Raw genomic sequence first — 115,343 nt, 5'->3', positions numbered from 1 at the left:
TAAGGCCCGAGACCCGCAAATAGTTTACCGCTTCCTGTCTGATGCTTATATAGCAGATTAACAGGTAGCTCCAGGTAATTTAAACGGGTAGTTGTTTTAATTGTAACGGGACGATCAAGCAAATCAGGCGTCACCGCTTCTAACTTAGCTCCTTTCTGACTGAAAAACAAACCTGGTTGCAAGGAAAGTTGATCATCCAGTGCAATATCCACAATGACGCCTGCGTGGAAAGCAGGAATCATTTTGGTGTCGGCCTTTCCGCCAGCAATTCCGCTGTCACCTTCAAATTTGGATGACATGTTGGCGGCGCTAAAACCAGCCTTTAAGCCAAAAGTCACCTGCGCCTGTGTGTATAGGCTACCCACAAGTGCTGCAGTACATAATAGGAAATACTTTTTCATAGATAAATAAAATTATTCCGCAAATATAAAGCGCGTACTCTTTCGTCTTGTAAAGAAATACGTCACTTCTTATCCAGACAATAATTTTATTGATTCCGGGTTTAAAATAAACTTAGTGCGGCTATTCAGCGGTCTGCATTCATTTCCGTCAGTATCATATCTGTGAGGTCGAAACGGGGAAAGTCGCCGGTATTATTCAACAATATAATTACGCCGTCATTATCTTCCTGTTTTACAAACATGGTGTAAAATCCGATATCTGTTCCAGGGTGATAAATGATTTTATGTTGTGCAGCAGACAATGCAAAGCGTCGTTGATCTATCATCCAGCCATATCCATAAAAAGCATCCCAATCCGAATAAGCCACACGTGGCTGATACATTGCTGTCATCGTTTCTTTGGAAAGTAATTTATTGGAAGATAATGCAGCAGACCATTTCTGCAAGTCTGCTGCAGTGGAAACAATGCCACCAGCGCCAAGGGTATTAGCCGTGAAATACAGCGGTTCTTTGGTTTCATACAGATAGCCCGTTGCCATCCTGTTATCGCTGGTAGTATCAATTCCGGCGTAAGTATGCTGCATTCCTGCCGGCAAAAAAATGTTTTCTTTCAATACTTTCACAAACGGTTTACCAAAAATTCCTTCTGCCAGGCAAGCCAGCAGCACATATCCCGAATTGCTGTATTGAAATTGTGTTCCAGGTAAAAACTCCAGTGAATCACTACAGAATTTTGCCACCAGCTCTTTAAGCGAAAAAGATTGATGCATGATTTTCGATAAATAATCAGGATTGTTTGTGTAATTAGGAATCCCCGATTGATGTGTAAGCAACTGTTCAATCGTCACGTCCCCGTGAACATAATCAGGCAGGAACTTTTTAACGGAGTCTTTCAGCTGCAGCTTTCCCTGCTGCATGAGCTGTAGGATGACGATAGCCGTAAATGATTTAGATAAAGAGCCTATGCGGTATTGGGTATTGCTGTCTGCCGGCAGCTTTTGTTCTTTGTCGGCATACCCATAGCTTTTGCTCAGTATAATTCCATTTTTATTTTTTACTAAGGCGGTACCATTAAATTGATTGTTCAGATGATAATAGCTAAGAATGGAATCTATCCTGGCAGGAGGATCGTGGGGCATCTGCTGAATTTTCCCGCGAATCTGTTTTTGCAGCCGGCCGTTTTCATTCCTTGTCTTAAGAATAGCAGCGACTGCTTCTGCATCAAAATCAGGTAACAACATGGTATTGTGGCGCCAGAAATCAGGCTCCAGAGGCGTTGTTTGATTTTCTATGACCTTACCATCACCGAGCCGTTTACCAATAGAAACCGCTTGTTCCTTTGTGGTATCTACAGCGGTAACAATGTAGTTTACTTTTATATCAGCGGTAAAATTGTATTGTCGTTTCTTACTATAAAAATTCAGTAAAGTATTACTCACTACATCAGATAGCACCCAGCGCTCCCCCACTTTCTGATACTCCACGCTCAGCACATCTTTCCGGGGATTGATATGGATATCCAGCAAGGACATCAACGTTTTGGAAGCCAGATCTCCATAACTGGCATAGGACAAACCTCTGGGACTCAGCTCACGCTCTATTTTCAAAAAAGTCAGTGTTTCCTTATCGAGATACAACTTACCTTTGTACAAAGATTTTTTCACGCCTGCACGCTGATCAAATGTAATTTCATAAGCGGGAGCTCCTTTATAATCAACAATGCCCTCGATAGCAAAAAGGTGATTTTTTAATCCTTCTTCACTCAATATCTTACTGTTTTTAATTTCCTTCACCATATCATAGTCAAACAGGTAATCCGGCTTCAGTCCCAGGTCCAGGCCATGAGAAGCGGCTTCGTCTTTGACATACCTCATGCGGATCAGGTACAATTCGTTGCCTGCTTTTTCGCCGTAGCCATGATTGAAGATATCAAAAACGGCTTCGGACAATTGCATATAATCCTCGCCGCGTGTGGTATTGATACGGTAAAAACCCCTTAACTGGTGTGGCTTATTGATATAGTTATCAGGTATCTTTCTGATCGCCTCTTTCAGGAGCTTTACTGGATCTTTCATCACTACTGCCACTTCTTTTAAAACAAGGGAAACAGGTTCCAGCGTGATATTCATTTCCCTGTTCACTACTATCGGCAGGTACTGTACTTTATAACCCAGGGAAGATATTCTCAGCGTATCATGCAATGCATTGGCGGGTACCTGCAAACGAAAGTCACCCATGCTGTTGGTGATAGTTCCGGTACCGCTTCTGTTTATCGTGATGCTGACTCCCCTCAGCGGCTGCTGGCTTTGCAGATCTTTTACCCTTCCTGATATCTCCATTTGCGGTTGTTGGGCAAAAACAAACGATGCGGGTGCTGCTGCAAACAATAGCAATAAGGATAACAATTTGATCTGCATAAGAAGAAATGATTGTTGGGATCAATCTTGTTAAATTACAGATTATAACGGGCGGACAAACGAATGAGTTGTTAAATATTATAGAATATTGGTTCCTGAAATTTAATTCTCCCCGGTTAAACCTGTGCTCTGAATGGGGAAATTAACTGTCATAATTTGCCAATTAAAAATATTACATTATCTTGTAGACACATCTCAGATACCTATTATTTTGATTTCAACCATAAACGTTGAATCAGTTTTATCTTGATTCAACAATTTTAACCATATAATTTTGATAATCCCATTTTTCTGTTTTTATTAATTCTGTATAGCTGTAGTGGAATCCCCAATATATCAATAGGCTAATATTCTGCACGTGTAGTTTGTTTTACAGCTATATGGAGATGTAATCTCAAAATACCAATGTTATCAGTATAAAATACTGCATCTGTCACCTCAATAATAAATTTCCAACTTCGTATGAAACGATTATTATTCTTATGCTTTTCAGCGATGCTGATCCCCTGTATTATATCAGCCCAAACAAACAATGCTGTTCAGCCACCTCCCGGCACGCCTGAAAAGAAAAGTAAAGGCAGGAATAAACCTGCTAAAACCCAGGAAATTATTATTGATTACACCACGGAGGATACAGTTCTGTATGAAGATAGAATGCCTTATAATTCAAGAGTGGGATTAACCATCAAAAATATCAATAAGAAGCTGGTAGATATTGGCAAGAATGTAGCAAAGAAAACATTCAATGAAGAGATGCCCAAAATGTTTGAAATATTTTCTAAAACTACCATTCCTGACGCCAGCCAGGCGGCTGCCGGCTTTTCCGAAGGTAACCTTAAAACCATTCTGTTTGAAGACAGTGATCTCCAACAGGTTCCCCTTTCGCCCGATCGCGATAAGCTAATCGCATTACAAAAAAGATATGCCGCAGTTAGTGCTCAGCTTAATGAACGCATGGGAAATCTGAAGCTTTATAAAGACATTTACTATGAAATCAGATTTCTGCTACAATACCAGGTTGACTTACTGCAAAAGCAATATGTTTGCAACAGGAAATTTACAGACTTACGGAATGATGTAAACAATCTTACTAAAAATTCATTTACAGACCCGAGAATGGCATTGCATGCCTCGGACAAGGCTACTCTTTTAGCAAATTCCAATTATGAGGACAATCGCTTTATTATCGATCGCCATGCAAACAGCTTAATAGCGGCCGAGCTGGAGAAATATAATGAAATAATTAACTTGTTCGCAGCAGGAACGATGGAACGATTAACAAAAGAAACAGTGGCAGTAAGCGAACAAATTTCCGCCGTCAACATTTTATCGAAAAAGGTAAAAAATCCTTTCACCGCCGCTATTAGCAGCACTTTACAAACCCAAAGTGATGTCGACATGCTTCAGCAAGCATTAAAAGATCTTCAATATTTATATGACAAGACAGATATTTCAAAGTTACATGCAGACGTGCTTGGCTTCTCCGCCACTGGCAAGAAGGAGTTACTCGATACTTATGACTACTTCAATGAAAGCAATTTCATCTATCATATAGATACTCAAACCATTAAAGATGATGAGACAATTATCACGGTAAATGTTACACCCAAAGAGAACGTTCCCTGCTCACCTTATTTTCGCTCCTACGAAGTTACCATACGCCCGAAAGGCGGTGTCAAAATAGATTTCAGTACCGGCTTGTTTGTCAACCTTGGCGGTTCCGATTTTATGGATCAGTCATACCATTATGAGGACGTAGACGGACAGCCCACCCAAAGCACTATTCGTAAAAACAAGGCGAAGAATGCTGTTTTCCCATCCGTAGGAGCATTAATGCATATCTATCGCCGCAATGCCAGAGATTTTCATCCTGCCCTTACTTTCGGCGTGAGTACAAAAGATCTTGAAAAGATCAATTATCATCTTGGTGCCTCACTCATATTCGGGTATTCACAAAGGTTTATTCTCAGTGGCGGTGGTACGCTTACCAAAGCCGTACTGATAGCTGACAAGTACGAGGTAGACCAGGTCGTTCCCAGGCCCGCCAGTGACGCAACGGTACCTACATCCAGTTTTAACAGATTTGGTTTCTTCCTGGCATTCACTTATAACGTGTCATCAAAATAAGAATCACCATGAAAAAAATTACGCTATTGCTGTTACTGATGGTAACAGGCAAAGCTCAATCCCAGGATACCCTGGAGCCATTTGTATGTTCCTACAAATGTGAGAACACATTCGCGGCCCTACGCAGCACCTGTACACAAGCCCAATCTATCCTCAATGCTATTCCACTTAGCACCGGTAATGTAAATCCGTATAACGAATTCAAGATGGTTATTTCCCTTTTGACCAGGCTTGATGCACAGCAGCCATTTCCGTTGATTTATTCCTTTAAGCCTTGTGTAACCGTATGTAATGCAGCCTCAGTAACGATTGACTCGCTACAATATATATACTACAACCAAACTTTTCTGAACCAGATCAGGGGCCAGCAGGAAAAGGTGAAATGGGCCATAAGATGTATTATCGCTCATGAAATCGGTCATCATGTTCTTGGGCATACCTTTCCCGGATACAGGCCGGCAAACCTGGAAGAGCAGCGTAAAAACGAGTTGCGGGCAGATCATTTCAGCGCCTTCGTTATCAAACACTTTCCCGATGCTACTTTAGAAGATGCCTATGAGGGGCTTCGTACACTTGACGCAGCCACCTATACTCCCCAAACGGAAAGTCAGGAATCACAGAAACCATATCCCATTCTTTCAAAGCGATATCAGGCTATACAGGAAGGTTTCGATTCCCTTTCCAATCCGGTTACGCTGGCCTTATACAGACATATTGATTCTGTTGGTATACGCTATTATCGCGAAAGAGGTAATTCCATCATTCTGAATGTGATCAACGAACTGCTCACTGCTAATAATCTAAAGGAAGCATCGCAAAAATTACAGGAGTTGAAAAAAAACAATTCTACCTTCTTTGATAAAGAAAACCTCGCACAAACAGAACAATTGATAAATCAACAATTAAAGAAATTTGAAAAAGCAAATATAGAAGCCGCCCAGCCATTATCCCCCGGCCTTGAGCGTGAAATAAAAGATGTACAAATAAAAGCACTCAAGAATAAATACAATAACCTGAAAAATGGATCAATAGAACAAAAAATAGAGGCCGATAAAATAATACAACAGATAAAGACTATAAAAAAAGAAAAAAATACTATCTCACAATAAACAACACATATAAAATTAAATCATACAAAACAGGAATTTTAGCCTTCGGGCCCCTGACATATTATCGGACGGTATCTGAACAGACATAAGCAGAACAGACGTTTAGCGATGAAATGGAAAACAGTATTGGTGACTAGTATTACGACCTCATCATAAAAAATAACTATCTTTGCGCCGAGTCATCATTTAAATCAGGTATAAAATTTCCCCGGTAAATAGGCCATCATGGCCTATTCATATTTACATTGAGATAGTAACAATCAGTTCATGCGCCATACAAATATTAAAAAAATCGCCCTAAAGGCATTAAAAATAATTTCCATATCTATTGCCGCTATTATCTTTTTGCTGTTTTTATTACCTGTTCTTTTTCCTACAACGATATCCAATAAAATAAAAACATGGACTAACAACAGCATCACCGGCGATCTTAATTTTTCCAGGGCCAGGCTGTCGTTCTTTAACCATTTCCCCGCACTGACACTCACGTTATACGACTTTAGCCTGAAAGGAGCCGCTCCTTTTCAAGCCGATACACTGATATCAGCAAACGAGGTAGCATTGGGGATTAACCTGTCCAGCGTATTTTCCAGCGCTATTAATATTGATGAAATCTACCTGACGAAGGGAAATATCCGTGTGCTGGTGGATACAGCAGGACATCCCAACTATAATGTATATAAATCAAGCCCTTCTTCCACACCCAGCAAAACCGACAGTGGCAGCGCCTCTATGCAGATCGCACGTATACAGCTGGAGCATTGCAATATTATTTACAATGATCAGTCGCTCCCCATGTATATCCGTGCCACAGAAGTGAACTACCTGGGTAAAGGGGATCTCAGCAAAGCACAGTTTGACCTGTACTCAAAAGTCAACATCGGTTCATTTGATATCAGCTACGCCGGCACCCAGTACATTTTATCTAAAAAACTGCATGGAGAACTGATCACAAAGATCAACACCAATTCTCTCGACTTCATTTTTGAAAAGAATGATCTGAAAATAAATGAATTGCCGGTGCGGTTTAACGGGGCATTCGGATTCCTGAAAAATGGCTATAAAATGGACTTTCGCCTTAGCTCCATGGAATCAGAGCTGCATGCAATTTTTGGTGCGTTACCCCCGGAATATGCGAAATGGGCGGAACACATGAACATCACCGGAACTGCGGATGTCAATGCCACACTGATCGGTCAATATATAGCGGAAAGCAACACCATGCCCGACCTTACCTTCAATATGAAAGTAAGAAATGGTACTGTCACCAACGATAAATCGCCTGCCCCGGTAAAAAACCTGTTCCTGAACTTCCAGTCCACACTGGCGCAACTCAATACAGATAGCCTTTACGTCAATGTAGATTCTATCTTCTTCAACATCGACAAAGATTATTTCAGCTCAGTCATCCGCGTGAAGGGCCTTAAAACCCCGGATATCCATATTAAAATGAATACGGACATAGACCTGGAGAAATGGAACCAGGCCGTAGGATTAAAATCCATTGACCTGAAAGGAAGACTGCAGGCGCACCTGCAAGCCGATGGCCGGTATGAAAAAACGGTAGTCTATAAAGGCCTGCAACATCGCGCAGACACGGTGATCAGCAGCATCCCGGTCTTTAACTTTGATGCTACTTTAAGAAACGGCTACTTTAAGTTTGCCTCCCTGCCGGAAGCGGTAAAAGACATTCGTTTTAATGCACAGGCCTCCTGCCCGGATGGAAATTACACCCATACCTATTTCAGCATCAACGATATCAATGCCAATATGCTGAGCAATTATATCAGGGGATACTTAAAACTTACCAACGCACAGCAACCACTCATTGACGCTAAACTGGAGTCGTTGCTGCATATGAACGATCTTAAAAAAGTGTACCCGATAGACAGCCTGGATATGACCGGCGACCTGGCGGTAAATGTGGTCACGAAAGGTACCTACCTGCCGGCAAAAAGATTATTCCCGGTTACTACCGCCAAACTGACCATGAATAACGGCGCCGTACAAACGAAATACTATCCCCATCCACTGGAGAAAATTAATATAGACGCCACCGTTACCAACACCACAGGCACCATGCGTTCACTGAACGTAGACCTCAAACCCATCTCCTTCGAGTTTGAAGGACAGCCCTTCGTACTGAAGGCCGACCTGAATAATTTCGATAACCTCCGGTATAACATCGCATCTAACGGAGTAATAGACCTGGGGCGTATCTACCAGCTATTTGCCATAAAAGGCTACGACCTGAAAGGTCTTATAAAAACCAACCTGTTACTGCGTGGCACACAAAGTGATGCCACCTCGGGTCGGTATAATAAACTGAGTAACAGCGGCACCCTAATCATAAAAAACATCGCGTTAACATCCGAATTGCTACCCCTGCCCTTTTTAATCAACAACGGCGTTTTCCGTTTTGACCAGGACAAAATGTGGTTCGATCAGTTTAATGCCAGCTACGGCAAATCATTGATTAACCTCAACGGATACCTTAGTAATGTGATTGGCTATGCTACCGCTAAAGACCAGCCTCTCCGCGGGTCATTTGACATGAAAAGCGGTTATATACTGGTAGACGAGATGATGGTAAATGGAGCCGGCAAAAGTACGGAGGCAGGCAAAAGTAGTCCTGCGGGGCCTTCCGGCGTAGTCATCATACCAGGTAATTTGTCACTGACGCTCAATGCCGCTGCCGATAAGATCCGATTCAAGGGGATGGACATCAACAGTTTCCATGGACAGCTGGTGATCGATAGCAGTAAGCTTAAGCTAAACCAAACCGGCTTTACGATCGTTGGTGCGGCAGTGGAAATGGACGCTACCTATGTGAGTCTGCAGCCGAAAAGAGCCATGTTCGACTATCACATCAGTGCAAAAGAATTTGACATCAAAAGAGCCTATAACGAAATAAAGATCTTTCACGATATGGCCTCCTCGGCGTCCTATGCCAGTGGTATCGTTGGCCTGGACTACAGTCTGAATGGCAAGCTGGATGAAAATATGAATCCTGTATATCCTTCCCTGAAAGGCGGAGGCGTGCTATCTGTTAAAAAAATAAAACTAAAGGGCTTTAAGTTATTTAATGCTGTCAGCAGCAGCACTGGCAAAGGAGATATGAAAGACCCGGATCTTTCCCAGGTAGATATCAAAACCACCATCAACAATAATATCATTACCATTAACAGAACAAAAATGCGCATCGCCGGCTTCCGTCCACGTTTCGAAGGACAGGTGAGTCTTGATGGTAAGCTAAACCTCAAAGGACGCCTTGGGCTACCGCCGTTAGGCATATTCGGTATACCCTTCAACGTTACCGGCAGCCAGAATAATCCTGTAGTTAAACTGCGCAGGGGAAGTGATAAAGATAAGCTGGAAGAAACAGAAGATCCGGATGAAGATGATAAAAAATAGTCGTGTTACATCAAAGGGCCGGGAAGTGGTTATTTCACCACTCCCAGCTGCTTCATCATCGTCAGCTCATCGGTCACCCGCCAGTGTTCCGCTATTTTACCATCGATGATTTCTTCAATGTTGACCTGGTTAACAGTTACATATTTTCCCGTAGGCGGAATATTAAATAAGCTGTCCTTCTGCGTTCCGGTCATCACCACTCTTACCACTGCCCTGTTTTTTGTGGCAATAACATCTTTGATCGTATAATGCAGGTCCGGGAAAGCCCTCCTGATAGCCACCACAATTGGTTTTAAGCCCGCTGCCCCTCTCGGAGGATTGGGTACAGAGGGCGTATGATTAATATAGTCGGCACTCAGCAGCTCATCCAGTAACTCCACTTTACCATTATTCCATACCTCGTTAAAGTAGCGCTCCGCCAGCTGCTTATTTTTATCTTCCACCGTCCGATCCGGCTGCTGACAGGCAGACAGTCCCAGGAGGACAGCCCCCAACAGAGCTACAGCAGATCCGGGGATATACGGCTGTTTAAACACGACATTGTCGAGCGCATATTTACCGCTGCCATTCACTATTACCGCCAGCGCCAGGCCTATGATCAGTAAATGGTATTCAAACCCTTCTCCTTTTTGTGTACCAAACCAATTCATAAAGAACCCATTATCCAGGTGTTCCATGAAAATAATTCCCACAAACAGGAAGAGGATGGCGACAGACGAAATTCTGGCCGCAATGCCCAGGATCAATGAAAGTGCGCCAAAAAATTCAATGATGATTACCCCGAAAGCAATTATCCAGGGCAGGTGAAGGGTATCGGTAAAAAAGGCCATTTCCTTTGTGAAACCGGGGCCGCCAAACCATCCGAGTACTTTTTGTGCGCCATGGGGAAATAATATCAATCCCAGTGTCAGTCGGATAATCAGGCCGGTCCAATCGTTGCGTGTGCTAAAGATGTAGTTTTTCATTTATTTGCATGTGCATTTAGAACCACAAATAAACGATGCGGAAAAGTCCAAAAAATTAAAGTAGTTGAAGAAATTACCGGCGACTTTGTTTTTTACGCAGCATGCTCAAAAATACCGGTGTCATACCTAAATAGGCAGCCACCTGCTTTTGAGGAATACGTTGTTCGAGCTGAGGATACTTTTTTACGAAATCTACATATCGTTGTTCTGCTGTAAAGGAGAGATTTTGATTAATCCGTTTTTGCTGTGCGATGAAAGCATTCTGCAGCAGGATTCTGAAAAAACGTTCAAACTTCGGCACCTGCTCGTACAACTGGTCCAGGTGATCCTTTGAAATCTGCCACAGATCTGTATCTTCCAGGGCATCAATATAATAATCGGAAGCCGTGCTGGTGAAAAAACTAAAAAGATCACTGGTCCACCAGCCCTCCACACCAAACATCACGATGTGCTCAAACCCGCTCTCATCTATCGTATACATTCTCACACATCCTTTGGCAATAAAGTTTTCGGTTTTACAAACATCTCCCTGCCTGAGCAGGAATTCTTTCTTTTTTAAAGTCCTGAAAGTTAATAACGAGAAAAGGTAGTCGACTTCCTCCTGCTCCAAATGAATATGCCGTGCTATATTTTGAAGTAATAATTCATCAGTCATAACCTGGTTAATATTGGTAGCGTCAAAGTTATTTGAATTTCGCAAATATCAGGTTGATATCCGCCAACATGCGGTTTATTGACGCTCCTATTTCATGTGTTTATGCTTTCAGGCTGCCAAAAAACTGCCTGATATCAGTAGCTACCAGCTTCGGTACTTCCCATTCAGGGAAATGACCGCCGCGTTCCATCAACGTCCAGCGTTGCACATTGAAAGTACGCTCCGCCCACTCACGGGGTGCAGGAACGTTCACGCCGTCCCGTAAAGGCATCAAAATAGCTGTAGGAACTTCCACACGGCCTTTCATGCCGGGGTCACGGGCAACTTCTTTATATAGCCTTATAGCAGCCGCACCGGCACCGGTAAACCAATGCAGAGAGATATTATCGAGCAGGGCATCCCGTCCGAAATGGTCATCGATCAAAAGACCACCATCCCCCCATCGTTGAAATTTTTCTATGAACCAGCTGGCCAGGCCTATGGGAGAATCTGCCAGGGCGGGTGTCAGCGTCTCCGGACGAAGGGCTTGCAGCTGGGCATATGCCGTTTCCAGCGGCGCCCATTCCTCTACCTGTTTTTGATAGGCTATTTCTGCAGGGCTGAGATCATCCGGCAATGGCAACAGGGAAGAGCTAACAGAAGAACGATGCAGCCCTATCACCCGTTCGGGATATTTAAGCGCAATTTGCTGCTGTATCCATCCACCCTGGTCAGAACCACGACAGGCGAAGCGTTCATATCCCAGTCCTTCTGTCATCAACCGGGTGGCCAGGTCCGCGATCCGGGTAAAGTTCATCCCATGTTCCCGCGGGAATTCCGTAAAAGGGTAACCCGGAGGCGATAGCGCGATCACATCGAAAGAAGGCGTGCCATCAGTCCCTGCCGCCRTCAGCAATGGAATGATCTGTAGCATCTGCACAAAACTACTCGGCCAGCCCTGCATCAGTAACAAGGGAATCGGGTTCGGTCCCTGACCGGCAGCACGGATAAAGTGAAGCTGTGAGCCGTCTACCTCAGCGAGATAATGATCAAAACGATTCAGTGCTGCTTCCCGTTCCCGCCAGTCATATTCAGATAGCCAGTAAGCGGCAAGATCCTGTAAGTAGGCACCATCGGTACCATCCGCCCAGTCGGAGCCGGCAATGGGATGCGCCCAGCGGGTGTGGCGCAGGCGGCGGTGCAGATCTGCAATGTCCTCCTCCGGAATATGAATCTGCATCGGCCGAATTGATATATCTTTCTGCATGACTAAAGTTGGAAGTAAATAAATAGGGTGATCTGGTACTATACAAAAGTATTTAAATAGGCGCTAATGCTGTTGCTGAAAGCAGGTCCGCAATGGGAAAATTATTTACGACAGTAAGACTGCAAAGGGGAATTAATTCCCCCTACTCTCTTACTGAAATGCTTTCAGGAGATTGTCTTTATAAGCCGGTGACACTTCCACGGCGGTGCCATCATTCAGACTAACGTAACCACCCGCGCCTTTGTGGTAAGACTGTACGAAATGAATATTGATGATATGTGATTTATGCACCCGTACAAAGGGATGGGGTAACATCTCAGAGAAGTGTTTCAGGAAACGACAGACCATCTTTTTATTGCCATTGGTAAGATAAACATCTGTAAAATTACCATTCCCTTTCAGGCGCACAATTTCCCCCATCTTCACCACGTCAAATCCATCCAATGTAGGCAGGATCACCTGTTGCATACCAGGATTGACTTCTTTGGCATTTTCCATGATGATGCGGTTCCTGTTCAACCACTGCTTTTGTTGTAATTGTTGCTGCACTTTATTCACCGCCAGGATCAATTCTTCTATGCTCACCGGTTTCAGCAAATAATACGCAGCACTCTGGTTGAGTGCTTTCAGGGAATATTCAGAAAAAGCAGTTACAAAAATGGTTTCAAACTGTAGATCCTGACAGCCTTCAAGTACGTCAAAGGCATTGCCAAAGGGCATTTCCACATCGAGAAACACCAGTTGCGGGCGCAACTCATGTAACAATTGAATCGCTTCCCTGCTATTCTGAGCCGTTCCTGCTACTTCTACCTGGGGGCAGAATTTCCGGAGATAGTTTTGTAAGGCAGCCATCGCAGCGGCTTCATCTTCAACGATAACTGAAATTATTTTTTCTGGTAAGATCATTTCTGTCCATTAAGGGAATTTGCAGGATTATCCGCGTTCCTGTAGCGCCATCCAGCGTTATTTCCTCCATCAGCAGCCGGATATGCAGATGGTATATGTCGTTCAGTAAGCTGATTCGTTCCGTTGTGTTAGTGATTCCCCGCGATTGATGGGCTTTCTGATGCGTTGTTTTCAATTTCTGGCTCTCTGCCAGTCCAATCCCATCATCTTCTATCCGTACCTGCATCATCCCCCCCTGTTTTTCAAAGGTCAGCCTAAGCAACCCTTTCGTGGCTTTATAGCGGAGCCCGTGCCAGACGGCATTTTCAAGATGGGGCTGGATCAGCATATTGGGAATCATTACCACATCTGTATCCAATGTGTCATCTATCTCCAACGCATAAACAAATTTATCACTGAAGCGCAGCTGTTCCAGATCCAGGTAGCTTTCCAGCTGTTCTACCTCTACAGATAAGGGAACAAAGTCTTTACTGGAATGTTCCATCACGTTCCGCATCAGACCGGAATACGCCGTCAGGTATTTATTTGCTTCCACCTCATTACTCTCTGCAATATATTGATTGACGCTATTGAGGCTGTTAAAAATAAAATGTGGATTCATCTCCCGCCGCAAAGACTGCAAAGCAATTTTTTTATTCTTGATCTTGATGGCACGTAACGCGCGGATAATGAAAAACAATAACACTGCCATGGCCAGGATGGACGCCGTCAGGAAATAGTTGAGGGTACTTTTATTAGTGATCAATGCCTGTTGCAAAGCCCTCTCCCTTTCCAGGTCTTTAATCCGTCCTTCTGTAACATCAAACAGGCTTGCATCTACAAGCGAGCTATCTGTTCTGATGAGCGTATCCAAATGATGCAGGAAATCATCGTACCGGCTTAGAGCAGCATCTTCCCGGCGCTGTTCCCGGTAATATTTTGTCAGTGCCAGCAAACAGTCTTTTGTTTTGGAAGTATTACCACTACTGAATGCCAGCGCATATGCTTCCTCCAACAGGCTAGCCGTTTTTTCTGGTTGTTGTTTCCTGGAATACAGTTGCGCCAGCTCACGAACCTGGTCTATTTGCAGGTCTACGTTCTGTTCCCGTTTTGCTTTTTCCAGGATGGATTCATTCAGCAGGATCGCCTCATCAATATTATTTCCAGCCACATATACTTTGGATATCTTCTTACTGATAGCGCTGATTTCCCCGGTATTGTCACTCTTTTCAATCGCTTTCTTATAGCTGGCAATAGCATCAGATGTATTATGTTGTGATAGCTGACTATTACCCAGTTGCTTGTAGGCATCTGCGGCTTCCTGTTTCTTTCCTTCCTTTTCAAAAATGACAAGATTGGATTGTACGTAACCTATTTGCGCCTGGGGATTGCTGTTATTCCGCAAACGGTTGGCATCATTAAAGTTAATGCTCTCCAGCGTTTTATCTTTCGTCAGGTCACCGGCCGACTGATAATTCTGTATGGCCGGAATTATTTTTTCCTGCAACTCCTGCACTTTAGCCAGGGCACGTCCGGTGGTGGCAGCAGCATCTTTATCATTCAGCCGGGTGTATATTTCCAATGCCTTTTTAAGATACTCTTCTGCTTTGGCATATTCATTTTGATCCGTCAGCTCTTTTGCCAGGGCCTCGTAGTGACTGGCTGTTTTCAGGGCATCATCATCGCTGGAAAGTGATTTTTTCAAATCCCTCGCTGCTTTGGATACCCCACCCTTTTTACCCTGCGCCCCGGCTGTTTCACAGACACCGAAGCAGCCCAACAAGATAATTATATAAATACCGTAACGTACCATGTTAATTGATTCAACCGCAAAATAGGTTTTTTCAGTGTGGGCAACCCGGTATTTCACCCATTCAAAACACGATTTCACCAAGTGGTCCCTAACAGGCAAATAAGACCCACTATTTTCACGGGGTCATCTTAAATCAAGCAACATGAAAACGACACTATTAGCCAGCGCAATGCTGGCATCGGGATTCCTGGTATGGAAATATGATACACGTCCATACCTCCTGGATAAAGAAAGCGATAAAGCTACTCCAATATGTGCTTATGTGACCCCTCCTTCCGCCGAAGACAACACCCACATACAGGTAGCTTTACTACTGGATACCTCTAATAGCATGGATGGATTGATAGACCAGGCAAAATCAAGGTTGTGGAATATTATCAATACCCTTACCACCCTGAGATATAAAGGGAAAGCACCGGTGATCGAGATTTCCCTTTATGAATATGGTAATGACGGTCTTTCTCCCGCAAGTAATTTCATCCGGCAGGTGACGCCACTCACCACCGACCTGGACCTCATCTCTGAAAAACTATTTACCCTTCGCACCAATGGCGGTTCAGAATATTGTGGTGCAGTCATCACCGAAGCGGTAAAATCACTGCGTTGGGGAAAGGACCAGGCAGATATGAAACTCATTTATATAGCCGGTAACGAAGCATTTACCCAGGGACGAATCAGTTATAAAGAAGCCGCCAGTGAAGCTGTTGGCAAGAACATCTTTATAAATACGATCTACTGTGGTGATAAACAGGAAGGCATCAGCACCAACTGGAAAGATGGCGCCGACAGAGGTCATGGCCAATATTTCAATATCGACTCCGATAAAAAAGTTGTTTTTATTGAAACCCCTTATGATGGAAAAATAGAGGCCTGCAATGAACGCATCAACCAAACCTATATCGGGTACGGCGCTTATGGCGCCTCAAAGAAAAGTAACCAGATCATGCAGGATAAAAATGCGAAGTCACTATCCTCGGCTAACTCAGTTGAACGTTATGTCAGTAAATCAAAAGGCGCTTATAGAAATGAAAGCTGGGACCTTGTGGACCGTGTTAACCAGGACAAAACCGTTTTGAAAAGCATTAGCCAACGTGATTTACCCAAAGAACTGCAGGGAAAAAGTGTCACCGAGCTGGAAGCCCTGGTAGCAGCCAAAAGCAAGGAACGGGAAAGCATTCAAAAAGAAATGGCCACACTGGGCAAACAACGACAAAAATATATTGATGAGGCAGTAAAAAAGACGGTTACGACCGATGATCTCGGCGCTGCGATCAACCATTCCATTGTACGACTGGCAGCGGCAAAAGGATACACCGCAGAAAACTAGACCCGGCCAGGCATCCATTGTCAGAACGATGGCAGCAATGCACCTGGTCGGTATACCCCATAAAAAGCCTGCGCAGTTGTCGCAGGTTTTTTATGGGGTATACCGACCACCAGATATATTATGAAAATATCACTATGTTAAAATTTCGCTTTAACGTTAAAAAATTGTTACTTATTTAAGTAATAATTGTTTTTTTACGCACATGTGGACATGATTTCTTTTTTTCTATCAAACTTTTATTACTTTTGGTCCCCGAATGAGAGTAGTAATATTTTTTGCATGCTTATGTTTCCTACTGCTAAGAGGAGATAAATGCGCATTTTCATTTACGCCTCATCACAATATCTGCAACAACCCCACGAAGCATCTCAATAGCCAATGGCTATTAAAAGTTACAGACACCAATCAGGACGACACCATCGCTTCCGATACCGATTTGGATGAGGAAACCGAATACCTGGTAAGTGATGATGTGGAAGATGACGATGCAAGTAATTTCCTTGTCAGAAAATACAGGCTACTGGCCAGGTGCGATTTGTCACGCGCTCACCTATCTACTTTAAGTTATCTCCGCAAATACTTTGAAGCCCCACCACCCTTTTGGGGACATCTTTCCAATATTTATCTTACGCAAAGAGCACTAAGGATCTGATCTGTCACCTGTATCAGTTACCGAAAGTGTGACCATGCCAACCTGATAGATGTATATTGATAGTACATCCTCCTGCATTGCCGTTCAGGTTACCCTGGCGACTGATAATGTTCTGCATCCATAGGCGTCTTTGCCTTACTACCATGCCATCGCTTAATATCCATTAAATATCATGAATAGAATTGTCATGTTTACGGGCTTCTTTGCCCTGCTGTACTTAACAAGCTGTAAACCTAAAAAGGAAGAAAAAGAAGAGGCTGGCAAATACACCGTTACCAGTCCATCCAGAGTTGATACTTCATTCACCCATGAATATGTTTCCCAGATAAAATCTGTCAGGAACATAGAAATCAGGGTACAGGAAAGGGGTTACCTCCAAAACATCTATGTAGATGAGGGACAGTTTGTGAAAGCTGGCCAGCTGTTGTTCAGGATCATGCCGAAAATGTATGAGGCAGAACTACAGAAAGCAGAAGCGGAAACCAGGGCGGCAGAAATAGAACTGCAGAATACCAAAACCCTGGTCGACAAAAATGTAGTCTCCAAAAATGAGCAGGCAATGGCGCAGGCCAAACTGGATCAGGCCAAAGCAGAAATGGCATTGGCGAAACTTCACCTGTCATTCACTGAAATCAGGGCGCCGTTTGATGGCACCATTGACCGTATCCCATTTAAACTGGGTAGCGTAATCGATGAAGGTGGGTTGCTGACAAGTCTTTCAGACAACACCCAGATGTTTGCCTACTTCAACGTATCTGAACCGGAATACCTGGACTACGCCACCAACACCAAAGGCCGTGGCAACAATAAAGTAGGACTACTGCTAGCCAATAATCAGCCCCTCCAGTACAAAGGAGATGTGGAAACCATTGAAAGTGAATTCAACAATGAAACAGGAAACATTGCCTTCAGGGCAAGATTCCCGAATCCTGAGAAGCTGCTGAGAAATGGAGAAACAGGTAAAGTACTGATGACCATTCCCCTTAAAAATGCGTTAGTCATCCCACAAAAGGCGACTTACGAAATACAGGATAAGCTGTATGTTTTTGTGGTGGACAACAACAATGTGGTAAGGTCCCGCAACATTGCCATCCGCGGTCAGATGCCCGACCTGTATGTAGTAGAAAGTGGCATTTCAGAAAATGATAAGATACTGCTCGAAGGTGTTCAGAAGGTAAAAGATGATGACAAAATCAAGTATGAATACCGGAAACCAGAGGAAGTTATTTCCCAACTGCGATTGAAAGCGGAATAGTAGTTCAGTTCAAGTCCTAATAGCGTAGCGCAATGTTTAATAAATTTATACAGCGACCGGTTCTATCCATAGTGATATCGCTCATTATCGTGTTCCTGGGGGTGCTGGCCATTACCCAGTTACCAGTAACACAATTCCCGTCTATATCTCCACCAAAGGTAAATGTGACAGCGGAATATCCCGGAGCAAACGGTGAACTAATGATCAAATCTGTGATCATTCCCCTGGAAAGAGCCATCAACGGCGTTCCGGGGCTTAAATATATCGCATCAGATGCGGGTAACGATGGAGAGGCTTCCATACAGGTAGTATTTAACCTGGGAACCGATCCTAACCAGGCATCATTGAATGTTCAAAACAGGGTGGCATCAGTAGTGAATAAACTGCCCCCACTGGTGGTACGTGAAGGTGTTAAGATTACCCGTGAGGAATCAAACATGCTGATGTACATCAACCTTTACAGTAATGACCCACAGGCGGATCAGAAATTCCTGTTCAACTTCGCCGACATCAATATATTGCCTGAGCTGAAAAGAGTGGATGGTGTTGGGTTTGCTGACATTCTGGGTAACAGGGAATATGCCATGAGGATCTGGCTGAAACCCGACCGCATGCTGGCTTATAAGATTTCTGCCGATGAAGTGATGAAAGCCCTGGGAGAACAAAGCCTGGAAGCGTCTCCCGGTAAAACCGGTGAAAGCTCTGGTAAAAGATCCCAGACCTTCGAATATGTACTGAAATATCCCGGCAGGTTCACCACGAAGGAAGGATACGAGAATGTTATCTTAAGATCCAGCCCCAATGGCGAAATACTCCGCCTGAAAGATGTGGCGGGTGTAGAGTTCGGAAGCTCGATGTATGATATTTACTCCAACCTGAATGGCAAACCTTCTGCCGCCATTGTGTTAAAGCAATCGTATGGAAGTAATGCCAGCCAGGTAATCAAGGATATCAAAGCAAAAATGAAGGAGATCAAATCCAGCTCTTTCCCTAAAGGAATGGATTATGAGATCAGCTATGATGTATCAAAATTCCTGGATGCTTCCATTGAAAAAGTAATCCATACCCTGGTGGAAGCCTTCATCCTTGTAGGATTGGTGGTATTCCTGTTCCTGGGCGACTGGCGCTCTACCCTGATTCCTGCCATGGCGGTACCGGTATCTCTTATCGGAACATTTATGTTCATGCAGTTTTTCGGTATTACACTTAACCTCATCACGCTGTTTGCGTTGGTGCTGGCCATTGGTGTGGTGGTGGATGATGCGATCGTGGTGATTGAAGCAGTGCATGCCAAAATGGAAGAAGAACACCTCTCCCCATTGAAGGCCACCAAAAAAGCGATGCATGAAATCAGCGGGGCGATCATTGCCATTACGTTCTTAATGGCGGCGGTATTTATCCCGGTAGCATTTATGTCCGGCCCGGTAGGGATCTTCTACAGACAGTTTTCCATTACCATGGCAACAGCCATTATTCTTTCGGGTGTGGTAGCGCTGACCCTTACACCAGCGCTTTGCGCCATGATATTGAAGAATGGACATGGACAACCTAAAAAGAAAAATCCAGTAGACAGGTTCCTCGATGGCTTTAATAATTCATTCAACCGTGCATCCGGAAAATACCAGAAAATACTGGGCGCCATCGTTAACAGAAGAGTAGTCACCATTGTGGTATTACTCACTTTCTGCGCCGGCACCTGGATACTGAACAGCAACGTTCCTTCCGGTTTTATCCCGAATGAAGACCAGGGAATGTTCTATGCCATCATACAAACACCTCCGGGATCATCGCTGGAAAGAACCAACCAGATAGCCGAGAAGCTGCAAAAAGTAGCGGAAGGTATTGAAGGCGTGCAATCTGTTTCTGCGCTGGCAGGCTATGAAATCCTGACAGAAGGAACAGGATCCAACTCGGGTACCTGTTTGATTAACCTGAAAAGCTGGGAAGATCGCAAACATTCCGTGCAGGAAATCATGACCGAGCTGGAAGAGAAATCCAAAGACATTCCAGGCGCTACCATCGAATTTTTCCAGCCACCTGCTGTCCCAGGATATGGTGCTGCCGGTGGTTTCGAGCTGCGCTTGCTGGATAAAGCCGGATCAGGTGATTATAAAAAGATGGAAACCGTGAGCAGGGAGTTTGTAAAAGAACTTACCAAACGCCGCGAACTATCTTCTGTATTCAGTTTCTACAGCGCCAGCTTCCCGCAATATATGCTGAGAGTGGACAATGATATTGCCCAACAAAAAGGTGTCAGCATTGATAATGCCATGAACACACTTTCTACACTCATAGGAAGTAACTACGAAATCAGCTTTATTAAATTCGATCGTCAATACAAAGTGATCATACAGGCATCGCCGGAATACCGCGCATTGCCGGAAGACATCCTGAAGCTGTATGTAAAAAATGACCGTGATGAAATGGTGCCTTTCTCTGCTTTCATGAAAATGGAAAAAGTATATGGCCTGTCAGAGATCACGCGGCATAATATGTACAACGCATCAGAAATAAGTGGGGCTGCCGCACCGGGATACAGTAGTGGTGAAGCCATTAAAGTCATCGATGAAGTAGCGAAGAAAACCTTACCCAGAGGATTTGGGATAGACTGGGCAGGTATTTCCAAAGATGAAGTGGCGCAGGGCAACCAGGCCATTTATATATTCCTCATCTGTCTTGGTTTCGTATACCTGATCCTTGCGGCACAATATGAAAGCTTTATCCTGCCGCTGGCAGTGGTACTGTCGCTGCCTCCCGGAATTTTCGGTGCGTTCCTGTTGCTCAAATTACTGGGACTGGAAAATAACATTTATGCGCAGGTAGCAATGGTAATGCTCATCGGTTTGCTGGGTAAAAATGCGGTGCTGATTGTGGAATTTGCCGTACAGAAACACCGGGGTGGAGCCACTGTGCTTCAAGCCGCCATGGAGGGTTCTAAGGTAAGGTTCCGTCCTATCCTGATGACTTCCTTCGCATTTATTGCGGGATTGATTCCATTGGTAATGGCGTCTGGCCCGGGTGCATTGGGTAACAGAACCATTGGTACTGCTGCGGCCGGGGGGATGCTTTTCGGAACCGTATTCGGCGTGCTGATTATTCCCGGACTGTATTACATATTCGGCAGAATTGCAGAGCGACATGCACTTGTGAAAGACGAAGAAGAAAATCCATTAACAGAAGAAATTGATCACAATGTATAAATTCAGGATACATAGCGGCATTGGTATGCTGAGTGCTTGTCTGGCGATAGCCAGCTGCAAGGTGCCGGCAATAATGCCATCGGCTGAAAACAAGGCTGTTCCGGCATCCTACGACAACAATGCTGATACGACCAATACATCCAGCTTGCAGTGGCGCAACTTTTTTACCGATAAGAACCTGGTAAGTCTGATTGATACCGCACTGAAAAATAACCAGGAGTTGCTGGTCACCTTACAGGAAATTGAAATTGCAAAGAGTGAAATCCGGTTCAAACACGGGGCATTACTTCCTACAGTTACGGCGAAAGCAGGTGCAGGCGTTGAAAAAGTAGGAAGATATACCAGCCAGGGTGCCGGTGATGCCTCCACTGAAATTGAGCCAGGCAAAGAGATGCCGGATCCACTGACGGATTTTACCATTGGCGCTTACGCTAACTGGGAAGTGGATATCTGGAAGAAACTGCATAACGCCAAGAAAGCCGCAGTAACCAGGTATTTATCTACGGTAGAAGGCAAAAATTTCGTACTGACCAACCTGATCGCAGAGGTAGCCAATTCTTACTATGAATTGCTATCGCTCGATAAGCAGTTCGAGATCGTTAAACAAAATATCGAGCTGCAAAAAAATGCGCTTGAAATTGTAAAGGTGCAGAAAGAAGCCACCAGGGCGACTGAACTGGCAGTTCAAAAATTCCAGGCGGAAGTATTAAAGTCACAGAGCCTGGAGTTTGATATACTGCAGAATATAAAAGAGGCAGAAAACAAAATCAACTTCCTGCTGGGCAGATATCCGCAGGAAATTATCCGGGATAAAGATGCCTTCTCCGGTTCTCTCCCTTTGACTATCAGCGCCGGTATTCCATCACAATTGCTGGCCAATCGTCCGGATATTAAACAGGCAGAACTGGAATTAACAGCCGCGAAGCTGGACGTAAAAGTGGCCCGGGCAGAATTTTATCCTTCCCTCGGTATTTCAGCCGGACTGGGATTACAAGCCTTCAAGCCATCTTACCTGGTGAAGTCGCCGGAGTCGTTGCTGTACTCGCTGGCCGGGGAGCTTGCCGGGCCATTGATTAACCGGAATGCCATCAAAGCGGAGTTTAATAAGGCCAATGCCAAACAGCTACAGGCCATGTATAATTATGAGCGTACCATTTTACATGCATACCTCGAAGTATCCAATCAACTTTCCAGCATCAGCAACCTGGAAAAGAGCTATGATTTAAAGTCGAAACAAGTGGATGCACTCACCAGGTCGATCGACATTTCCAATGACCTGTTTAAGTCTGCCAGGGCCGATTACCTGGAAGTACTGATGACACAACGGGATGCACTGGAATCCAAACTCGAACTGATAGAAACAAAAAAACAACAACTGAATGCGGTCATCAATGTTTACAGAGACCTCGGCGGCGGTTGGAAATAAAATAACCTGGTAAACAGAAGAGCCGGCAGCCCAATGGTTGCCGGCTCTTCTATTTATATCCCATATTTTAATTTCACCATTCCTGCATCTCCTCTTCCATCCCTTACCGAAAAATATTTTACATTTATTGAAAAAAGAGATGCAATATTTCATTCATCAGACACCCAAAGAAATACGATTAGTCACCGTTTCGGATATAACAGCAGAAAAGATAAGCACGCAAATGAAGGGCTTCCGGATACAAACCGGGACAGTGGAAACCTGGGAGAAAGAGGAGAAAATGCCCGCCAACTTCCCGGAGAAATTGCTGAAGCACGGATACGAAACCATCACAGAAACACAGTACGAGGAGCACCTTAAAACAGCCGCTGCTGCGTTGTTGGCATTAACACAGGAACCATCGGGGAAAGACTATCATATTGTTCCCTGGGAAACAATTGAAACACAATTTGAACCACCGTTTCTGAACGATGTCAATGAATATTTACCAGCCCCCGCACTCCGCAATTTCTGCCTGTATCCCGGCGATACTGTTATTGAAGGAGACCTGGTGATTGACTATTCCGAACTGGCAGCAACTGCCCAAACCGCCAGCAGGAATATCATCGTGAATGGCCATCTCACGATCAACGGCAACCTCGATGCCGGTCGGAATATAGAAACATTACCTCAATTCATTTACGTTACCGGTGATCTCCGGGCCAACAACCTCCTGTTATCCGGATGGCTGGACATCATCATAGGAGGAAATGCCACCATTGCCGGAACGGTGCTGGGCTACTACGGAGAACCAGGCGGCAGACTGCTGATAAAAGGGAACCTGACCACCACACATCTCCTGAATGGTTTTATGTACCAGATCAACGTAGAAGGTAACTCCCAGGGCACATGTTACAGCTTTGACAAATACGACACCGAAGGATTGGAACCACAGGAAATAAAAAGTAGTTTCACCAGCGAACAGGTGCCTGATGGATATCCATTAGCTCCGGCGGTGATACCTTTCGATACAGATTTAAAAGAATACAGTTTCAGGTTTGAAACGGCCTGCGCACTGCTCCGCGAGGGACAGACTATTTTTGTATAGCGGGATAAGGAAATTCGGAATTAATTATTACACCATGAGGTTTTCAAATAAGGCTTATAAATATCTTGATAAATTAAACCRTGATAAGGAATTCGTTATTGCAGACAGCAATGAGGTCGTGAATTATCTGGCTAAACAAAATATTACAGCCTTCCACTCCGTCATTGATTTTCAGATGAAGTTTTCAGGATTGGAGCTGACGATTTCAAAAAATCCGGGGTCAACATTTAACGCAAGGCTTTTCTCCAGGAGCAACGTTGCAAAAAACACTAAAATTGAGCTGGTAAAGGTAAACGGGCAGTCTTATTTCTTTTGTGGCGACCATGAAACTGCGCAAATCTGGTTTGTGTTAAGTGAGCAAGGACAACTATGTACCTACAACAGCAACAATGGCTCCGTCAATACCATTTTTTCTTCTTTCGATAAATTTATTGAAACCTACGCTTTGGAAGATCTCCTAAGCAAGGAAAACAAATATGAACATCCTTCATTCTACGACTTAATTAACCCAAAAGAATTTGACCGGCTCACAAAGGACTACTTCCTGCATTTGACGGCAAGTGATGACTACCATAAATGGTTATCATCCGGCGACATTGTTATTCATAAAGGAACCTGGTACGATCGTGCTGCCTGCTATGTGCATGTTTATGGCGACACTAAACAGCGTTGCGAAACATTTGTCAACTCCTTAAAGAGCGCCGCGATCATCGCCTAACGGGTTTCCACATCATTGATGAACCAGGCACCTGAAACTCATATCAGGTGCCTGGTTACAATTAAATACTACTCAGCTGTTGATATTTACTTTCCTGTGGGACTGATGCCGTATTGTTATCTGCCCAATAGCCCAGGATCACAAATAGCCACTGAAACTGGGCAGCCCAGGCGAGTGCTGTAACATTTTCAGGAACAGGTCCCCAAAAGTTGGAAAGCTGTACTGCGAGGAGTAAAAGGATATTCACCCAGAAAATAATCCTTGCTTTTGCATTTAAAGGAGTTGTTGAGCGCAGGTAAAAAACAATGCCGGATATAAACAATATCAATTCTACCAACAATGTGCCTCCTACGGAAGACCAGAGCGAAAATCCAACTTTCACCGGTGAGCCGGGAGATAACGGCAAATCATGAAAGTGTACAATAAGGTCCAGCAACCAGTGACTGAGCACCGCAGCTCCTAATATCAGGGCATTCCTTGCATTTTTCTTGATCCCATAATATACGGCACCAAATAAGACCGCCAATATGAAAGCACCCACCAGGCTATGTGTAAATGGATAGCTTGTAAACTCAATGGCTCTTTGTCCTTCAAGTTCTGGATGCAGCGCTACTTTTTCTACACCCAGCAGCAATAAGGTGGGCCAGATGAGGTCAGAAAACTGTACTGCCATAAAAAGTGTTCCCAGCGAGAGTTGTGGGGCTATTTTTTTGGTAACCATCCCTAGTCCGAAATGTCCGATAAACATAAGATTTGTTTTAAATTATAACGTTACGTAAAACGCTGACAAGTGTTTATTTAGTACTCATCAACGATGATGCGTATGAATTTTCTTCTCCACAAATATTGCATTTGATCGGGATAGTCTGCTTGACAAAAATCAAGAATTTTTCCTGACGCTGCTTAGCATCCGGTAGTCTCTACGCTCCTGCCTTAAACAATCTATCTCCCTTAGCCACTACAATGGAAGCCCATTCCTTTTGTCCCGGGAGGATTTTAAACCATTTTTTTTGGTATTTTCCAAACTTATATGCCGGTAGCGTCAGAAAAGTAAACATCTGCGTAACAGGAAAGGCAATGAGCCAGCACAAACCATCCTTTGGCATCAATGCCTGATGATCATTCATTATTGCAGCAAAGCAGGTCCGTCACAGGTCTTTATTACTGGCAACTACGTGTAACCGTTATCGTCAGTGCGTAACACAATATAGCCAACCACCTGTTTCTTTGCAATAATTAACCATCTGTCTGCTCTTTTTAACCCGGTGACTGATTATCAGCGTTTGTTAGTTACTTTTAACCTAATATTATTGGACATTCATTAAAAAAACACTCAGATGTTTTCACCCGAAACATACGCCAAAAGAAGAAACAAGCTGCAATCAGATATAGGCAGCGGAATTATTTTACTACCCGGCAATGATGACAGCGGTATGAACTACCAGGACAACGTCTATCCATTCCGGCAAGACAGCAGCTTTTTATACTTTGCGGGCATCGACAGGCAAGGGCTTACATTTGTTATTGATGTAGATAATAACAGGGAGATTTTATTTGGAGATGAACTCACGATAGAGGAAATCATGTGGACAGGCCCCGTAGATTCGCTGGCAGCACAGGCAGCCAGGGCGGGCATCACGGAGATACAGCCTTTGTCCCGGCTTTCGGACTTCCTGACCGGCTGTATCAGTAGCAAACAAACAGTTCATTTTCTTTTACCTTACAGAGCCGACAACACTATAAAACTGAGTGCCTGGCTGGGCATACCCGCCAGCATGATACCACAGCGCGTATCCCAAAAGCTGATTCATGCCATCATTCGTCAGCGGGCTATTAAAACCGCAGAAGAGGTAGAACAAATAGAGATCGCTGTGAACACCACCATCGACATGCAACTAAAAGCCATGGAACTGGCAGCTGAAGGTGTTACCGAAACAGAGATCGCTGGTCGCTTACAGGCCGTGGCAATTGCAGCCGGAGGCAATATCTCCTTCCCTGTTATTCTTACTGCCAACGGACAGTTTCTGCATAATCATCCACACCGGACGCTCCTTCAAAACGGACAGTTGGTATTATGTGACTGCGGTGCGGAAAATGAAATGCGCTATGCCGGAGATCTTACCCGCACCCATCCTGTCAATAAAAAATTCACAACGGCCCAAAGAGAAATTTATGACATTGTGTATCATGCATACAAAGCCGCCGCAGATGCCGTGAAACCAGGTATACGTTATAAAGACGTGCACCTGCTGGCCTGCGAACAGCTGGCGGAAGGACTGATTGCACTGGGGCTGATGAAGGGCAATGCGAAAGAAGCAGTAGCTGCCGGCGCACATACGCTGTTCTTCCCCTGCGGCTTGGGACATATGCTGGGACTGGATATTCATGACATGGAAAACCTGGGAGAGGAATATGTAGGTTACACAAATACATTACAGAAAAGTACGGCGTTCGGATTAAAATCGCTGCGCCTTGGACGTGAGCTGGAAGAAGGGTTTGTATTGACCATCGAACCTGGTATTTATTTTAATCCTTTGCTCACGGAGTCCTGGCAGGCAGTAGGTAAATGTGCTTCTTTTATCAACTATGAGAAATTAGCGCCTTACGCTACTTTCGGGGGCGTACGACTGGAAGATAATTTCCTGATAACGGCCGATGGCAGCCGCCTCCTGGGTCGACCCTTTGCCAGAACCGCCACTGAAATTGAAAACCTGATCGCTTTATAAATATCCTGTTATACATGAGAAACAAACTACTACTGGTATCCGTTTTATTTGTGCTCGCCTGTAATGCCAGCAAAAATGAGGATACCGGAAATAACAAATTAAATCTCCTGGCAGAAAAATATGTGCGGCTCGGATTGAGTATTGGTCAATATGATCCCGACTTTGTAGATGCTTATTACGGCCCGGATTCCTTAAAGCCTGCTACAAAGCAGGCCAGCTTCCCCAAAGATAGCTTCCTAGTCGCAGTGGATGCATTAAAGGCATCACTGCAACAGCTCTCTGGTGAAACCAAAGATGACACTGTCCGCATCAGGGCTAACTGGATCACAAAACAACTCACGGCCTTCAGCAGGCGCATAAAAATATTTTCCGGCGAATACGGTTCTTTCGATATGGAATCAAAGGAATTGTTTGATGCCACCGCACCCAGCTACCCGGAGAAATATTATCAGTCGCTGGTAGCGAAGCTGGATAGCCTGCTGCCTGGTAAAGGTCCCGTGCAGGACCGTTTCCAGCAACTGGCCAATCGCTTCATCATTCCGAAGGATAAACTGGATACCGTTTTTAAAGCTGCTATTGCAGAAGCCCGCAAACGCACCTTACAACACTATGCATTACCATCAACGGAAAACTTTACCCTGGAATATGTTGCCGGTAAACCCTGGATGGGCTACAACTGGTACAAGGGAAATTATGTGAGCCTGATTCAAATCAGCGCGGACCTGAATATCTTCATCGAAAAAGCAATAGACCTGGCCTGTCATGAAGGATACCCCGGGCATCATGTGTACAATATGATGCTGGAAAAAAATCTTTACCATGATAAAGGCTGGGTGGAAATTTCACTCTATCCTTTATTCAGCCCTCAGTCGCTTATCGCGGAAGGCAGCGCTAACTACGGGATAGAAATCGCTTTCCCCGGAGACGAGAAAAATACGTTTACCAAAAACATCTTACTGCCACTCGCAGGATTGGACACTACCGGCTTAGACACCTATTTCAATGCGCTGGCTATAAAAGGAGCGCTCAACTATGCCCGCAATGAAGTAGGCAGAGGCTTGCTGAATGGTAGCATGTCCGACGCTACTGCTGTACACTGGCTGCTGGACTATACATTACTGAACCAGGAAGCCGCAGCGAAAGGGTTACTGTTTATTAAGAAAAACCGTAGCTATGTCATCAACTACAATTATGGACAGGACCTGATCAAAAACTATATCTCCGCCAGCGCCAATGGTGATCAGCAAAAGAGATGGGAAAGCTTTGGCCACCTGCTCAGCAACGAAATTACACCGACCGACCTGAAAGGGAATCAGCCATAATTATGCGTCAAAACGCTGTCTGCTTACTTACGGGCAACCGCCATGGCAGACAGCCGTTTTGAAATCAGCAACAGCAATACACCTGCCGCCCCCACCATAATTACAAAAAGCAGGAAGAAGTCGTACGCATCGCGGATGATATACCCCCCGAAACTAATCGTCCTCCCGCGTTCAGGATACAGGGTACTTAATACGCCCGCAATCTTGTTAGCCGCCGCAGTAGCCAGGAACCATACCGCCATCAGTAAGGAAGAGAATTTCAGCGGTGATAATTTATTGACAAGTGAAAGCCCTATTGGCGACAAACAAAGCTCTCCGAAGGAATGCAACGCATACATTCCGGTAATCCAGATAATGCTTACTTTGGTACCGGGTGCTACGGCATTCACCCCAAATGCAATCCATAAATATCCCAACGATAGCAATAACAAACCTATAGCCATCTTCACCGGGGCGGAAGGTTCATATTTTCCCAGCCGGGGCCACAGCCAGGCAAAGAAAGGTGCAAACAATACGATATAGATGGAGCCCAGGGAAAGAAACAGGCTGGGTGGTATTTCATGCAGCGACAACACATTTTCATGTTGCAGGAGAAAATACGCATTCACCCCAACAATGCCCGCCAGGAAGAGAAATAATAGTCCGTATACCGTATTACGCAATAAATGATCCGCAGCGGATGCCAGCTGTCTTCCGGCCTTGCGGAACAATCGGTATAACCCGTACAGTAAAAAAACAGATACCAGCTGAATGCTCCATACGGGTATTTGCCAGCCCAGTTGCCGGTTGGTTTGTTCGTCCGCAAAAAATGTCAGAGAAGCACCCGCCTGTTCAAAAGCAGCCCAGAAGAATATCACAAAAAAGGAAATGATAAAAATTAATTTGATCCGCTGCTTTTCTGCCAGCGTGAGCGATTTATCCCTAAAAATAATTACTGCAATCAGCAATACTGCTGCCAGCAACAAATAAGACAGGTAATTGACTACTTCTGCATCCAGGTAGAGTAACCCTATCATCAGAAAGGTAGTCAGCAACAACCCGATAATAACAATAAGCGGCTGTAATAGCTTAACCGGTGCACCTTCCGGGATCAGGCCCAGCACATTTCCGTTGGGGTCTTTCACATACCGGTGATGAAATGCTACCTGTACCAACACGCTGATGACCATGCTGATGCCACCTGCCAGGAAAGCCCATTTGAAATCTGCCGGGTTGCCGGTATCACCGGTAAGGCCACAGATGATAGGCCCCAGCGCCCCGCCGGTATTAATGCCCATGTAAAAAATTGTATAGGCAGTGTCTTTCCTTTTATCTCCATCTACATATAACTGCCCTACCAGGGAAGATATGTTGGGTTTAAAGAAACCGTTGCCGGAAATCATAAAGCCAAGACCGCAAAAGAACAGTAGCAGCGAAACCGGGGCATAGCTATGAAATAAGGAGGCACTGACGAAGAGGATCAACTCTCCTATGGCCATCACAATACCACCAGTAATGATGGAACGCCGGTTGCCCCAGTAACGGTCGGCGATATAGCCACCCAGTAGCGGTGTAAGATAAATAAGTCCCGTATAGCTCCCATACAGGTTGGCGGCAAACACCTTACTGAATAACAACGCTTTGGTCATAAACAGGATCAGTACAGCACGCATTCCATAATAGTTGAACCGTTCCCACATTTCGGTGACAAACAATATATAAAGACCTTTGGGATGAGATAACGGCCGGGAAGCATCAGGCATAGGAATGTTTTTTTAGTACCAGGTTAAGTCAGGGCACTATATCAAATATGCCTTTCTTTGGCAGATATCTGTTTGCAGTAATTAACAAAATATGCGTTCATTTTAACTTTATCAGGTTCCCATATCAACTATCAGGGGTATACGGGGATTTTCACGGGTATATGCCATGGCGGTACTCGTTATATTTGTTGCAACTATCACTGCAAAGCCCTATTTTATGACAACTCCCAACATTCCCTCAAAAAGTGTAAATGCCTGGATTTACCTAAATGAAGATGAACCCAAGGGCACAGGCTACACCTCCTTAAACAGCAGCTACCAGTCGCTGGTCAACAACAACGTTTATAAAAATACAGATATGGTGATGATCTGTTTCTTCGCCGTATTACTAAACGAACAAGGCTATTACACGATCGACATCGGCAATGCGGGTACTGTTCACCCGGACGGTTCTACCACCGCCCAATACCTGCAATATACCATACAGGATGCCCGTGCACAAAATCCGGATGTGAAGCTATTGGCCACCATCAACTACAACACCAATACCCTTTCCCAGATTTTTTCATCCGACTCCAGTCAGTGGCAGACAGAAGCCGCGAACTTTGCGACCAATGCCACTAACTTCCTGGTCACCAACCAGATGAATGGTATCGATATCGACTGGGAAGGAAGTTTCTCTGTCGCCATTACCGCCCGGCAATTCAGCATTCTTTTCAATGCGATCCGGCAGGCTTTCAATGCCAACAGTGGCTCCTATCTGTACCTGAGCCTTTCACCCGCATCAGTAGGCAACCTGGACGTGGCAACCATGAACAGCTGCTTTGATATCGTGAACCTGCAGCTGTATTCCGGGTTCACGTCTGTTGGTTCATTTGTTGACATAGGCATCAATCCCTTGCTGATGGCCTACGGCGCTAAGTTCGAATCCAATTACCAGAATGCCAGCAACGCATACGATCAGGCCTGCAAAGGATTTAAATACAAAAACCAGCAATACATCTATCATAATATCACCCAGTGGCGGTTGAATTCAAACAACTATGAGTTTGAGCAGGGACAACAAATATTGCTGTACGAGCTGGCTTACGGTATTTCCGGTGTTTCCTTTAACGATGGTACGATTGTGAGTAAAGCTGGTAACCCGCCTATTACGAGTCTTAGTATCAACAGTGGTGAAGTGCTGGATGCATTGCAGGCCACCAATACCTGGACCACCAGTGGTACACAAAATGTATTGGGCCTGTTACAGCATGGTGGGAACGGTGGACACAACCAGACGATCAACCTGGCTCCCGGTGAACTGATCACCGAAGTGTATGGCTACAGTGGTATTTGGTTTGGTTGGGAGATCATTGCACAGCTATCCTTTAAAACCAGTTCAGGAAATGTACACGGCCCTTTCGGCACTATGAATAATGTTTCATCTTCTATTGCTTTTAATTTCACGGCTCCTTCAGGCCAGAGTATTGTCGCCTTCAACGGCGAAACGGTGCAGTTACCGGTTGCCGGTGGCGGTACTACGATGGTCATCTCTTCCCTCACAGTAAGCTACGGATAAGCAAAACAAAGGCGCGATTAATCGCGCCTTTATTTTTTTTTATGATGTGGATGGATTACAATTTCTGTATTTTCCTTACACTCATTTTTCCGTTATAAGTCAGAGACAGTATATAGGTGCCTGTTGGTTTATTGCCTGCATCAAACGGGTAATTATAAACGCCTGCCTCTAAACGTTGTGAAGTGATCAATGCTTTTACCCTTTTACCATTGATGTCATATACGTCCAGACTCACCATACCTGCTTTTTTCAGTTTGAAGCTGATGCTGGCGTGGTCATTAAACGGATTGGGGTAACTGTTTAATGCGAAGGGATCTTCTGCCACGGGTGTAACACTCATCTTCGCTGTTGCCAGCGCGCTGCCACCTGTTTGTATCCTTACTTCCGTATAGCTGTTCCATGCATTTACACTGTTACCATGACCCACTATGCGTACGTATCTCCCGTTTTTAGGTGTGAATGAAAACGTTTGCAGATTAAGTGATGTGCCGCCGCTCACCAGCCCGGCTGCTGCGGTTGTCCAATTCACTGTATCATTACCTACCAGTACATCAAATGTAGAGGTCCGTACATTACCGCTTAAGAATGCGATTTGCACACCTGATACCACCATGGTATCATCCAGGCAAAATTGTATCCATTGTCCGTTGCCGTTGGCAGACCAACGGGTATTCAGGTCTCCATCCAATACATTCGCCGGTACATTGCCATCATCGCTGCTTGCAATAACAGGCTGACAGGCCGGTGTGAGGTCACTGGCAAAAGGGCCCACCATGGCAGGTGTGAGTATACGGGCAATAACAGGAGCAGTGGAAACTTCATCGGCTCCTTTATCCAGCGGTGAATTGCGTGGCTGTCCATCCATGTCGGTGATAACAGCGGTGTAAGACCCCGTACCTGCATTGATTGCAGGGCTTCCTGCCTGCAGGTGGAAAGTGCCGGTGCTATCTCTTGCCAGCAATGGATTAGCCGTAGTATATCCGCTGCTGGGCATACTACCGGCGCCATTGGTATTATAAAGCAAATTACCAGACCATACGCCTCCTGTATAAGGACCTGCAATGGAAGCTGCCGGGCCTCCACCCTGGATCACATTATTGACAACAGTTTGCGTAGTAGCACCCAGTCCATTTGTGCGACCATTCTGTACTATATTCCCGGTGTTATTCACCAGGGTATTATAGGCTATCAGCGTACGATCAGGACGATCATGTACCGTCAGCGCATCGCCGTTTGCCACCTCTCCATCACCATTCCCGATGTTGATAGCAGGATTACAATTTTCAAAATGGTTGCTGAAAATGTTGTGATCATCTCCGAAAATGCGGATGCCTGGTGTGTTAATAAAATAGTTGCCATACACGTCGCAGTGATTACCATGCCGCAAAGTAAACTGGGCAGGGCAATTCCGGATGGTGTTGTAACGCACCGTAACCGCCGATGATTTCACGGACAGCAACTCATTTTCGCCTGCACAATCTTCAAACAGATTATACTCAACAATACTGTTGGAAGAAGAGAGACTAAAACCGCTCAGCCCGAACTGGAACGTTTCCGCACCATTTCCTGTCTGCGGCTGTTGATCCAGGAAGTAGTTATGATGGATATGCAGGCGCTGTGAAATCTGGCTGCCGCTGCCACGTACAGCAATAAATCGTCCCATGGCATTTTTATGCTGAAAGGTATTATGATCTATCTCCTGATCATTTCCGTATATCAACAGGTTTTCTCCCGCGCCGGGATTCTGGAAAACATTGCAGGTCCACCGGCAAAAACTGGTACCGGTGGCCATGGTAGCCTGGGAGGCATTGTGTGTAAATTTGAATCCCCGGATGATAATATATTTTGCGGGGCTGAGAATACTAAAACCGGCAGTACCGTTTATTTCCGCTCCGCCTATGGTTTGTGCAGCAATGGTAATAGGCTGTGCTGCAGTCCCCTGTTTGCTGATCGTAATATCTGCGGATGCGGTATATACACCATTGGCAAGAATGATGATATCACCTGCCACCGCGTTGTTGATCGCTGTTTGCAGAGCTGATAAAGAAGATACATTAATAGTAGCAGCTGAAAGTCTTATTGCCGCCGTCAGGCATAACAAACAAAAAATAGTGCGTTTCATCATGCGGCGCATCTGCAGCCCGCATAACAGGGAGTAGTTTTTCCGACTCATTTTGATCGATTTAGAAGGTGATTTTGATTGAAATTGACATACACTTTTTTCATATGGAATTCGTAACATCAACGGGGAATATAGCAGGTAACACAGGATCCTTCTATTGCGCAATACATACATCATCAACAGGTCTTACTCATGGCATTTACGCCTGACCTTTCTCTAAAATAAGTATTTTATTTGAAAATGCAATCGTTTGCATAAATTTTATATCTCCCTGCTGATTACCCGCAGTGGGATCTTCCCTCTGTGTTGCGGACCTCATTCAAAACATGTACGTTTCAACAAAGTAATTTGAACGTTTTAACAAAATGGCCGTACCAAATTGAGCCGACCTTTGATAAACACTAACTTATAAATGAATGGCAAAAGTTTGGTTTATTACCGGCAGTTCCCGCGGACTGGGAAGGAGTCTGACTACAGCAGTGTTAGCCAACGGCGACCTCGTAGCTGCCACCGCCAGGCATCCGGAACAATTAACCGATCTGGCTGAAAAGTATCCCGATCACATCTATCCGTTAACGTTAGATGTCACCAACCCCACAGCAATCATTGCGGCAGTTGAAAATACGATGGAGAAATTTGGCCGGATAGACGTACTGGTGAATAATGCCGGCTTTGGCATCCTGGGCGCTGCGGAGGCTTACAGCGGGGAACAGGTGCGCAGCCAGCTGGAAACAAATTTGTATGCACCCATCGCCATCACCCGTGCCATATTACCTTATATGCGCCGGCAACGTTCCGGCAGGATCTTACAAATCAGTTCCATAGGTGGCCGGGTAGGTAGTCCTGCCCTTACCATCTACCAGGCAGCAAAATTCGGTTTGAGTGGCTTCAGCGAGGCGCTGGCGAAAGAAGTGAAGCCTCTGGGCATACTGGTAACCAGTATTGAGCCGGGCGGTTTCCGTACCGAAGTATTTAGTTCCATGAGCTGCGCTCCCACCATAGAGGGCTATGAAAGCACTGTTGGCATACGGATAGAGCAGTTTAAAAGCAGTAACTTTATCCTGGCAGGTGACCCCGACAAAGCCGCAAAGGTAATGATCGCCCTGGTGGATCATCCGGAACCGCCGGTACACCTGCTACTGGGGAGTGACGCCATCGGCAGGATAAAACAAACCAGTACTGCTACAAACGAAGAAATGGAAAAATGGCTGCCGGTAAGCATTTCCACCGATGCCGCCACGCCATAGATTTTATGCAAACGGAAACGGATAAACGTTTTCCTGCGCAACGCAATAATAAATGTAAGGATGCCACTACTCAATAAAAAACCATCGCCCATTGCTTATTCCTGCTACACTGCCAGCAGCAGGGCGGGAGAACAATTTATACCTGAGTTTGCATTCAGCTACCAGGCATCAGGCACGATGATCATGAATGATGGCAGCCAGGAGTATATTTTTAGGCCCGGCGACTTTAGACTCGGCAGGCGGAACCAGCTGATGAAATTCAATAAACTGCCGCCGGATGGAGGGGAATTCCGATCGATATCCGTTCACTTCGACCAACCCTTTTTACGGAACTTCAGCATGGAAACCGGGTATACCGCTGAAAAGCATGTCCCCGGCAACGCTGTTATATGCCTGAAACAGGATCCTTTGTATAAAAACTATTTTGATTCGCTGTTGTCGTATATGCCGCTGAATGGCGAAGCCGATGCACCCTTGATTACCGTGAAACTGAAAGAAGCCATCCTGCTGCTGCTAAAAGTAAACCCCGAAATGAAAGATATCCTGTTCAATTTCAGCGAGCCCGGGAAAATAGACCTGGAGGCTTTTATGAACAGGAATTTCCACTTTAATGTAGACCTTAACCGGTTTGCTTACCTGACCGGCAGGAGTCTGGGCACCTTCAAGCGGGATTTCGAAAAACTGTTCCACTCCACTCCCAGCCGCTGGCTGCAGCAACGTAGGTTACAGGAAGCCTATTATCTTATTAAGGAACAAGGCAAAACCCCCTCCGATATTTACCTGGACCTGGGTTTTGAGGACCTCTCCCATTTTTCATTTGCTTTCAAAAAGCAATATGGGGCTGCGCCTACAAAAATCTAATGTGCAAGCCCGTTTTACATCATCCGCTTTTTCATAGGAGTTGGCAGACAAACGTTTGTGCTGATTTTGACAATTATTTTGTATATATTCGTCTTAATCAGAAGACAAAATACTATATGAAAGGATACGCTTTATTACTGCTTTTACTTGCTTCATTTTCCGGATTTGCCCAGAACACGATCAATAACTACAAGTACGTGCTGGTACCGGAAAAATTCAATTTCTCCAGAGAAGAAAACCAGTATGGGTTAAATACCCTGGCCAAATCACTGCTGGAAGAAAAAGGATTTACCGTTTATTTTGACAATTCGGAAGTACCAAAAGAACTGGCCGGCAACAGATGTAACGCGCTGAATACTGAGGTAGTGCAGAAAAAAGGACTGTTTGTAACTAATCTGACCGTTATACTCAAGGACTGCCAGGGTAATATCATTTTTAAAAGTAAAGAAGGTAAAAGCAGGGAGAAGGAATTTGCAACTTCCTATAATCTTGCTTTGAGAGATGCCTTTACGTCACTGAATGATGTACCGTATGCTTATAATGGCACCATCAATGAAAAGCCACAACAAGTGACACCTGCTGCCGCTACTACTGGTGTTGTCATTGCTACCGGTACCGTTGTTCCCGCACCTTCTCCTGTCGCCACACCGGTGGTAGCAGAGGTAAAGGAAGCTGCCGGTACATTATACGCCCAGGCAACAGCCAATGGATATCAGTTAATTGATACCGCACCAAAAATAGTTTTAACCTTACTGAAAACTTCAGCTCCCGATTATTTTATTGCCGACAACGCAACATCTCATGGAATAGTGCTGAAGAAAGGCGGAGAATGGCATTTTGAATACTATAAAGATGGTAAGCTGATCTCTGAAAAACTGTTGATTAAGTTTTAACAATTACTGAATTAATGTTCATATAATGAGCCTTCAAGTCTAACGATTTGAAGGCTTTTATTTTCTTCCTGTATATTCACCTCATCACAGCAGAAAATATGACCAAAGCATCTTCCGTTATCATGCCGGCAGGCATACAAATTTCCAGGGAATCCGCGGTCCCTTTGTACATGCAACTATACCAGCAGATCAAGGAACTGATTGCGTCCAAACAACTACGACCAGGCAACCGCATTCCTTCCAGCAGAGTCCTCGCTTCGGAACTTAACGTATCACGCGTCATCGTGAGTCAGTGTTTTGAATATCTTATTATGGAAGGATATCTTGAAGGTAAAACCGGCTCCGGCACCTTTGTGGCTCAGGTACAACCAGAGCAGCTATTACAGGTCAACAGGTCATCCGCAAACAATCCACCTGCCTTAAAAACAACACCAGCACCAGCCGAAAAAAAATCAGGTAGCCGCATTACAGCCCAGCCTTTCCAGATAGGCATGCCCTCCCTGGACCGTTTCCCGTATCATATCTGGCAGAAGATCGGTAACCATGTATTAAGGGATCTGAAAAAATATCATCTGGGATATGAAGACACCCTGGGATTATGGGAACTCCGTAAAGAGATTGCCGTGTACCTGAGACTGGCCCGTGGCGTTACCTGTGAAGCCGCACAGGTAATGGTGGTGACGGGTTCCCAACAAGGACTCAACCTGGTAGTGCAGGCACTACTTCGGCCCGGCGATAAAGCCTGGATGGAAGATCCCGGTTATCATGGCGCCCGCCTTGCGTTTAAACATGCCCATATCACCGCCTGCCCGGTTCCGGTGCAGGAAGATGGTCTGGATATCAGTTATGCCATGAAACATTACCCGGATGCTAAGCTAGCCTATGTAACGCCCTCACATCAATTCCCAACCGGGTATACCCTCTCACCGGAAAAGAAAAAACTGTTGCTGCAATGGGCCGCAACCAATAACAGCTGGATACTGGAAGATGATTACGACAGCGAATACCGTTACGAAGGCACGCCCCTCCCTTGTTTGCAGGGAGCCGATCATGCCGGCAGAGTAATCTATGCCGGTACCTTTAGCAAGGTATTGTTCCCGGGGTTGAGACTGGCTTACCTAGTACTCCCTTCTTCGGAACTGATCAGCAAATTCAAAAAAATCAAGGAAAACACCGATCGCCAATCCCCCGCCATGGAACAGTATCTGCTATACCATTTCATGGAGGGAGGTCATTTCCTGCGCCATATCCGTAAAATGCGGTTGCTCTATGCGGAACGCCAGCAACTGCTCATTCAACTCATTCATGCAAAACTGGATGATTACCTGGAGGTGCACAATACTCCTTCCGGCATGCATCTCCTTTGTTGGTTAAAAGAAGGTATCGATGTCACGAAACTAAAACAGGAAATCAAATCACAGGCATTGAGTGCTTCCTTTGTAGAAAATTTCACCATTACCCATCATTTGCCACCAGCCATTTTGTTAGGCTTCACAGCTTATTCCGGATACAAGCTTAAAACAGGTATTGAAAAACTGGCCACCTGCCTGCAGCGTGCTACACAATAAATTACAGGTGGTCTTAGTCAAATGGTGAAAATGGTCTTAATCAGTTATCGCTGAGGAAAGTAGTTTTGTTTCATAAATAAAAACCGATGAAAACAACTACTCCTGAAATGACTGAAACTACTATCAGCAACACTGATCATCTGCCCCGTAAAACTGTGATGGCACTGGATACTGAAATTAGCTACATTGACGCAGGTGAGGGCGAACCTGTCGTGTTTCTGCACGGCAACCCCACCTCGTCCTATTTGTGGCGCAATATTATTCCCTGGCTGAGTAAGTACCGTCGTTGCCTGGCTCCTGACCTGGCAGGCATGGGAAAATCAGGCAAATCGCCGAAGCAACGCTACCAGTTTACAGACCATGCCGCCTACCTTGATGCATGGTTTGAAGCGGTAGGATTAAAACAAAACATAATACTGGTATTACATGACTGGGGCTCTGCGTTAGGCTTCCACCGGGCCTTTCGCTATCCTGAACAAATCAAAGGCATTGCCTATATGGAAGCCATTGTACAACCCAGACGCTGGGAAGACTTCCCTACCGGCAGGGATGCTATTTTCCGTGCATTGTTATCCGATAAAGGAGAAGAGATGATTATGAAAGATAACTTTTTCATCGAAACGGTACTGCCCAAAAGCATCATTCGAAAGCTGGATGAAGTTGAAATGGAGGCATACCGGGCGCCTTTCCGGATGGAGGAAGACAGACTGCCCACACTGATCTTCCCTCGTTCACTCCCTATCGATGGGTCGCCTGCAGACATCGCCCTGATCGTGGAGCAATATGGAAAATGGATGGCAGAAAATCAACTACCGAAATTATTAATCTCCGCAGAGCCTGGAGCACTGCTGGTTGGCAGGGCATTGGATTTTTGCCGTACCTGGCATAACCAGCGGGAAGTAACGGTGAAAGGCATTCACTACATACAGGAAGACTCCCCCGCAGAAATTGGTATAGCACTCAGAGAGTTCGTCCTGCATGATTGCGCCACCAGGTAAAAGAACGGGCTGACCCCAAAACATAAATCCGGTCAGCCCTTTTTTATGATTTAAAAAACCGGAATCAGTATCTTGTCAACTCATAAAAAACAACATGCAACGTTTAATCGCCACGTTGGAAGCGCTCACTCCTCTGCCGCCATCACTGATTGCCTCTCTGCCGGAAATTGTTTTTTCAGCCAACCACCCAAAAGGTACCCTGCTTGCTGAACAAGGGAAACCTTGTCGCTATATCTACTTCATTGAAAAAGGATTACTGAGGGGCTTCTATCAGCATGGCTCAAAAGATATCACCACCTGGTTTGCACGTGAACAGGATATGGTTACTTCGATGTCGGCATTTCTAACGGGGCAACCTGCTATTGAAAACATAGAAGTACTGGAAGATGCCAGCGTAAAAGGTATCAGCTACGATCACCTGCAGCTGCTATATCAGCGTTTCCCGGAATTTAACATAGTAGGAAGACTGCTTTCCGAAAAATATTATATCGAACTGGAAACACGTACACTGTCGTTGCAGTACCATTCTGCCCGGGAGAGATATTTGAAATTGCTGGATGAACAACCCTATATACTACAAAAAGTAGCCCTCGGACAAGTTGCCTCTTATCTTGGTATGTCACAGGAAACATTAAGCCGTATCCGCAAGCACCTGTAGTGGCTTTTCTTTTTTGACTTTTATCAAATTTCTATCTGCTGCGCAGTCCCTAGTTTTGTGTCGAAAATAATGACGATGCAAAAGAAATGGCAACTGACCTTCCTCCTGCTTCAGTTGAGTATTTATGTCCAGGCACAACAAAAGATCCTGGGCAAATGGCGCTCAGAAGATAAGGCCGGCATTACAGAAATATATATGGAGCGTGGAAAATATCTGGGGAAACTGGTATGGCTGCAGCTTCCCAATGATGCGAATGGCCGCCCCTATACAGATTCAGAAAATCCTGACAAAAGTAAAAGACTACAGCCACTGATAAACCTGGTTATACTGAAAGACTTCCGCTATAAAGATCATATATGGAAAGATGGCAGCATCTACGATCCGGAAAAAGGAAAGCTGTATAAATGCATCATGTGGCTCGAAGATGACAACACCCTGATGGTTCGTGGATACTGGGGCCTTTTTCACCAAACACAAACCTGGACAAGGGCGCAATGAAACAGCTCCGGTATTTCTTCCTGATCACAGACCTGGGCTTTATTGCCTATTGGTTGATTACGATTTTGCATCTCCTTCCTGCCGAATATTTATACAACAATTACCAGTCGCCTGTAATGGTTAGCTGGAACTGGTCATTTTTTCCACTGGATATGCTCATTTCCGGCAGTGGACTTTTGAGTATAGCCCTGCATCAGAAAAATAACAGGGACTGGAAAAAATGGGCACTTGTTTCTCTAATATTGACAAGCGTTTCAGGACTGCAGGCGATTTCTTATTGGGCGCTGTCAGGAGATGTTGATCTTACCTGGTGGCTGCCCAATTTATTTCTGCTGTGCTATCCCTTCTTCTTTCTGCCAAAGCTGTTTAGAACGCTATAGGTTGCGCTGACGCTTCTTTTTTTTCATATAGCCGGTACCGTGCCGGCCCTGCGGAATTGCCCTGCTCAGCTCCTTAATAAACAGACTGTTATCAAAACGGCATAGGAATTCCCGCATTTATTTATTTAAATTGCTGTAGTAAAACGCCACGTTGTGAATACTATAGCTGCTTTGAAACAAGGTAACCTTTTGGTATTTAATGAAGTATACTATTCGTGCCACAAAAGGATCTACTATTTTATTCTTCAGAAAACAAAGTCTTCTTTCATTGCAGAGGAGGTGGCACAACTTACTTTCATTAAATGCTGGAACTACCGGGAAAGTCTGGCAGACGATCTCGATATACAGGTACAACTGTTCCGGATTGCCCGCACCACGCTGATCGATTTTCTACGCAAAGAAACCGTGTACAAAGAAAAGGTGATCCACGTCATAGAGCGCTACACCCTGCCGGCGGATGACCTCTGGGGCAAACTGGCCGAAAAAGAACTACAGCATAAACTGGCGCATGCATTGGAAGAAATGCCGCCTATGCGCCGCAAAGTATTTGAAATGAGCCGCTTCAAAGGTATGAGCTACCAACAGATAGCACATGAACTTTCCTTGTCTTCCAGAACGGTGGAATCACATATTTTCCAGGCCATCAAGCAAATAAAACATTATCTCGGTATACTCCTCCCTCTTGTAGCCTGGCTTTTCCCGTTTTAAAAATATTTTTTCGTTTCGACTAAGTAGTCTGCCTTTCACAAACGTATTACTTATCTATCAGCCGTACATAACATGATAAATGACGAATTACTGGCGCGGTTCTTTAGCAATCAATGCACTCCGGCAGAAGCCCGTGAGGTAGCTATCTATCTGCAGGCACATCCCGATATACTGGAGAAATATTTGTCGGAGGAGGAGTTTTTGCAATTACAGGAAGATGGCAATTTCCCGGAAACTGTTTCACAACAGTGGCTGAAAAATATTCACCGTCAAACGGTATATACCAATAGCCGCACGGTATGGGCTAAACGATTGGCTATCGCTGCAGTAACAGCAGGCGTGCTGATTGGAGCGACGATGTTACTGACAAATCGCAGGCATCAGAAAGAAACAGGCATCACTGCTACCACGGTTGCTGCTATTCCGGCGGAACAACAGCAACACACCAGGAATAACAGTGGCAAAACAATGGCCATCGTATTACCGGATGGATCTGTAGTACAGCTTTTGCCAACCGCAGACATCATTTATAATAAACAGTTCAGAGAAAACAGGAACATATACCTGAGCGGAGAAGCTGATTTCACCGTAGTAGCCGATAAATTACATCCCTTCGTTGTATATAGCAGCGAATTATACACCACCGCCCTAGGCACCTATTTTCATGTAAAAGCCATACCCGGAGAGGACATCATTACGGTGCGGCTCAACACCGGCAAAGTGCTGGTACAGGGAGCCTCCAACAAAAAGAAAGTGATCAGCGATGTGGTACTTACACCGGGCAAAGAACTCCGGTACTACCGCAAGACCGGGAAAGCCATCGTAGCAGATTTCAATACTACGGGCACGGATATACTGGTAAAAGCAGGAAACAATGGTACCAGTAATGCAAAACCAGACTGGTATAAATTTAATAATCAACCAATGGCACAGGTCCTCGACCAGCTGAGTAACTATTACGGAATAGCCATCTATTATTATCCATCAGACGTGACGGAGATTTATTTCGATGGTAAATTTGAAAAGACAGACTCGCTGGTGAAGATACTAACCGACTTAACGCTTCCCAATAATCTGAAGCTTATCCGAAACGATAGCGGATTTATTATTAAGAAGAAATAATTCAACAACTATAGTTCTATTCCACAAAAGGCGCAAAGGCGCCCGGGGCTTGCTATGTCCCGGATTTAAAAAACACGTTCCAGTTATGAAGATGTTCTATCGACCAAAATGGCGTCTGCTCCTGCTGTTATGCATGCTGATATCAGGCGTTTCTATGTACACACAGGCGCAGGGTCGCCTGCAGGTAACCGGCACCGTGCGCACTGATCAGGGCGAACTCCTTTCCAATGCCTCCGTAGTGGCGTTGAATGAAAAAACAAAATATTCCGCCGGCGTAGTCACCGACAGCAATGGCATATTCCGCTTCTCCGGATTACCACCGGAGGGCAAATATCTACTCAGCATTTCTTACATGGGTTTTGAAACACAACAGATCAATCACATCACGATTAAATCGGGCGCCACACTCACCTTTTCTGTGCGTCTCGTGAAAACCGTGGCGGCATTGAATGATATCGTTGTTATCGGCTATGGCAGCGCCAGAAAAAAAGATGTGGTAGGCGCCTTTAATGTAGTATCCGTAAAAGAAGCCGGCGCCGTAAATGCTACCAATCCCTCGCAGTTACTCATCGGTAAAGCAGCCGGCGTACAGGTACTGCAAAGCAGCGGAAGCGCCGGTGCAGATGCACAGATCATTATCCGCGGTACCGGTAGTTTTACCGACATCAACCCCTTGTATGTAATCGATGGTATACAGGGCACCAAGAACCTTTTTAATACGCTCAATCCCCAGGATATAGAAAACATCACCATTCTGAAAGATGCCTCTTCTACTGCCATCTATGGCTCTGCGGCCGCTAACGGGGTGGTGATCATCACCACCAGAAAAGGTAAAACCGGCCCTCCCCGCATCAGCCTTTCCACGCAATGGGGCATCGCCAAAGCATGGAAACAATTACACCTGCTCAATGCGGCACAATATGTAGATGCGTTGAAAGACCTCGCTGCTGCGAAGAACGCTGTATTGCCGGCGAAATTCAATACCCCGGCGGTATTGCAGGACAGTACCGACTGGCAGGACGCTATTTTTCAAAATGCCCTGGTATCTGAAAACGACCTGAACATCAGCGGCGGCGGTGAAAAAGTAAACTACGCTGTATCTGCCACCTACATCAATCAGCAGGCGATCTTAACCAATGCTACCAACAAAAGATTTCAGGCACGCGTGGGCCTGGAAGAAATACTGGGACGTTTTAAGTTTACGCAAAACCTTATATTCAGACAATACACAGGTAACGGGAACTATGCCAGTATCATCAATGCCATTCAGTACGCGCCCTACAAACCTATCATGGATCCATCTATACAAGGTGGTTATTCTATCCTCTCCAACATCGACGACTACAGCAACGCCAGCAATCCCCTGCAGGATATCGCCATGAAGAGTCAAACGAGTAAATCGCTGGCTTTTTTTCCGCAGCTGTCAGGAGAAGTACGTATCATCGATGGGCTGAAATTCCGTTCACAGTTTGCAGCAGAAGTAAACTCCAGCCGGAACAACAGCTACCAGCAACAATACCAGTCCTCCAATTTTTTGAACCAGGCCCGCCAGTCTACGCTGGGATTTACGGAGAACTCCTATTACATGCTGGAAAACTACCTGTCGTACGACAAAGTACATGGTAAGCATCAGCTGTTTTTAATAGCCGGGCAAAGCTATATTGATCCCGGCGTCACCAACTCCTCCACCATCAGAGGTACCGGTCAGCCGAATGATAATATTACGGGGGTAGTGGTGGCTTCTTCCCAATCCGTTACCGGCTCCTATTCCAATTATGCCCGTCCTTCCGTGATCTCCTACTATGGCCGGCTTAACTATACTTTTGATGATAAATATATATTGACTACCAGCTATCGCAGAGATGGTGCCTCCAACTTTGGCCCTAACAACCGCTATGGCAATTTCTCCGCAGTAGGCCTGTCATGGCGCTTTTCAGAGGAAGGATTTATGAAGAAAAAATTCCCGGTACTATCGGATGGTAAGCTGAGCGCCAGCTGGGGACAAACGGGCAACAACAATATTCCCAACTTCCTGAATACGGCCAAAACCTACCAGGGTACTCCAGGAGGTGCACTGGTATATTCTCTTGGCAGTACAGAAACATTTATTTCCGGCACTACGCTCACTACGTTAAGCAATCCGGATTTAAAATGGGAACAAACCAATCAGACAGATATCGGGATCGATCTCGCATTCTTAAATAATCGCCTGACCATCGAAGCGGATTGGTACGACCGGAAAAGTACCGGCCTGCTGGTGACCACCTTACTGCCCGCCAGTATTGGTGTAAGTCCCACCGGCAACCAGCCAAAGAAAACCGTGAATGCAGCAGATGCAGAGAATAAAGGCTTTGAGCTCACCATCGGTTATAAGGATAAAATCAGTAACGATTTCAGCTTCAACCTAAGTATTAACGGATCGGTCAATAGCAACAAGGTATTGTCTTTAGGCAACCAGTTTTCTGCACCTATACAGGCAGGCGGCTTTTCACCGGTACCAGCTACCACCTATACTGCAGCCGGCTATGCCATCGGTTCCTTTTATGGCTACCGTTTAGATCATGTGGCTAAAGATGCGGCAGAAGTGACCGCGCTGGATCTGGCAGCGGCCAAAAAAACCGGCCAGCCCAACGCTAAATACCAGGATGGATTGTTACCCGGAGATTTTATTTATAAAGATATTGATGGCGATGGCGTAGTCACCGCGAAAGACCAGGAAATATTAGGCAATGCTATTCCAAAATACATTTATGGTATCAATGCCGGCATAACCTATAAAAACTTTGATCTCAACCTGGTACTATCCGGTATCAGCGGACTAAAACTCCTGAATGGTTTAAAATTAAACACCAGCATTATGGCCACCGGTCATAACTCCTCTACCGACATACTGGACAGATGGCGCAAATCCGGTGATGTGGCGGCTTTACCAAGATTAGGTCAGAATGCTACCGGTAACGGCAATCTCCGTCCATCAGACTGGTGGCTGGAGGATGGCAGCTACCTCCGTTTAAGAAACATTACCATTGGCTACAATGCCCCCCTGCCGATGTTAAGCAGTGTGACCAAAGGCGCCATTAAATCACTTCGCATTTATGTAGCAGCACAGAATTTAATCACCATCACCAATTACACCGGTTACGATCCGGAAGTGGCCGGCGACTATCTGTTTGCACGCGGTATTGATCAGGGACAGGTGCCGCAACCAAGAACTTTCCTGGCAGGTATTCAATTAGGGTTTTAATTTTTAAAAGTGATTTTATGAAGAAGTATATATATCCATTACTGCTGATAGCCGGGCTGATGACCATCGTATCGGGATGCAGGAAATCACGCCTGGACCTGGTAGATCAGAGTGCCTACGCGTACAATACTTATTTTACAAACATTGGCGCCCTGAACCAGGCTACCATCGCCAGCTACGCTACGTTGGTACATCCGGGATTATGGGCCAGGGAATATTATTATATTTTCGACCTGCTAGGCCATGAAGCCAAACGCGCAAGCTTCTTACAAGGCGCAGAACAGGAATTAGGTGACTACAGTTTTGGCAGCAACAATGCCGACCTTAGCTCATTGTGGAGTTCTCTGTACCGGATGATATTCAGAACCAACCTGGTGATCGACCGGGCCGCCGCCTGGAATCCTACGGCTACTGCGGATCGCGCCAAACTGAATCAATACCTCGCCGAAGTAAAGTTCCTCCGCGCATATGCGTATTTTCATTTAGTAACATTATGGGGAGATGTACCACTGTATGTTGACTACCAAACCACGCTTAACAATAACTATTTGTCCCGCAGTCCGGCAGCGGATGTATGGAAGCAAATAGAAAAAGACCTGACAGAAGCGGAAGCTACGACCGAATTACCTGCCGTATATCCTGCTGCAGAACTGGGACGTGCCACCAAAGGTGCTGTGATAGCCTTACTCGGCAAAGTCTATTTATACCAGAAAAAATGGGCTCCTGCACAAACAACGTTCGAAAAACTGATGGGGGCGCCGTATGCCTACAAACTTGATGCTGACTTTGATAATGTTTTCAGTATCACCAACCAGAACACGCCGGAAAACATCTTCCAGATCATGGACCAGCAATGGACTGACTGGGGCATCGGTTCACCATACTATATGTTTGGAAACGGTGCGGAACAGGTAGGCAAACAAACGCATACCGGTCGTGCTATGGAGTATGGCTGGAACGATTGGAAGAATGTATACATCAGCAACGCTGCCGTAAAAGCATTCACTTACACTAACCCTGCCAATGGGCAGCTGTATACGGATCCACGCGCCAAATCTACCTTCTACGGCACCACTGCTTCTGGTGGAGAAACCGTTTACTGCCAGCAATGCGCTGCCGGAGCAAAGACCTATCCTTTTGATGCCACCGATCCGCAAGGCGATTATCGCTGGAAGAAGTATGAGTATTATCATCTCATGGAAAAATATGGTGACCCTAAAAGCCCTATTAACGGTCAGGTGATCCGCCTCGCAGATGTGATGCTGATGCTGGCCGAAGCACAGATCCAGCAAGGAAATATGGGTACCGCGCCACTCGCATTGATCGATAGCATCCGTTCCCGCTCACATGCATTTTTATATACCACATTGGGCGATAAAGAAAACGCGATGAAAATACTGATGCGCGAACGACAGCTGGAATTATGTGGTGAGCAATCCCGGTATTTTGATTTGCTGCGCTGGGGCATTATCAAACAAACCATCAACGCAGAAAAGGCGGCAGAACCAGGAACGGGTACACAACCCTTCCAGGACAAACACAGGTTGTTTCCTATTCCTGACGTAGAAAAAAATTACAATCCTAATGTTGCTAAAGATATCCGGAATGGCTGGAATTAATCATCTCACAAAAAAACAGGCTTATTGCCGGCCATTATTTTGTTTGCGTGCATTGCCTATACAGAAATAAAATCACTTGAAAGGATTAACCACCGACAGGAAATAAATAGCCAGTTACTATTTCTCACCATTTGATTCCACTTATGTAAAATCACTACCATGAAATGGAGTAAACCACTATTTTTATCAGGGTTGTTAACCTTGTGTTGCCATGTATTGTCTGTAGCACAAACATACAACTGGTCATCCGTCCGGATTGGAGGCGGCGGCCTTGTATCCAGCGTACAGGCGCACCCGTTAGTTCCCCATCTGCGTTTCATTACCACAGACGTAGGCAACCCCTATCGCTGGAATGAAAGCACACAACGCTGGGAAGGGTTGCTGAACGGACTTCCCGCAGCATATTGGCCATCGGCAGCCGGCAATCTTGCTTTTGCACCCAACGATGCCACCGGTAACATCTTATATGTTTCCATTGGAAAAGGTACCGGTGCCGCCGGTACTATTTTGAAGTCCACCAACCGCGGTACTACGTGGACAGATTTAAACATGCCCATCTGGCTAAACCCCAACAGCACAGACGAAAAAAGAAACGGACAACGACTGGTGGTAGACCCTAACAACAGCAGCGTGATATACGTCACTACCCGCATTCCTGCCAGCGGCAGCGAAACCACCAACGGTACTTACAAGAGCCTCGATGGCGGCAGCTCCTGGACGAAAATCGACACACTGCATGGGCGCTTTATTGTGTTTGACACCAGCGGTGGCACACTGTCCGGTCTTACCAAAAGGTTGTACGTGGCCAACTTAAATGGCGTGTATGTAAGCAACGATGCCGGCGCCACTTTTTCATTGATACCAGGTAGTCCTGCAGGGTTAAGACGGGGCGTGTTACAGGGCGGTGGTATTTTATATGCCGCCGGTAACGGACTCGTATACAAATATAATGGCACTACCTGGAGTACTATTACGCCACCGTATAGTGGCAGTTTTACCAGCATAGCCGTAAATCCCAATAACAGCCTCCAGATCATGACTAACATAGATGCCTTTACCGGCGCTATGTATAAAAGTAATAACGGTGGTTCCAGCTGGACACCTGTAAAAGGTACACGCGATTACAGTGAAATACCTTTTCACGCCGGTAATAACATCGGCAACACCATCATTGATTTAGCCTGGGATCCGTTCGATTCCACCCAGGTGTGGATGGCCGACCTGCTCAATGCTTACCAGGGCACCAACATCTGGTCGGATGCTGCAGTGTGGAAAGTTCGCGCCGTAGGTCATGAAGAAGTAGTAGTGACCGGGCCGTTGATTTGCCCGCCATCAGGCGATAATTTATTGATGACCGTTACTGCCGATGTAGCGGGTTTCGATCACAAATCACTGACTAATCCTCCCGCAAAAGCTATTTCCGATGACTTTCAATATTATAATTCCCAGGGCGTGCATATGACCGGCGCCGCCATCCAGGAAACAAATCCCAACTTCATTGTAAGAGTAGGCCGCAGAGGCTGGAGCGGAACCGGGTTAGGTGGCTACTCCACGGATGGCGGTTTGCATTATACACAATGGGTTTGTCCTGCCGGCATGACCGGCGGCAGGATCGCCGTTTCTGCCACCAATGAAACCATCATCTGGACTACACAGGGTGGCTATACTTATCGCTCGGTGGACAGAGGCGATACCTGGACAAAAATAAACAGTATTACCAACAGCGCCATCGGTATACTGAACACGACTGGTTCCATTTTTACGGTACCTCCGGACATGAATCCCCTGGCCGCCGATAAAGTAAATGGTAATAAATTCTACCTGTATTTTTTTGGTAAGATGATGGTGAGTGAAGATGGAGGATTAACATTTGTACAGAAATATGCGAGTCTGCCCAACGTGCAAAACGTAGCGTTTGTAAAAGTAGAAACCACGCCCGGTAAAGAAGGTGATGTTTGGGTATCGATAGAAGGGAATGGTCTTTATCACTCTACCAATTCCGGTGGTAACTTCACGAAGATCACAAAGGTGCAATCTGCTAAGCTGATGGCCATTGGAAAGGCCGCAGTAAATGATCCTGCCATTTATGTGGTAGGTACCGTGGATAATATTCCCAACAGCGTTTTCCGTTCAGATGATAACGGTACCAACTGGACGATAGTATCTAATCCCGCCATCAGTGAGCCACGTAACCTGGCCGCCGATCGGCGCACGTACGGGAAAATATATATGGGCAGCGCCGGCAATGGTATTTATATCGGGGAAACCGCCGCAGGTCCTGTAACCGGCGTTACCGTGAGTCCTGCCGCCGTCTCAATAGCGGTAGGTAACCGTGCCACTTTAACAGCTTACGTGGTGCCTGCATGGGCAGGTAATAAAAAAGTATCCTGGAGTTCGGGAGATACCACCAAAGTGAAGGTAAACGATAGCACGGGCGTTATTACCGGTGTGTCTATAACGTCAACGCCTGTACTGATAACCGCTACTACACAAGACAGCAGTAAAACAGCCGCTGTAAGCGTAACCGTCACCAGAGCCATTGCCGTTTCCGGTATCGCAATTACCCCCAATCCCGACACTGTAGGTGTGGGGAGCATGGTATCATTAGCCACCGTGATTACGCCCGCCAATGCCAGCAACAAAACACTGCGTTGGACTTCTTCCGATACTACTATTGCAAAAGTGGCCACGGATACCGCCCTGGTGACCGGCATCGCACCTGGTACTGCAGTTATCACGGCTACTGCGCTCGATAGCGGCTATACTTCCACCGCTACCGTGGTTGTTTACAACGTAACACCTACAGCGCTCACCGTTACCGGTACGGCTTCTGTAGGCACCGGCGACACCGTCAGGTTAAGCACGATATTTACGCCGGCGAATACCAGCAATAAAACAGTTAACTGGACCTCTTCCGATACCGCCATTGCCAAAGTAAATGCCAGCGGTATAGTAACAGCCGTTGCAGCTGGTAATGTTACCATTACTGCAACAGCAGCAGTTGGTGGCATCACCGGCACCAGAACCATCACCGTAGTGAGTGCAGGCGTATGCGGCATATTACCCAATAATGGTTTTGAAGGTGGCCTCAATAACTGGATGATAGTGGGCAACATAGTCAACGGCAATCCGCCGGCGGCCATTGTAGCCAGCAACGCACATAGCGGCACTAAAGCCGCCGTGATTTCCGGAGAAGGCGGTGCAAGCAGCACCGTTCTGATGCCGGTAGCCGGCAGAAAAGCAGTGACCTTCACCGCATGGGCCAAAATCATTGACCTTCCGGCATGGGCAGGTTTTGGTATCGACTACATCGATTCTTCCAACAATAAAATTGTGGCAGACCAGTTCAGCGTCACCAATTCTTCCTATGCACAATTCAGTGTGGTAAGGGTGACACCACCCAATACCGCCAGGGTAAATATCTGGACTTATAAAACCAGCAGCGCCGGTAAACTTTGTTTCGATGATTTCTGCGTCACCGTAGCCGCCGTAGTAGATGCTGCCAGCGTATCTGTGGCTCCCAATCCGGCTTCGGTAGCCGTGGGCTATACCAAAGCATTAACCGCAACCGTGTTGCCGGCAAATGCCACTATTAAAACCGTTGCGTGGACATCTTCCAATACGGCCATTGCTACTGTTAATGCTTCAGGCGTAGTCACCGGCGTAGCATTGGGTACTGTTACCATTACCGCCACAACGACCAGCGGTGGCTTCACCGCCAGCACCACAGTGACGGTAACGCCACCGATAGCACTTACCGGCGTGAATATTACACCGGATAGTGTGACCATTGGTGTAGCAGATTCCTATACATTAACGGCCACCACCATGCCTGCCAACGCCAGCAACCAGAACGTTGCATGGACCAGTTCCAATACCGCCATTGCCACCGTCAACGCCACTACCGGCGCAGTAAAAGCTGTGGCCGTTGGCACAGCTGTGATCAGAGGCGTTACACAGGAAGGCAGCTACCCCGATAGCAGCATTGTAACGGTCATTCCGCAGGGACAATGCGGACAAATTGCCAACAACGGTTTTGAAAGCAGCCTGGTAGGATGGTCCAATATCAACAATGCCTCCACTATTACAACAGATGCACACAGCGGCTTAAAGGCAGTAGCTGTTACCGGTCAGGGTGGCGTAGGTCGTGTGCCCACGTTCTCCTTTGCGGCAGGTGATACCATCGTATTTACTGCCTGGGCCAAAGTATCCGGCGGACCTGCATGGGCAGGCTTCAGCCTCGATTTCCAGAATGCATCTTACGTAAAACTGGCTACCGCTCAATCGACTGTTACGGCTACCACCTATACGGAGTACACACAGAGTATAGTCGTTCCCGTTGGTACTACCAACTTCAATATCTGGTCTTCTAAATCCGGTACAGCGGGTATACTGTACCTGGATGATTTCTGCTTAACCGTGAAGCCAGGTGGTGGCAGCATGTTGCGCAGCACAGGCCTCGTACCTGTCGGCAAAGATGTGACGGCAACCACCGGTAACGTTTCGGTGAGCGCATATCCCAACCCGGTGTTAAGTGATATCAATATACGCTTAACCAATTATAAGGGTAGTCGTATCGCGGCTACGCTGGCCGATCTTAACGGAAGAATCGTGTACCGGGAAACGATTACTACCCAGAAAGGAACCACCCTTTACCGGTTACATAATGCCAGGAAACCTGAAAAAGGATTGTATATACTTACCGTCAGAGGAGAAGGAATGATAAGTAGTTTCAAGATATTAGTGCAATAGATGATGATGACTGATAAAAGCCCGGGGCATTGCTCCGGGCTTTTTGCGTAATACCAGCCTTACCACCTACCTCCACTATTCATCCTTTTAGCGGGAAAATCTTAATGCTTTTGTTGATAACGAATCCAGCTTATCCATCTTCTTTACGAGAAACTGCGGCGCTTTCAGGCGATAGCCGATGAATGCTTTTACTACGGCGTGATTATCTTCATTAATGATCGTTGTATTTTGTTGTTTATTCACGGTACTGAAAGCAGCTGTATAGGCGCCTACAAAGAATCGCCTGCCATTATAACCCAGCCCCAGGCGCCCATCTATACGAACAGCGGGAGTGTTGCTATGAGTGATCACGTTGCCGGAAGCGGAGCGGGTGGTCAATTTGGTAAAAATATATCCGTAGGCGGGGGTCAGTCCCAGCGAAAGGTAGCACTGCTTAAAAACAAAAGTATATTGATATCCGGCCCCAGCCAATACTTCGAAGCTGGCGGATTTTTGAGTAGATGAAATTACCGGAGACCGGTCATCGGTGATATAATACCTGTACAAAAGAAGCGGGATAAAGCTACCCGCGCTTTTAACCTGTCGCTCGGTTTGTGCAACCACCGAGTTTACAGAAAACTTTCGGTTGAAGCTATAGCCAGTGGTCCCCTGAAAATTGGTATAATATAATTGGGGAAATTGTACATAAGGCATGCCCTCCTGCCAGGATGGTACATAGTCTTTGGTGTTTTCCAGGTAAAACCCCTTTACACGGTTATAACTTAACTCCTGTTGCCAGTGATCAAAATTAAAATTTAACCCAAAGCCATGGCTGGCAGTCTTCCCTTTGATATCGTCATCATTATTTCCCCCGATGAAACGTGGCGCAAAATTCAGGTTGGCACTGATGAAGCGGTAGGAAAAACTAAGCTGGCTAACGCTGGAAACATTAGGGCTCAGGTAAATATTATTCTTACCAGTAACGACAGAGAGCTTTTCTACGTCTGAACTTTGTGTGAATTTCAGCGTGATCATTTTATCCATTTTCTCAACCCAGGGATTATAGGTTTTCCCGGGCGTAGAATCGGCAACGCAAAAAAATGATTTGACAGCAAATAAAGTTATACATAAGCCGGTTACAGGCATATACGGGCATTAAGGTTATAATATGCAAATCTGCATTTGCAAGCAAAAGTAGCATATTGATTTTCATTCATAGCAACTTCTTCGCCTTGGATGCACGTTACAGAACATATATTCATTTTATAAATATAATTACCTGAGAGGCTGTTAATGTAAAAATGTTTTACTTTGATCCAAACAATCTGATAGTAAATTATGCGATACTTTTCCCTTTTTAAAACTGTCCTGTTATTAGTTCTGACTGTCTCCTGTTACTTTACTTCCTTCAGCCAAACCGGCAAAAAACATGATGTTATTGTAAAACTGAATGGTGACCAGCTCAATGGTGATGTGCTTGAAATTACGGATAGCACTATCCGGTTTACTTACACCGGAGAAAAATTAGTTTACAATATCAAAAAATCTGATATCCTGAAAATAACCTTCGCCAGCGGCAGAGTGGAAACAATTAACACACCGGCCACCACAGTGCAGAATACGCCTGTTAATACAGGAGCGCCCACGCAGAAAAGTGCGGAAGAGCGCCGCAACAAGGTCGCTATTCTGCCATTTTCATTTGTAAAAGACGGCCAGAATGCCGCGCAGGAAGTCAGTGATGAAGTACAAAATGAATTGTTCGCTTTATTAAGTAAACACTCAGGCGTATACACAGTAGTGAGCCCCCGCGCCACCAATGTGCTGTTAAATAAAGCAGGGATCACCAAAGCAACCATGCTCAATTATACAATGGCTGAAATATGTCAGATTCTCGGCGTTGAATTTATAATAGATGGACTGATTACCCAAAACCGGACTACTCAAACCAGCTATGGCAATACTTCCTATAGCGATAAAACCAAGAAAAAAGAAGATTCTGACGACAAAAAAAGCAGTGGTTATGCGAGTACTTCTTCTACCAGTGTCCAAAATTATGAAACAACCATGGATATGAAAATATACAATGACAAAAGTGAAATTGTATATAATCAGAACAGAAAGGCATTTTGGAACACCGGTGATGCTTATAAGAATACCATGGAATACCTGATAAAACGCAGCCCTCTTTATAAAAAATAATTAAGAAGAACGTACAAGCGCATACGCATACATTAGATTTTCCACTTAAACTCGTTGCTTTTGTACTCTCCTTCTACATAGCCTCCTGGCACATAGCGGTGTTTATCGTTCGTGTGCCAGGAGTATACTCCCGTAAAATTAGCTCCCCGCACTGCTATTAAAATGTGGTACGCTATGTTCGCTCAATGAATGGGGCGTAACGTAATATTGGGATGCTCCGCAATAATCTCCAGCAGTATGTCAAAATAGGTCTGCCCCTCTCCTTTATTCAGCGCATCCAGTTTTTCGCGGAAATGTTCCTTATCAAAGGGAGAGTCTGGCAGGAGTTTCTCTTCGTAATATTGTTTGGTGACCTCATAGCCCAGGGCCAGCCTGCTTTTTTCCATCTGCTTCCATACCAGGGTAACCGGTTCGTTGCTTTCGATGGCTCCAAATCCACCGTAAAGGAGGTCATTAAAGGCGTCCAGGCTATTGCCCAGGGTCCAGTCTTCACCAGTCATAAATACGCGGTTTAATTCCCCGTAAAACGAGGGAATATCGTTGATCAGGTTTCCATCAATAACAATCTGTTTTTCCATGGCTGGTTTTATTTTATAAAGATAGGGAAACAAAAATAGCTCTGAGAGGATAGCAGGATCAGAAAAGCGTGACACATTCTTTCGAATGTATCACGCTTTTCTGATCCTATATCAAATAACTAGTCTGGTGTAGTTTAGTGCCAGAACCGGCTGTTGCTATTATGTCTTCTGAATTTCCTGATGGCTTCTAAATTCATTCTCAGCTTCTTGTTCTGGTCAGAAGATTTCGCTGCTTCAAATGCGCCCACTGACTTGAATGCCATTACCATGTCGTAGTCCATGGCTACCTGACCGGAGTCGAAAGGTACGTTGCCATAATTATTCCGGAACCACAGGTTCCACTTAGGGCTGCCAGGCGTATATACGAACAAGGTATCATTCGGGAAGGGACCAGGTAACAGGAAGGAGTTAAATGAATCCTGTGCCGGGCTATGGCAACTCATACAGGAAGACAGTGCCAGGTTTTTATATTCCTTGCCCGTATTAATATCGTAGGCTACCTGGGCTACAGCACCATCATTCGGGCCGCTTAACCGGCCGCCCCAACCCAGTGTTTCCCGGCTATATTCCGGCGCCAACGGATTAATAACGGTTTCCTTCAGCTTACGATTGGGTTCTAACGTACTGTTTATGCCCGGGTCATCGCCCCACATGGCTCCAAGCGGAACCATCTTTCCCCATGGTGTTGAAGCAGGCTTGTACCTGTCATATACGAAGGTGGAATATACCCATCCGGTTTCAGGAGAGGTAGCGCTATCCTTTACAATGATATCCATCTGGAAAAAGCTGACGGTACGCATCTGGTATCCAAGTCTGGGATCGGCTTTTGTTGGAATGGTATCATACACGTGGAAGGTTTGCGCACCTTCCATAGGAGCCCAGTCCGGGCCGTTGATATTAGAAAAAGCCAGCTTTACGACCACACTACCTTCTTTAAATTGTGTGGCATCGTTCATCAGGTTAACTTTCTGGCCGGTTTTACCCCAGATTTGTCCAACCGTATAAGCAGCAGTGGAATCGTATAAAACAAGCGCGTATCCGGCTTCATCTTCTTTTAAAGTCTTGAACATATTGGCGGGGTTGCCGTTGCCTAAATAGGCTCCCAGGATGGCTTCCCGCTGAGTTCCCAGCCAGGGTTCATTAAACCAGCCATATTTTGCGGATGTCCAGGAGGTATTGTTGGTAAAGAATGGGATTACACGGGGAGCGATGTAGCTCTTTAATGAATCCATGTAGGCAAATACATTCGAAGCGGAGATGGGCTGCCCGTTTAATGCACGACGCCAGGGAGGGTCTACAACAGGTGTTACTGTTGTTGGGTAGTCATGGCTGAGTACAAATAAAGAATCGGGGTACTGTTGTGCTGAGGGCACGGAATCCCTGTGGTTCAGAAATGCGCCATCCGTGACAGATACCTTCAAATCAGATTTTGCATCGGTGTCTGTTTTGTTGTTGCTTGCACAGTTATATGCTAATATAACTATAACAGATAAGGTAAATAGAACACCGGTAACGCTGTGTGTTTTCTTCATAGCATGTAGAATTTTGGTTAAAACGATTTGTGAAGTGGAATTAAAAAAGTTATTTTGAGAATGGGGAAATTCACACGATTGCTTATCAGATTCGTTTCAAAACGATATATAAATATATCGAAAAAAATAAATCATCTTCATTTTTAATCCATAAAACAGCTAATAATTATAACAGGCCACTCAAACAGCGTATCCTTCGGAAGGTGTGAACCCTTTGTTTCCGAAATCAGTTATGTATATAGGCAGCTTACCTAACTATTCGTGAAAGCCATATGATGGTGGGCGGCAGGAGATCCGGTTTATAACAGAAGGGCCACCTCATAGATTTTAACTATTGAAACATAGAAATTAATTGATTGTGATTATTACTTCAATACCATAACTTTATAATTCTGCACAAATACCAGGTGCAAGCATGTGTTCATTTCGTACCCTAAACATTCAAAAATGGAGAAAGAACTAAACGACATCAGTAAATGCCCGTTTCATAATGGCACTATGAAGCACAATGTTGGCGGTGGCGGCACCAGGAACCATGACTGGTGGCCCAACCAGTTAAAGCTGAGTATCCTGCGTCAACACTCATCCTTATCAGACCCTATGGGTGAAGATTTTAACTATGCCGAAGCTTTCAAAAGCCTCGACCTGGAAGCAGTGAAAAAGGACCTCCATGCACTCATGACCGACTCGCAGGAATGGTGGCCGGCAGATTTTGGACATTATGGCCCCCTGTTCATCCGTATGGCCTGGCACAGTGCAGGTACCTATCGTGTAGGTGATGGCCGTGGTGGAGCAGGCGCGGGACAGCAGCGTTTTGCCCCGCTGAACAGCTGGCCCGATAATGTGAGTCTCGACAAAGCCCGCAGACTACTCTGGCCAATCAAACAGAAATATGGCCGCAAAATTTCATGGGCAGATTTGCTGATCCTTACCGGTAACATAGCACTGGAGTCCATGGGCTTTAAGACCTTCGGGTTTGCCGGCGGACGTGAAGATGTATGGGAACCGGATGAAGCAGTATACTGGGGTACAGAAACAACGTGGCTTGGCGGCGACCTCCGTTATGCACATGGCTCCCCCGGCGTAGACGAAAAACATGGCGTAGTAGTATCCGATGACGATGCCAATGGTGATATCCACTCCCGCAACCTGGAAAAACCGCTTGCTGCGGTGCAGATGGGATTGATCTATGTAAATCCCGAAGGTCCGGATGGTAATCCCGACCCGATTGCCGCCGCTAAAGACATCCGGGATACCTTTGGCCGCATGGCCATGAACGATGAGGAAACGGTGGCCCTGATAGCAGGCGGACATAGCTTTGGTAAAACCCATGGCGCCGCTCCTGCCACTCACGTAGGCAAAGAACCCGAAGCCACCGATATGGAAGCGCAGGGCCTGGGCTGGAAAAACAGCTATGGCTCCGGTAAAGGTGCTGACACCATTACCAGCGGCCTGGAAGTAATTTGGACGAAAACGCCCACTCAATGGAGTAATAACTTCTTCGAAAACCTGTTTGCGTTTGAATGGCAACTTTCTAAAAGTCCTGCCGGCGCACACCAATGGGTAGCCAAAAATGCTGAAGCCATAATTCCTGATGCATATGATGGTTCCAAAAAACATGTACCCACCATGTTGACAACCGATCTCTCATTAAGACTGGATCCGGCCTACGAAAAAATCTCCCGCCGCTTCCTGGAGAATCCAGATCAGTTTGCAGATGCATTTGCCCGGGCATGGTTTAAATTAACACACCGTGATATGGGTCCCCGTGCACGTTACCTGGGCCCTGACGTACCAGCAGAAGAGCTGCTGTGGCAGGATCCTATTCCTGCCCTGAACCATCCATTAATAGACGAAAATGATATTACTTCCCTGAAGGCAAAAGTATTGGCATCCGGCCTGAGCGTATCAGAACTGGTGTCTACCGCCTGGGCCTCCGCGTCCAGCTTCCGTGGTTCAGACAAACGAGGAGGTGCCAATGGCGCCCGCATCCGTTTGGCGCCACAGAAATACTGGCAGGTAAACAATCCACCGCAACTGCAAAAAGTGCTGGATAAATTAGAAGGCATTCAAAAAGAATTTAATGGTGCACAGTCTGGTGGTAAAAAAGTTTCCCTGGCAGATCTGATTGTATTAGCTGGTACTGCTGCTGTTGAAAAAGCAGCAAAGGATGCCGGCAACGCCATCACCGTTCCTTTCACAGCCGGCCGCATGGATGCTTCCCAGGAACAAACCGATGTAGAATCCATGGGCTTCCTCGAACCATTTGCCGACGGCTTCCGCAACTACCGCAGATCAAAACCATCAGTATCAACAGAAGAGTTGCTGCTGGATAAAGCACAGTTGCTCACACTTACTCCTCCTGAATTAACCGTACTGGTAGGTGGTATGCGTGCATTGGATACCAATTTTGATCATTCTGCAAATGGTATCCTCACTAAACGCCCTGGCCAGCTGACCAATGACTTCTTCGTAACACTGCTCGACATGAACATTGCCTGGGCACCTGTTGGAACAGACAAAGAAGTATATGCAGGCGTAAACCGGACTACCAATGAACCCATTGGAAATGCCACGCGTGCAGACCTTGTATTTGGTGCAAACTCAGAACTGAGGGCAATCGCTGAAGTTTATGGCAGCGCCGATGCGCAGGAAAAATTCGTGAAAGACTTTGTGGCTGCCTGGAGTAAAGTGATGAATTTAGACAGGTTTGATTTAGCCTGATGACAAAATTTAATGAATAACATAATAGAGAGCCTCCGTTTACCGGAGGCTTTTTTTATGACCGTATATTGGAATTGCCCAATCTGCTGTTCTATGCTTTTGGCTACAACAAAACCTGTTCTGGATACATCTGTTTTGTCGCTGCGATGGATCTTTGCATCAACAAACAAACAGCATATGAACATCGTACTTACAGGATCATTAGGGAATATTGGAAAACCGCTTGCACAGGACCTGGTGCAAAAGGGACATGCGGTTACCGTTATCAGCAGCAAACCCGAAAGACAAAAAGATATCGAAGCATTGGGCGCAAAAGCCGCCATTGGCAGCATCCAGGACGTGGATTTTCTATTGGCCGCTTTCAAAGGTGCAGATATCGTTTATCTGATGGAAACACTGGACGCTGCCGGCGCTTTCTTTGATCAAAATATTGACTTCATAGGTACGATCAGCCAGATTGGCCGTAACTACAAACAAGCCATCCAGGAGTCAGGCGTGAAGCGGGTGATACATCTCAGCAGCGTTGGTGCACACATGGATAAAGGAAATGGTATCCTTGCTTTTCACTACAATGTAGAAACCATTCTCAAACAACTTCCAGCCGATGTGTCCATTAAATTCATGCGCCCTGTTGGGTTCTACACCAACATGTTTGGGTTGATACGAAACATCAAGGCAAAAGGCGCCATCGTACAAAATTATGGAGGCGACAACAAAGAACCCTGGGTTTCTCCTTTGGATATTGCCGCGGTAATTGCGGAAGAAGTGGAAAAGCCTTTTGAAGGCCGCACTATCCGTTACATCGCCAGCGATGAATTTTCTCCGAACGAGGCGGCATTCATGGTGGGCGAAGCTATCGGAAAACCGGACCTTCAATGGCAGGTCATTCCGGATGAAGAATTATTGAATGGCTGGTTAGCAGCAGGCATGAACCAGCAGGTTGCCAAAGGTTTTACGGAAATGCAGGCACGCATGGGAGATGGTGTGTTGTATGAGGATTACTATAGGAATAAACCAACATTGGGAAAAGTGAAGCTCGTCGATTTTGTGAAAGAATTTGCGGCGGTTTATCATCAGCAATAAAATAGCCATCTTTCTCATCAAAAATTAATACCAATAAGGAACCAGGATGTATTACAGCACCTGGCTCCTTATTGGTTTAATATATTATGGGAAGTACAATTGCTGATGAACATTCCTCCTCATTTTTCATTTAGTCATCTCTTAAATGCCTGTGATTTTTTTAAGAAAATCCATAAAGCTGCCGGCAAATTCTTCAAACGCCCAACGTCCCATACCGTGCCGGCTAAACAGTATCGGCGCATCACCATTACTGATCATTGACAGATCCAGGCAATAAGGATCTCCGCCATCATCGGCGATAACTAACAGGTGTGGAGGCCAATCTTGTATGACCTGGTCGGTGACAGGATTAAAAGCGTACCCCTGTTGACGTACTATTAATTCCTGCGCTCCGTAAAGATGCAGCCCCTGTTCAATATCGCCACCGTCGAGCATTACATGCAATGGTGAAAAATCTCTCAGAAATAACGCATACGTTTCAGGCAAGGTCCATTTTTCATTAATGCGCGCCAGGTCATTTTCATTGGCGATGACCAGCAGGTTACCGGGATTAGCCTTATCGTATTGCTCTTTGCGATATTTTGCCAGTTGTTTTTCAAGTTTTGCGGCCAGCATTTCCAACGGTGTTACCGGTTGCTGTAAGGCCGGATGTGTTGCAGGAGCCGTATACCCAACACCCAATGAATACCCTTCTTCCTGCCACTTCAATAGCGCGGGAAGCGGCAATTGTTCAGCCTTCCAATAGCCTGGATCACCGGGAAGATCACTATCGAATTTTTGTTCGCTATGTACCGATAAGCATTTGATGGCATTTGCACGCACCTCCAATTTCACCTCATCACTCATGGCCATTGTCACCAGTAAGGGATAAGCTTCCTTACCGGCTGTTTTCAGGTATCCGTTGACCGCCCAGTAGGACAGGTCAGGAACGGTCAGCGCCCATTTGAAAAATGCGGCGTAAGCCTCCTCTCCTTCCAGCACCAGTCCGATAATGTCTGTCATCAGGAAGTTGCGCCAATGCAGGAGTTTACCTTCCCTGGCGTAACGTACAAATGCCTGTATTACCGCCTCTCGTTCTGATTCGCCAAAATTCTTTATCAGTTTATCTTTAAGACGGGAAAACTTTGTCCCATCCGTTTCTTCGGACAACTTATACTCCAGCTCTTCTCTTTTGTTCATTTTCATACTGAAAAATGTAGCATTTAAAAATGTGGCCAATAGAGCGTAATTATTAAAATAAGCTCCCCTGTACTACTGCTGGTGGCATCGTGGGTTGAAACAACCCAACAATTGTAAACGGCTGCCTGGAACTTGCATGTGCATTTTGTGTGGTACCCAGGAAGAAATAAAGATCCGTATTCCTGGCATATTCCTGCTGGTATTTCTTTTTTACCTCGTTGATAGCTTTCTGTTCTTTTTCAATACCAGCGCCTTTTTTCAGGCTTTTCCAATACAGGGAGGCCAGTTCCCAGTCTTCTATGGGGAGTGTGATCTCTTCGTTTTTATCATCAATAAAACGGAATGAAAACTTATAAGGCAGTTTTTTCATTACTGCAAAAGGATCTTCCGGCTGCTCATATACGTTCCCGTTTTCTTTCTCTTCCTGTAATTTCTCCAAACGGACGCTGTTCCATTCCCGCTCCGTTTCTTCCACTACAAAACCCAGTATCCGTGTAGGTTTGAACACCACCAGCGAGGTATAAAACGCTTCGTGTTTCGCTTCCATCATTAACGTGGACAGGTTGCGGTATACACTCCTCAGCACCATGGCTTTCCGTTCACTCCAATGATCTTCCGTACCCAGGTGTCCTGTCTTTTTTACCGCAGCATCTACTGCTACAGGTCTGAAACTTTCCAGCCTGAAGTCACGGGTGTTACGCACAAGATCCAGCTCCACCCAGTCGTATAACTGATATTGCTCTTCATAAGTTTTTTTTGAAAACGGGATGGGATATATCCTTATAAAGGTTCCATCTTCTCTTACACCGGCGATGCTAACCTGCTCATCATAATGGGAAGATACGGTGGGGTAACTTTTAACAGTGATCAAAACTTTCGTCAAGGGCATGCGCAAGATGTTTTATAAAATATAAGTGCCGTATTAATTTTCTGTAAAATATGCGGCAAAACTAGGTTAATCATTGAAAATAAAAAAGTTAGCGATAATGCCGGCAGCATTTTCCAAGGCTGTTTTATCTCCTGATAATTTACCATATAGATTTTCCCCACTCCCCGATCGAAACATTCTATGTGTATTATTCCACCTAATTTGTGTACTTTGTACGCATAAAATTTTAACACATGAGTTTTCAAGATGAGCTGAAGAACCTCTTTGTTGAAGAAAATGAAATACCCGAAGAATTCCGTATTTCTGAAATTCATCAGAGAGAGTACCTGGTAAACGGGGAGATGAAACAATGGAATGGACCGGTGAGTGAGGTATATTCTCCTATTAATATCCCCACTGCGGATGGCCTGAAACGCAAGCTGATAGGCACTTACCCGCTGGGCACAGAAAAAGAGGCCTTCGAAGCGCTGGATGCTGCCCTCGCAGCATATGATAACGGTCGCGGTGAATGGCCAACGATGGGACTGGATGGGCGCATCAACTGTCTCACTGTATTTGCCCGTAAAATGACGGAGCAACGCTCCCTGATCGTAAAGCTGATCATGTGGGAAATCGGAAAATCCTATGCTGACTCTGTCAAGGAATTTGACCGCACCATAGAATATATTAACGCTACTATAGACGCGCTCAAGGAAATTGACCGCAGCTCTTCCCGCTTCGAAATCAAAGAAGGCACCATCGCACAGATCCGCCGTTCACCACTGGGTGTGGTACTTTGTATGGGACCATTCAACTACCCATTGAATGAAACCTTTACTACACTGATTCCTGCACTGCTAATGGGTAACACCATCCTCTTCAAACCACCAAAACATGGTACCCTGGTGCATTATCCATTACTACGTGCATTCATGGAATCATTCCCTAAAGGTGTGGTGAACACTGTATATGGTCGCGGCGCCTCCGTAATACCAGGCATCATGGCTACCGGTAAGATCAACGTACTGGCCTTTATCGGCTCCAGTAAAGTGGCCAACGACCTGCGTAAACACCATCCCAAACTGAACCGCCTGCGTGCTGTCCTCAGCCTGGATGCCAAGAATGCCGCTATCATCACGCAACATGCGGATATACAGGTGGCCGTAAATGAATGCATCCTGGGCGCATTATCGTATAATGGTCAACGTTGTACCGCCATCAAAATATTATTTGTACACCGCTCCATTGCCAACGAATTCAATGCGCGTCTCAGTGAGTCTATCAGCAAAATGAAATTCGGCATGCCATGGGAGAAAGGCGTACAACTCACGCCGGTAGCGGAACCTGGTAAGCCTGCTTATATTCATGAAGTGATTGAAGATGCGATCGCCCACGGAGCTGCCGTGATCAATGAAAATGGTGGCGCCAGCAACGAATCATTTGTATTCCCTGCGGTAATATTCCCGGTAAATAATAAAATGAAACTCTATAAGGAGGAACAATTCGGTCCCGTAATCCCTGTTGTACCTTATGATGAGATAGAAGAAACGATCGACTACCTGATCGAATCGCCACATGGCCAGCAGGTAAGCATCTTTAGCAATAATCCCGATGAAGTGGCTTCACTGATAGATCCGTTGGTAAACCAGGTAAGCAGGGTGAATATCAACAGTCAGTGCCAGCGTGGACCGGATGTATTCCCGTTCACCGGCCGGAAAGACAGTGCAGAAGGAACGCTCTCTGTGCATGACGCGCTGCGTTCATTCTCTATCCGCTCACTGGTAACTACCAAGATGAACGACACCAACAAAAAGCTGCTGGAAGATATCGTGAATCAACACAGCTCTGACTTCCTCAGTACCAATTTTATTTTCTAGCATATCCGTATGTTATGAAAGACCTTGCAGCTACCCGCTGTAAGGTCTTTTTTATGCTATGCCCCACATCTTCCCCCACATTCCTCCTCATCACTCTTTACCTCTTTCATACCTGTATTTGCCAGATTCGAAATAATGAGCAGGGCAAAGAAACAAAACAACACCAGGATCCCGATCACCATCCAGTTTGCGCGACAGCCTGACAGCATCACGATGGCGGAAAAAAAGAGAAAGACCAAAGACCAGTTTTTAAATGGAGCAGATCGCTGACGGGGTAACCCCAGGGGGAAATGTTTCTTCCAGATATCAGCAGGAGGATCTTTCCTGAAAACCTGCCTATATTTTACCAGCGTATCTTTCAGCCAGTGTTCGTGTTTCTTTTTTTCGTGAGGACCTCCTTTCGAAGGATGATGATGCAATTTTCTACCGAGCGTTTTATCGCAAAATTCTTCCCAGTAATTTTGGGTGTATTCGAGATGAAGATGCCATACTGCGTCAACAACCTGAGAAGGAGAAGCACCTGTGGGTGATATACAGCTGAGGTATACGAAGCGTTTGTATTCATGAATGGCTCGCCGGGTAAAGTCTTCACTCCAGTTTTGTGTCCTGGCCAGTTTGCCGGAGAACGGAATCCTGGCCTCGGGGTCATCAATACTGAAATCGTTGATCCGTTGCCAGAGCTGGTCTTCGGAATAAACGAGATGGTTGAGATCTTTCATGACGATTATTTAGGGTGTGCTCCCACAAAGGTGTAGTAATGCCACAAGATGAAAATCTTGTAATGATATTATTAAGGCCTATAATCGTATTATAATCGTATTGGTGGTTTATTGATCTTTCTTAAAACGTAAGGGGGATATATTCGTTAACCTGTCCTGGAACAGCTTAGCATGATAAGCAGCCTTCATTTCCTTCAGACAATTAAGGCAGAGACAATCTGAAAATTGTTCCTGAATATAACTTCTTTCCAGATCATCCAATGGCAGCAAAGTACATTGGCAAATCAGAATGGATCCTACCTTACACTGAAATGCGCTGTTACAGCGCGGGCAATATTTCTGCTCATGTTCGCACATACTTTACGGTTTTAATGAATCAGGATATGGTTCCATATAAAATAATGGGTTGCAGTAAGGTATCTGCAACCCATTTCGCTTTAAATTACATCTTATAAATGAAGATCTCTTGCTCCTTTTACTTCTGTAGATATTTCACCTAACATCGTTCCTGCACTACAGTTCTGACCGGTATATACCTTTACAAAATCAATCGCATTCAAGGTTACTGCAGTACCACTGGCATTTACAGCCCAGGAGATGTCGAAAGTATTATAGCCGAGTGTTGGATACTCGCTGGAATAACTGTCGGAATATCCCCATGCGAACGCAAGATTGGTAATGATGCCACCAGTTTGTAATGTATTTACAAGTTTGGTGCCTGTAAAGGCGATTGAGTCCTGGTTAGGCGCCATTGCGGGATAATAGTTGTTCGTAGTGTGGTAAGCGTTAGCCTGCACATAACCGGTAGCTCCCTGGTTATCTTTCCACAACACACTGGTACCCACAGCATGAGGATTATAATACGTGATACGGTAATTTTTGATAGTACCTGTTGCGGTATACTGGCTACCAGCCAACTCATACCAGGTATCATCAGGAATGCCATTACCGTTGGTATCCTGGCTAACCATCACCACTCCCGGCTCTGACCACTGATAGGTGGGACCCAAGGGATTACCATAAATACCCAAATCATTGCCGGCACTGTTCACTACAGAGTGATCAAATCCAAATACTATGTAGCCGCCAAAGCCACCAAGTGATACCAGGTTGCTGGTACTGCCCACCAGGCTTTGCGCTACTGTGGTAGTGCCATACGACGCATCATTGATAAATTGTCCTGCGGCAGGCATGTACGTATATACATGGCTGATAAGGGGACTGCTGGTCAGTAAAGCTGGTCTTACTGTTACGTTGCTGACAAGCGAAGCGGAAGACTTCTTCATAGGTTCCAGGCCGGCAGAAAGGTTTTCTTTCTGACAGGCAGCCAACATTAAAAGACTACCAATGCCTAAAGATGTCAAATAGGATTTTCGCATACTAATTATTGTTGAGGTTTAAAAAACAGTTAAATAGTTCCCATCTTAATAAAATACGGGAAGTGTAGGGAAATAATATCCGGCATAGCGTACTGTTTGCTTTAAAGAACCGGTAGTAGCGTCATAGAATAACCATCTGTTGTCATTACTGCTGCCCCACTCATCCGTCAGGGTCAGCACCACGAGTTCTTTTGTTCTTTCATTGAATCTCACAGCCGAGCCATAAAAATATTGGCCATTAGGAATCGTGATGAATGGCGCTGCAAAAGAAGCCTCGTTGCCAGCTGTGTATTTATATATTTTGGTTCCACTATATTCCAGCGTACCACCAATGCCAGGTCCATCTTTACGTTCCGCAATGAATACCTCGTTACCGGATCTGCTGGTAGTGATACCACCTGAATGCCATGACCACAATGCCCATGGATTGGTTACTTTAAATGGTACGGGGGTTTCAGTTACAGCAAGACTAACCGGGTCAATGCGTAACAGTGCGGAGTCTCCTGCCGCCCACACCGCGCCGTCTTTCGTACGGGCAAAGCCTATAGTACCTTTGGGATATTTCTTAACGATACTGTAGTCTGAGGTTTTCAATATAACGATACCATCATTTTGTGTAAGTACAAATACATAGTCTCCGGCTACCAGCATATCACCGGCAGATGAATTAATTCCATCTATCTTAGTCCCTATAGTCGGACCAGCGAGGTTTACACGGTATACACCATCCACTGCGCTTAACAAACCTCTTGCATCATCTATTCCTGTAAAGGCATGACCTTCCTCCTGCGGAAGATGATCTACCCTCCCTGTTTCTTTCATGGTATATGCATCGGCTACCACCAAAGGCCCACCTACTTTTACAGACATATACACCTTGCCTTTATGGATGGTGGCGAACTGCAGTGTTGCACTGGTCGGTCCAAAATCTTTGCCGGGATTTTCTGTTTTAAATACATCTTTAACAATCTTATTACTATCATAACTATAATAGAATAAGTCGCCGGAGGTAGTTCCATACTGTCCTTCCTGTACTACCAAAAATCCGTTTTCATATTTACCCCACACCTTTACCTGGTAGATCACTGAGTCTGAAGCGCCGGCATTGCTGGCTGTAAATACGATATGGTAATCCCCCCGGGCACTTGCCGTGAACGTATACACAGAATCATTTCCGACTGCATTTCCATTTATTTTCCAGCTGAACGTAGCACCAACGGGATTGTTTATCCTGGGATGATAAGAAAGCGTAGCGCCAATATGTATAGAATCTGCACCTCCGGTTTTGTCCACACCGGGACCGGGAATGGCGTCGTCATTTTTTTTACATGACATCGCCAGTGCTAAAATAGAAACTACAAAGAAAGTACTTCCCGAAAATCGCATGTTTATATATTTGATTGATGATTAAGCTACAGTTGTTTCAATTATGCATGTAATGCTTTGGGGTACCGGTATTTCAGCATTTCAAAAGAACCAAAGAATACAGTTGAATAAAAAAGATTTGCTACGAGCATATTCTTTAAAAATGGTAAAGCGAGATAGTAACATTGCAACAAACCTGCAAGGTTGTACATATAGGGTTTACCGGTAGTAATATTAATACCATGATTGATCCACACGCCGAAATCAGCAACGATCCAATGTATCAATCCGGCAGACAGGGCGGAAAGAAGTATGCGGAGAGGCGTTACTTTTTTGATGATCACTCTGCCTGCTGTTACCATGAGAGCAAAGGCTGCATAGTTCCATGCCCAGCCACTATAAAGCAATCCCGTAGCGTATTCCGGATATATCACATGAGATATGATAATATCGCTGATGAATAATGTCAGAACAGGAAAGGCATACGACTTGAAAAGATTACTGAAATAAGCGCCTGCAAAAAGGGCCATAGCGCCAATCGGCGTAAAGTTTGGATAAGGCATCAGATTACCCGCACCTAATACACGTATGAGGCCAGCGCCTAAAATAAAAAGGAGTAAAACAAGAAAACGTGGGTCAATTTTTTTATCAGACATTGTTAATAGTTATTTTAAAGGGAATAGGGATTCTGCATGAAGAAATCAAATGATCTCTCACGAAAAAAAACATACATACTATAGATGAATGACATGCGCTATCAGGCACAGTCAATCAGATACAAAAATTCTTTTTTACCAAAATAAAAACCGGAACACCGGGAAAATACATCCATGTTCTTCACCCGAAAACATGATATATAGTTGCAAAAGGCAGGTCTTCTGGCTTTCCTGCTTTTTCGGTCGCCTTCCCGTTCCGGATAAGCGGAACAGTGGCAAGGAGGAATTAACTCCGAAAAAACGATACCTGTGGGCACACAGGCAGCAGGATTTACAGCTACGGGGATAGCTCCGGTTTTACACCGGATTCCCTTTTAATATTCTTGCATACGTGCTAGAATAACCAGTTGCAGCCGCAAATTAATGAAAGCAGATGGTTTCTCCAAATGTTGTGACAACAGGAATTGAGAATTACGAATTAGGAATTACGAATTACGATTGGGTGAGTAGATATAAGCGACGTTGATCTTCGCGTTTACTATCTACTCACCCAATCGTAATTCGTAATTCCTAATTTGTAATTCTCACCTGATCCCTATAAACTATATCGCAGCCCCAACTGCATTTGCCAGCGCGAGGCCAGCGGATCGATGGAGTAAGGCATACCCGGATCCCTGAACTGGTAAAGCGGATACCCCTGCGAACTACGTGCAGGAATATACGGCTGCAGGCCGATACTGGCAGTTGAGTTATAGGTGTTCGGCGAAAAATAGCTCCACCCCCATTCCTTGTTGAGCAGATTGGTGAAGTTCATGATGTCTACAGAAAACATAATAGTATGGCGGTCTTTCAATGGTTTCTCTTTAAAGAGTGTAAGTTCCTGCGAAAGGTGCAGATCGGCATTTACATTCCAGGGAGTTCTTCCGGTATTACGTTCTGTAAAATCGCCTCTGCGTGAACTTAGATATTTGTTGTTGTCTATGAAATGATCGAAAGCAGCTGCCTGCTCCTGTGCAGTACTGATAATCGTATTTCCGTCTGCCGCATATTGCGTAGCAAAAAAATTGATTGTTTCACCTTTTGCCGGTATATATGCCAACGCGATCTGCTGCGGCGTATTTTGCGGCGTATAGTTAACGAATCCATAGGTAAACGGACTACCTGATTGCGCCGAAAAGAAAATCGAAATCACACTGCGCCACCTATCGGACCAACGACGGTCGTATCCCGTCATAGCAATAATCCGATGCCTGATATCAAAATTGGATAAAGACAACGCAGGATCATTGGGATTCAGCGCCTGGTTTAACTGCCAGTTCGATTCCATAGAATTCCGGATACCGTTGGAGATATCTTTCGATTTCCCATAGGTATAAGCAGCGGTGAAATGAAAGCCACTAGTAAACCTACGGCTTACTTTAGCCGTAAGACTGTATCTGAAACCTTTGTCAGTATTGGTAAGCAGGTATCCGTTTGCCAACCGCGGGTCAACGCTGCCTGCATATATCGGCTGCTTTCTCAAATGTTGTGCAGTGTCGTATGCGTAGTAGGAAGGATTATCTTTCAGATTGATTTGTATAAATCTTACATCTTTGATCGTTTTGGTATAGATGCCCTCCAGCGAATAATTGAATCCATGCTGATCGGTATAGTCCACTGCAAGGCTGCTTCTCATTACAGCAGGCATCACAAAATTGTTGTCTATTACATCGATCTGTGTTTGTCCGGCATTGGGATCATTCACTACCCGGCCCTGCTGATGAGCAAAGGCGGCAATACCATCATATGGACTGCTTTCCGGCCGCAGTAAAGGATCGGTGCCCGGTTGGAAAGGATTAGGCGGAACACCATTTGTTCGCAGATCGATGGAACCAAAAGAATTACCGGTGTTATAATAGGCGTATCCCAGCCATGCCAAAGGAATACGGCCCGTGAAAACACCTACCCCACCCCTCAGTATCAGCGTGCGATTTTCATTCAGGTCGGCCCTGAAACCAATGCGTGGTGATATCTGCGGTTGTGACAAATATTTTTGATTGATGTCACTCATGGGCGTATATGTATAGGTGGTTCCGAAATAAGGATCACGAAAAGCCTCTTTGGTGCGGTTACTCAGTGGTGCTTTGCCCGGAATATTTGCCCAATCTATTCTAACACCCGGCATCACTTTAAATCGCGGTGAAACCCTGATTTCATCCTGCACATAGGCACTGAGGAAATTAACTTTAAAACTGGCCGGTGGATGGTTGTACAGGTAGTCACGGTTGTTGTTGAAGTAGTTAAAATTCCCCTGCACTCTTTGTGGGTTGTTGGACAGGAAGTCTTCAATACTTTGATAGGTTACCCTGCCATTCCAGCTGTTCACAAATCCATACCCGATATTATAAAACTCGTTATGCGTACCAGCCGTGAGTGTATGTTTACCCATTCTAACAGTTACATTATCTGTAAACTCAAAGGTCTTTTGTCGCAGGTTAAAAACAGCAGCTTCCCTGTCGGTGCCAAAGAAGATGGTCGTTCCCGGTGTGCGTCCTACAATCTGCACCTGCGGAAAATCAGCCCTGCTATTGGGTTCGCGATAATCGTGAATATCGGTGTAACCGATGATGAGGTTGTTGGATACCCGGTTGTTGATGCGGGACTTCAGCTCTATCACTGTGGAAGATTGATTATTGAGCTGTTTGAATCCGATACTGGAAAAACGAAAATTGAACTGATCTCTTTCCATTTGCATGGCTTCAGACAAAACAGTATTGTTGCGGACCACCAATTGATGGCGATCGTTGATATTCCAGTCCAGCCGGTTGAAGATTTTTTTGGAACGGGCAAAAGTATTGTACAGTTGATGTTCTCCGGGATCAAAATTATATTTGCTTTTACTGTGTTGTACGATTTGCGTAGCATCTTCCAGGCTTAAAATATTATCTGATCCGTTACTCCCTGCTACCTGCTGAACAGGTTCCCGTCTGTCTGTAATTTCTGCATTGGTAAAAAAGAACAGTTTGTCTTTGATGATGGGAAAACCCACCCTGGCACCTGTTTGCAGGTCATAGAAAGAAGATGGTAACGTCTTGCTGCTTTCTGTATTCGTCCTGTCGGGACCTACCAGTGAAGCATTTCTACCAAAAACATACACGGATCCATGTACTTCATTGGTACCTGATCTGGTAACAGCATTGATACTACCACCGGTGAAATTACCAATTTTAATATCGAAGGGAGAAAGGTATACCTGCATTTCTTCGATGGCATCCAGGGAAATTGGATTGGTTCGTGTAGAACTGCCGGGCATGTTGGAGGTACCGGTTTGTCCACCTACAGACGGACTGAATCCAATAGCATCGTTGTTGATAGCGCCATCCAGGGTAACGTTGTTATAACGAAAATTACTGCCTGCAAAACTATTATCTTTCGTGGCCTGCGGCACTACTCTCGTGATGTCGGTAATACTGCGCGACATAGTGGGCATGGTTTGTACTATCTGCCGGCTGATCTGTTCTTCCGCGCCCAATCGGGTATTTTTGGATTTCCCTGAAGTAGCCGTAATCGTTATACCGGCCAGTCCCACCGTAGCTTCCTGTAATTGCAGGGATATGATTTGCGCATCTCCCAATGAAATTTTCGCGACAGTGGTATCTATTTTCTTCATACCTACATAGCTTACCTCCAGGTGATAGGGGCCTCCTATTTTGAGATTGCTGAAATAGAAGTGACCATCTTTCAGGGTAGAAAGATGATACCGCGTAGCAGAAGACAAATGCGTGAGTGTTACCGCGGCAGCTTCCAGTCCTTTCTTTCCGKGGTCGGTAATCCACCCTTCCAGTGCACCGCCTGTTTCCTGCGCCCGGAGTGCCGGAGTGCAAAACAACAACCCGATAAATACCAATACCGAAAGGTGCATTGAAGCTCTATTCCGGGAGAAAAATATCTTTTTCATTATATCATGAGGATTATAAAAATCAAGGTAAAATGATCTGATCGATCAGATGGGCAACGCCATTGGTGGCTTTGATATTTGCTTGTATAATGTTGGGGAAGATAATATTGCTCCCTGCTTTCAGCCTGGCAGATCCGGGTTCTAGTGTGCCATTCATAAAGTAGTCAGGCGTAAAAAAATATCCCTTATCAATGTGCATTCTCAGCAGATTATTGAGGCCGCCAGGACTGAGTTGTGCAATGTCTTCCAAACTATTATAACCAAGTGCATGAAAAGCCGCATCGGTAGGGCATAACACTGTGGAGGTCATCCAGTTACTTTCAGGCAATCCGGTGTCTAATATCTTCCTGTAATCTAATGAGGAAGATGGCTGTCCGGGTATCGATGTAGTCCGTTCTATGGCGGCAGCCAACATGGTCAGGTTCCTGTTGTTTTTAATCATTTCCCACAGTGTGATGGTTCCGGGAAATACCACGTTGTCCATTTTATGTACCACTCCGTCTCCCAGGTCGCTGGAGCCTGTTGCACCAGTACCGTTCAGAAAAAGGCCGTAATAGTTGCGGGAAAGAATGGGATTAAACGTACTATCCAGACACAATGCACTCAATTTAAAATATCCTGCCACCGTAGCACTGCCGAGTCTACCGGATAAAATCTGACCATAAATAATCTTTCTTAAGGAGTCTTTATTAAAATTACTGATCGACTGTACCGTCATACCAGCCTTCGCAAAGGCGGCATCTGTAGGGGCAAAAAAACTAAATGGGCCTCTCTTCAGGTAGGAAGTATCTGCTGTAAGATTAATGCGGTTCAACGCAGCATTAAAGCAGGATAATTCCGTGTCGGCTGCAATATATTCAAGGCAGGTTTGTTTGCCGGTATTAACGTTTTTATTCACCAGTTCTTTGGAGCACGCGAATAATACCAGGGACATCATCACTAAACCGGCGTAGCATATTTTTTTAAACATATGGTCTTGTTTTGTCGTTGGGCATTATGGAAGAAGTATATTATCGATGTGATGTACCACACCATTGCCTGCCGGGAAATTGGCGAAATTATAGCGCTCATAGCCCCACCGGTAGATCTTTGCCGATGTATTGTTTTTGTTACCTGAAAAAGTGGTGGAATTGTACGTTTGTGCATCTCCACCGATCACTAAGCGTTCCCCACTCAGCGTAGTAAGCGCATGATTGGCGGCCGTATCTGCCATACGATGTATCCGGTCCAGAAAACATCGGCCTTTCAGCAAATGATACTTAAGCAATGTCGCCAGTTCGGTCGGATTCGTGGCCAGGATGCTGTCGGGGGTAGTAAGATTCAATCCCGGCTTAATGGCGCCTTTCTGTCGCATCACCTCATTCACCGGAGCCAGCAGAGTGTATTCCCCTGTCTGTAACAAAGGAAGCAGTCCACTATGCTGTATTGCCAATGTAAAGAGCGTCAGTGTGGTATCTCCCAGTATAAACTGCTGCAGGTTTGATACATTCTCTGGCTGTATCACCTGTGTCAGCACCTGCAGTAATCCGTTACCGGTTTTTATATCTGTATCCGACAGCAGGACTCCATTCACCCGCGTGATGGTATCTGTGCCAGGCAGGTAGCGGCTTACATATAGATAGTGACCATTGCCCGTCAAAACGGGCTGATTGTCACCTAAGGGCAGTTTCCGGAATGACTGCACACCAGGGACCGTGCTATAGCTTGCCATGGTAATGCACCAGTTGTTATCGTATTGTGATGAAGGAATATCGCGTATCCTTAGGCCCAGTGTACTAAAAGCGTCGTTGTCCGACGCAAGGAAAGTAGATGCTGCGCTTCCTTTCAACAACTTCGTTTGCCCGGTATAAACCAGCAATCCGTTGCAAACAGAAAAATTAAAATTATCTTCCAAAACATACCCCGTGCGGGTCCTGTCTATCACTTCCCCACCGGATGAAACGGGATCTTTACTACATCCGGGCAGGAGCTGCAAAAGAAATAGCGCAGCCAACCAGTAACCTATTGAACAAAACCTTTGTAGTTTCCGATGTATCATAAAACTGATTGCTTAATTGAAAGGGTAAAAAAGTTTATCTACCTTATAGATCACGCCGTTGTCGAGATTATAATTATTCACCGGCTTCCATGGATCAGCATCCAGCGGTATCATTATTTTCTCCTGGTGACTGCTCCATTGCACATAAGCGATTCCATTGCTGCCTGAAAACTGCAAATCATACGGGTATTTCATATAAGGGAACAATACTACCGCAGTGCCTCGGACCATTTTGTTAAAGATGCCATTATTGATTTTTCCTTTGAGCATATCCGCATATAAAATACGCACAGGATATTTTGACTCATAGTCTCCTGTAATGCTCTCCAATATATTCCGGCCCAGCAAAGTGTCCAGGGAGGAAAACCGGTAGTCAAACATGATCTCTGTATAATCGTCGTTTATCCGGGCTGTTACCCCAAATGGATATCTGTAGGCAAGGGTCCTCAGATCATCAATAGAATGAAAACCGGCGTCATGAAATGCCTTATTGGTAGGCGCCAGCAATGCGGGCGTTGTCTTCTGGTAAATGGTTCCATCTACCGGGTTTGTTTTTCGGGCCGAAAGCAACGGCTGGTCGAGAGGAGGAGAAAGAAAATCAAAAAACAGCGTTCCATCAAAATAGGCGTCGCTTCGTTTAATGCTATCCAGTAATATAACAGCATCCCGATACATGCTCAGTTCAGGATCGGTTTCAACGACATCCCACATCGTTCTGCTTTCATCTACAGGCGGTTTGACAATCACTTTTCCAATCGGGTAAATAAAACCGTTCGCAGTCGTAACAGGTGGGGTATTACCTGCTACTGCGTAGCTATTGACATACAACTGATCGCCCTTTTGTATGGATAGCCATGATGTTTTTATAATAAACTTTTGTTGAGGCACCAGCACTGTATCATTTTTCAAAGTTGGCAGAAACAGTGATACCATCAGGCTTTCGAATGCCTGTTCATCATAGGCGCCTGCCAGAATATGATAGGAAACGATTTTGCGCAGCGAATCCGGGGAAAGCTGCCCGATCTTATCTGCATTAAGTCCTGCCAGTTGCATCGCCGCATTTCCCGGCGCAAAGAGGGTATACATGTTATTCGTTTCGAGCATAGCAGCATACCCGGACTTATTCAGCGCCTGGAAAAAAAGGCTCAGCGAATCAATACCTGCTATCGCTTTCGTTAAATTTCCCCTCTCGGATTTTAAGGAGGCGGATGGCTGAATAAGGGAGTCAGAAGATTTAATGCATCCTGCAGCCAGGATCAGGATAACCATCCATAGTATCATCACCCGGCTCTTGTTTATTGTATATTTTACGTACATACGAAATGTTATTAAGGTTATCGGATCCGCGCACTGTCGGGAATTACCGGCAACTGATCTAACTGGTGAACAATTCCATTCACCGCCAGCTTACCAGGTTTGCTATAAAGCAAGTCTACCCAGTCCCCATAAAAAATAGTACGAAGATTATATTCCGGATCACGGTAATTAAGCGGAAATACTTTAATGCGGATACCGTTTCCGTTATTAGTCCTTACAATTGATAGCAATACATCGTCTTTCAGAAAAGGCCCGCTGGGTGCTGCAACTTTCATATCGGTCAGAAAAAAGAAGGCAGGACTCAGCACATAACTATCGAATACCAACTTTTTATAATCCGCCACCTGCATATTATTGATACCATCTACATCCCAGTTATACGAAGCAAATGCTTCATTGGTAGGCGCCAATATTACACATGGTTTTCTGGTATCTAGTGCATCCCATTGTCCAAATTTTTTCAATCCGGCTACGAGGCAACTATAATCGGGATTAAGTGCAAGAATATCCTGCACAGATCTTGCCGGGACTGTCAGCGCTTTTTCCAACGCATGAATGACCCCGTTTCGGGCATAGATGTTCTTTTTAACTACAGTAACACCATTCACATATAAATTTGTGTCCAGCGAGGTAGTAGAAGTATACAGGCTATCCAGCGCCAGGGTCGGATATGGAAAGTTATACGCCTGTGGAATCCCGGCACTACCTATTTTCCCTGGTACTACGTGGTATAATATCAGTTTCCTTAAATCGTCTGTCGACATTTTCCGTAAACTATCGGCAGTAATACCGGAGCGGCCAAAGGCGGCATTATCAGGAGCCAGCAGCGTATAGCCGCCGGTTTCATTATCCAGCAAAGTATCTGCGCCGGTTTTTTTCAGCGCTTCATAAAACATGCTGAAGGAAAAATTATTAGTCAGCAGACTTCTTAAATTGGCCGCAGTACTATCGGGCGGTGTTGCTTCTATCGCTTCTTTCTTGATACAACCTGCTGTTGTCAGCAAGAGCAGGAAAACAACGTATCTGATATAATCTCGCATCGCTTTTTCAATTATTTTTTATTGAGGAATTTCGTTGAATCCACGTTGTACCCGCATCATGTAAATCCTATCATACACGATCTCCATGATGTTGAGCGTAGCAGATACCTGGTACTTGTTTCCTGCACTGGTGATTAAATTAAGATTAGGCACCACGTTGATATTAACCGGCAGATCCGGGCTGGAAAGAAAAGGGCTGTACCGGTAAATATTGTATACAGCCGGATCGGCCGAGTATTGCACTACCGTGATTACCTTTCCGGGCCTTTCGCTGTCTCCGAAAGTAAACTCAGCGTAGGGCAGCGAATTCAGTGCTCTGCCAGCCGTATTCAGGTCATCCACCCTGTAGTAGGTCCGCAACGTATCTTTCTCAAAAAAATAGTTCTTCGGCAGCAGCGGTAGCATCATATAGTTAATGTCCGTATCCATTTTCTCCGTCAGGTTAGTATAAAAAATATTATCGTACCCGGGTAGCGATGGATAAGTGCTGGTACTTCTATCCAGCATCTTATAACTGTATCTTATACTGGTTTTTTCGGGAAAACTGGAGGCGAAGAAAAGTTGCGCCTGCTTAGGCATTACACCAGACAGATTAATGAATCCCACATAAATTTTGTCTTCTTCATATGCCTGGTGCGTAAACTGTTCTTTTCTTACATACAATCCGAATTGATTCTTGTCCAGGTCGCGACTAAGTATCTGTAAAGTATATACTTCATCTTTTTCAAAATCAATTACCGTATCCACCAATACCTGGTTTCTTATTTCCTGCGACAGGTTGGGAAAGGCAATGCTGTTCCTGGGACGATTCACAAATACAATGCGATGCTTTCCTGCCGGAATCTGCGCCCATGCGGAAAGATCAAATCCATTGATAACAGGCGCCGTCAATACATGTGCATTACCAGGATATTCATAGTTCAAGGGCGTTGTGCTATAAACTTTTCTGCCATACCTGTCAATGACATACTGTCCTTCTGAACTATTACCAGCGTTGATAGGACGCGAGGTACTATACAATTGCCTGGTGGTCAGAAAATCTCCCATCACCCTGGCATTCACCGGGATGCCATTGGCATCTGTTTCAGGGTCCATCAGGAAAGTAAAAAAAGAAGAAACCCCACCACCCTGTAACACATCGGGTGTAACAGCTACCGAATTGAACACCCTCATATAAGCCGTATCTGCGCCGGGATCCAGTTCCTTGTATTTATAACAACCAACCAGAAGTGATACCATCGGCGCTATAAAAAACAGGTATGTTATTTTATTGCTCATGAATTGCTTATTTATTGTGTTTGATAACAATTAACCGGGCTTTGGCGCCGGCTATTCCGCCCACTAACGCCATCGTGTATACGCCATTTTCTGCCGGTGGTTTCATATCAGGGTTGGAGTACATCCGGTCGTTGGCCGTAAATGTGTTGATGCAGGTAACCGGAGTAATGTCCGTCAGCAGAATGCCCGGCGACTGACCAGCAGCAGTATTATTCACCCAGATTTTAACCGGGAAGTAACTGACGTCTGGTCCATAGTCCGGGGTACCATCGGCCCTGTATCCTATCGCGTTGGGCAGCGGATAAATGACGCTGCCATTTTTAGGAGGAACAACACCGGGCATCAGGTTACGGTATGCCGATGGAAAACGCAAGGTATCGGGATAAATATACTCGGGCAGAAAAAGCTGCCCGTTGTTGGTGAAGGTGATGACTGGTTGTTCGTTGCAAAAGTTCATGAAGCGGCTCTGCCAGGCATAGGTAAATCTGAGTCGCCGGCGCTCTCCGTCTGTACCATCATCCGGGCCCAGCACCCCGCTGGGATCGTTACCGGTTCTATAGATCGTATTGGTCATGTCGTTGGCAGTAAATACCAGTTGTATCTTTCCGGCTTTGTCCTGATACACCCAGATGGTATTGTTGTCAAATGGATATACCTGGTGCGTGGTGACTGCCAGCACATTACCCGCTTCGTCCAGCGCCTGAATAGTATGATTACCCTGTATCACTGTATGATATACTGCAGGTACAGCTTTGTCCCGGAAGATGTTGCCGATATAGTCCAGCGGACCTTCGCTCATTGAATGGCCATCTACCTTTATCGTTATCTTCTTCCCTGGAATGGTATTGACGGCATTGAGGCGGGCGTAGGTGAGATTAACACCCGGATCAAGATCTGTGATAACCTGATAGGCGTTGGCCTTTCGCGATTCCCGGCCAGTGGCGCCTCCGCAGGTATAGTCGTAGGTAAACAGGCTGTTAATCACCATGATGGTATATACTCCCCCTGGCTTAAAGATGACCACCGGCGGCATGAAACCTTCCTGTGGTAATGCACCTGGTATACAGTAGTTGAATGCCGGGAGAATATTATCTGTCACCAGCTGTTTTTTAAAATCAACGATCCCTCCTGCCCCTGCAAATAATTTGAATTGATAAGCACCATAAGGTATTTCAACATATGCAGAAGAGGCCCCATTTGCAATCCCTTTCAACTGTGGATCTATGCTGGCACCATCTGCAAACGTGAGTGATACCGGTCCTCCCAGATTGAATGCAGAATTGGGATCTCCCAGGTTCACGATGCGGATCTTAAAATTCTGCGGATTCACCGGCGGTGCATTGTTACGCGGAAAGCTCACAATTTTACCGGTAGGCAACAGGTAAAAATCCATGGGATTCACGGGATCATTTTTTATCAATGTGTCTTTAAACGTTACTTCACTATTCACAACCGGTATAGAAAGATAAGCACCGCCGGATTTATCGAGCAATGCGGTAGGTATAGAAAAAGATGTTTTATTTTTCCAGATGCCATCAGGAAAAATTTGTTTACCAATCGCCGAGATATTCAGTTCTTCCGTGGTGGTACCTCTTGGCGCAGCCAGCACTATGTTGTTCACTACTACAGACTGATCACGCTGACTGATATTGAATAAACGGATATTGGAGTTGGTAAGGTTGAGCAGGTTATCCTGCGGTATCACGGCTGATAATTTTGTTTTTGTACAGCCCATGTTTATACCTAAACAAAACAGGAATAACAGATGCCATAAGCGATGTTGCAGATAACAGTACATGACGCTTTATTTTTAAGAATTGGTTTTATAAGATTTTGTACGCAATACCCAATGAAAACTCCGAGCCTCGCTTGTACTGTCTGTATATATAAGTGCTGCCATGATATTGACCATTGTTGCCTGCATTGGTATATACCTGCCTATAGTATGGATCCAGCATATTTTTAGCAAACCCTTTCACCTGAAAATACTTGCCTAACTGTTGTGAAAACACGAAGTCGAGCATGGGCACCGGGCGATCAAAAATATCGGGGGTACCATCCAGCTGCACCTGTACCAGCCTCGCTCCCACTATATTGAAATTGCAGGAAATGTTGGTGAGTGTTTTTGGATTATTATAATCCAGTGCGGTATTGATGGAATAAGGCGCCTGTTCAAAAACCGGGCTGGTAGCAGGCGAACGGCGATCGTTAATCCGCGATGCTTCCAGTCGCTGCGGACTCTTTTCAATCCGGCTCATGGCCAGCATAATGTTGGCATTGAAGAACAGGTATTTCAAAGAAGGTGACAGGAAGCCCAGGTTGCGGCGCCATTCAAATTCTGTTCCGTACACCTGTCCTTCATTGGGATCGTTCTGAAAATTAATCAGCGGAAACTCCGGTGATGTTGACAGGCTTCCCTGAGATTTGTAGTTAAACACTTTCTGCAGCTGATGACGGATCGACTTCGAAAACGCAGAAACAGCCAGCACCTCATTCGGCGCTGTAAACCACTCCCAGCGGAAGTCCATACTGCGGGTGAGTTGATTTTGCAGACCGGGATTACCACCTACTACCGCAAACTGGAATGGATCGAAGGAATAGATATTGGTGAGTTCGCGTAACTCCGGTCTTGCCAAAGACGTACTGTAAGCCAGTCGCACATTCATATTGTCCTTTACCGCATAGGTGATGTTGGCCGAATAATACGGTTTATAGTCCACTACATAATTCGAGAAAGGCCTATCCGTCACATTTTTGATGCTTACACCAGGCAAATTGGAGGCAAGGTCTAACAACGGCGGCAGGTATACCTGGTTGGTATCTACGGTGGCATTAATAACAGTAGATTCGAAACGTACGCCACCGGCTATACGTAACCGGGAGCCCACATGAGCATCCGTCATGAAATAAAATGCCCTCGTTTCATAGGTACCGGTGTAATTGTTGGGTGATTTTTTTATCTGGTATAAAAATCCTCCTACCCTGGGTTGTCCTTCCTCATCATAGGAAGAAGGCCCTTTCAGGCCGATATAGCGCGTAGAAACCAACTGATTGATATCTCCCTTCACGGCGCCCAGCAAGTTGCCTCCACCGCCTAAGCTGCTGCCCGGCAGGCCCAATATATTTTCCTGGTAGTCACGCTCCCGCCGCAGAAAGGCGCCCCCTATCCGGATGATCTGCTGAAAGCCGCCTACCATAAAGGGTTGCGTCAGATCTGCCTTGGCGTTGTAATTATCTTCATTCAGTTTTCTGTATTGGCGCCCGTTGGGATCGGCAATGATGGCACTCGAATAGTCATTGCCCAAACCATGCGTTAACCCCGTAACAAAAGCATAGGTGTCTGAACCAATGCCAGCGCCATTGGGATTCATTTGTTGTACCGTTCTTAGCTGTGCATAGTTGCTGGAACGGAAATCCGGTTCATCCTGTATGGTTTTGGAACTGCTAAGATTATAGGTTAAACGGGGCGACCATTCTTTGTTCAGGAATTTATGTTCTCCCTGTATATTGTAAGTATCAAAGGTGCGATAGGATAATTTTAACTGGTTAATGATGTTGTATACCGGGAAATTAAGTCCTGTATTTTTCCATTGCCCTGTAAGGTTGCTGGCGATAGCTTCCGCGCCACGGCTGCCTACAAATTGAAATTGCAGCACATGACGGGGATTGAACTGGTAAGCCAGGCCAACCAGTCCTCCGTAATTGATGGTACGTTTACCCGTGTTCTCATTATAACCAATATAATGGCCGAGTCGCGGATAAGCCGGTGAAATGAAATCGGGTATATGCAGCTGATTGAAGATCTTACCCGACCCGGTCACCACGCCCTGGTACAGGCTATATTGATTCCGTTCACCATTGTAAATGTCTTCGTATCGTTGATAATAATTGGCGCTTAGAATGAGGCCTAACTTATGTCCGTTAAAAACTTTGTAGGAGTTCCCAAATGAAATGCTGTACAGCTGATTCGGACTTGCCTTTTTATAGCTTGTGGTCAGCACCGGGTCGATCCCCTGCATGATGCTGTTGATCCGCATGGACTCCTTCGCCAATGCAGGGTTATTGCGGCTCTGGATAAACACATCCTGCATCTGGATCAAACCACCCGGATACTGATTCGACAGTTGCAGGAAATCAGGGGTGAGCGAATGCGTTTTCACTTTTTGTCCCCAGAAGCCAACGTTATCGTTATAGAAGCCGTTGTACTGCCCGTTAAGACCGATGTTCGTATTAAATCCTACCTGGGCGGTCACCTCCAATGTTTGTTTCGCAGGAACCGATTTCGTTTTCAATTCAACGATACCGGCAGCGGCATCGGCGGCTCTGTCGGGAGACAGTGTTTTATATACAGTGATATTATCCAGCAATCCCGCCGGGATCAGGTCGAGCGGAACAGTGCTGCGGTCGGGGTCTGATGAAGAAAGTCTTGCCCCATTCAACTCCGCAATAACACTTCGGTCGCCGAGCCCACGTATGGCCACATATTTATCGTCTGTAATCGATACACCGGTAACTCTCTGCAGCGCCTGCGTGGTGGTGATGCTCGCCGTTCTTTCTATCTGCTGCGCAGAAATACCATCTGAAATCACCGCTGCTTTTCTCCGCTCGGCGAGCAGGGAGGCATCTGTATTATGGTTTCTGATCGCAGAAACCGTTACTTCATTGAGCCTGTTTTTAGACTGTACGAGCTTAATAGCCAGGAAGGCGCTGCCAGCCAGCACTTCCTGCCGGTCATATCCAACATGACTTATGACTATTCGTGTATTGGCACTGCCATTGCTGAGACTGAACATTCCCTTTTCATTGGTGGCAGTACCCTTATTGGAATTACCAATAGTAACGGTAGTACCCGGCAAAGGATCTCCATTTTCAGCATCAGTGACAAGGCCATGAATGTTAGTTAAACCGCCTTCTTCAAGGGCACTTTTCAGTTCGTTTTTTTTGTCGATTCTCAGAATGATCTTAACGGGTGAAAAGATGCTGTATTCAATATTGGCCTGTACGCGAATCGCGTCCAGTACATCTTGCAGGGAAACTGACTGTGCTTTGAGCTTTATTGTTACGGGTAATTTCTCTATGACATCTTTACCATAGGAAAAACGTATATCCGTTTGCGTTTCAATCGCCTTTGCCAATTCACCTACTGTCAGTTGTATCTTTTGAAGACGAATCTTTTGCTGCGTCTGTGCCTGCATCCGTACCATGAACATGACCGAAAAGAGCATGAGAACAAAATGCCTGATAAATTTTCTGTGCCGCATTATAATTGTTTCTACAGTTTATATTGTTGGATTTGTTTACAGCAATCTTTTAATAAATAGTGATGTGTTGTCCCGTCATTTTGTAATTGTTCCCCAATGTTTGAGAAAGCAGACGCATGACATCCTGAATAGATAAGTTGGTTTCGAAATGCATGGTGACCTTTTCTGCATTCCATTTATTACCGGCTATAGTCACCGGCATTTTATACCATTGGCTGATAGTTTGTAACATTTCCGGTAAGGGAGTTTGATCGAAATAAAAATCACCGTTCCACCAGCTACAGATGCTGGTGGCATTAACGCTATCTATGGTTCCCAGGGGATTAGCCAGCGATACATCTACGCTCAGCCGCTTGTTCATGGTAAGTTCTGTGAGTTGGCGCCCCTTATAGGCCACAGCGACCTTACCCGTTTTCACCACCACGGTGGGATGTTGATGGGAAAGCGTATTCACTTCAAAAGAGGTACCCAATACGCGGGTTTGGAGATCCCCGGAGGCTACATAAAAAGCTTTGCTCTCGTCTGGTTTTACATCGAAAAATACGCGGCCGGTAACTTTTACTTTCCGATCCGATTGGTTGTAATTATCGGGCACCTCTATTACAGATCCGGGAAATAAACAGGCATCCGATCCATCCGGTAATTTATAGTGCAGTGCACTACCCTCTTTGGCGATGATGGAAGCATGGACCGGCGTTCTCTCCTGATGCTTTCCGGTAATATATTTAATGATACCTGCTGCCATCAATAAAAAGAGCAGCGAGGCGGCGATCCGCGGGAGGTACTTTTGTCTGAATAGCGCAACAATACCGCGTTTACGGACAGATGCTTCTTCAACACCAATACCAGCCATGATGTTATTCCAAAAGTATTGGGTCAGCTCTTCTCTTTTTAAAGGAGTCAGATCAGCTGCATCGGCTGTTGGGCGATCGAGCCAGTCCTCCATCTGTTTCTTTTCTTCCTTTGATGCGTTGCCCGCGAGGTATTTGTCGATTAAAATTTCCAGTTCAGATAGTTTCATATAGCTATGCTTACATACAAGCGTACAAAACGCAGCATTTTAACTATCCGGGGTGTATTACGAAATTGTTAACAAGGGTAGAGCAACCTGAGAATCAGAGTTGACTAAAGAGTATCATGGTCAGGATAGCTTCTCCCAGACCCACTTTCATCTTCTTAATAGCCGTATTAAGCTGGTTGCGCACACTTTGTTCTGAAAGCTGTAGTTGTAGTGAAATTTCCCTGATCGTAAGGTTTTGTTCCCGTGCCATTTTGAATATTTCTTTCATTCTTTTAGGTAACTTTTCTTCTTCCCTCTTCACCAGCAGATCTATTTCCTGCGCTTCCATCGGCGTAAGCGTTTCTTCAAATGCCGGCAGGATGGTATTGATAAGGATATCCTGTTTTTCACGGGCTTTTATGGATCTGGAAATAAAAGAGAGTAGTTCGTAGCGGGCAATACTGAAAAGATAGGCTTCTACGGATGTTTGTATGATAATCTGGCCACGTTTCAACCAGAATGAAATGAAGATATTCTGTATAATATCTTTGGCGTCATCTTCAGAATTAAGCTTCTTGTAGGCGTATAAATAAAGTCTTTCCCAGTACTTCCTGAACAAAAGGTTGAACGCTTGTACGTCATCCTGTTTCATTTGACGGAACAATTCAATTTCCTGATCAGCATTCATAAAAGCCTGGGTTTTGACAAACAAAGGTAGGAATGCGATATAGATGTGGGAAGACGTGAATCTTATGTTATTATTAAATTTAAGTAGGGTGGCTTATATATTAACACGGTGCCAATACCTGAAAACAGGTAGTTTTCCGATACCCGTTAACAGCTACGCGTTAAAACTGAAAAGGTAATTATTTCGAATAATCCTGTACGCTTATACTGCTTCATCTGTTTTCTACTATACATTTTGTCTTATTTCGTATTCAACACCATTATTCTCCAAATCCTCCACCTTAATGAAGTTAAGTCGCTCAAGCAATTTTATTGCGCGCTCATTTTGTTGCGTTGTTTCCGCCCAGATACGTTTTAGTTGCATATTATTTATGCCAAAATCTATAGCCAATGACATAGCAGCCGTCATAAAGCCTTGTCCGCGATATGACGGCAATAAAATGCAACCCAATTCTCCGGTACCTTTATCGAGCCCGCGATAATAACCACAAGTCCCGATAATTTTATTGGTCACATTCTCTGCAATACCCCAGTGAATAGAATTACCGTCCTTATAGTCCTGGTTGATGTTATCCTGCATCGCTATCGCCTGCTGCAAAGTTGTTGCCTGAACAGCATCGTAAAATGAAATTTCAATAATATCATTGATGTCGGAAAGCTGAATTTGTCGTAGGGAAATGTTGTCGCCGGTAATGATGGGGAAAACGCCGTAGGGTGGTAAATTCATTTTGTCATCTTATTACTGCTAAATAGTTTTTATGTGATACAAGGTAGCGATTACAGGAATAGATCTCTTTAAATCAGCTCTATGGTCTGCATTTACATAGGGATAGGGACAAAAGTTACTTACAATTAACCCAAGCCACAACCTGATACTTTAATAAGTTGTTTGATGTCCGTAATACAGATCTTCCTGCTATGTGATGTTAAAATACCGGCAGCTTTAAACTCTGTTAGAAATCTAACAATATTCTCTTTACCCGTACCTACCATATTTGCCAGATCACTACGGGAAAGATTAATCATAATATCTTCACCTGCAACTGTTTCCTGTTTAAATTTTTCACGCAAAACAATTAACGTGATTGCAAGCCTCTCTTTAACAGAACGTTGAGCAAATACAGAAATACTATTTGCCAATACGGTGAATTCATGACTGAGTGCTTTGAGTAATCTACGTGGCAGCACGCTGGATCTTCCCATAATAGTCATAAAATCCTCTTTGGGTATAAATGCAATGACACTTTCTTCTAATGTAGCAGCAGAGTCAGGATAACGTTCATCTGCTAAAATAGCATGATACCCGATTAACTCCCCTGCATTGGCAACGTATATAATTTGTTCTCTACCAGTTTGATCAACCTGGTATTTTTTAACTTTACCTTTTTTTACAAAGAAAATACCGGAAGCAACGGCTCCCTCTCTAAATATAACTTCCCCTTTCCCATATCGCTGCTCCTGCATATGGGAATAAAGATCTGCACATTCATCCTCCGGTAAATTAGTCAGGATGGACTGAGATTTAAAATTCCACTTATAAATGGGAAACAAACCGTCTAAACTCATAATAATTGACCCATTGGGCTAAAAAGTGATTTTTTGCAGTTTTTTAATTGAAAAGTATCAATGAAACCAAATCCTATCAAAGGTACCTTTGCAATATGAAAATATCAACTATTTCTCGCCCGAGAATCAATTTCACAAATAATCATGAGTGGATTGATTTAAACGGAAGTGTTGGGTTTGTAGGAGTTTCTGCACATAGACTAAAAGAAATTAAAAATATAGTTAATATAATATGGTATAATCCGAAAGGAATTATTGATAAGGGAACCATTATTGCCGAGCTCCATACCGTTGACGAAATTATACCTATACATGCTCCTGTTAGTTGTAAATATCTTGGCCGGAATCAAAAATTATCCGGTAATCTAAATCTTATATTGGAAAGTCCGCAAGACAATGGCTGGGTATTTTTCGTGACCCCGCTTAAATTTCACAACCAGGACCCGCTTCTTTCACCTGAAAACTATCAGAAATTAATTCGATCCCAAGTTGTCAATTGATTATTTAGTAATAACGTGAACACCTTGGTGAAACTTAACGGATAGTATTAGCGGGCATCTTACCTGTCAAATGTAATATCGAACATTGAAGCTGTCGCCGCTTCGTCCTTATCTGCATCAGAAATGTATCTATCAGGCATACATATGAAGATCAGAAGAAAACATTGTGATGAAGAAATCTAATTTTATTACTGGCATTTTGGAAAATAAATGCCCTCGTTGCAGAAAAGGAAAATTATTTAAAAATGACAACCCATACGAGCTAAGAAAGGTTCTGGATATGTACGATAATTGCCCCGTGTGTGGCCAGCGAACGGAACTGGAAATAGGCTTCTGGTATGGAACGGGGTATGTTAGCTATGTTTTGGCAGTGATGTTTTCAATACTAAACTTAATATGGTATTGGCTAATTTTTGGTATCACCTGGAGAGATAACAGCATCTTTCATTGGCTCATAGTTAATGGCATAATCCTTATACTTACGATGCCTTTGTTAATGAGATTGTCCAGAACATTATATCTGACCTTTTACGTAGGTCATGACCCTGAAGCGGAAGATCGGAAGAAAAAAGAAGAACTATTATAACTACCTGATATTTTACATTAATAACCTAAACTATTACTATATCAGGAACCAACCGTTTATTGAATTTCCCCGGCAATACCTGCCGCATATGAAAAGTTAAACAAAAGCATATAGCGTCACGGATGACATAGCTATATATGATTTGATCGTTAGGAAAAGAAGGAGTACCTCTGTACTCCTTCATTCCATTTTTACTTTTCCTGTCAAAAAATTACCTGCCTGGTTTAAACAATGCTGGACGATAAGGCCGGTATGAACGACAGGTCAGCATTCAACTATCAATTAACGCTGACTGAAAAATGGGGGATACAGTTACACTAAAGGACATTCAGATACCTTCCTGCCATCCCCGGCCCTGGCAGAATATTGCCATATTTAACCGCAGAAAATTTCTATTACCCAACTCCCCTGTTGATTTATCTTTATATAAATCAACAGGGGAGTTGGCAGCACATGCCGCGTTACAAAAACACAGGGATATTATCTTATCTGAGTTTTTATAAATGGAAGCCGGCAGATTTTCGCCGCGCACATCTTATCTCTTATCTTTATAAAAATAGTGCTATCCTCCCAGGCAAAATCACTGTCAATATATCCCAAACCAATTGCTTTCTTTAGCGAAGGCGATTGTGTACCTGAAGTCACCTTTCCAATAGGTACCTTGTTTGCACTATAAATTTTATGATTATGCCGCGGAATACTTTTCTCCATCATCTCAAATCCAACTAACTTACGAGAAAGGCCACCAGCCTTTTGCCTTTCAAGAAGATCATCCGCCGTAAATGTCTTGACAAATTTTGTAATCCAGCCCAGTCCAGCCTCCAACGGTGAAGTAGCATCATCAATATCATTGCCATACAGGCAGTATCCCATTTCCAGACGCAAAGTATCTCTTGCACCAAGGCCTATCGGTTTTATACCAAATTGTGTCCCTGCATCAAAAATATAATGCCAGAGCGTTGCAGCATCCTCATTAGGAAAATACAGCTCAAACCCACCAGCACCGGTATAACCGGTATTCGAAATAATTACATTGGATACACCCCCCAACGTTGCTATTCTGAATCCATAGTAAGGGATTTCAGATAAATTAACCGTAGTTAGCTTTTGTAAGGTAGCCAACGCCATGGGCCCTTGTACTGCCAATAAAGAAATGCTGCATGAAATATTATCAATTTCCGTGTTGAAAGTGTTCTTCAATTTCATCCAGCTGAGATCCTTTTCTATATTTGATGCATTCACTACTAGCATATAAGTAGTTGCGTCCAATCTATATACCAGCAGGTCATCCACTATTCCACCCATATCATTGGTGAGACAGGAATACTGTATCTTACCATCCACCAGTTTAGACGCATCGTTAGTAGTTACCTGCTGAATGAAGGATAAGGCCTCCGGTCCTTTGATAATAATTTCTCCCATATGGGATACATCAAATACACCAACACCTTTTCTCACGGTTTCATGTTCAATATTTATTCCCTCATATTGAATTGGCATGTTATAACCGGCAAATCCTCCTATCCTGGCCCCCAATTGACGATGAACATCTGTCAACGCTGTATCTTTCATTTTGTATAAAATATATTTAGAATCTATCTTCCTTTATAAGATAATGTCGTTAGTCATCTTTTATTGAACAAGATTTGTATACTGTTCGGCAGTGAGCAGGTTGGTCGTATCTATAGGTAGCTTTACCTGTACTTTAATAATCCAGCTGCCATAGGGGTCTTTATTAACCAGTTCAGGGCTTTTTTCAAGTAAACTATTAACTTCCATCACCTTACCTGCAACCGGCATAAAAAGATCTGACACTGTTTTCACTGCTTCTACTGTTCCGAAAATAGTCTCGGATTCAAGTGCTTTATTCATTGAAGGAATGTCCAGGAAAACAATATCTCCCAGCTCTTTTTGCGCGAAATCAGAAATGCCTATATACGCATACTCGCCATCAAGGTGAATCCATTCATGATCTTTTGAATACAACAAATGTGTTGGATAATACATGCTTATATTAAAATTTTAGCTTTGTTTATAATTTGATCCAGAATTTAAGCAAATGATCTATGTGTGTACCCACCATCTGGTATCCATGCGGAGCCTCCGCTTCTGCACAGTGATAGGTGGCAAGCCTCGTGCCCGCAGGCATTCTTTCAAGTTGATGAAATAAATACCTGTTATATTGATGATACAGGTTCCTGGAATAGGTGAGCTTATTGTCTATCTTATAAGTGCCGGGCAGGTTTTCATAAAAGGAGTTGAAAAAGTAAAAATGGTCATATTGTGTAAAATCCAATTCCATTACATTACCGTGCATGTAAGTAACATTATTAATCCCGGCCATTTCCTGGGCAATAGTTGCATAGCTTACCAGGTCATGACGCTGCTCAATGCCGTAAAAAAATGCATCGGGGTTGTAATATGCTCCTCCAAGGCAAAATTTACCCGCTCCACTCCCGATATCCAATACCTTAACACCCGGAGATGCAGCCAGAAATCCGGATGCTTTCTGAACTACCTTTAACGGGGTCCAGTGTTTCTGAGCCAGCGCCTGTATGTATAGCGGATAAAGATGATGGAAACTATCATCTGAATCAAACCACTTGTCCAAGTGTCCACGTAATGGAGTTGACGGTGTTGTTAATGACATGTATTATTTAAAAAATTTCGTTTACGATTGAAGTGGTAAAACTACCTGAATGTAACTAGCAGCTCCATGCTGTAAAGGTATTTATCATTCCATCTCGCTGCGGTAAACTTTATCATCCTAAAAAGTGAGTTTTATCAATTTTAAAAATGTTAATTTTGTGTGCTATGAGTATCAAGGGTATATTTCCAATAGATAAATGGGATTTCAAAAGTGAATCCATCCTTGCTGACTTACCCCATGATGTTTATGAGCTGCTGACAGCCCATAAGAGTGAGCAGATATATAAAAAAAACGAGGTCCTTTTCAGAGAAGGATCCTATCCATCTGGTATATTTTACATCACCAGGGGAAAGGTCAAAAAATATAAGGTTGATAATGAAGGTAAAGAGCAGATCATCTATTTGGCCAATACCGGACAACTGATCGGCTATCATGCCATCTTATCGGAAGATCGTTATCCTGATGCTGCTGCCGTGCTGGAAGAAAGTACCATCGCCTTCATCCCTAAAGAGGATTTTTTAAATGCGCTGGATTATTCTCCTTTGCTTAACAACAGGCTACTAAAAGCTTTAAGCCATGAATTTGCAGTACTCGCTAACAGCTTAACAATGTTTGCACAGAAAACTGTAAGGGAAAGACTGGCGCTGCAATTGATCATTATACGGGAAAAATATAAAGAGGATTACGTAGATGGTATGTCCATAGAAATAAATATAAGTCGTGAAGATTTAGCCAGCCTCGTTGGTACCGCCAGAGAAAATATCGTAAGAGTCCTGACTGAATTCAAGGAGGATGACATACTTGAAACGAAAGGCAGGAAAATTATAATAAAAGATGTCAACAAGTTGATCAAAATAGCTAATTATAAATAGTTACGCAGGCTAAATCAGCCAATACTATTATCTGCTTACTACCAATGCTCTTTTATCCCGAATCATGATGCGATGTACCATTTTGGAAAACATCACGCGAAAAACATCATAAAACATAGCAATAACTAATACAACTGCCGGTAAATAAAAGGCGAAATACCCAAGTTTCAAAAACATATATCCTCCTACAATTCCGCCTGTCAGAAAAAAGAATATGATAACGAGTCGCAGGATAATTTTTTTCCTGATAACGGCAGCTACTTTACCAGGCGTTGATATCAATGTATAAAGATCAATACCAAGATCTGTAAACATACCAGTAAGATGCGTAGTTCTAACCACATATCCGGAAATAGTTGATACCAAAGCATTTTGCATTCCCATGGCGAATAAAAGGCTACCTGCAAAGTATTCTGTCTTGATAATAGACTGATCAAATGTGTAGCCGAAGCTACCTACCAGTATAAGAATTACGATCTCAGTTACTATAGGTACTACATAGCCAAATCTTTTGTTCTTTCCTATTTTACCGGTACAAAAACTTGAAAAAAATGCCCCGGCAAGAAAGAGTACCAGCCATAAACCAACCATTCTTGCAGATCGTAAATCTCCGGTTACTAACTTATGTGCCAGTAATGCAGCGTGGCCGGTGACATTAGTGGTCAGTACCGAGAAGGCAACGAAACCGGCTGCGTTCACCATTCCTGCTGTAAAACACAAAAGCACTGCCAGCCGCAAATTATGCCTGTAGTTTCTCTTTCTTCCTATATGACGCAGCATTTATTAATTTTGTTGAAAACCTGACATCAAAAATAAGCGCACGGATATTAGTTTTATACCAATTCCATCATCGGATATTTTCTCAGGTATATATTAGCGTAACGTAAACATCCCCATTGCGTACTATTCCAATTAATGGGTGATAGATTTTCCAGCCAGGCCTGTAAGCCCAATACGAATGGCTTAATCATACCTTTATACCCCGTTTGCTCAATACCAGCAATTGCTACTGAAATAATTATTTCCACCTGGCTATTATCCCGGGCTGATTTCAGCTCTTCAATTACTAACAATACATATTTATCAGCTGCCATCATTTTTTATTTTAACCTAACGTCTTATTCACTTTCAGTTATCTCTTTATCCACATTTTCAAAAGAAAATCAACCGTTGCATCTACCAACTGGTAACTGGGTGGTATTTCGTCTTCCAGGCTATGAAAGGTAACTAATCTCGTACCTCCCGGTCTATTATCCAGTCCTTTGAACATGTAGCGCGAATAATAATTGTACAAGCCAGTGGAATATTCCATCTCCTGGTCAATCTGTCCCTCGTTAACAAGATTTTCAAAAAAAGAATTATAAAAATAAAAGTGATCAAATGCCTCAAAATCTATCTGCGTAAAATTGCCATTTATGAACTCAACATTCCTTGTGGCTGTCATTTTTTTTGCGGCTTGCGCAAAATGATATAACTCTTTTCGTTGTTCCACACCGTAAAATGTGGCTTCCGGAAACTGATGTCCTCCAATAAGACAAAACTTGCCGACACCACTGCCAATATCAAGAATTCTCCTGCCTGAACCCGAAGTCAAAAATTTAGCAGATTTTCTTGCCACCTCCATAGGGGTCCAATGTCGCTTGGATAATTGTTGTATCCTTTCCGGATACAACCAGTCAAATGCCGCATCATTCACATACCAGGTTGCATTAGATGTAATATTTTCCATGTTTATTGCTGACTATCTAAAGAATATATTGTGATCGTTTGGAAAAGGTTAACCGGATTAACAGAAAAACTGGCACTTTATTTATACGGCAAAGTTATCAGAAGATTCATTCTGTTTAATTGATACTTTGCAATTTTAAAGCTGCAAAAAGTCACTTTTTGAGTAAGTGAACGGGGAGGCGCAATAACTAAACACGGTTAATCTAGAAGAAAAAAGAAGACCGCGCTTTGCGAATAACGGGAATTACACTATTGCCTGGTACAATTCCCTGTAGTAGCCGACCAGGTCATTCAATGTGAAGCTTCGATTTAAGCCACTCGGGTTCGGCAGTACCCAAACTTTGGCTCCACAGCAAGCTTCCGGCTGAAGCCCCCATGCAATTTGCTTTTTCCCTGAAAACGCCATGTAGGCAGGTTTGCCCAGAAACGCAATATACTTTGGTTGAAAATGATTCATTTTTGTTTTAAAGGCTTCAATGGAATTGTGAAACTCTTCTTTTGAAAGCTCGTCCGCACGAACAGTGGCTCTTTCCACTGCCGTAGTCAGCCCATACCCGAAATCGAGGATCGTTGCATCATCATCTGGTGCTATTTGGTGCGGTGTAAACCCTGCCTGGTTCAATACCCGCCAAAAACGATTGCTTCGGTTGGAAAAATGGTGCCCGTATTGTGCAGATGTTAAACCGGGATTAATTCCGCAAAAAATGATGGTCAGGTCTTTTTTTATAATATCAGTTAACATGCTTCAAATTTAAAACCAACTATATCGTCTCCTATTCACGGAACCAGCCGCTCCCCTTCCTTTACAATACCTCTTCGGTCATCTCCCTGATGGATACCACCCCTTCGATATTGGCTAGCCCCCAGTCCTGAATGCCTTCCAGAATGCCCATGAGGGAATGCCCTTTGGGTGAGAGCAGGTATTCTACATGCTGTTTCTTAGGATCATATTGTTTCCGTATGATCAAACCATCGGTCTCCAGCTCATGCAGATGCGCAGAAAGCATTTTCCTGCTGATATTGGGAATAATCCTGTGCAGGTCGTTATACCGCATAGGTTTTATAGCCAGATAGCAAATGATACAGGGTTTCCACTTGGTGGAGAATATTTTAAGCGCACCAATCACCGCGCATTTTTTGATATTATAGGTATCACTTTGCCTTTTTCTGACTGGTAACCTTTTTGTAACTTCTTGACTCATGTTCGCTACCGATTTACCTTTGAAGATAATTTTTTTCTATGACTTATCATATAGCACAGATCAATATCGGCAGAGTGCTCGCTCCGATGGACAGCCCGGTAATGAGCACTTTCGTTGAGCGCCTGGACGACATCAATGCGTTGGCGGACAACAGCGAAGGTTTTGTATGGAGACTGAAAGATGATAACAATAATGCATCATCTATCCGGGTTTTTGAGGATGACACCTTAATCGTGAACATGTCTGTCTGGAAAGACATAGATACGTTATACGCCTATACTTACCAGACGGCCCATACAGAAATCCTGAAGAGAAGGAAAGAGTGGTTTGAAAAAATGGGAGAAATGCAGCTGGCGCTCTGGTATGTGCCGCAAGGCCATGTACCCACCGTGGCAGAAGCGGAAGAACGTTTGACTTATTTAAGGGAAAATGGTCCTACACCTTATGCATTTACCTTCAAACAACGGTTTAGTTACGAGGAGGCCATGACGTTCACAAATGAAAATACCCGGGTATAAAGTACAATCCATGCTATACGCCCGGCAGTTAAATAAAACAGAGCGGCTGTCTTAGCCTTTCTGTTTTATTTAGTCTCCAGGGGGTACTATGTTTGTTTGCGTGGCCTGAAAAAGGGAGTATCAATCAAATGAAAGGGAAGAATCGTTTCGGGATATTTTTTGGTACTACCATATTGGATTATGTACAAGATCCGCAGCATCTTGTTTTTGTAGGATTACTTGCTCGGGTAATCCTACCATCACACCACTAATGCACTAACCTACTTTTTGGTAAGTTATTGACATTAAAAGGCAATAGAAATACTTTTGGTTCTCACCCAATCGTAAAGAAATAATGATTGACCAACCCAAAATTTTCAATAAAAATTCGTTCAGTATAGATCCGGGGCTTCTGTTCATAAATGGCAGGTGGAAGCCAGCATCGAATGGCCAAACATTCGACCTGATCAACCCTTCAGATGAATCGCTGATCACCACTATTGCAGCCAGCAGCCCGGATGATGTTAATGAGGCTGTAGATGCAGCAAGACTGGCTTTTAATGAAGGACCCTGGAAGATTATAAAACCTTCTGAACGGGCAAGTCTGCTCTTCAAAATTGCCGACCTGATAGCAGCGCATGCCGAGGAACTAGCCTTTTGCGAGGCAGTGGAAATCGGTATGCTCTTTAAGGACTCCCTGAACATCAATATACCCCACATCGTCAATATGTTCCGTTATTACGGTGGCTGGGCAACCAAACTGGAGGGCCGGCAAAAACCGGTGGAAGGCTGGCCGGGCGAACATCTCTATTGCTTTACACGAAAAGAACCGCTAGGTGTGGTGGCTGGGATTACTCCCTATAACTTTCCGCTTATATTGTCTGTAAGCAAAATAGCACCCGCTTTAGCTGCCGGTAACACATTTATTCATAAACCCGCATCCGGCGCGCCATTATCGGCTATAAAACTTGCTAAAATAATAGAAGCTTCGGGCATCCCGGCAGGGGTTTATAATTTACTGACCGGTTCCGGAAGCGCCATAGGAAGTATATTAACGGCGCATCCGGATATAGCAAAAATTGCTATTACGGGTTCCACCGAAACGGGTAAACAAATTATCAAGGACGGCGCGGACACACTCAAACATGTAACGGTTGAATTAGGCGGCAAATCTCCACATATCATTTTTTCGGATGCCGATCTTGAAAAGGCGGTCGAAAGTGCCTACTTCGCGCTGTTCTGGAATAAGGGCGAGGTCTGTGTTGCAGGTTCAAGATTACTGGTGGAGGATGCCATCTACGATGATTTTATAGCAAGACTTACTGAACGGCTTTCCAAAGTGAAGGTTGGCGACCCATTCGATCCGTTAGCTGATTACGGACCCATGTCGGGCAAAAGTGCTTATGATAAAGTCAATAGCTACATCAGTATAGGAAAACAGGAGGGCGCGAAAATAATCACCGGCAGCACGGAAAGAGCATCGTCAGAAAAGGGATATTATATCCGTCCAACCATTTTTGCAGATGCCACCAATAACATGCGCATAGCCAGAGAAGAAATATTCGGACCTGTATTGCCGGTTATCAGGTTTCAGGGCTTTGACGAAGCCATTCGCATCGCAAATGATACCACCTACGGACTTGCTTCCGGTGTGCAGACCACCGACCTCAGAAAGGCAATAAAAGCCAGCGAGTTACTCCAGTCGGGCATGGTATGGCTCAATACCTGGCACCATTATTCACCTGCCGCTCCTTTTGGAGGCTATAAACAATCCGGTTACGGGCGGGAAAATGGTATGGAGGCGCTTGACTACTATACCCAAACCAAAACTGTGTGGATGGACCTAAACAGTTAAAAATTAAATTTGGTATAATTATCTTTAGAAATGATAAGCATTCATTGAAAATTATAAAACGACTCATGAACAAACAAATTCAACACATCAATCCCGATGGGATGATAAAGAGTCCGGCATTTTCTCAGGCGATTATCACACAAGGTAATGGAACTACCATCTATATCGGTGGCCAAAACGCGGTGAATGAGCAGGGTGCCCTTATTGGCAAAGGAGATATCGAACAACAGACGGAACAGGTGATGAAGAATATCTTACTCGTGCTTTCCGCCTGTAATGCTACCTTCCAGGACGTAGTAAAGCTGAACATTTACCTGGTACAAGGCCAGGATGCACGTATTGCGTTTGGCACCGCTAAAAAATTTATGGGAGACGGCACCAACCCACCCGTAGTAACGGTGCTGATGGTGGCAGGATTGGTTAACCCGGATTGGTTGTTGGAAATAGATGCCATTGCTTTTACTGGTCAATAGCACTAAATCATAATTTGACATCGATAGGGGCAATAATGGCCCCCCCCCATTAAGTCCTGTGAACGAAATAAACGAATCCGGAAATGAGATATCCTAGCGGTGTCTCATTTCCTTATAGCTCCTCCCGCTGAAATAAATACCCCTCCCTTCTGCTCCACTGATATGCGTTTTCATGATAACATGGTATACTGTTTTGTGGAGTTACACCAGGTTCGCGAATGTTAATTCTTAGCAATGCAAATCAGAAGCAGCGCGATACCCGAATTTTGATTTATTAGCGTGGCTTTCGCTCAAAGCGTTAACACCATTGTATCTCCCTATTACCTAGCAACTAAATTCTATCCGATGAAAACATTTTTACATCTGCTTAACTCAATGCTCAGCGTGTTATTGGTATTACTATTCTCCTCCCGAAGTTACGGACAAACAGTGTATGCAAACAGCCAATCCAATTCTATTACCGGTTTATGTCTGTTATGCAGTATCACCAACCCCAACAATGCCGTTGATACTAACCTCAATAATTATTCGGAATTTGTGGTACCTGTGCAATTATTAGGTACCAAATTATCTCAAACACTGATTTTCCCTTCCGCAGGAAGTGCCGCCTGCGATTCACTGATTATAAAAGTAGGAAGCAGTTATTCATTAAGTGCCGGCGCTTTTAGCAATATTACGCTACGCACATACAACGGTAGTACTGCGAATAATGATTCACTCACCCCCTCCGCAGCACAAATACATATTCTGCCGGATAATACGCAGGCAGAACTATTATTGCGACCAGGTCAATCCTTTGACCGGGTGGTAATAACCTACAATCTGGGATTGGCTGGGCTATTAGGAAACTTCAGGATATATTATGCACGGCGTAAACAGTCATTACCTGCACCCTTCACTATACCGTCAAAAGATACTACGGTATGCCAGGGGAATCCTGTAAAAATACGTCCATTGCGTAACGCCAATACTACATACCGCTGGTATGATGCCGTAACAGGTGGAAATCTGATATCATCAGATCCCGCCGATTATTCCATTACTGTTAATCCTCCAACTACTACCACCTATTATGTGGAAGCAGAAAGCGGAGGATGTATAAGTCAGCGTACACCAGTAAAGGTACTTATCAATCCCCGGCCTGCTAATCCGGTATACTCAGTACCGCAGTCTATTGCCTGCGGCAATACTGCCATATCCGTATCCAACTATCAGTCTGGTATTAACTATAATGTCCGGCTTAAATATTCCGGGCTTTTTGGTCTCATAAAAGATACTTCCTTTACGGTAACCAATAGTGGCATTGTGAATATAGCAGACATTGCCTATTTCTTCAACGCTAATGTTGACATTTACTTACAGGCGGTGAACGCCCTTACTGGCTGCCTGTCTGATAGTGTACATATGGCATTTAGCATAGGAGGCCATGCCACCTATGTTGCGTTGGATGCAGACAGTATCACCATTTGTAAAGGTGACAGTGCTACTTTCCATGCATTTATTCATGATAACCCCGGTGATGACATCGCCATTATTCGCTGGTATGATGCGCCTGTGGGAGGTCATTTACTTGGCATCGGTAAGTATTTCAAAGCTAGCCCCACTGCTACAACTACCTATTATGTTACTGCTGCATATCAATGTGAATATCCCGTTCGGATTCCGGCAACTGCAGTTGTCCGTAAATTACCTGATCCGGTATATACTGTTCCGCAGGGAATGGTTTGTGGCAGCCAGACATTACCAGTCCAAAACCACCAGGCAGGCTTTAACTACCGCGTACATCTATTGTACAAAAATTTTTCAGGTATATTTCTTGACACTGCCTATGTGATAACCAATAGCAGTAGTATCACCACCCCTGCATTCTTGCCACCTGTTCCATCCCAGGTTGATGTTTCTGTTCAGGCGGTCGATCCTGTTTCCGGATGCAGGTCTGATACCATTTATAAATCATATAATATGGGTGGCGCTTCTCAGCTTCCACATGTTGATGCAGATAGCATTAATATATGCATAAATGATAGTGCCACGTTGCATGCATTTGTTCCTGTATTTACACTGTCGATTATCAGGTGGTACGATGCGTCAACAGGAGGTAATTTATTATTTACAGGCAACTATTTCAAAGTCAGTCCATCCACCACCAGGATTTATTACGCGAGCGCTGGTTACGAATGTGAATACCCGGTAAGGAAACCAGTAAAGGTAATTGTTAATCAATGCCTGTCCATTAGTAAAAACGCCGGCACTTCGCCTGAATCACTCGAATGCTATCCCAATCCCACCAGCGGCCTGCTTCAGATACGCCATAAGGAGAACCTGGAAGGAAGTACTATCCGCGTAAACGATCTTCAGGGCAAACCTGTTTATCAGGGTATTCTGAAAGCTAACTATATACAGCTGCCATCATCTGTACCAACCGGCATTTATATTATACAGGTACGGGTAAAAACAGGAAAAATACTGATCGGAAAAGTGATTGTAAATAAATAGTATTCAGGAGCATTGAAAAGTCCCGGTACATTCATCCCGGGACTTTCCTGATCACTCATCCCACTGATCAAAGCAGGCTATATCCTTTGGACTTAATGGTGGCAAGTATTTCCCGTATATGCGACACCGTAGTAACGGGATTCAGAATAGTAAACTTCAGGTAAAAGTTGTTCTCCACTTTGGTGCTGGCTACTATACAGACACCTTCGAAAAAAAGGGCTTGTTTAATCCGAAGATTCAGGGCCGACAAATCTGTCTTAATACCTGCCGGCCTGAAACGGAATACCAGTACTCCCAGATCTGAACTACTGAGCAGATCAAACTCCGGGTCCTGTTGCAGCAAGGCAGCAGTGGCTGCTGCAGTATCTATCATCATATCCGTATATACGCCAAGTTTATGTTTTCCTGTCAGTCGCAGCGTACACCAGAGCTTTAAGGCATCAAAGCGGCGGGTGCTCTGGGTAATAGATTTATTGATCTGTGCCGGTAGTTCATCATAGTCCTGGTCCTCCGGGTTCAGATAATCCGCATGGTGCCTGACCAATTGCAGTGTGGATTTGTCCCTCACCAAAAAGGCGCTGCTGCTGATAGGCTGGAAGAAAGATTTATGATAGTCAATGGTAACGGAATCCGCTTGTTCTATCCCTTTCAACAGGTGGCGATATTTGTTGGACAATAACAGACCGCAGCCATAGGCAGCGTCTACATGCATCCACAGCTGGTATGTAGCCGCGATGTCCGCGATGGGCTGCAATGGGTCTATATTACCGAAATCAGTAGTACCAGCGGTGGCGACAATAGCAATCGGAATATTCCCCTGGCTCAACTGCTCATCCACAGCAGCTTTGAGTGCGGCGGTATCCATTCGGAAACGACTGTCTGTCTTCACTTTTACAATCGCCTGCTCCCCCATTCCTAACAGCCAGGCATTTTTCTGGTTGCTGAAATGGGCCTTGTCTGAAACAAATATCCTGAAACGGGATGCCTGTGCAGGTAGACCATCCTCCTTAATATGATGTCCGAGCATCTTTATGGCAAAATGGTCTCTGGCTAATAACAACCCCATAAGGTTGGACTGTGAACCGCCTCCTGTAAACACACCATCCGCATTCGTATATCCAATCTCGTTAGCAGTCCAGTCTATCAGTCTTCTCTCAATAAAGGTGCCGCCTGCGCTCTGATCATAAGTATCCTGGGAGGAGTTAACAGCGCTGATGATGACTTCAGCAGCCAAGGCAGGTATCACTACCGGGCAATTCAGGTGAGCGATATACTCAGGTAGATGAAATGCTGTAGCATGGCGGATGTACAACTCATTCACCTCCTCCAGCAGCGCATCGTAACCGGCAAGTGGCCGGCTCAGGTCCACGCTGTACACCAGCTCCTGTATGGCAGCTGGTTTTATACCTGTAAAGGGTTGTTTGGTGTCCCGCAGGAAACCCATCACAGCTGCCCGGGCTTTTTCCACGGCCTGGTGGTATTCTGCACCGGTTGCTTCATATAATAGGTCGTTCAGTAATGGGTTGCTCCTGTTGTATAAGGGGGGGGCAGCCATTGTAAGCTGATCTGTATGCATAAGTAAGTTTTTTGTATAAAAGAAAAGGTTAACGGAAGATGCTGCCATAATGCTCTTCCATGATAAAATAAGGATCTTCTGTTTTGGTGACCTCCCGGATGTTGATGAGACTCGTCTTACTCATCATACGCAACATCATTCTCCGTTCGCAGGGCACCAGCACACCTTTTTCTTCCCGGTAGCCTGCCAGAAAAGCATTTCTTCCGTGTGCACAGAGATGATTATTGACGAAGATGAGGTCACCGGCGGCAGGTACAAAATCATTATAGATATACGTTTTGGCCACCCGCCAGAATTCTTCCAGGTGGTGCATGGCTTCTCCACTCTGATTGGTATCAGGATTATAGAGTTGCTCGGCTGCATCAAAACGGATGAAAGGGTATGTTTTATTGCCATACAGTACCGCTGTGGTCACCTCTTCTCCTGCGGCCGTATCCTGAGCATAATTGGCGTCTTTGGGACATTTATACAGCGGCCGGAATAACGGCCGCATCACCTCGTCTGTAGCACCATGCGAACGAATGGAATACAGCGTGGAAGGAACCTGCTCTTCATTCCTGATAAACAGGAAACTCAGGAAATCGGCCTGATGAAAGAGAAATGCATCTTCGGTATGTACAAACAGATCAGTACGTGAGCCGCTGCCCGTTTGAGTATGGCTCATTTTCTCATCCGGTATGATGGCATGCATCAGCCCTCCACCTTTACGCTGGGCATAATACTGTACCGGTTTACTGGGCACCGAACCATGCATCAGGCTACTGATAAAACCATATGCCATTAACTTTTCGTAATCTGCCTCCTTCCAGCTGGAAGGAGTTTTGCCCAGTTCATCCTGGTCCACCTGTATCAGTCCCCTGAATACAATTGCACCATATTGAGTGGCAGAATAATCTGTACCGAAATTGCTGAGTATACGTGCAATACGCTCCGGTAGCAGCTGATAGGCATTCAGGTGCAGCGAGGCGATGAATGCCGGATTTTCGTAACTGCCATATTCCCTGATCAGCTTTTGACCTATGTAGAACATGGCGGTAGATTCTCTGGCGGTAATGTCCACAATGAGCGGCGCTGACGGCGGTGTTATAGAAGGCTCCTTCCATATTTCCGTTGTGCTGTCGGGTAGTGTTACTATTGCGTTATTCATGTTGAAGGGTTTAAATGGATCATTAATTTTTTCCTTTTCTCGTGCTGCAGGATTCTCCAACCCTCTGCACGATATTGAGCGGCCATTTTACCGCCATCGATGTGGTTCCAGCCTGGAGGCATCACAATGTATTTCAGTTTGTTTTTCAGGCCCGGAGCATGCTTTATGTCCGTCCACAGATCCCGCCAAAGCTGCAGTTGTACCTGCAACAGGTTTTTACCACTGATTTTATCATTGAGTATACCGTAAACAGGTTTCACCTGGTCTATCTCTGATTGAAAAGTGCTGAAGATCCTGTCCCATATGGAGAACGTTTCTCCATAATTCCTGTCCAGGTAGATGTGATTCTTTGCATGGTGCACGCGGTGTACGGAAGGAGTAATGAACAAACACTCCAGCCAGCGTTGTTTTCCCACAATCTCATCAAAGTGATCGTTCACATGCTCATAAAGACCGTACAACCTTGCAATGGCTTCGCAGATGAAGATTATAAAAGGATCAAATCCCAATATGGGCAGGGCTATAACGGTAAGGGGTATATGTAGAAACCCCAGGAAGGAACCGCGAACAGCCACGGTCAGTTTCATTTCCTCAGCGGTATGATGTACCCCATGGATGCACCAGAAAAAGCGTACTTTATGTCCGAGGTAATGCACCAGCCAGAACATAAAATCATACACCAGGTAAGCCAGTATCCAGATATACCACGCATATCCAAGGGTAAAAAAACGGTACTCGTACATCCACATCATGGTACCGAAAATGAAAATCCTGCCCAGAAATAAATAAGGAAAACTGTCCAATACATAGGAAATCACATTTACCCAGCCCTCCTTATTGCTTTCCATTTTTTTTGTGATGACCAGTATTACCCACTCCAGTACTACCAACCCAAGTACAATATATCCGAATACGCTCTGCATTTTACCCAGCAACAGCGGAAGATAAGTTTCCATAATAGAATAGTTATGCGGGTTAAAAAATTAATAGAGCCATGTTGTTTTTTTGTCAATGTCAGTGCGCTTTTTAGCGCTACAGTAATTTTGCCGGTCATAATACCCCATGTAAAAGAAGCCCAGGCACTGTTCATTTTCTGCCAGCCAGTTTTCCCTGGCGTAGGCGATGCAGGCATCGCAACTGTCCCAGTAGGCGCCGATATCATAGGCCTCACACGTCAGCGCCATATTTTGCACAGCGCAACATACAGCTGCCATTTCTTCCCATTCCTTTATATCAATCTTTGTGTTACACCGCATGATGATGACGATAATACAGGGTGCTTTCAATGGATATAGCCTTGCCCGTTCATGCCTGCTGTATGACCATTCTGTTGCGGATAGCCGTTTCCGGTAGTACGCCGCCAGGTACTCCCCGAAAGGTGCACGCTGACTGTCCTGCAATACAATGAAACGCCAGGGCTGCGTCATTTTATAGGTGGGCGCCCAGGTGGCATTAGTAAGTATCTCGCGGATAATAACTTCCGGTACTGGCATATCCAGGTAGTCATCGGCAAATACACTTCGCCTCCGGCGGATAATGTCCGTCAGCACCTGCTGACGGACATGTCGTTTTTCTTCACACATCATCATTGACTCAGGGTATTTTCCAGCCCGGCGGGAGCTACGGTGCTACGTTTGAAAGGAGCAATCGGGTTCTGTAACATACCCGCCAGTTGCAGGCTTCCGGCCGGATCGGCCAGGTCTACCATCTGCCTGTTATTACGGAGTTGCAGGCGGTTCAGACAGGATAAAATAAACTCCGGCGCAAACATATCATACTGATCAAATTTGGCAGCATGTTGCGGTTGATCTTCCTGGTATGCATATACACATGCCGCTACCTGCCGCCAGAAATCCTCTTCCCGGTAATCACATTTGGTCACGAGAATATCTGACAGGAACCTGAAAAAGCAATCAAAAATATCTGTGAGTATGCTCAGTATCCGCAGTTCCTCCGGAACAGTCACGCATATACGTCTTCCTTTCTCTGCTATGTCAGTATTCATACGGAACACACCAATTTCTTCGGTGATGTCCTTCATAATGGCCTTCACCGGCACATGATTCTCCAGCACCAGGATCAGGTTCTCTCCATGCGGCATAAATACAAGGTCATGTTCGTAGAAACAATGCAGCAGTGGTGTAAGATATGCCTGCAGATAACGCTCCAGCCAATCGTGTACAGAGATACCGGAGGCAGCTACCAGTGCAGGCAACAAAGCATTACCCTGGTAATCGGTATGCAACAGTGCTGCCATCGTCATCAACTGCTGGCCGGGTTGCAGTACTTTCGCCGGGCTCTCTCTCCAAAGACTGGCCAGCATCTTATTATAAGCCACCTGCTTCCCAAACGGCTCATAATAAAAGTTCCGGTAACCAACTGTAGCTACTTCACACAGCAGTGTAAAGCCATTCTGTTTGAGATAGGGATCTTCACCTACATATTTACGTATCCACTCCGTAATAGGCGGCGTGCTGTCCATATAGTACGGGGTAAGCCCGCGTACAAATCCCATATTCAAAATAGACAGCGCCGTTTTGGTATAATGTTTTTCAGGATGACTGAGGTTATAAAACGTACGGATAGATTGCTGCGCATTGAACAGATCCGGGCTGTATCCCAGGCACACCAGGTGCTGATTCGCCAGGTCAGGTGCGCAGATGATAGCGAGTTTATTATACCACTGCCACGGATGTACGGGAATAAAAAAATAATCATCAGGAGAAAGACCCTTGTCTTTCAGTTTTTTGTTGAATGATGCCAACGTTTCCACTCCCAGTTCATCCGCAATAAGCTTACTGTAGGGCAGCTCTTCTACGGCACTGTAAGCAGTGCGGCTTTTATGACCGGCCAGCCATACCAGTTGCATCGGCTGGTCTGATTCAGGGGCGTATCTGCCATAGTCGTTGGCATCAAAACCAATCCGCCCGTTGTTCGCTACAAAGCATGGGTGACCGGAAGTCATGGCATGCTCAAAAACCTGGTAGTCTGATTGTGCCAACGCACTCATAGACAACTGCGGCCTGCTCATCATATAGGCGCTGCCGTTAAGCGTACTGGTGATCTCTTCCAGGTAGGAAGGAAGGTTTTCTGTACTGATGTTTAACTGGCTCTGGAACTCCTGTATCAACAGGATACTGTCCAGTGGAAGGTCTTGTCCGTTATTCACTTTACGGATACTGTCCGCATCAATAGACCAATGATTCAGGCTGAGGATACGGGCACGGAAAAAGTAAGTAATGGCTACTGCATCCGGAGCTGTTAACCGGTATTGCGACCATTCCTGGTCATCACTGATCCATTCAGGCTGCAACAGCAACTCGTGGGCAAACTCACTGATAATTTTGGCCACATGCAGACGGTTGGCCATAGCCCAGATAGCAGGTTGCAGATGATTGATAACCTCTTCGGGGGAATTCATGATAGTTTCGTTGGTATTCATATTCAGTTATTTTTTTTTGCATTTAAATATTGTGTCCGGGTACAGAAGGCCAGGGCAGCGGTTTTATGTGGCAGCTGCACTTCCTTCTCATAGATAAAGCCTGCCCTCCTGTTGATATGATGTATTTTTTCGTTGCGGATATCGGGTTCCACTACCACCCTTTTGTGTTGGGGATTATCAAACAGGAAGTCCATAACGATAGAGAATATCTGCCACGTAAAGCCATGAACAGGTATCTCCGGCGGGCCAACCAATATATGCATCCCTATGTCTCCGGGTTGAGGTTCGTAGAAACTGCCAATGAGATCATATACCGGGTCGTAGCATTCACAGAGAAAAGCTGTTTTCCCATTTATCTTCCCCATTAATGCACAGGCATGATCGTTATTATCTATGGCTGTATATTCCGCCAGCACCGCTTCGTAAGATTTGGTGCTCATGCCCCAATAGTGCGCATACGGCTGGGTTACCCAACGATAAATTTCCGGCGTATCATGTTGCAGGTCCATGGGCCATAGCTCCACAGTGCCCAGGAGAGGAACGGAAACCTGGTACGCGGGCATTAGTTGTAATGGTATGATCGGTGTCTTCATTTACAGGATGGATTAACCGGGTGAACATAAGGACGTGCCAACTGGTAATACATGGCCGTTACCAGCAGGTAGCCCGCAAAGGCGGCTATGAACGGGACATGCAGCGGATAATGCTCCACAAGTATACCGACAGAAAATGATGCAGTGAGCACGCCCAGGTTTTGAAAGAAATGTATTTTGCTGTATTCAACAGCATAGGAAGTCGGGTCGCAGACATGAAACAACAGGGCATCGAAACGGACAGCCGACTGGAAAAATGCCCAGCCATAGAGGCATCGGCCGGCAATGATGGTTACTGTGGATGGATAGGATTGCAACAGCAATCCCACCAATGCCAGCAGCAACGCCGGTAGGATAGCATGCCAGGGCGTATCCGGTACTTTGCGGCGGCGATTCATCCAGAGGGCCAGGGCAGCCACTGCTGCCGGAATAGCATATACCCCCCCCGATAGAATCCTGCTGTGCAGCATGGATACTGTTTCCCAGTATTTCACGAAAAAAGGGCGAATGATGAAATCACTGTAGTAAAAAAACAGGGTGATCACACTCAACCGCAGCACAGTACCGGAGGGTATCAGCGCTGTCCAGCTTTGTGAATGCGGTTCCGTTACCGTTGGTCCTGGAATCGTTTCTCCACGACTCCACAACAGGTATCCGCTCAGCCCTGCCTGGAAGAAATCTCCCGCGGCCATGCCCAGGTATATGTACTGCGGTTGCATCCAGTCTATGACCATACCGCCAACCACCGCTCCCAATACACTTCCCAGGTGTATAATCACTGACAGTATGCTGATAATGCCCACATGTTTATCAGTGTCCGTGATACGCAGTATAAAAGGGTATACCAGCAGATAACTGCCTTTAAAAATGATGATCGCCAGTGATACCACCCAGAACATCGTATAGTTGGTGATGTAGGTACAGAAGACAGCCAGTATGCCCGCAATGACCTGTGTATACACCAGTATGCGAAGTTCCGGCATGCGCCTTGATACCATCGCCCATACGGGGAATGCCACCATTACGGTAGCACATACAGCACTGAAGTAGGTGCCGGTGACACGTGGATCCTGTATGCCAAAGCGGGAAGCAAAGAACAACGGATAAAACGGATGCATCATATAATCACTGACTACAGCCACCAGCGTCATTAGTATCAGATAAAATCGCAGTGGCATATCAGATCAGGTGAGGTTGCGTGAGTACTGTTTCTTCATCGGCACTTACAGCAAACTGCTGAAAAGCGATCCGCTGTTCAATCGGATATACCTCCCGGCCCAGCATCTCCCGGATAATCCAGGCGTTGCGGTAGCAGCCCATGCCCAGGTCGGGCGCTGCAAAACCGTGGGTATGCAGCTCCGCGTTTTGTACAAATATGGAACCCGCCTGATCGATGGTGTAGTTGCGGTTTACTTCATAACGTCCTTTTTCATCCAGCTGCACTTTGTGGAGGATAGGTGCTATAAAATCAGGAATGCGGGAGGTGTAACCGGTGGCCAGCACCAGGCCAGCCGTCTGGTGAACATAATGTTTTTCCTGTTCCTCCTGGAAAAAGGTCATACGAAAACTTTCTGCCTGCTGATCATATATCACCTCGCGCAGGTCCGCATTGGTACGCAGAGAGATATCAACATCACCTATCAGCTTCTTTGCATAAATGGTATCAAAAATAGCGGCGATCAGATCGTTGTTAATGCCTTTGTACAGATGCTTCTGGCTATGCAATAACTTATCCCGTTTAAAAGGCGGGAGATCGTAGAAATAGTCAACATATTCGGGGGATGTCATCTCCAGTGTAAGCTTACTGTACTCCAGCGGATAAAACCTTGGAGAGCGGGTAATCCAATGCAGGGAGTAACCATAGGTATCTATATCCTGCAACAGGTCATAGTAGATCTCCGCAGCGCTCTGGCCGCTGCCAACGATGGTGATGGAGCGTTTGGACTGCAGCAGATGTTTGTGTTTCAGGTAATTGGCTGAATGTACCGCTGCTGTCATCAGCTCCCGGCAGCTGGCAGGCACATAGGGCACAGTTCCGGTACCCAGTACCAGTTTGCGTGTCCTGATCTGCAAATCTCCCTGGGTGGCATCAGTGCATTGCAGCAGGTAAAGGCCGGCAGTTTCATCATAATCAATCCTTTTTACAGCAGTATTGAAACGGACCTCCGGCAGTTTGCTGATGGCCCACTGGCAATACTGATTGTATTCATTGCGGAGCATTTTGAAATTTTCCCGGATATAAAAACCGTATATACGTCCCCGTTCCTTGAGATAATTCAGGAAGCTGAATGGATTAGTGGGATCAGCCAGGGTTACATGGTCTGCCAGGAAAGGTACCTGCAGGGTCGTATCCTGCATCAGCATCCCCGGATGCCAGTTAAAATCCGGTCTTTTGTCAAGAAATATACCGTTCAGATCAGGAATAGCATGAGTGAGGCATGCCAGTCCGAGGTTAAAAGGGCCAACACCAACAGCCGCAAAATCATAAATCATTTTGTCCATAGAATTTTCATTTTAATAATACAGGGTATTAAAAGTACGTGTGTCTTACAGCGCAACCAATCACCCCGTGATGCTAAAATGCTGGTAGTGGTATGGTATCCGAACTACCATGATCGTGGTATAAAATTCGGAAAAGGAGCAGTGGAACAAAATAAAGAGGGGTAACTGTTTTTACACAGTTACCCCTCTTTATGACAGGAAAATTACCTGACTCAGGATTCGAGTTTAACGATACCGGTTTCCAGTGCGTAGTTACACAATTCAACAGCAGAATGTAACTGCAGTTTCCGCATAATATTCCTGCGGTGGGTATGAATGGTGTGTTGACTTAAATGCATAGATCCCGCAATTTCTTTGTTGGATTTTCCGCTGACTATCTGACGGATGACATCCGTTTCCCTGACAGACAGCCCTTCCGGTGGAAGACTACGAACTGAAAGCGTTTTTCTCCTATCGGCCAGCAATAGGTCCAGGGCAAAAGTGCAAAAGAATTTTTCACCGCGCAACGTACAACTGATGGCCTGGTGGATATCACGTTTTTTGCATTCTTTGGTAAGTACACAGTAAATATTGCTGTCAAGCAACCGGAAAATATCTACTTTTTTCTGTTGGCTGGAAAGGAGTATCACCTTGCATTCCGGGATAACAGACAAGGTATTCACCAGTTCATCAGCATCAAAATAACCCGGATCATAATCCAGTATGAGTATGTCCGGCTGAAAGGAGAGTAAAGCAGGTCGCAGTTCTTCGCTGTTGCCTGCTTCTTCAATCCGGTAATTACTTTGATGATCCGCTAACAAACTTTTGATTCCTTCTCTGTAAACAGGTTGCGCATCCGCCAGTATAATACGGGTCGTGATTGAACTGTTCATTATGCTGATAACACTTTACAATGACCTGTTTCAAGCAGGAAGATATATGGTTAATGTTACTTCAGGGTTACCGGTTTTTCTTGTCGGGTCCTCTTCAGCTGGCTGCTCTTATCCCCCCGTGGCGTTACCTGTTTTTTGTTTCGTCTTCCCCACCAGATATAAAACCCGGTAACCGGCAGGGAGGCGGCGATCAGGGAAGCCAGGAAGGCCAGTATCTTTCCTGGTATGCCAAGTACCGCGCCTACGTGTATATCATAATTCATAGCATTGATCCGCTCTCCATTGCTCATATCAGCAAAAGCCCTGCGCGTAAGCATAACAGCGGAATGCTGGTCATATTGCATACGAACGGCGCTATAAAGCGGCTTACCATCCCGGCGGGCAAATACGGAAACAGCAGCTTTGCCATTTTTAGGGATCCCCACAAAAAAGGTATTCCCCTCAGGAGCTTTCAGGATGGCATCTGCCAATATCTTTTCCAGGGAATAAACACCCGGGTGAGTAGTATCAGATAACACAGGAGCAGGCAATACAGTCGGCTTTCCTCCGTTGGCGATCCATTGTATGCCGTTGCTGACCCATTGATAGGAGAAAACTAATCCTGTAATGGCAATGACCAGCAGTATAAGCATGGAATAAAATCCAAGGATATTATGCAGATCATAATTTTTACGTTTCCATTTGGTAGTGGTTTTCCACTTGAAACTGAAACGCTGTTTCGCAGCAGATTTATTAGCCGGCCACCACAGAACAATCCCGGATATCAGCATCACCACAAAAATCAGAACGGACCAATTCACAATAGTTCCGCCTATCTTCGGCCCGAGTAACAGGTTGATGTGCAGGTTCACGACAGTATTGAAAAACTCCCACTTGGTATTCTCTATCTTCAGCACCGCCCCAGTATATGGGTTTACGTAAATGCGATAGAAGTACTCCATATAGGTAGCATACGAGAGGCCGTCAGGATTCACTTTCAGCGTACGAAACGACACGCTTCTTTCTGCAGCCATCGGCACTTCTGCCAATTGCAACTTATACTCCTGCCCTATCGCCTCCTGTGCTTTTTCCCTGATAACATTCATTGGCAAACGTCTGCCGCCTTCCGGCACATCCACAAACATACGCTGCCGATACACGATGGGCTTTAGTTCATCAATAAATGCATACATGCATCCGGTGATGCCCAGTATAAATACAACCAGCCCGGACGTAAGTCCGAGCCAGCGATGTATTTTCAGGATAGTCTTTTTTAAGGGCATATATGGATTATTTAATTACATCCTTACAATAGTTCAAGGACTTAAAATTAAAAACGATATCCAACGCTCATTCTCACATTACGTCCGGGTTCTGTCTGCCAGTAATAGATCTTGTTCCCATAGTTGTCTGCAGAAGGTGCGCCGGTGTACAGGTATTTATCCAATACATTATTTACCAGTACGTTCACACTAAATTTATTGATGGTATATCCAAGACCTGCATCCATCCGGAAATAGTCAGGCAGGAAGTTTTCACTCTTGTCATATACCTGGCCGGCAATACGGCCGGCCTGATACTGATAGCCGATGTTTGCACGTAGCCCTTTCAACGCACCGTTGCCAAGCGTATAGGTCAGCCAGGTGTTCTGAATATGTTTGGCAATGCCTGGTACGTTGTTGCCTTGCAGTTTGGGATCGGCATCCTTAGAAACGATACCATCGGTATATGCATAGTTCACCATCAGGTTCAGCCCTTTCACTACCTCACCCTGGAAATCGGCCTCCAGCCCTTTGATACGCTGCTGCCCATTTTGACGGCTATAGATGAACTGGTTCGAAGCAGGGTCCCTGTGTTCCAGGTCTGTTGTCAGTACATTATTTTTGGTGATCTGGTATACGGCCAGTGTAGAGGTAAAGCGGCCCTGAAACCAGTCGCGTTTGACACCGAACTCGATGTTGTCGCCTGTCATAGGATCGAATGGTTTCTTCTGCCAGTCCAGGCCCGGGGTCTGAATAAAACTCACATCATATACGCCATATACGGAACTGTTCTTATCGAGAGAGTAGCTGATACCAAAGCGGGGCGTGAATTTGCTGTCTTTGTTGGTTCCATCGTACGGGCTTATTACCTTATTGGTGGTATAACGGCCGGCCAGTGTTACCCGCAGGCGATCGTTGAAGAAACCAAGCTGGTCCTGGAGATAGACAGCACTGTAACCATAATTGTATTGTACGCCACGGGTACGGATATCCGTAGAGCGGTCCCATTTGGGTTGAGTAACGGCACCGTGTTTAGGATTGTAGATGTTAAAAGTGGAATCACCGAATGATGCTCCCTGTCCCCAGTCCGCATAATAGTTACTGTATTTCATGTCCACGCCTCCAAGTATATTATGAGTAACGGCGCCTGTGCGAATAGTACCATTCACAAATACCTGCGCAGTTTTGTTCAGACCCAATGCATCCCAGATGTTCATACTCCGTTGTAAAAGACTGTCGTTCCCTTTTGTGGAGAAACCAGCTGGCCACATGCTCTGACCGATCTGTTTGTAATGGAAGAAACCAAATTGGGCATTTAGCTTCCAGTCGGGACTAAACTTATGTTCATAATAAGCCATTACGCTGTTGTCATTAATCTTTGTAGGGTCCATATTGCCTTCAATAGTGGTGAAGTTCACAGGCAGATCGCCATAACCACGTTTGGAGAAGGAATAGTTGCCGCCGATTACCGGCAGTTGCATGTACTGGAGGTTGTATTCCAGCGTAACGGTGTTTTTCTCGTCTATCAGGTATTTTAATACCGGAGAAATACTGTAACGGTTGGTATAATCGAAATCGCGCCAGCCGTTCTTCAACTCTCCGGCCAGGTTAAGGCGATATAGCAGTTTACCATTTTTGGACAGTTTACCGTCGAGGTCCAGTGTGGTACGGTAGTTATCATAMCTGCCAAGAGAAAGGGTTACTTCACCCTGATCTACACCGGTAGGCTTTTTGGTCACCACGTTATACATGCCGCCGGGTTCTCCGTTGGACATCATAAAACCAGCGGGCCCCTTCACGAACTCGATACGGTCTACCATGCTCATATCTTCTGTCAGCGGACTCCATGGGCTGATAAATACGTTCATCCCATTGCGGAGGGAGCTGGCGCGGGAACCGCGGATCTGGATATTGGAGTACATGTCCCAGTGACCCAGTCTGGAAGCACCGCTCACATTCCGGGTAACGCCTTCCTGCATATTATAGATCTGCTGGTCTGCCAATACTTCCCTGGAAACTTCCGTAATGCTTTGAGGCACCTGTACCAGGGGGGCATTCAGTCGCAGTGAATTGGAGGGGGTAAGTACCGTATATTTATTATACTCCCCAACTACGGTCACTTCCTTCATTTGCTGACCGGAAGCACCGAGCGTAATGGTGGTACGGGTGATCCCATCTGTTTCTACCGCTACTTCCTGGAGTACGTTCTCATATCCTACAAGAGATATAATAAGGGTATATTTTCCGGGCTTCACTTTTTTGATTACAAATTCACCATTGGCATCTGTGAGGGCGCCATGGTTGGAGTTTTGTATTCTAACAGTAACGTAAGGTGCGGGTAAGCCATCCGAAGTAAGTACTTTTCCTTTTATGGCTGATAAAATGTCTTCCGCTATGGTTTGGGTGCAAACAGCAAACAAGAGTATAAACAGGGCAAATACCTTCTTTACTGGAATGCGCAGATAAAATTGCTTCATTGCTTTTTCCTTTTGCATGCAAATGTAGCTGCCTCCAAAACGATAAAGGCCGCCTATCGGGAATTTGATTTTCGCAATCGGGAAAATCTATAAACCATATCATATAGATTGACAATCATCACTATTAAAATATGACGCGCGGTAACTACCTTCATTATACATAGGCGAAACCAACATTAAGGAGACTTTTGTTTTTTAATTTTCATGTCATATTGATACAAAATAGATATTCAATGAAAAAGGTCGCCTCATTATTGATGAGACGACCTCTTGTTAAAAAACATTGGGAACTGATTGCTGCTATACTAACTGATTATCCTTTTAATTGTTCCAGAATACCTTTGATGATAGCAGCATTATGTTTCAGGTTATTCGCTTCAGTAATCATCTTTTCGTGTTTCCCTTTACCTTCGTAAATGTTGTATGCCCCGGTAGTGGCGCCTTCCCAGCGATAATCTGCATCTGCTCTCTTCTCTCCGTTTTTCACCAGGTAAATGTCAGCATCTATCACRCCATCATTCACCATGCGATTATGATATTGTGAATAGGCATAGGCATCATCAAGCATTCCGGCTTTCAGTTCTTCTTCCACACCTGATAACTGTTGTCCCAGTATGTCAGTCATTATCTTTCCCAGTTCATCCTTACTGATACTTTCATCTTCTGCCTGACGTATTATTCTTACCGAATCAATCAATATAACAGCTGATACACGATGTCCTGCAGCCATCAATACTTTCGCCACTTCAAATGTCAGGTTTCCTCCTATGGAGTATCCCATCAGGATATACGGACCCTTTGTCTGCAGTTTTGTGATCAGGTTTACATAGCTGTTGAGTCTGTCGGGATCTTCAATGTAATCGAAACTATACATAGCATGAGACTTAATCGAACCGGCCAGTCCGGCGTAAACAATCCCCTGAGCAAAAGCAGGTGGGAACATCATTACACCTTGTTCCGTTTTCTGATTCAGTAAAGCCACGTGTTCGGGTACTGGTATAGCCTCTTTCTTATACGCTGATAAGACTGCTGCGAGATCCTGCAAAACAGGATATCTGAATATATCCGCCGGCGGCAATGTTGTCTGGAAGTGTTTGTTGATCTTTGCAACAGCTAATAATGTTTTCAGCGAGTGCCCACCCAGCTCAAAAAAGTGATCGTTTACGCCTACCCTTTCTATATCCAGCAATGTTGCCCATATGTCTGCCAGCTGCTGCTCAGTTTCGTTGCGCGGCGCTGTGTATGCCCGTTGAGACAATACCGCCCCCGAAGGAGCAGGCAGTTTTTTCTTATCTACCTTGCCGTTGACTGTCAGGGGCAGTTGTTCCAGTTCTATGAGCAATGGTACCATATATGCCGGCAATAAACTCTTCAGGTAAACAAGCAGATCTTCTTTATTAAAATGTCCATCAGGTACCACATAACCCAACAATTGTTTATCTCCCACAGCATCTGTACGCAATGTTACCACCGTTTGTTTCACCAGGTTGCTTTGCTGCAATACACGTTCTATTTCACCCAATTCGATGCGGTAGCCCCGAACTTTTACCTGTTCATCGGCGCGGCCCAGGTACAGGATATTGCCATCTGACAACCATTTGCCCATATCACCGGTACGGTACATCCATTTGCCCATATCACCGGTACGGTACAT

89 protein-coding genes and 1 riboswitch (1 of these 90 running past the window's edge) are annotated in these 115,343 nt (G+C 45.0%); of the genes, 37 read left to right on the top strand and 52 right to left on the bottom strand.

Translation table 11 applies throughout. The features are described from left to right. Both AB4Z08_RS15820 and AB4Z08_RS15815 read right to left on the bottom strand, forming a co-directional pair. Positions 1 to 401 carry the 5' portion of a porin family protein gene (locus tag AB4Z08_RS15820; protein ID WP_441574727.1) on the bottom strand. Its footprint begins 289 nt before the window's first position, so only the first 401 of its 690 coding nucleotides appear in the window; it begins with the start codon at positions 399 to 401; its stop codon lies off the left edge, out of view. A gap of 125 nt (positions 402 to 526) precedes the next feature. After that, positions 527 to 2,818, bottom strand: coding sequence for a serine hydrolase (locus tag AB4Z08_RS15815; RefSeq protein WP_441574726.1), 2,292 nt, complete (start codon positions 2,816 to 2,818; stop codon positions 527 to 529). Positions 2,819 to 3,280: 462 nt separating this feature from the next. Here AB4Z08_RS15815 and AB4Z08_RS15810 point away from each other — a divergent pair, with 462 nt between their 5' ends. The 3 genes from AB4Z08_RS15810 (at position 3,281) to AB4Z08_RS15800 (ending at position 9,468) form a co-directional block, all read left to right on the top strand. Then, positions 3,281 to 4,945, top strand: a complete 1,665-nt coding sequence (locus AB4Z08_RS15810; RefSeq protein ID WP_441574725.1) for a hypothetical protein — start codon at positions 3,281 to 3,283, stop codon at positions 4,943 to 4,945. Positions 4,946 to 4,953: 8 nt separating this feature from the next. Continuing rightward, complete coding sequence (locus AB4Z08_RS15805) at positions 4,954 to 6,054, top strand: hypothetical protein (protein WP_441574724.1); 1,101 nt, start codon at positions 4,954 to 4,956, stop codon at positions 6,052 to 6,054. A gap of 267 nt (positions 6,055 to 6,321) precedes the next feature. Next, positions 6,322 to 9,468 (top strand): AsmA family protein, encoded by a 3,147-nt coding sequence (locus AB4Z08_RS15800; RefSeq protein ID WP_441574723.1) that lies wholly within the window; start codon positions 6,322 to 6,324, stop codon positions 9,466 to 9,468. A 29-nt stretch (positions 9,469 to 9,497) separates the two neighbouring features. Here AB4Z08_RS15800 and AB4Z08_RS15795 read toward each other — a convergent pair whose 3' ends face one another. The 5 genes from AB4Z08_RS15795 to AB4Z08_RS15775 all read right to left on the bottom strand — a co-directional run bounded on the left by AB4Z08_RS15795 (position 9,498) and on the right by AB4Z08_RS15775 (position 14,924). Then, positions 9,498 to 10,433 carry an ester cyclase gene (locus AB4Z08_RS15795; protein ID WP_441574722.1) on the bottom strand — a complete coding sequence of 312 codons (936 nt, stop codon included), beginning with the start codon at positions 10,431 to 10,433 and terminating at the stop codon, positions 9,498 to 9,500. Between the two features lie 73 nt (positions 10,434 to 10,506). After that, a complete protein-coding gene (locus AB4Z08_RS15790; protein WP_441574721.1) occupies positions 10,507 to 11,088 on the bottom strand; it encodes a Crp/Fnr family transcriptional regulator in 582 nt (193 codons plus the stop codon). 100 nt (positions 11,089 to 11,188) lie between these two features. Next, positions 11,189 to 12,307, bottom strand: a complete 1,119-nt coding sequence (locus AB4Z08_RS15785) for an epoxide hydrolase family protein (RefSeq protein ID WP_441574720.1) — start codon at positions 12,305 to 12,307, stop codon at positions 11,189 to 11,191. A gap of 177 nt (positions 12,308 to 12,484) precedes the next feature. Further along, complete coding sequence (locus tag AB4Z08_RS15780; RefSeq protein ID WP_441574719.1) at positions 12,485 to 13,240, bottom strand: LytR/AlgR family response regulator transcription factor; 756 nt, start codon at positions 13,238 to 13,240, stop codon at positions 12,485 to 12,487. Beyond that, positions 13,203 to 14,924: a tetratricopeptide repeat-containing sensor histidine kinase gene (locus tag AB4Z08_RS15775; RefSeq protein ID WP_441574718.1), complete on the bottom strand. Its 1,722-nt coding sequence runs from the start codon at positions 14,922 to 14,924 to the stop codon at positions 13,203 to 13,205. Before AB4Z08_RS15775 ends, AB4Z08_RS15780 begins: the two co-directional genes overlap by 38 nt. A 250-nt stretch (positions 14,925 to 15,174) precedes the next feature. Between AB4Z08_RS15775 and AB4Z08_RS15770 the strand changes: the two genes are divergently transcribed. From AB4Z08_RS15770 to AB4Z08_RS15740, 7 genes are all read left to right on the top strand, one after another. Next, complete coding sequence (locus tag AB4Z08_RS15770) at positions 15,175 to 16,359, top strand: vWA domain-containing protein (RefSeq protein ID WP_441574717.1); 1,185 nt, start codon at positions 15,175 to 15,177, stop codon at positions 16,357 to 16,359. A gap of 256 nt (positions 16,360 to 16,615) precedes the next feature. Next, positions 16,616 to 17,011 (top strand): hypothetical protein, encoded by a 396-nt coding sequence (locus AB4Z08_RS15765; protein ID WP_441574716.1) that lies wholly within the window; start codon positions 16,616 to 16,618, stop codon positions 17,009 to 17,011. Positions 17,012 to 17,183: 172 nt separating this feature from the next. Beyond that, positions 17,184 to 18,266 carry an efflux RND transporter periplasmic adaptor subunit gene (locus AB4Z08_RS15760; protein WP_441574715.1) on the top strand — a complete coding sequence of 361 codons (1,083 nt, stop codon included), beginning with the start codon at positions 17,184 to 17,186 and terminating at the stop codon, positions 18,264 to 18,266. 32 nt (positions 18,267 to 18,298) lie between these two features. Beyond that, complete coding sequence (locus AB4Z08_RS15755) at positions 18,299 to 21,466, top strand: efflux RND transporter permease subunit (RefSeq protein WP_441574714.1); 3,168 nt, start codon at positions 18,299 to 18,301, stop codon at positions 21,464 to 21,466. Continuing rightward, positions 21,459 to 22,892, top strand: coding sequence for a TolC family protein (locus AB4Z08_RS15750; protein WP_441574713.1), 1,434 nt, complete (start codon positions 21,459 to 21,461; stop codon positions 22,890 to 22,892). Before AB4Z08_RS15755 ends, AB4Z08_RS15750 begins: the two co-directional genes overlap by 8 nt. 127 nt (positions 22,893 to 23,019) lie before the next feature. Beyond that, entirely contained in the window at positions 23,020 to 23,979 is a 960-nt protein-coding gene (locus tag AB4Z08_RS15745) for a hypothetical protein (protein WP_441574712.1), read from the top strand. 34 nt (positions 23,980 to 24,013) lie between these two features. Further along, complete coding sequence (locus AB4Z08_RS15740) at positions 24,014 to 24,697, top strand: hypothetical protein (RefSeq protein WP_441574711.1); 684 nt, start codon at positions 24,014 to 24,016, stop codon at positions 24,695 to 24,697. A 61-nt stretch (positions 24,698 to 24,758) separates the two neighbouring features. Here AB4Z08_RS15740 and AB4Z08_RS15735 read toward each other — a convergent pair whose 3' ends face one another. After that, a complete protein-coding gene (locus AB4Z08_RS15735) occupies positions 24,759 to 25,445 on the bottom strand; it encodes a hypothetical protein (RefSeq protein ID WP_441574710.1) in 687 nt (228 codons plus the stop codon). A 589-nt stretch (positions 25,446 to 26,034) separates the two neighbouring features. Here AB4Z08_RS15735 and AB4Z08_RS15730 point away from each other — a divergent pair. Next, positions 26,035 to 27,423 (top strand): aminopeptidase P family protein, encoded by a 1,389-nt coding sequence (locus AB4Z08_RS15730; RefSeq protein ID WP_441574709.1) that lies wholly within the window; start codon positions 26,035 to 26,037, stop codon positions 27,421 to 27,423. Between the two features lie 14 nt (positions 27,424 to 27,437). Next, positions 27,438 to 28,745 (top strand): hypothetical protein, encoded by a 1,308-nt coding sequence (locus AB4Z08_RS15725; RefSeq protein ID WP_441574708.1) that lies wholly within the window; start codon positions 27,438 to 27,440, stop codon positions 28,743 to 28,745. Between the two features lie 23 nt (positions 28,746 to 28,768). Here AB4Z08_RS15725 and AB4Z08_RS15720 read toward each other — a convergent pair whose 3' ends face one another. Further along, entirely contained in the window at positions 28,769 to 30,487 is a 1,719-nt protein-coding gene (locus AB4Z08_RS15720; RefSeq protein ID WP_441574707.1) for a peptide MFS transporter, read from the bottom strand. 217 nt (positions 30,488 to 30,704) lie between these two features. Between AB4Z08_RS15720 and AB4Z08_RS15715 the strand changes: the two genes are divergently transcribed. After that, positions 30,705 to 32,048, top strand: coding sequence for a jacalin-like lectin (locus AB4Z08_RS15715; RefSeq protein ID WP_441574706.1), 1,344 nt, complete (start codon positions 30,705 to 30,707; stop codon positions 32,046 to 32,048). Between the two features lie 55 nt (positions 32,049 to 32,103). On the opposite strand, the gene AB4Z08_RS15710 is transcribed toward AB4Z08_RS15715, so the two are convergent. Continuing rightward, positions 32,104 to 34,221, bottom strand: coding sequence for a chondroitinase-B domain-containing protein (locus AB4Z08_RS15710; RefSeq protein WP_441574705.1), 2,118 nt, complete (start codon positions 34,219 to 34,221; stop codon positions 32,104 to 32,106). Between the two features lie 365 nt (positions 34,222 to 34,586). Between AB4Z08_RS15710 and AB4Z08_RS15705 the strand changes: the two genes are divergently transcribed. From AB4Z08_RS15705 to AB4Z08_RS15645, 13 genes are all read left to right on the top strand, one after another. Continuing rightward, positions 34,587 to 35,417: an SDR family NAD(P)-dependent oxidoreductase gene (locus tag AB4Z08_RS15705; protein WP_441574704.1), complete on the top strand. Its 831-nt coding sequence runs from the start codon at positions 34,587 to 34,589 to the stop codon at positions 35,415 to 35,417. A 60-nt stretch (positions 35,418 to 35,477) separates the two neighbouring features. Next, positions 35,478 to 36,278, top strand: a complete 801-nt coding sequence (locus AB4Z08_RS15700) for a helix-turn-helix domain-containing protein (RefSeq protein ID WP_441574703.1) — start codon at positions 35,478 to 35,480, stop codon at positions 36,276 to 36,278. 116 nt (positions 36,279 to 36,394) lie between these two features. After that, a complete protein-coding gene (locus tag AB4Z08_RS15695) occupies positions 36,395 to 37,171 on the top strand; it encodes a hypothetical protein (protein WP_441574702.1) in 777 nt (258 codons plus the stop codon). Positions 37,172 to 37,218: 47 nt separating this feature from the next. Then, complete coding sequence (gene pdxR / locus AB4Z08_RS15690) at positions 37,219 to 38,739, top strand: MocR-like pyridoxine biosynthesis transcription factor PdxR (RefSeq protein ID WP_441574701.1); 1,521 nt, start codon at positions 37,219 to 37,221, stop codon at positions 38,737 to 38,739. A gap of 86 nt (positions 38,740 to 38,825) precedes the next feature. Continuing rightward, complete coding sequence (locus AB4Z08_RS15685) at positions 38,826 to 39,737, top strand: haloalkane dehalogenase (RefSeq protein ID WP_441574700.1); 912 nt, start codon at positions 38,826 to 38,828, stop codon at positions 39,735 to 39,737. A gap of 94 nt (positions 39,738 to 39,831) precedes the next feature. Further along, positions 39,832 to 40,395: a Crp/Fnr family transcriptional regulator gene (locus AB4Z08_RS15680; RefSeq protein WP_441574699.1), complete on the top strand. Its 564-nt coding sequence runs from the start codon at positions 39,832 to 39,834 to the stop codon at positions 40,393 to 40,395. 75 nt (positions 40,396 to 40,470) lie between these two features. Next, on the top strand, positions 40,471 to 40,893 hold the full coding sequence (locus AB4Z08_RS15675) for a DUF2147 domain-containing protein (RefSeq protein ID WP_441574698.1): 423 nt from the start codon (positions 40,471 to 40,473) through the stop codon (positions 40,891 to 40,893). Further along, on the top strand, positions 40,890 to 41,273 hold the full coding sequence (locus AB4Z08_RS15670; protein WP_441574697.1) for a DUF5360 family protein: 384 nt from the start codon (positions 40,890 to 40,892) through the stop codon (positions 41,271 to 41,273). The genes AB4Z08_RS15675 and AB4Z08_RS15670 overlap by 4 nt, the downstream gene beginning before the upstream one ends. Positions 41,274 to 41,426: 153 nt before the next feature. Next, positions 41,427 to 41,981, top strand: a complete 555-nt coding sequence (locus AB4Z08_RS15665; protein WP_441574696.1) for a sigma-70 family RNA polymerase sigma factor — start codon at positions 41,427 to 41,429, stop codon at positions 41,979 to 41,981. 72 nt (positions 41,982 to 42,053) lie between these two features. Next, positions 42,054 to 43,103, top strand: coding sequence for a FecR family protein (locus AB4Z08_RS15660; RefSeq protein WP_441574695.1), 1,050 nt, complete (start codon positions 42,054 to 42,056; stop codon positions 43,101 to 43,103). Between the two features lie 85 nt (positions 43,104 to 43,188). Then, positions 43,189 to 46,347: a SusC/RagA family TonB-linked outer membrane protein gene (locus AB4Z08_RS15655; RefSeq protein ID WP_441574694.1), complete on the top strand. Its 3,159-nt coding sequence runs from the start codon at positions 43,189 to 43,191 to the stop codon at positions 46,345 to 46,347. 17 nt (positions 46,348 to 46,364) lie between these two features. Beyond that, positions 46,365 to 47,966, top strand: coding sequence for a RagB/SusD family nutrient uptake outer membrane protein (locus AB4Z08_RS15650; protein WP_441574693.1), 1,602 nt, complete (start codon positions 46,365 to 46,367; stop codon positions 47,964 to 47,966). A gap of 159 nt (positions 47,967 to 48,125) precedes the next feature. Continuing rightward, positions 48,126 to 52,718, top strand: coding sequence for an Ig-like domain-containing protein (locus tag AB4Z08_RS15645; RefSeq protein WP_441574692.1), 4,593 nt, complete (start codon positions 48,126 to 48,128; stop codon positions 52,716 to 52,718). Between the two features lie 87 nt (positions 52,719 to 52,805). On the opposite strand, the gene AB4Z08_RS15640 is transcribed toward AB4Z08_RS15645, so the two are convergent. Beyond that, positions 52,806 to 53,741, bottom strand: coding sequence for a DUF4421 family protein (locus tag AB4Z08_RS15640; RefSeq protein WP_441574691.1), 936 nt, complete (start codon positions 53,739 to 53,741; stop codon positions 52,806 to 52,808). Positions 53,742 to 54,035: 294 nt separating this feature from the next. Between AB4Z08_RS15640 and AB4Z08_RS15635 the strand changes: the two genes are divergently transcribed. Continuing rightward, entirely contained in the window at positions 54,036 to 54,896 is an 861-nt protein-coding gene (locus tag AB4Z08_RS15635) for a hypothetical protein (RefSeq protein WP_441574690.1), read from the top strand. Positions 54,897 to 55,078: 182 nt separating this feature from the next. Here the strand turns inward: AB4Z08_RS15635 and AB4Z08_RS15630 are convergent, their stop codons facing one another. Next, entirely contained in the window at positions 55,079 to 55,474 is a 396-nt protein-coding gene (locus AB4Z08_RS15630; protein ID WP_441574689.1) for a barstar family protein, read from the bottom strand. Positions 55,475 to 55,608: 134 nt separating this feature from the next. Continuing rightward, positions 55,609 to 57,006: a hypothetical protein gene (locus AB4Z08_RS15625; protein WP_441574688.1), complete on the bottom strand. Its 1,398-nt coding sequence runs from the start codon at positions 57,004 to 57,006 to the stop codon at positions 55,609 to 55,611. A gap of 447 nt (positions 57,007 to 57,453) precedes the next feature. Between AB4Z08_RS15625 and katG the strand changes: the two genes are divergently transcribed. Beyond that, positions 57,454 to 59,730 (top strand): catalase/peroxidase HPI, encoded by a 2,277-nt coding sequence (katG, locus tag AB4Z08_RS15620; protein ID WP_441574687.1) that lies wholly within the window; start codon positions 57,454 to 57,456, stop codon positions 59,728 to 59,730. 177 nt (positions 59,731 to 59,907) lie between these two features. Next, on the top strand, positions 59,908 to 60,813 hold the full coding sequence (locus AB4Z08_RS15615) for an NmrA family NAD(P)-binding protein (protein WP_441574686.1): 906 nt from the start codon (positions 59,908 to 59,910) through the stop codon (positions 60,811 to 60,813). Positions 60,814 to 60,954: 141 nt separating this feature from the next. Here the strand turns inward: AB4Z08_RS15615 and AB4Z08_RS15610 are convergent, their stop codons facing one another. Further along, entirely contained in the window at positions 60,955 to 61,998 is a 1,044-nt protein-coding gene (locus tag AB4Z08_RS15610) for an SMI1/KNR4 family protein (RefSeq protein ID WP_441574685.1), read from the bottom strand. Between the two features lie 46 nt (positions 61,999 to 62,044). Continuing rightward, positions 62,045 to 62,881 (bottom strand): hypothetical protein, encoded by an 837-nt coding sequence (locus AB4Z08_RS15605; protein WP_441574684.1) that lies wholly within the window; start codon positions 62,879 to 62,881, stop codon positions 62,045 to 62,047. 233 nt (positions 62,882 to 63,114) lie between these two features. Here AB4Z08_RS15605 and AB4Z08_RS15600 point away from each other — a divergent pair, with 233 nt between their 5' ends. Further along, the gene (locus AB4Z08_RS15600) at positions 63,115 to 64,737 is read left to right on the top strand and encodes an NADP-dependent glyceraldehyde-3-phosphate dehydrogenase (RefSeq protein WP_441574683.1); all 1,623 of its coding nucleotides are present in this window, start codon (positions 63,115 to 63,117) and stop codon (positions 64,735 to 64,737) included. A 56-nt stretch (positions 64,738 to 64,793) separates the two neighbouring features. Here AB4Z08_RS15600 and AB4Z08_RS15595 read toward each other — a convergent pair whose 3' ends face one another. The 17 genes from AB4Z08_RS15595 to AB4Z08_RS15515 form a co-directional block, all read right to left on the bottom strand. Beyond that, positions 64,794 to 65,456: a glycine-rich domain-containing protein gene (locus AB4Z08_RS15595; protein ID WP_441574682.1), complete on the bottom strand. Its 663-nt coding sequence runs from the start codon at positions 65,454 to 65,456 to the stop codon at positions 64,794 to 64,796. A gap of 108 nt (positions 65,457 to 65,564) precedes the next feature. Continuing rightward, on the bottom strand, positions 65,565 to 65,813 hold the full coding sequence (locus AB4Z08_RS15590; RefSeq protein WP_441574681.1) for a cysteine-rich CWC family protein: 249 nt from the start codon (positions 65,811 to 65,813) through the stop codon (positions 65,565 to 65,567). A gap of 92 nt (positions 65,814 to 65,905) precedes the next feature. Continuing rightward, positions 65,906 to 66,835 carry a hypothetical protein gene (locus tag AB4Z08_RS15585; RefSeq protein ID WP_441574680.1) on the bottom strand — a complete coding sequence of 310 codons (930 nt, stop codon included), beginning with the start codon at positions 66,833 to 66,835 and terminating at the stop codon, positions 65,906 to 65,908. 45 nt (positions 66,836 to 66,880) lie between these two features. Next, positions 66,881 to 68,221, bottom strand: coding sequence for a DUF5074 domain-containing protein (locus tag AB4Z08_RS15580; RefSeq protein ID WP_441574679.1), 1,341 nt, complete (start codon positions 68,219 to 68,221; stop codon positions 66,881 to 66,883). 41 nt (positions 68,222 to 68,262) lie between these two features. Continuing rightward, positions 68,263 to 68,856, bottom strand: a complete 594-nt coding sequence (locus AB4Z08_RS15575) for a DUF6580 family putative transport protein (RefSeq protein WP_441574678.1) — start codon at positions 68,854 to 68,856, stop codon at positions 68,263 to 68,265. Positions 68,857 to 69,051: 195 nt separating this feature from the next. Continuing rightward, positions 69,052 to 69,279, bottom strand: a riboswitch (cobalamin riboswitch). 172 nt (positions 69,280 to 69,451) lie between these two features. Further along, complete coding sequence (locus AB4Z08_RS15570) at positions 69,452 to 72,793, bottom strand: TonB-dependent receptor (protein ID WP_441574677.1); 3,342 nt, start codon at positions 72,791 to 72,793, stop codon at positions 69,452 to 69,454. A 22-nt stretch (positions 72,794 to 72,815) separates the two neighbouring features. Next, the gene (locus AB4Z08_RS15565; protein WP_441574676.1) at positions 72,816 to 73,763 is read right to left on the bottom strand and encodes a fasciclin domain-containing protein; all 948 of its coding nucleotides are present in this window, start codon (positions 73,761 to 73,763) and stop codon (positions 72,816 to 72,818) included. A 24-nt stretch (positions 73,764 to 73,787) separates the two neighbouring features. Continuing rightward, positions 73,788 to 74,831: a fasciclin domain-containing protein gene (locus tag AB4Z08_RS15560; RefSeq protein ID WP_441574675.1), complete on the bottom strand. Its 1,044-nt coding sequence runs from the start codon at positions 74,829 to 74,831 to the stop codon at positions 73,788 to 73,790. Between the two features lie 12 nt (positions 74,832 to 74,843). After that, positions 74,844 to 76,112, bottom strand: coding sequence for a fasciclin domain-containing protein (locus AB4Z08_RS15555; RefSeq protein ID WP_441574674.1), 1,269 nt, complete (start codon positions 76,110 to 76,112; stop codon positions 74,844 to 74,846). A gap of 53 nt (positions 76,113 to 76,165) precedes the next feature. Next, positions 76,166 to 77,188, bottom strand: a complete 1,023-nt coding sequence (locus tag AB4Z08_RS15550) for a fasciclin domain-containing protein (RefSeq protein WP_441574673.1) — start codon at positions 77,186 to 77,188, stop codon at positions 76,166 to 76,168. Between the two features lie 18 nt (positions 77,189 to 77,206). Then, positions 77,207 to 78,466, bottom strand: a complete 1,260-nt coding sequence (locus AB4Z08_RS15545; protein WP_441574672.1) for a hypothetical protein — start codon at positions 78,464 to 78,466, stop codon at positions 77,207 to 77,209. 7 nt (positions 78,467 to 78,473) lie between these two features. Next, a complete protein-coding gene (locus AB4Z08_RS15540) occupies positions 78,474 to 80,264 on the bottom strand; it encodes a hypothetical protein (protein ID WP_441574671.1) in 1,791 nt (596 codons plus the stop codon). Positions 80,265 to 80,289: 25 nt separating this feature from the next. After that, positions 80,290 to 83,727, bottom strand: coding sequence for a carboxypeptidase-like regulatory domain-containing protein (locus tag AB4Z08_RS15535; protein WP_441574670.1), 3,438 nt, complete (start codon positions 83,725 to 83,727; stop codon positions 80,290 to 80,292). Positions 83,728 to 83,776: 49 nt separating this feature from the next. Continuing rightward, entirely contained in the window at positions 83,777 to 84,748 is a 972-nt protein-coding gene (locus tag AB4Z08_RS15530) for a FecR family protein (protein WP_441574669.1), read from the bottom strand. A gap of 94 nt (positions 84,749 to 84,842) precedes the next feature. Continuing rightward, positions 84,843 to 85,415 carry an RNA polymerase sigma factor gene (locus AB4Z08_RS15525; RefSeq protein ID WP_441574668.1) on the bottom strand — a complete coding sequence of 191 codons (573 nt, stop codon included), beginning with the start codon at positions 85,413 to 85,415 and terminating at the stop codon, positions 84,843 to 84,845. A 225-nt stretch (positions 85,416 to 85,640) separates the two neighbouring features. Beyond that, complete coding sequence (locus tag AB4Z08_RS15520; RefSeq protein ID WP_441574667.1) at positions 85,641 to 86,141, bottom strand: GNAT family N-acetyltransferase; 501 nt, start codon at positions 86,139 to 86,141, stop codon at positions 85,641 to 85,643. 125 nt (positions 86,142 to 86,266) lie between these two features. Continuing rightward, a complete protein-coding gene (locus AB4Z08_RS15515) occupies positions 86,267 to 86,980 on the bottom strand; it encodes a Crp/Fnr family transcriptional regulator (protein WP_441574666.1) in 714 nt (237 codons plus the stop codon). A 95-nt stretch (positions 86,981 to 87,075) separates the two neighbouring features. Between AB4Z08_RS15515 and AB4Z08_RS15510 the strand changes: the two genes are divergently transcribed. Together AB4Z08_RS15510 and AB4Z08_RS15505 are read left to right on the top strand one after the other, a co-directional pair. Then, positions 87,076 to 87,480: a hypothetical protein gene (locus AB4Z08_RS15510; RefSeq protein WP_441574665.1), complete on the top strand. Its 405-nt coding sequence runs from the start codon at positions 87,076 to 87,078 to the stop codon at positions 87,478 to 87,480. A 169-nt stretch (positions 87,481 to 87,649) separates the two neighbouring features. Further along, complete coding sequence (locus tag AB4Z08_RS15505) at positions 87,650 to 88,066, top strand: DUF983 domain-containing protein (protein WP_441574664.1); 417 nt, start codon at positions 87,650 to 87,652, stop codon at positions 88,064 to 88,066. 480 nt (positions 88,067 to 88,546) lie between these two features. On the opposite strand, the gene gcvT is transcribed toward AB4Z08_RS15505, so the two are convergent. Genes gcvT through AB4Z08_RS15490 form a run of 3 tightly spaced genes read right to left on the bottom strand, consistent with a single transcriptional unit; the run spans position 88,547 to position 90,716 of the window. Then, the gene (gcvT, locus tag AB4Z08_RS15500; protein ID WP_441574663.1) at positions 88,547 to 89,638 is read right to left on the bottom strand and encodes a glycine cleavage system aminomethyltransferase GcvT; all 1,092 of its coding nucleotides are present in this window, start codon (positions 89,636 to 89,638) and stop codon (positions 88,547 to 88,549) included. A gap of 60 nt (positions 89,639 to 89,698) precedes the next feature. Continuing rightward, on the bottom strand, positions 89,699 to 90,073 hold the full coding sequence (gcvH, locus tag AB4Z08_RS15495; RefSeq protein ID WP_441574662.1) for a glycine cleavage system protein GcvH: 375 nt from the start codon (positions 90,071 to 90,073) through the stop codon (positions 89,699 to 89,701). Between the two features lie 25 nt (positions 90,074 to 90,098). Further along, positions 90,099 to 90,716, bottom strand: coding sequence for a methyltransferase domain-containing protein (locus AB4Z08_RS15490; protein WP_441574661.1), 618 nt, complete (start codon positions 90,714 to 90,716; stop codon positions 90,099 to 90,101). A 164-nt stretch (positions 90,717 to 90,880) separates the two neighbouring features. On the opposite strand from AB4Z08_RS15490, the gene AB4Z08_RS15485 reads away from it, so the two are divergent. Next, positions 90,881 to 91,588, top strand: a complete 708-nt coding sequence (locus AB4Z08_RS15485; RefSeq protein WP_441574660.1) for a Crp/Fnr family transcriptional regulator — start codon at positions 90,881 to 90,883, stop codon at positions 91,586 to 91,588. A 27-nt stretch (positions 91,589 to 91,615) separates the two neighbouring features. Here AB4Z08_RS15485 and AB4Z08_RS15480 read toward each other — a convergent pair whose 3' ends face one another. The 5 genes from AB4Z08_RS15480 to AB4Z08_RS15460 form a co-directional block, all read right to left on the bottom strand. Further along, complete coding sequence (locus tag AB4Z08_RS15480) at positions 91,616 to 92,368, bottom strand: YoaK family protein (protein ID WP_441574659.1); 753 nt, start codon at positions 92,366 to 92,368, stop codon at positions 91,616 to 91,618. Between the two features lie 53 nt (positions 92,369 to 92,421). Beyond that, entirely contained in the window at positions 92,422 to 92,682 is a 261-nt protein-coding gene (locus AB4Z08_RS15475) for a hypothetical protein (RefSeq protein ID WP_441574658.1), read from the bottom strand. A 38-nt stretch (positions 92,683 to 92,720) separates the two neighbouring features. Further along, positions 92,721 to 93,317 carry a methyltransferase domain-containing protein gene (locus tag AB4Z08_RS15470; RefSeq protein ID WP_441574657.1) on the bottom strand — a complete coding sequence of 199 codons (597 nt, stop codon included), beginning with the start codon at positions 93,315 to 93,317 and terminating at the stop codon, positions 92,721 to 92,723. Between the two features lie 243 nt (positions 93,318 to 93,560). Continuing rightward, positions 93,561 to 94,058 (bottom strand): G/U mismatch-specific DNA glycosylase, encoded by a 498-nt coding sequence (mug, locus tag AB4Z08_RS15465; RefSeq protein WP_441574656.1) that lies wholly within the window; start codon positions 94,056 to 94,058, stop codon positions 93,561 to 93,563. 61 nt (positions 94,059 to 94,119) lie between these two features. Then, on the bottom strand, positions 94,120 to 94,518 hold the full coding sequence (locus AB4Z08_RS15460; RefSeq protein WP_441574655.1) for a winged helix-turn-helix transcriptional regulator: 399 nt from the start codon (positions 94,516 to 94,518) through the stop codon (positions 94,120 to 94,122). 38 nt (positions 94,519 to 94,556) lie between these two features. On the opposite strand from AB4Z08_RS15460, the gene AB4Z08_RS15455 reads away from it, so the two are divergent. The 4 genes from AB4Z08_RS15455 to AB4Z08_RS15440 all read left to right on the top strand — a co-directional run bounded on the left by AB4Z08_RS15455 (position 94,557) and on the right by AB4Z08_RS15440 (position 99,839). Then, positions 94,557 to 95,036: a DUF3291 domain-containing protein gene (locus tag AB4Z08_RS15455; protein WP_441574654.1), complete on the top strand. Its 480-nt coding sequence runs from the start codon at positions 94,557 to 94,559 to the stop codon at positions 95,034 to 95,036. 334 nt (positions 95,037 to 95,370) lie between these two features. Next, on the top strand, positions 95,371 to 96,870 hold the full coding sequence (locus AB4Z08_RS15450; RefSeq protein WP_441574653.1) for an aldehyde dehydrogenase family protein: 1,500 nt from the start codon (positions 95,371 to 95,373) through the stop codon (positions 96,868 to 96,870). Between the two features lie 65 nt (positions 96,871 to 96,935). Next, the gene (locus AB4Z08_RS15445) at positions 96,936 to 97,343 is read left to right on the top strand and encodes a RidA family protein (RefSeq protein ID WP_441574652.1); all 408 of its coding nucleotides are present in this window, start codon (positions 96,936 to 96,938) and stop codon (positions 97,341 to 97,343) included. Between the two features lie 345 nt (positions 97,344 to 97,688). Further along, positions 97,689 to 99,839 carry a T9SS type A sorting domain-containing protein gene (locus AB4Z08_RS15440; protein ID WP_441574651.1) on the top strand — a complete coding sequence of 717 codons (2,151 nt, stop codon included), beginning with the start codon at positions 97,689 to 97,691 and terminating at the stop codon, positions 99,837 to 99,839. Between the two features lie 67 nt (positions 99,840 to 99,906). Here AB4Z08_RS15440 and AB4Z08_RS15435 read toward each other — a convergent pair whose 3' ends face one another. The 12 genes from AB4Z08_RS15435 to AB4Z08_RS15380 form a co-directional block, all read right to left on the bottom strand. Continuing rightward, entirely contained in the window at positions 99,907 to 101,415 is a 1,509-nt protein-coding gene (locus tag AB4Z08_RS15435; RefSeq protein WP_441574650.1) for a pyridoxal phosphate-dependent decarboxylase family protein, read from the bottom strand. Positions 101,416 to 101,443: 28 nt separating this feature from the next. Then, complete coding sequence (locus tag AB4Z08_RS15430) at positions 101,444 to 102,562, bottom strand: taurine catabolism dioxygenase TauD (RefSeq protein ID WP_441574649.1); 1,119 nt, start codon at positions 102,560 to 102,562, stop codon at positions 101,444 to 101,446. Continuing rightward, the gene (locus AB4Z08_RS15425; RefSeq protein ID WP_441574648.1) at positions 102,559 to 103,518 is read right to left on the bottom strand and encodes a sterol desaturase family protein; all 960 of its coding nucleotides are present in this window, start codon (positions 103,516 to 103,518) and stop codon (positions 102,559 to 102,561) included. The genes AB4Z08_RS15430 and AB4Z08_RS15425 overlap by 4 nt, the downstream gene beginning before the upstream one ends. Positions 103,519 to 103,545: 27 nt before the next feature. Continuing rightward, positions 103,546 to 104,151: a nitroreductase family protein gene (locus AB4Z08_RS15420; RefSeq protein ID WP_441574647.1), complete on the bottom strand. Its 606-nt coding sequence runs from the start codon at positions 104,149 to 104,151 to the stop codon at positions 103,546 to 103,548. After that, positions 104,148 to 106,004: an IucA/IucC family protein gene (locus AB4Z08_RS15415; RefSeq protein ID WP_441574646.1), complete on the bottom strand. Its 1,857-nt coding sequence runs from the start codon at positions 106,002 to 106,004 to the stop codon at positions 104,148 to 104,150. Before AB4Z08_RS15415 ends, AB4Z08_RS15420 begins: the two co-directional genes overlap by 4 nt. 2 nt (positions 106,005 to 106,006) lie before the next feature. Then, on the bottom strand, positions 106,007 to 106,597 hold the full coding sequence (locus AB4Z08_RS15410) for a GNAT family N-acetyltransferase (RefSeq protein ID WP_441574645.1): 591 nt from the start codon (positions 106,595 to 106,597) through the stop codon (positions 106,007 to 106,009). Next, a complete protein-coding gene (locus AB4Z08_RS15405; RefSeq protein WP_441574644.1) occupies positions 106,594 to 107,775 on the bottom strand; it encodes an MFS transporter in 1,182 nt (393 codons plus the stop codon). The genes AB4Z08_RS15410 and AB4Z08_RS15405 overlap by 4 nt, the downstream gene beginning before the upstream one ends. 1 nt (position 107,776) lies before the next feature. Continuing rightward, entirely contained in the window at positions 107,777 to 109,099 is a 1,323-nt protein-coding gene (locus AB4Z08_RS15400) for a lysine N(6)-hydroxylase/L-ornithine N(5)-oxygenase family protein (RefSeq protein ID WP_441574643.1), read from the bottom strand. A gap of 212 nt (positions 109,100 to 109,311) precedes the next feature. After that, the gene (locus AB4Z08_RS15395; RefSeq protein ID WP_441574642.1) at positions 109,312 to 109,971 is read right to left on the bottom strand and encodes a LuxR C-terminal-related transcriptional regulator; all 660 of its coding nucleotides are present in this window, start codon (positions 109,969 to 109,971) and stop codon (positions 109,312 to 109,314) included. A gap of 56 nt (positions 109,972 to 110,027) precedes the next feature. Continuing rightward, positions 110,028 to 111,233 carry a PepSY-associated TM helix domain-containing protein gene (locus AB4Z08_RS15390; RefSeq protein WP_441574641.1) on the bottom strand — a complete coding sequence of 402 codons (1,206 nt, stop codon included), beginning with the start codon at positions 111,231 to 111,233 and terminating at the stop codon, positions 110,028 to 110,030. Positions 111,234 to 111,280: 47 nt separating this feature from the next. Further along, positions 111,281 to 113,689, bottom strand: a complete 2,409-nt coding sequence (locus AB4Z08_RS15385; RefSeq protein WP_441574640.1) for a TonB-dependent siderophore receptor — start codon at positions 113,687 to 113,689, stop codon at positions 111,281 to 111,283. 313 nt (positions 113,690 to 114,002) lie between these two features. Then, positions 114,003 to 115,343: thioesterase domain-containing protein (locus tag AB4Z08_RS15380; RefSeq protein ID WP_441574639.1), on the bottom strand; the 1,341-nt coding region annotated here is incomplete at its 5' end.

Origin of the sequence: Chitinophaga sp. RAB17, assembly GCF_052114225.1 — a bacterium.
Taxonomy (GTDB): Bacteria; Bacteroidota; Bacteroidia; order Chitinophagales; family Chitinophagaceae; genus Chitinophaga.
This window is presented reverse-complemented; position numbering and strand designations above follow the sequence as displayed.

Coding starts and splice junctions, on each gene's coding strand:
- AB4Z08_RS15645 (WP_441574692.1), top strand. CDS start 48,126: ATGAAATGGAGTAAACCACTATTTTTATCAGGGTTGTTAACCTTGTGT.
- AB4Z08_RS15595 (WP_441574682.1), bottom strand. CDS start 65,456: ATGAAAGATCTCAACCATCTCGTTTATTCCGAAGACCAGCTCTGGCAA.
- AB4Z08_RS15405 (WP_441574644.1), bottom strand. CDS start 107,775: ATGCCACTGCGATTTTATCTGATACTAATGACGCTGGTGGCTGTAGTC.
- AB4Z08_RS15610 (WP_441574685.1), bottom strand. CDS start 61,998: ATGAAAATGAACAAAAGAGAAGAGCTGGAGTATAAGTTGTCCGAAGAA.
- AB4Z08_RS15605 (WP_441574684.1), bottom strand. CDS start 62,881: ATGCCCTTGACGAAAGTTTTGATCACTGTTAAAAGTTACCCCACCGTA.
- AB4Z08_RS15420 (WP_441574647.1), bottom strand. CDS start 104,151: ATGATGATGTGTGAAGAAAAACGACATGTCCGTCAGCAGGTGCTGACG.
- AB4Z08_RS15700 (WP_441574703.1), top strand. CDS start 35,478: ATGCCACTACTCAATAAAAAACCATCGCCCATTGCTTATTCCTGCTAC.
- AB4Z08_RS15490 (WP_441574661.1), bottom strand. CDS start 90,716: ATGTCATTAACAACACCGTCAACTCCATTACGTGGACACTTGGACAAG.
- AB4Z08_RS15460 (WP_441574655.1), bottom strand. CDS start 94,518: ATGAGTCAAGAAGTTACAAAAAGGTTACCAGTCAGAAAAAGGCAAAGT.
- AB4Z08_RS15705 (WP_441574704.1), top strand. CDS start 34,587: ATGGCAAAAGTTTGGTTTATTACCGGCAGTTCCCGCGGACTGGGAAGG.
- AB4Z08_RS15805 (WP_441574724.1), top strand. CDS start 4,954: ATGAAAAAAATTACGCTATTGCTGTTACTGATGGTAACAGGCAAAGCT.
- AB4Z08_RS15515 (WP_441574666.1), bottom strand. CDS start 86,980: ATGAGTTTAGACGGTTTGTTTCCCATTTATAAGTGGAATTTTAAATCT.
- AB4Z08_RS15650 (WP_441574693.1), top strand. CDS start 46,365: ATGAAGAAGTATATATATCCATTACTGCTGATAGCCGGGCTGATGACC.
- AB4Z08_RS15520 (WP_441574667.1), bottom strand. CDS start 86,141: ATGAATTTACCACCCTACGGCGTTTTCCCCATCATTACCGGCGACAAC.
- AB4Z08_RS15545 (WP_441574672.1), bottom strand. CDS start 78,466: ATGAGCAATAAAATAACATACCTGTTTTTTATAGCGCCGATGGTATCA.
- AB4Z08_RS15525 (WP_441574668.1), bottom strand. CDS start 85,415: ATGAATGCTGATCAGGAAATTGAATTGTTCCGTCAAATGAAACAGGAT.
- AB4Z08_RS15600 (WP_441574683.1), top strand. CDS start 63,115: ATGAGTTTTCAAGATGAGCTGAAGAACCTCTTTGTTGAAGAAAATGAA.
- AB4Z08_RS15480 (WP_441574659.1), bottom strand. CDS start 92,368: ATGCTGCGTCATATAGGAAGAAAGAGAAACTACAGGCATAATTTGCGG.
- AB4Z08_RS15630 (WP_441574689.1), bottom strand. CDS start 55,474: ATGGAAAAACAGATTGTTATTGATGGAAACCTGATCAACGATATTCCC.
- AB4Z08_RS15390 (WP_441574641.1), bottom strand. CDS start 111,233: ATGCCCTTAAAAAAGACTATCCTGAAAATACATCGCTGGCTCGGACTT.
- AB4Z08_RS15710 (WP_441574705.1), bottom strand. CDS start 34,221: ATGAGTCGGAAAAACTACTCCCTGTTATGCGGGCTGCAGATGCGCCGC.
- AB4Z08_RS15435 (WP_441574650.1), bottom strand. CDS start 101,415: ATGCATACAGATCAGCTTACAATGGCTGCCCCCCCCTTATACAACAGG.
- AB4Z08_RS15680 (WP_441574699.1), top strand. CDS start 39,832: ATGCAACGTTTAATCGCCACGTTGGAAGCGCTCACTCCTCTGCCGCCA.
- AB4Z08_RS15815 (WP_441574726.1), bottom strand. CDS start 2,818: ATGCAGATCAAATTGTTATCCTTATTGCTATTGTTTGCAGCAGCACCC.
- AB4Z08_RS15660 (WP_441574695.1), top strand. CDS start 42,054: ATGATAAATGACGAATTACTGGCGCGGTTCTTTAGCAATCAATGCACT.
- AB4Z08_RS15770 (WP_441574717.1), top strand. CDS start 15,175: ATGAAAACGACACTATTAGCCAGCGCAATGCTGGCATCGGGATTCCTG.
- AB4Z08_RS15755 (WP_441574714.1), top strand. CDS start 18,299: ATGTTTAATAAATTTATACAGCGACCGGTTCTATCCATAGTGATATCG.
- AB4Z08_RS15800 (WP_441574723.1), top strand. CDS start 6,322: ATGCGCCATACAAATATTAAAAAAATCGCCCTAAAGGCATTAAAAATA.
- AB4Z08_RS15410 (WP_441574645.1), bottom strand. CDS start 106,597: ATGAAGACACCGATCATACCATTACAACTAATGCCCGCGTACCAGGTT.
- AB4Z08_RS15635 (WP_441574690.1), top strand. CDS start 54,036: ATGCGATACTTTTCCCTTTTTAAAACTGTCCTGTTATTAGTTCTGACT.
- AB4Z08_RS15780 (WP_441574719.1), bottom strand. CDS start 13,240: ATGATCTTACCAGAAAAAATAATTTCAGTTATCGTTGAAGATGAAGCC.
- AB4Z08_RS15550 (WP_441574673.1), bottom strand. CDS start 77,188: ATGCGAGATTATATCAGATACGTTGTTTTCCTGCTCTTGCTGACAACA.
- AB4Z08_RS15590 (WP_441574681.1), bottom strand. CDS start 65,813: ATGTGCGAACATGAGCAGAAATATTGCCCGCGCTGTAACAGCGCATTT.
- AB4Z08_RS15750 (WP_441574713.1), top strand. CDS start 21,459: ATGTATAAATTCAGGATACATAGCGGCATTGGTATGCTGAGTGCTTGT.
- AB4Z08_RS15720 (WP_441574707.1), bottom strand. CDS start 30,487: ATGCCTGATGCTTCCCGGCCGTTATCTCATCCCAAAGGTCTTTATATA.
- AB4Z08_RS15445 (WP_441574652.1), top strand. CDS start 96,936: ATGAACAAACAAATTCAACACATCAATCCCGATGGGATGATAAAGAGT.
- AB4Z08_RS15675 (WP_441574698.1), top strand. CDS start 40,471: ATGCAAAAGAAATGGCAACTGACCTTCCTCCTGCTTCAGTTGAGTATT.
- AB4Z08_RS15565 (WP_441574676.1), bottom strand. CDS start 73,763: ATGTTTAAAAAAATATGCTACGCCGGTTTAGTGATGATGTCCCTGGTA.
- AB4Z08_RS15685 (WP_441574700.1), top strand. CDS start 38,826: ATGAAAACAACTACTCCTGAAATGACTGAAACTACTATCAGCAACACT.
- AB4Z08_RS15670 (WP_441574697.1), top strand. CDS start 40,890: ATGAAACAGCTCCGGTATTTCTTCCTGATCACAGACCTGGGCTTTATT.
- AB4Z08_RS15535 (WP_441574670.1), bottom strand. CDS start 83,727: ATGCGGCACAGAAAATTTATCAGGCATTTTGTTCTCATGCTCTTTTCG.
- AB4Z08_RS15725 (WP_441574708.1), top strand. CDS start 27,438: ATGAGAAACAAACTACTACTGGTATCCGTTTTATTTGTGCTCGCCTGT.
- AB4Z08_RS15735 (WP_441574710.1), bottom strand. CDS start 25,445: ATGTTTATCGGACATTTCGGACTAGGGATGGTTACCAAAAAAATAGCC.
- AB4Z08_RS15430 (WP_441574649.1), bottom strand. CDS start 102,562: ATGAATAACGCAATAGTAACACTACCCGACAGCACAACGGAAATATGG.
- AB4Z08_RS15555 (WP_441574674.1), bottom strand. CDS start 76,112: ATGATACTATGGATGGTTATCCTGATCCTGGCTGCAGGATGCATTAAA.
- AB4Z08_RS15695 (WP_441574702.1), top strand. CDS start 36,395: ATGAAAGGATACGCTTTATTACTGCTTTTACTTGCTTCATTTTCCGGA.
- AB4Z08_RS15730 (WP_441574709.1), top strand. CDS start 26,035: ATGTTTTCACCCGAAACATACGCCAAAAGAAGAAACAAGCTGCAATCA.
- AB4Z08_RS15415 (WP_441574646.1), bottom strand. CDS start 106,004: ATGAATACCAACGAAACTATCATGAATTCCCCCGAAGAGGTTATCAAT.
- AB4Z08_RS15400 (WP_441574643.1), bottom strand. CDS start 109,099: ATGGACAAAATGATTTATGATTTTGCGGCTGTTGGTGTTGGCCCTTTT.
- AB4Z08_RS15810 (WP_441574725.1), top strand. CDS start 3,281: ATGAAACGATTATTATTCTTATGCTTTTCAGCGATGCTGATCCCCTGT.
- mug (WP_441574656.1), bottom strand. CDS start 94,058: ATGTTAACTGATATTATAAAAAAAGACCTGACCATCATTTTTTGCGGA.
- AB4Z08_RS15395 (WP_441574642.1), bottom strand. CDS start 109,971: ATGAACAGTTCAATCACGACCCGTATTATACTGGCGGATGCGCAACCT.
- AB4Z08_RS15455 (WP_441574654.1), top strand. CDS start 94,557: ATGACTTATCATATAGCACAGATCAATATCGGCAGAGTGCTCGCTCCG.
- AB4Z08_RS15575 (WP_441574678.1), bottom strand. CDS start 68,856: ATGTCTGATAAAAAAATTGACCCACGTTTTCTTGTTTTACTCCTTTTT.
- AB4Z08_RS15475 (WP_441574658.1), bottom strand. CDS start 92,682: ATGGCAGCTGATAAATATGTATTGTTAGTAATTGAAGAGCTGAAATCA.
- AB4Z08_RS15790 (WP_441574721.1), bottom strand. CDS start 11,088: ATGACTGATGAATTATTACTTCAAAATATAGCACGGCATATTCATTTG.
- AB4Z08_RS15765 (WP_441574716.1), top strand. CDS start 16,616: ATGAGAGTAGTAATATTTTTTGCATGCTTATGTTTCCTACTGCTAAGA.
- AB4Z08_RS15485 (WP_441574660.1), top strand. CDS start 90,881: ATGAGTATCAAGGGTATATTTCCAATAGATAAATGGGATTTCAAAAGT.
- AB4Z08_RS15580 (WP_441574679.1), bottom strand. CDS start 68,221: ATGCGATTTTCGGGAAGTACTTTCTTTGTAGTTTCTATTTTAGCACTG.
- AB4Z08_RS15615 (WP_441574686.1), top strand. CDS start 59,908: ATGAACATCGTACTTACAGGATCATTAGGGAATATTGGAAAACCGCTT.
- AB4Z08_RS15425 (WP_441574648.1), bottom strand. CDS start 103,518: ATGGAAACTTATCTTCCGCTGTTGCTGGGTAAAATGCAGAGCGTATTC.
- AB4Z08_RS15655 (WP_441574694.1), top strand. CDS start 43,189: ATGAAGATGTTCTATCGACCAAAATGGCGTCTGCTCCTGCTGTTATGC.
- katG (WP_441574687.1), top strand. CDS start 57,454: ATGGAGAAAGAACTAAACGACATCAGTAAATGCCCGTTTCATAATGGC.
- gcvT (WP_441574663.1), bottom strand. CDS start 89,638: ATGAAAGATACAGCGTTGACAGATGTTCATCGTCAATTGGGGGCCAGG.
- AB4Z08_RS15440 (WP_441574651.1), top strand. CDS start 97,689: ATGAAAACATTTTTACATCTGCTTAACTCAATGCTCAGCGTGTTATTG.
- gcvH (WP_441574662.1), bottom strand. CDS start 90,073: ATGTATTATCCAACACATTTGTTGTATTCAAAAGATCATGAATGGATT.
- AB4Z08_RS15715 (WP_441574706.1), top strand. CDS start 30,705: ATGACAACTCCCAACATTCCCTCAAAAAGTGTAAATGCCTGGATTTAC.
- AB4Z08_RS15560 (WP_441574675.1), bottom strand. CDS start 74,831: ATGATACATCGGAAACTACAAAGGTTTTGTTCAATAGGTTACTGGTTG.
- AB4Z08_RS15530 (WP_441574669.1), bottom strand. CDS start 84,748: ATGAAACTATCTGAACTGGAAATTTTAATCGACAAATACCTCGCGGGC.
- AB4Z08_RS15450 (WP_441574653.1), top strand. CDS start 95,371: ATGATTGACCAACCCAAAATTTTCAATAAAAATTCGTTCAGTATAGAT.
- AB4Z08_RS15625 (WP_441574688.1), bottom strand. CDS start 57,006: ATGAAGAAAACACACAGCGTTACCGGTGTTCTATTTACCTTATCTGTT.
- AB4Z08_RS15540 (WP_441574671.1), bottom strand. CDS start 80,264: ATGTACTGTTATCTGCAACATCGCTTATGGCATCTGTTATTCCTGTTT.
- AB4Z08_RS15795 (WP_441574722.1), bottom strand. CDS start 10,433: ATGAAAAACTACATCTTTAGCACACGCAACGATTGGACCGGCCTGATT.
- AB4Z08_RS15510 (WP_441574665.1), top strand. CDS start 87,076: ATGAAAATATCAACTATTTCTCGCCCGAGAATCAATTTCACAAATAAT.
- AB4Z08_RS15640 (WP_441574691.1), bottom strand. CDS start 53,741: ATGGATAAAATGATCACGCTGAAATTCACACAAAGTTCAGACGTAGAA.
- AB4Z08_RS15585 (WP_441574680.1), bottom strand. CDS start 66,835: ATGCGAAAATCCTATTTGACATCTTTAGGCATTGGTAGTCTTTTAATG.
- AB4Z08_RS15505 (WP_441574664.1), top strand. CDS start 87,650: ATGAAGAAATCTAATTTTATTACTGGCATTTTGGAAAATAAATGCCCT.
- AB4Z08_RS15470 (WP_441574657.1), bottom strand. CDS start 93,317: ATGGAAAATATTACATCTAATGCAACCTGGTATGTGAATGATGCGGCA.
- AB4Z08_RS15760 (WP_441574715.1), top strand. CDS start 17,184: ATGAATAGAATTGTCATGTTTACGGGCTTCTTTGCCCTGCTGTACTTA.